Genomic DNA, 112,160 nt, shown 5'->3' with positions numbered 1-112,160 from the left:
TGGGCACCGCCGTCGGCGGCGAACTGCGTTATCAGGCCTGATGACCACCTCCTCGCCCCGACCATAACGACCACCACCGACAAAACCGGGAGGCCCGATGCCGGTCCGCGACGCCGTCGCCGAAGACGTCGAAGAAATCTGCGCGCTCATCGAGGAGCACGCCGTCTACGAGGACAAGCACGACCTCAAGCTCGACCGCGCCGAGATGAGCGCGCACCTCTTCGGCCCGGACCCGAAGGCGTGGGTGCTGATCGCGACCCCGCCCGGCGAGCCCGGCGCGGTGGCCGGCTTCGCCTTCTGCAGCTGGAACTTCTCCACCTGGGAGGCGCGCCCGGGGATCTGGCTCGACGACCTGTTCGTCCGCCCCGCGTACCGGCGGTCCGGGCTCGGCCGCGAGCTGCTCGACGAGCTGCGCACCCGCACGACCGGCCGCGTCGAGTGGGACATGCAGGCGGGCAACGAGAAAGCCGAGGCGTTCTACGCGCAGCTCGGCGCGGAACCGGTTCCCGGGTGGATCCGCTACCGCTGGCGGCCGTGAACTTTCACGAGAAAGAACCCGGCCCCGTATCGTATGCGGCATGGGAGATGGTTCGGTCCGGAGGTCCTCGTCGGTCGAGGACTACGTCCGGGTGATCTACGGCCTGGTCGAGCGGGGTGAGGCGGTCACCAACACGTCGCTCGCCGGCCGGCTGGAGGTCAGCCCGTCCTCGGCGTCGGGGATGGTCACGAAGCTGTCCCAGCTCGGCCTGGTCACGCACGTGCCGTACCGCGGCATCGAGCTGACGGCCGACGGCAGGCTGCTGGCGCGCTCGGTGCTCCGGCGCCACCGGCTGATCGAGACGTACCTGGTGTCCGAGCTCGGCTACACGTGGGACGAGGTCCACGCGGAGGCGGACGCGCTGGAGCACGCGGTGTCGGACCGGCTGGTCGAGCGCATCGCGGCGAAGCTGGGCAACCCGGTCCGCGACCCGCACGGCGACCCGATCCCGGCACCCGACGGCAGCGTCGAGGAACTGCCGGTCCGCATCCTCGACGACCTCCCGCCGGGCGCGGTCGGCGAGATCGTCCGGGTCTGGGACACCGACCCGGAGCTGCTGCGGTACCTGACCGAACACGCGATCAACCTGGGCGAACGCATCGAGGTCGTCGAGCGCCAGCCGTTCGGCGGCCCGATGGTGGTGAAGGTGGGCTCGCCGCCGGACACGGCCACGCACGCCATCGGCAAGGAGATCGCGCAGGCGTTGTCGGTCACGCTGCGCTGAGCCGACCCGAACACCGGATCCGGCGAGCCGCCCCCGCACGACATGAACGACTCTTTCCTGTCGTCAGACGAGGTGAACGACTCGTTCATGACGTCCGGTCACCCGCGGCGCAGGCGTTGTCGGTCACGCTGCGCTGAGCGACGTACGCGCGGGTGACGTCGTGAAGCGGATGTGGTGACAGGGCCGCGCCCCCGACGATGGGCCGCATGAAACCTTTCCGCTTCGGCATCGTCGCCGGCTTCGCGCCCGACCTCACTTCGTGGACCGCCCAGGCCCGGCGGGTCGAGGACCTCGGCTTCGACACCCTGCTCGCCACCGATCCCGTCGGCGACGCCGACCCCTTCGTCCTGCTCGGTGCCGCCGCCGCGGTCACCGGGCGGCTCACCCTCGGGACCTTCGTGCTCGCCGATCCCTTCCGGTCCGCGGAGGCGCTCGGCTGGCAGGCGCGGACCCTGCACCGGCTGACCGGGGGACGGTTCGAGCTGGGGCTCGGCGTCGGACGGCCCGGGGCCGGGACGCACGCGGCGGCGCTGGGCCGGGAGTTCCCCGCACCGGGTGAGCGCATCACCCGGATGGCCGCCACCATCGCCCACCTCAAGCGCGATGCCGACCGGCCGCGCCTGCTGCTCGCCGGCAGCGGACCGAAAATGCTCGCGCTCGCCGCGCAGGAAGCCGACACCCTGACGTTCGCGTGGGCGCCGAAGACGACCGAAGCCGACGCGCAGTCCATTGTGGATCGATTCGGTGCGCTCGCCGGGTCGCGGCGGCCGGAGATCGAACTGGGGATGAACCTCATGGCCGTCGGGGACGAGCCGTCGCCGGGGATCGCGCGGTGGGCCGGAGCCGACGTGCCGGAGCTGGCCGCCGCCGGTGCCGTCACCGTGTTGCCCGCCGATCCCGGCGAGGCCGCGGAAAAGCTTCTCGGCTGGCGGGAACGGTGGGGGATTTCCTATGTCACGATCAACTCCGGCTACGCCGAACCGTTCGCCGCGATCGCCGCGCGGGTGCGGGCGGCAGGTGGGTGAGAACCCTTCCGATCTTGGGAAGCGGCGCCTACGCTCCAGTGTTCGTATTCGGGAGTGCTTCGGAGCGTTGTGATGACCGGTCAGCGAACACGCACGATCGACCGGGGGGAACAGGCGGAGCTGAGCCGGCTGCTGGCGGCGGGACCGTTCGACGTGGCCCTGCGGGCCGCGATCCGGGCCCGCGGCCTCGGCCTCGATCGGATCCGCTATCGCTTGCGCGGCAGGGGAACCACGGTCAGCCTGGCCACCCTCAGCCACTGGCAGTCGGGACGGTGCCGGCCGGAGCGGCCGGAGTCGTTGGAGGCATTGCGGAATCTCGAGGACATCCTGAACGTGCCGGACGGCTCGCTCAGCAGGCTCCTCGGGCCGCCGCGCGGCAGAGTCCGGGTCCACGCCCAGTCCTCGGCGCTCAACTGAGCGGTACCAACGAAAACCGGGGTGATGACATGAATGACTCGTTCATGTCGCCGGATGACATGAACGAGTCGTTCATGTCGTCCGAATCCCGGTTCCGCCCAAGGCGACACTAGGCTCGCGCCATGCGAGCTGTCGTGATGGAGGAGTTCTGCGTCCCGCCCGTGGTGCGGGACGTGCCCGAGCCGGTGGCCGCGCCCGGTGGTGCCGTGATCGAGGTCGACGCCACCGGCGTGTGCCGCAGCGACTGGCACACCTGGCAGGGCCACGACCCCGGCGTCACGCTGCCGCACGTCGCCGGGCACGAGCTGGCCGGCCGGATCGTCGCGCTCGGGGACGGCGTCCGCGGGTGGGAACTCGGCGCGCGCGTCACCGTGCCGTTCGTCTGCGCCTGCGGGTCGTGCGCCCAGTGCGCCCGCGGCGACCAGCAGATCTGCGACCGCGAGTTCCAGCCCGGCGCGACGCACTGGGGGTCGTTCGCCGAGCGCGTCGCGATCGAGCACGCCGAGACGAACCTGGTGGCACTGCCCGATTCCCTCGGCGCGGCGGAGGCGGCCGCGCTCGGCTGCCGGTTCGGCACGGCCTTCCGCGCGGTGCTGCGGCAGGGGCGGGTCACCGCCGGCCAGTGGGTGTCGGTGTACGGCTGCGGTGGCGTCGGGATCTCCGCGGTGCTGCTGGCCGTCGCGGCGGGCGCGAAGGTCGTCGCGGTCGACGTCTCGCCGTCCGCGCTGCAGCTCGCGGCGAAGTCGGGCGCCGCGCTGACCGTCGACGCCGCGGGCTTCGACGGCCCCGAATCCGTCGCCGCGCACGTCCGCGAGCTGACCGGCGGCGGCACGCACGTCTCGCTCGACTGCCTCGGCTCGCCCTCGACGTGCGCCGCGTCGGTCGGGAGCCTGCGCAAGCGCGGACGGCACGTCCAGGCCGGGCTGATGCCGCCGGCACAGGGCGTCGCGCCGATCCCGATGCACCGGGTCGTCGGCGGCGAGCTGGAGCTGGTGGGCATCCACGGCCTGCAGGCCCACGAATATCCGGAACTGCTGCGCGTCGTCGAGACGGCGGGGATCGACCTCGCCGCGCTCATCGGACGGCGGATCGGGCTCGACGACGTACCGGCCGCGCTGGCGGCGATGAACGACCCGGTTCCGGCGCACGCGGGCGTCACCGTCGTGACGTTCGGTCACTGATCCGCGGCGCCCCGGTCAAGTGACCGGTTCGTAGCCGCGGCACGCTGGCCTGCGACATCCGGGTGTGGGAACGTCGGAGCCATGGTGACGCACAGTCAGCCGCAGGAGTGTCCCGCTGGTCCATGGGGACGGCTCCTGCGGAAGTACGCCGCTGCGGGTGTCACGTTCCGCGGTCACCGGGTCGTGCCCGCGACGCTCACCCAGCGTGTCCGCCGGGAGTCTCCGGCACAATCGGGGTGATGGACGCCCTCCTGCCGCGGCCGCGCGCCGAGATCGCCCCCGGCGCGGTGCACGTGCCGGGCTGGCTCGGCTTCGCCGAACAGCGCGAACTCGTCGCCGCCTGCCGCGGCTGGTCCGGCTACCGCCACACCCGGCTGCCGAACGGCGGCGTCATGTCGGTGAAGTCGGTCTGCCTCGGCTGGCACTGGTACCCGTACGGCTACTCGCGCACGACCGGGGAAGGAACCCCGGTGCTGCCGTTCCCGGACTGGCTCGGCGACCTCGGCCGCCGCGCGCTGGCGGACGCGTACGGCGAGCCGTCGGAGGACTACGCGCCCGACATCGCGCTGGTCAACTTCTACGACGCCACCGCGAAAATGGGGCTGCACCAGGACAAGGACGAGCGCAGCCCGGACCCGGTGGTGTCGCTGAGCCTCGGCGACGCGTGCGTGTTCCGCTTCGGCAACACCGAAACCCGCGGCCGCCCGTACACCGACGTCGAACTGCAGTCGGGTGACCTGTTCGTGTTCGGCGGCCCGTCCCGGCTGGCCTACCACGGCGTGCCGAAGACCCTGCCGGGCACGGCGGACCCGGCGCTGGGCCTGACCGGGCGGCTGAACATCACGCTGCGGGTGTCCGGCTTCTAGTCCTCTGTGGACTCGTCCTCCTCCGGCACCACGATGAGCCGGACGGCCAGCGCGCGCGAGCCTTCGGGGTGCTGCCCCGGCTCGGTGACGTACTTCCAGACCAGGTTCTGGTACTCCTCGACGAACGAGGTGATCTGCTCCTTCGTCAGGTACAGCCCGGCGCGGTAGATCTGGTTCCAGCCTTCGGAGCTGTCGTAGCCCGCGTACGCGCGCGTCACCAGGCCCAGGTCGTGGCTCAGCTTGAGCGCGCCCAGCTTGAGGGCGGCCTCGCGCTCGTCCGGCGTCATCTCCAGGCCCGGTGGGGTGTAGATGTCCTTCGTCAGCGACTTCCACCAGCGTTCGCGGCCGGTGGAGCGCTCCTCGATCTCGGCGATCAGGTTCAGGTCGGCGAGCTTGCGGAGGTGGTAGCTGGTCGTCCCGGTGCTCTCGCCGAGGGCCTTCGCGACGCTCGTCGAGTTCGCTTCGCCGTGTTTGCCCAGGTAGCTGAGGATGTCGCGGCGGACAGGGTTGGCCAGTGCCTTGTAGAAGGCCTTGAGATCCGCGCCGGTGAGGACGCGCTTTTCCGGACGTTGGACCATGCCGGGAGCGTACTACAGAGACTGTTTGCAAAAAATCTCTGCAATCGGCTACCGTGGTTCCCGAGAGAGACTTCGGGGGTTGCGATGAAGAAGCTGTTCTGGGCGGCGGGGCTGTGCCTGCTGCCGTGGATCGCGGTGCTGGGGCTGACACTGCCGGACGTCGTGCAGGCGCAGCACTGGCGACTGGCCTGGACGGGATTCGACACGGCCGAGGCGGCCGGCCTGCTGGCCACGGCGTGGCTGCTCGGCCGGGGCGACCCGCGGACGCCGTTCGCGGCGATCGCGGCGGCGACGCTGCTGCTGGCCGACGCGTGGTTCGACGTCGTGACGGCGGGCGACGACGTCGTGTTTTCGCTGCTCATGGCCGGTCTGGAGGTGCCGCTGGCGCTGGCCTGCCTGTCCGTGGCGATGCCGCGGCCGTCGGTGCCCGCCCATGTCTGAGCTGGACGCGCGGCTGCGCGACGAGATCGACGACCAGGTCGCGGAGGCACTGCACGCGTACCTGGCCGACCGCCCGCCCCGCCGGGCGCGGCGCGCCTGGCCACTGGTGGTGACGGTGGCACTGGGGGTCGTCACCACCTGGCTCGCGCCCGGCGTGGCCTGGGCGGCGTGGCTCGCGATCGCGGTGTCGAACGTCGCCTGGCTGGTCTTCCGCAGCTCGTCGTGAGTGGTAATTCGGGTTCTAACCCGAATTACCACTCACGAGGCGGGACGGAACCGTACGGTCTGTCCGGGCCGCAGCTGGGCGGCGAGGTCGAGGTCCTCCTCCTCGACGACCGCGATCACCGGGTAGCCGCCGGTTGTCGGGTGGTCGGCGTGGAACAGGATCGGCCGTCCCGACGGCGGCACCTGGACCGAGCCCGGCACGCACGCCTCCGACGGCAGCTCGTCGTGCCGGGCCCGGGCGAGGGCGGGGCCGGTGAAGCGGATGCCGACGCGGTCGGAGTCCGGGGAGACCGTGTACACAGTGGACAGTAGCTCGTCCGGCGCGGCGAACCAGTCGCGACGCGGTCCCGGCGTCACCCGCAACACCGGGTCCGCGGGCAACGCCGCACGGGGCGCGAGGTCCACGACGGGGAAGCCGCGCGGCCGTGGCCCCACCGGCAGCAGCATTCCGGCGGCGAGCGGCGGCGGGCCGAGCTTGCCCAGCGTGTCCGTGGACCGCGAGCCGAGGACCGGCGGCACGTCGATCCCGCCGCGTACCGCGACGTAACAGCGCAGGCCCGCCGACGCCGTGCCCAGCACCAGTTCGTCGCCCGGCCACAGCGTGATCGGCGCGTTCATGCCGCCGGGCGACACCGGGCACACCGCCCCGGTGACGGCCACCGTGGTGACCGCCGACGCCCGCAGCACCAGCCCGCCGAGCGTCACCTCCAGGGCCGCGGCGCCGGGATCGTTCCCGACGAGCCGGTTGGCCAGGAGGAACGAACCGCGGTCGGCCGCGCCGGAACGGCCGACGCCGAGCGCCGCGTGTCCGGGCCGGCCGAGGTCCTGCACCGTCGTCATGAATCCCGGCCGCACGACTTCGAGCTTCACGCCGTCACCGCCCGAAACCGGACGCGCGTGCCCGGCGGCAGCAGGTTCGGCGGATCGCGCTCGACGTCCCACACCCGCACGTCCGTGCGGCCCAGCAGCCGCCAGCCGCCCGGGGACGCGCTCGGGTAGACCGCGCTGTACTCGCCGGCGACGGCCACCGAACCGGGCGGGATGCGCGTGCGCGGCGACGACCGGCGGGCCACGTGCAACGCCGGGTCCGACCCCGTCAGGTACGCGAATCCCGGGGCGAACCCGCAGAACGCCGAGACGTACGAGCCCGCGGTGTGCCGGTCGACCAGCGAAGCCACGCTCAACCCCGTTTCGGCCGCGACGTCGGCGAGGTCTTCGCCGTCGTAGACGACCGGGATCACCACCTCGCCCGCGTCCGCCGCGCGACTGTCCACAGGGGACACCCGGCGCAGCGCGGCACCGAGGCGTCCGGCGTCGGTCACCGCCGGGTCGAAGCGCACCAAGAGCGTCCTGGCCGCCGGGACCAGCTCCACGACCCCGTCCGGCGGCGCCTGCTCCAGCGCCGCCTGGAAACCCAGGACGTCGTCGAGTTCCGCCAGCAGCGCGCGCCGCCCGCACGGCAGCAACCGGACGGTCATCCGGTGAACGCACCGAGCGGGACGCCCGCCTCGGCCAGCCCGGCCCGGATCCGCCGCGCCAGCTCCACCGCGCCCGGCGTGTCCCCGTGCACGCACAGGGAATCCGGGCGCAAGTCGAGCTTCCCCCCGTCGGCGGTCAGGACTCCGCCGCCGGTCGCCATCGCGACCGCCCGTTCGGCCACCGCCGCGGCGTCGTGCAGCACCGCACCCGGCTGCTTGCGCGACACGAGCCTGCCTTCCGCGGTGTAGGCGCGGTCGGCGAACGCCTCCGCGTACGCCACCACGCCCGCTTTTTCCGCCTGCCGCTGCATTTCCGAGTCCGGCAGGCAGAGCAGCGCCAGCGCCGGGTCGTACCGGCGCAGGCCGTCGACGATCGCCGCGGCCTGCTCGGCGTTCCCCGCCGCGGTGTTGTACAACGCGCCGTGCGGCTTCACGTACGTCACCCGGCTGCCCGCCGCGCGGGCGAACGCGTCGAGCGCGCCGATCTGGTAGAGCACTTCGTTCGCCAGGTCCTCCGGCGCGATGTCGAGCGCGCGCCTGCCGAACCCGGCCAGATCGCGGTAGCCGACGTGCGCGCCGATCGCGACACCGCGTTCGGCCGCCAGCTCGCACACCCGCCGCATCACCGACGGGTCGCCCGCGTGGAAGCCGCACGCGACGTTCGCGCTGGTCACGATGTCGAGCATGGCTTCGTCGTCGCCCATCTTCCAGGCGCCGAAGCCCTCGCCGAGGTCGCTGTTCAGATCCATTTCAGCCCACCCGGTATTCGCTGTCGTGCCGATCGGTGATGAACATGTACCCCGGCGCGTGGGTGATCGCAAAGGGAGGCCGGGACGCCGTCAGCGCCGCCTGCGGCGTGACCCCGCAGGCCCAGAACACCGGGACGTCACCGGGTTCCGCGTCCACCGGATCGCCGAAGTCCGGCCGGGCCAGGTCTTCGATGCCCAGCGCCCGCGGATCGCCGATGTGCACCGGCGCGCCGTGCACGGCAGGCATCGCGCGGGTGATCCGGATGGCGTCGTCGACCCGGTCCTCCGGGATCTGCCGCATCGACACGACCATCGGGCCGAACAGCCGCCCGGCCGGCTCGCACTGGCGGTTCGTCACGTACATCGCGACGTTGCGGCCCTGGTCGACGTGCCGCAGCGGGATGCCTTCGGCGGCCAGCGCCGTCTCGAACGTGAAGCTGCAGCCGAGGGAGAACGCGACCATGTCGCTGCGCCACAGGCCGGTCGCGTCGGTGACTTCGCCGGCGAGGACACCGTTCTGCCAGATGCGGTACCGCGGCAGGTCGGTCCGCAGGTCCGCGCCCTCGGCCAGGCGGGTGGCCGGGTCACCGGGGTCGGTGACGTCGAGCAGCGGGCACGGCTGCGGGTTGCGGGTGCAGAACAGCAGGACGTCGTAGGCCCAGTCCTCGGGCACGGCGATCAGGTTGGTCTGGGTGAAGCCGCTCGCCCAGCCGGTGGTGGGGTGGGCGGTCCCGGCGCGGAACGCCGCGCGGGCCTGCGCCGGGGTGAGCGTGGCTGGCTGGTCGAAGGTCGTCATGGAAACCCCCTCAGTCGACGAGTTCGATGCCGCGGGTTTCGGGAAGGCCGAGCAGCGCGAGCACCGCGATGCCGTAGCCGACGGCGCCGAAGACGATCGCGCCGCCCGCGCCGAGGAAGCCCACGATCGTCGGGAAGACGGCGCCGACCGCGCGGCCGAAGTTGTAGGTGAAGCCCTGCCCGGTACCGCGCAGCGCCGTCGGGTACAGCTCGGCGAGGAACGCGCCGAAGCCGCTGAAGATCGCCGACATCGCGAAGCCGAGCGGGAAGCCGAGCACGAGGACGAGTCCGTTGGCGCCCTTGGGAATCTGGGTGTAGGCGACGATCAGGACGGCCGACAGCACGGCGAAGGTCAGGAAGGTCTTCTTGCGGCCCAGCAGGTCGGTGAGGTAGCCGCCGCAGACGTACCCGACGAACGCCCCGGTGATGAGGAAGACCATGTAGCCACCCGTGCCGATCACCGTCAGATCGCGGGTCTTCTTCAGGTAGGAGGGCAACCACTGGTTGATCGCGTAGTACCCGCCTTGGACACCGGTGGACAGCAGCGCGGCGAAGAACGTCGTGCGCAGGAGGTCGGCCTTGAAGATCCGGACCAGGGTGCCCTTCGGCCGCTCGGTCTTCAGCCGTTCCTCGGCGCGGGGTGCGTCCTGGACGCTCTTGCGGACCCACAGCACGAGCAGCGCCGGGATGACGCCGGTCCAGAACATGATCCGCCAGGCGACGTCGTCGCTCGCCACGCTGAACACGACGGTGTAGACGATCACCGACAGGCCCCAGCCGACCGCCCACGCGCTCTGCACGAACGCCACGGTCCGGCCGCGATACTTGGCCTGGGAGTACTCGGCGACCAGCGCGGCGCCTGCCGCCCACTCGCCGCCGAAGCCGAGGCCCTGCAGGGCGCGGAAGACCAGCAGCGTCTCGAAGTTCGGCGCGAACCCGCAGAGCACGGTGAAGATCGTGTACATCGCGATGGTGAGCTGCAGTGTCCGGACGCGGCCGATCCGGTCGGCGAGCATGCCCGCCCCGACGCCGCCGACGGCCGACACGACCAGCGTCGTCGTGCCGAGCAGCCCGGCTTCGCCGCTGGAAATGCCGAAGTACGCGGTGATCGCGGCCAGGCCGAGCGGCAGGGTCTGGTAGTCGAACGAGTCCAGGCCGTAGCCGCCGAACGCGCCCAGGAAGGCGCGGCGTCCGCGTTTTCCGAGCGTGCGGAACCAGTCGAACGGCCGGGCCTCCGTGGCAGTGGTCGCGGTCATGGGCACCTCCTGGCCAGTGTCTCTCATCGTGGCGTGCCTCACACGGTAGGGATTGTTGAACAATTCCACAAGACGGCAATTGGATCGTCCCCTGAGTGGCGGGTACCCTCCATGACGTGGTCATCGAAGACAGCGGCGTCACGGGCCTCGAAGCCGACCGCGGCCTGGTCACCCGCAAGAGCACGGCCGAGCGGGTGGCCGGCGTGCTGCGCAAGCGCATCGCGGAGGGCTTCTTCCTGCCCGGCGGCCGCCTGTCGGAGCAGGACATCGGCAACGCGCTCGGCGTCTCCCGCAACACGCTGCGCGAGGCGTTCCGGCTGCTCACGCACGAGCGCCTGCTCGCCCACGAACTCAACCGCGGGGTCTTCGTCCGCATCCCGAGCGTCGAGGACGTCGTCGACATCTACCGCGTCCGCAAGATCATCGAGTGCGCGGCGGTCCGCGGGGTGACGGCGAAGCCGGCGACCTTCGCGCGGATCAAGGAGAAGGTCGACCTCGGCGACGAGGCCGCCCGCACCGGCAACTGGAAGGACCTCGGCACCGCGAACGTCTGGTTCCACCAGGAACTGGCGGCGCTGTCCGGCAGCGAGCGCGTCAACGAGCTGGTCGGCAGGCTGACCGCGGAGCTGCGGCTGGTGTTCCACATCATGGCCGAGCCGCGGCGGTTCCACGAGCGCTACCTGCCGCGCAACCACGAAATCCTCGACCGCATCGAGGCAGGCGACGGCGCGGGCGCGGAGCAGCTGCTGATGAAGTACCTCGAAGACGCGGAGGAACAGCTGGTCGGCGCGTACGCGGAGCGCGCGGAAGCGGCGCGGGCGGCCAGCGCGGCCGAGTAGGCCGAGCGCCCCAAGGTGGCCTTGGGTGCTCCTCCCATGCCCCCACCACCGCCCTCAACGGAGGCGCTTCGCGCCGCTGTGTTCACAAGCGCACCGAAGGCCACATTGGGGCGTTAGGGCAGGGTTCGGCGTCCGGACGGGCCGAGCACGAGCGTCCCGCGACCAGGCGTGGCTAACCTCGGAAGCGGTTCCGTCGCCGGAGACCCCCAGCGGTTTGGCGGGACCTTCGCTGCCGGGCCGCCGCCTCCCCAGAGCCGCGGCCCGGCAGTCCCCTCGACCTCAGCCGGTGTAGCGGGCGAAGACACCGGAACAGGTGTCGTCGTTCGGGTAGGCGCCCGGGCAGGGCGGTCGCGGTTGGCCGACCAGAACGTCAACCGGGCCAGGTGGTGGGTGGTCGCGTAACCCAGGATCGTCGTGAAGTCGGCGAGCGTCACCGTCCCGTGGTCGCCCTTCGGCCGCGCGCTGCGTCAGCGTGCCCATGTTCTGGCCCGCACCGCCGAAGTCGAACGGCGACCGTGAGCCCTGCCTGTGCGGCCCAGGTGACCAGGCTCGAGTCGGGTCCGGACTGGCCGGTCCCGAAGGTGACGTAGATCTTGATACCCGGGTTGTTCGCCCGGACGGTCTTCAGCGTCGACGGTCCGCTGCTGCACCGCCGGGTTGCTATACGCGTCGGCCTCGATGTCGATGTCGATCGCCTTGAGGCCGTAGACGTTGATCACCTTCTGGTAGGCCCCCGCCAGCTCGCGCCGTTCGCGCGGATCGTGTTCTGGTCGACGCCGCCGGTGAGCGCCCGTGGCGTTCATGATCGTCGCCGGGTCCGGCGCTCCTCAGGCGGGGACGGTCCACTTCTGGTTGGCCGCGCCCGTGCAGGTCCAGATCTGCAGCCGGGTGCCGTTGGCGCTGGAGTTGCCGGTGGCGTCGACGCACTTGCCCGACCCGGACCCGACGATGTCCCGGGCGGCCGTGGCGGCCCATCTCTGGTTGGCGGTCCCGCCGCAGTCCCAGAGCTGCAACTGCGCGCCGTCCGCTGTGGACTGGCCGGTCACGTCGAGGCACTTGCCCAGTGCCTTCAGGGTTCCGTCGCTGCCGAGTGTCCACTGTTGAGCGTTGGTGCCGTTGCAGTCGTACAGCTGGACAGCGGTTCCGTTGGCGCTGCCGGCCCCGGCGACGTCGATGCACTTGCCGCCGATGCCGGTGATCGGGCCGGTCCTGCCGCCACCGGTGCCCTGGCTTCCGCTCCAGGTGAACGTCGCCGACGTGTGCCCGGGCAGGGTGTAGGTGAAGGACGAGCCGCCCCAGTTCACCCGCACGTTCTGGTTGCCGCCGGCGGAGTTGTAGGCGATCAGCGCCTTCGAGCCGTCCGGGTTCTTCCACGCGACGTTGCGCACGGTCGCGTTGTCGTTCGAGTCGATCCGGTACGCGCCCGGCTTCACGAACTTCGTCAGGTGTCCCATCGTGTAGTACTCGACGGTGTAGTCGACCTGCCCGCTGCGCGAGTCTCCGTTGTGGACGGTGATCAGGCCGGTACAGGTGCCGCAGCCGCCGTTGTGCGGGCCCATGTTCTGGTCGACCGCGAGACTCCACTTCACGAAGCTGCGTGACCAGTTCCGGGTGTAGTCCACGATGTTGTTCATGTCCTCGGCCTGCTGGTTCGAGATCCAGGTGCCGCCGGAATGCTCGGTCGAGTAGGCGTTGACGTTCGGATACTGGTTGTGCACTGTGGACTGTTGCGCGATGTTCCCGCCGTAGCCGTGCCACGCGACACCGCCGAAGTTCGGATGGGTGCGGATGGCGGCATCGTCCATGGTGGGCGCACCGTAGGACGCGTAGGTGTCCCAGTTCCAGTCGAGCGCGAGGACCTTTGTGGACAGACCGGCGCTCTGCAGTGCGGGCAGGAGGTTGTTCTTGGCGAAGTACGCGAGCCCGGCGCCGTTCCAGTTGGTCGACGGGTAGCTCGCACAGCACGTCGGCTCGTTCTGCATCGAGACGTAGTCGATCGGCACCCCCGCGGCCTGGTAGGCCTGGAGGTACTTGACGAAGTACTGCGCGTAGGCCGGGTAGTACTGCGATTCGACCCAGCCGAGCAGGTAGCTGTCGTTGTCCTTCATCCACGGCGGCGCGCTCCACGGCGACGCCATCACCTTGGCCTGCGGGTTGAGCTGCCTGGCCTGCCGGGTCAGCGGGAGGACGTCGGCCTGGTCGTGCGCGATGGAGAAGTGGGTCAGGTTCGGGTCGGTCTGGCCGGCGGGCATGTCGTCGAAGGTGTAGCTGTAGCGGGCCAGGTCGGAGGCGCCGAGCGGGTTGCGGATGAAGCCGAGCCCGATGCCGCTGTTCGGATCGAACAGTTTCCGCATGGTGTCGTCGCGGGTGGCCGGCAACAGCGCGCCGCTGGAGTTCATCAGCCACGCGGCAGTGTCCGTAAAGGACGCTCCGCCGCCTTCGAACTGCTGGTAGGTGGTGTTTTCGTTGACATTGATGGTGACGTCACCGGTGCCGGTGCCCGCGGCGAACGTCACCGGTGCCTGTTGCTGGAGGCCGCGGGTGACCTGCCGTCCGCCGGAGTCGCCGGTCGTGGTGAGCCAGATGTTGACCGTTTCGCCCGCGGCCTGCGCGGGGCCGGCGAACGTGGCCGCCGCGAGTGCGGTCACGCCCGCCAGGGTGAGCAGCTTTCTCATGGAGTGTCCACTTCGGTTCGTGCCGTGCCGTCAGGGGGCGGTCCACTTCTGGTTGGCGCCGCCGGTGCAGGTCCAGATCTGCAGCCGGGTGCCGTTCGCCGAGCTGTTGCCGGTGGCGTCGAGGCACTTGTTCGCGTGCGGGTTCACGATGTCTTTCGCTGCCGTGACAACCCATTGCTGCGCGCCCGTGCCGTTGCAGTCGTAGAGCTGCACCGGCGTCCCGTCCGCGGTTCCCGCGCCGGAAACGTCCATGCACTTGCCGAGGGCGCGGATCGTGCCGTCGCTGCCGACGGTCCAGCTCTGCGCGGCATTGCCGTTGCAGTCGGTGATCTGGATGGGCGTGCCGTTGGCGGTGTTGGCGCCGGCGACGTCGACGCACTTGCCGCCGATGCCGGTGATCGTCCCGGTCCGGCCGCCGCCGCTGCCGGAGGTGTCGGTGACGTGCACGTAGTCGACGACCAGCTGCTGCGGGAAAACGGTGCTGCTGTTGGGATCGCCGGGCCAGTACCCGCCGACGGCAAGGTTCAGGATGAGGAAGAAGTTGTGGTCGTAGACCCAGCGGTTGCCGTTGAGGTCGGCCGGGGTGCGCGTCTGGTAGAGGTTGCCGTCGACGTACCACTTGATCTGGTTGGGCGCCCAGTCGATGGCGTAGGTGTGGAAGTCGTCGGAGAAATTGGGTCCGCTGTAGGCGGCGCCGATGCCGCCGGAGCCGGAGTAGCCGGGGCCGTGGATGGTGCCGTGCACGGTGTTCGGTTCGAACCCGACGTTCTCCATGATGTCGATTTCGCCGTCAGTGGGCCAGTTTCCGCCGCCGAGCATCCAGAAGGCGGGCCACATCCCTTGCCCACGCGGGAGTTTCATGCGGGTTTCGAAGTGCCCGTAGGCCTGGCTGAACCGGCCCGCGGTGTTGAGCCGCGCGGAGGTGTACTCGCAGCGGCCGTACCAGCAGCTGTAGTTGCCGGGATTTTCCTTCTTGGCGGTGATGACGAGGTGGCCCTGGCCGTCGAGCTGGGCGTTGTTGGTACCGGAGGTGTAGTACTGCCGTTCGTGGTTGTTGACGTTGTCGCCGGTTTCGAGCTGCCACTTCGACCCGTCGACGGCGGCCCCGGCGGGACCGTTGAAGTCGTCGGTGAAGGTGGCCGCGGCGGCGGCTTCGACGGGGGCGAGGACCTGCTGGCCGAGCAGCAGGAGCGAGCAGGCGGCGAAGAAGGCCGCGATCTTTTTCGAGGTGGACATCGTTGTCGCCTCTCTCACCGTGGGGACCGGCGAACCGCGCGCAGCACGGAACGCGGGGAGGGATCGGTCTCGCTACAAGCGCGCGAGGCCGTGCGAAGTACGCACCGGAGCCCGCGCGGCGATCACGGGCGGCGGTGTTTTGGGTGAGCCTTTGTTGTGCCTGGCAACAAAGTATGCATGGTCCAGACAAGCCGGGCAACAGTCCGGCGGTAGATTTTTTTCAAGTCGAATTAAGGGATGAAGCCAGGGGTGCTCCGGGTCAGCCCGCAGCGAATCTCAAGCCGCGTCGAAGTCCGGGGCTCCCGGCTTGGTCACCCTCGACGTCGCCCCCTGGGCCAGCAGATCCGCCACCGGCAACGTCGCCGCTCCCGTGGCCACCGCGTCCAGGCCCAGCGATCCCAGCTGGATCGACGTCTGGCTGAACGGATGCCGCAGCGCGTGCTCGCCGGCCACCTCGCGGATACGCGGCAGGAGCTGCTCGCCCAGCGCCAGGCCCGCCCAGCCGCCGATCACGATGCGCTCCGGGTTGAACAAATTGATCAAGTTCGCGATCCCCGCGCCCAGGTAACCGGCCGTTTCGTCGAGGACCTTGGCCGCCGTCTTCGACTTCGGGGCCGCCGACAGCAGGGCTGCGAACTGGGCCTGCTCGTCCTCGCCCGGCACGTCCTTGCCCCGCGCCCGGCGGTAACGGGACAGCACTCCGCCCGCTCCGACGTACGCCTCCAGGCACCCGCGCGAACCGCAGCGGCACGGCTGACCGCCGTACGCGATCGTGGTGTGGCCCCACTCGCCCGCGCTGCTCGTCGAACCGCGGTAGGTCGTTCCGTCCGTCACCACCGCCGCTCCGACGCCCGAGCCGATCAGGGCGATCACCGCGTGGCGGGCGCCGCGGCCCGCGCCGAACCACATCTCCGCCTGGCCCTGGGTCTTTGCGCCGTTGTCCACGAACAGCGGCAGGCCGACGCCCGCCTCCTGCAGCAGCGACACCAGCGGGACCGCGTCCCAGCCGACCGTCGGCGCGTGCACCAGGACACGCGGTCCCTGCTCCACCGTGCCCGGGACGCCGATTCCGACGCCCAGCACGCCCTGCTCGTCGATTTCCGCAGTCGCGAACACCTCGCGCAGCCCCGAGGTCACCTGCTCGACCGCCGTTGCCGGGTCCGGGGCCGACGGCAGCGGGTGCTCGACCGTCGCCAGCCGGTTCATCGCCAGGTCGAACAGCTCCACCTTGACGCCGGTTTCGCCGATGTCCACGCCCGCGACGTGCCCGTACGCCGGGTCGACGCGCAGCAGCACCCGCGGCCGCCCGCCGTCGGACTCGACCTGGCCCGCTTCCGTGATCAGCCGTTCCTCGGCCAGCTCGGCCGTCACGTTGCTGACCGTCGCCGCACTCAATCCGGTGAGCTGGCTGAGTTCGTGCCGTGACAGCGGGCCGTCGAAGTACAGTTTCGACAGCAGCAGGGAACGGTTGTGCCGCCGCAGATCACGGACGGTGGTGCGCTTGCTCGCCATGGGCAACCCATCTGAACTCTTACCGGCTCACCGACAGCATGCCCGATCACCGTAAGTTGCGGCTATGTATTAAGTGGTGAACTAAGTCCCGAACGGATGGTCGGCCCGGTGGTTTCTGGCAGAATCCTCCCGGTGACCCAGGTGGCGCGCCAGACGACCCGAGACCTCCGGCGGCACAACCGCGCGGCGCTGCTCTCCTCCCTCTACCTCCGCGGCCCGGTCAGCAGACTGGAACTGGTAGCTGAATCGGGACTGTCGGCCGCCACCGTTACCAACGTCGTCTCCGAACTCATCGCCGACGGCGTCGTCGCGGAAGCCGGATCGGTCGAATCGGACGGCGGGCGGCCGCGGACGCTGCTGGCCGTGCGGCCGGACTTCGGGCACGTCGTCGGCGTCGACGTCAGCGAGACGCACGTCGAGGCCGGCCTCTTCGACTGCGCGCTGGGCACCCTCGGCACGGTGCGCCACCCGCTCGTCGGCACCCGGCTCGACCCGGCCGAGGTGGCCGGGCTGGTGTGCGCCGGCGTCACCGAAGTGCTCGACGGCGGCGATCCGGACGCGGTGTTCGGCGTCGGCATCGGCGTGCCCGGCGCGGTCCGCGACGGCGGGATCGTGCACGCCCCGACCCTCGGCTGGCGCGGGGTGTCTTTCGGCGAGCTGATCCACTCGTGCCTGCCGCAGCTGTGCCCGCCGGGCAGCGAGTTCCCCGGCGGCCGGAAACTGCCGGTGCACCTGGACAACCGTGCTCGCACGCTCGGCCAGGCCGAGTCGTGGCGGGGTGCCGGCCGGGGCGCCGACCGTGCCATCGTCGCCCTGCTCGGCGTCGGCGTCGGGGCCGCCGTCGCGACGGCCGGGCGGACGCATCCCGGCATCACGACCAGCGAGTGGGGCCACACCGTCGTCGAGGCACGCGGGGCGGCCTGCCGCTGCGGTTCCCGCGGCTGTCTGGAGGCCTACGTCGGCGTCGAGGCGGTCGTCCGCCGGTATGCCGAGCGGGCGGGCAGGGAACCGGTCATCGGGGACGAAAGCGACGGCGAGCTGGCCCGGATCGTCGAGGAGGCGGCCGCCGAACCGGGTGGTCCGGCCGCCGAGGTTCTCGCCGAGACCGGTGAGTACCTCGGGATCGGCATCGCCAACCTGATCAACCTGCTCACCCCCGACCGGGTGGTGCTTTCCGGCTCGGCGGGCGCGATCATGGGACCGGCGATCCTGCCCGCGGTGCGGGACGCCGTCGGCAGGCACGCGCTCGGCTACCTGGCCGAGCGCACGGAGGTCGTGCTCGGCGCGCTCGGGCCCGAGGCGGTCGCGCTCGGCGCCGCCACGCTGCCCGTCGCCGAGCTGCTCGCCGCGGGTGGTCGCATCGACTGAAACCCTTGCGTGCCAAGGGTTAGTCCGATGGAGAGGACTGGACCACCTGTTCTTTCAGTACTTAAACTTAGGCACGAAATGTTACGTCCGTGTTATTGACGTGACCCGAGTCACCCAGGTTGACTGCGGGACGTCGTTCGGTTGCCGGCGGTCGGGGCCTCGCTACCAGTCGACAGGACGCAGTCGTCGATGACCAGGAGGAACCGATGCGAGTGAAGCGCGCAGTGGTCGCAGCGCTGGTGGCCGCGATGGCGGCAGGCGGCCTCGCCGCCTGCGGGGGCGGCAGCTCGACCGCGGCACAGGGCAACCCGGACGCCGTGCTCACCGTCGGCAAGCCCGACGGCCCGCAGGCGGAGAACAACAACCCGTTCCTGGAGACCTCCGCCCTGTCGAACATGGGCTACCGCTGGATGATCTACGAGCCCCTCGTCATGCTCAACCGCGTCAAGCCGCAGGAGCCGGGCAAGCCGTGGCTGGCCACGAAGTGGGACTGGACGGACAACTACCGGAAGCTCGTCCTCACCATCCGGGACGGCGTCAAGTTCTCCGACGGGCAGCCGATGACCGCCGAGGACGTCGCCTACACGTTCCAGCTGCTGCGCGACAACAAGGCGCTCAACGTCGATGCCGTGCCGTACAAGGACATCAGCGCCGCCGGCAACCAGGTGACGCTGGGCTTCGCGAACTCCCAGTTCGTCAACCAGGTCAAGATCCTGCAGACCCTCGTGGTGCCCAAGCACGTCTGGCAGGGCATCAAGGACCCGGCGCTCGACCTCGTGAAGAACCCGATCGGCACCGGTCCGTACACGCTCAAGTCGGCCACGCCGCAGACGATGATCGTCACGCGGCGCGACAGCGGCTACTGGCAGGAGGCGCCGAAGGTCAAGGAGATCCGCTACACCTCCTACACGGACAACAACGCGCAGGTCAACGCGCTGGTCAGCGGGGCGTCCGAGTGGAGCTTCGTGTTCATCCCGAACTACAAGGCCGTCTACACGAACAAGGACCCGCAGCACTACAAGCTGTGGTTCCCCGCGCAGCTGGCCGTCCACGGCCTGTGGTTCAACACCGAAAAGGCGCCGTGGAACGACCCGAAGCTGCGCCAGGCGGTCAACAAGGTGATCAACCGCGACGACATCTTCAACCAGGGCGAGGCCGGCTACTTCTACCCGAAGAACGACCAGGTCACCGGCATCCCGACGCCGGCGGGCGACCCCTTCATCGCGCCGGAGTACAAGGGGAAGACCGTCCAGGTCGACGTCCCGGGCGCCAAGGCGCTGCTGACCGGCGCGGGTTACAAGTTCACCGGTGACAAGCTCGCCGACCCGTCCGGCAAGCCGGTCACGATCAAGCTCACCGTGCCGTCGGGCTGGTCGGACTACATCACCGACCTGGAGATCATCAAGGACAACCTGGCGCAGATCGGGATCACCGCCACGGTCGAGAAGATGAACCAGGACGCGTGGATGAAGTCCGTCGACACCGGGGACTTCGAAGGCCTGATGCACTGGACCAACGACGGGCAGACGCCGTACGACCTGTACCGCGACGTCATGGACGGCAACCGCTACAAGCCGACCGGCCAGGGCGGCATCAACGGCAACTACGGCCGCTACAAGAACGACGAGGCGACCAAGGCACTCGAGACCTACGCGAACGCCGAGGACGACGCTGCCCGCACCGCCGCTATGGCGACGCTGCAGAGGATCATGATCGAGCAGCAGCCGATGATCCCGACGTCGGCGGCGAACTCCGGCGGTGAGTACAGCACGAAGAACTGGACCGGCTGGCCCGACGACGCCAACCCGTACGCCCCGGCCCAGCCGACGCTGCGGAACGCGCTCGACATCGTCATGCACCTCAAGCCCGCGGCCTGATCCATGACGGAATCGGTCCTGGAAGCCTCCGGGCTCACCAAGCATTTTCCCTTGCGGCGACGCGGGAGGGCGGCGGTCCCCGGCCGCCGCCGCTGCGGCCGGGCCGCCGACGACGAGACCCCGCCGGGGCGCCGGGGCCGGGTCACCGCGCTGGTCGGCGAGTCCGGCTCGGGCAAGTCGACCGTCGCGCGGCTGCTCGCCGGCCTGCACCCGCGCAGTGGCGGGGACATCCGGCTGCACGGCGAGACCGTGGACGTCAAGCGCGGCAAGGCTTTCCGGGCGTACGCGCGACGGGTTCAGATGATCTTCCAGGACCCGTTCGCGTCGCTGAACCCGGTGCACACCGTGCGCTACCACCTGACGCGGGCACTGAAGATCCACGGCCGGGACGGCGACGACCTGGAGCAGTCGCTGCACGAGCTGCTGTCCCGCGTCCAGCTGACCCCGCCGGAACGCTACCTCGGCAAGTTCCCGCACGAGCTGTCCGGCGGGCAGCGCCAGCGGGTGGCGATCGCGCGGGCGCTCGGCGCCGACCCGGAGGCGCTGCTGGCCGACGAGCCGGTGTCCATGTTGGACGTCTCCATCCGGCTCGGCGTGCTGAACCTGTTGCGGGACCTCAAGGAACGGCTGAACCTGGCGATCCTGTACATCACGCACGACATCGCCTCGGCGCGGTACTTCGCCGACGAGACGATGGTGATGTACGCGGGCCGGATGGTCGAAGGCGGCGACAGCGAGACCGTCACACAGCAGTCGGCGCACCCGTACACCCGGCTGCTCATCGACTCCGCACCCGACCCCGACCGCCACTTTCACGTGAAAGTGGCGGATTCGGGGGCAGGGGAGCCGCCGAGCCTGATCGACCCGCCGCCGGGGTGCCGGTTCCACCCGCGCTGCCCGGTCGCCATGGAGCGGTGCCGGACCGAGCTGCCGCCGCGGTTCGACGTCGGCGACAGGCCGGGGCACTGGGCCGCGTGCTGGCTCTACGACGGGGCCGCCGGATGAGGTATCTGCTGCAGCGGCTGGCCTTCTACGTCTTCACGGCGTGGGCCGCCGTCACCATCAACTTCTTCATCCCGCGGCTGATCCCGGGCGACCCGGTGCAGTCGCTGATCGCGAAGAACCAGGGCATGCTCAGCGCCGACGCGATCCAGTCGCTGTACGTCCTCTTCGGACTGGACAAGAACGAAAGCCTGCTCTCCCAGTACTTCGACTACTGGGGTCAGCTCTTCCGCGGTGACCTCGGGCTGTCGTTCACGTTCTTCCCGACACCGGTCGCCGACCTGCTCGGCGACAGTCTGCCGTGGACGGTCATCCTGGTCGGCCTGACCACGGTCATCGGGTTCGCGCTCGGCACCGGGCTCGGCGTGGTCGCGGGCTGGAAGCGCGGCTCGTGGGTCGACGGCCTGCTGCCGGTGACGACGTTCCTGTCGTCGGTGCCGTACTTCTGGCTCGGCCTGATCGCGCTGGCGCTGCTGGCCGGGCCCGGGAGTTTCTTCCCGTCGTCCGGCGGCTACGACTCCGGCCTGGTGCCCGGCTGGGACGGCGCGTTCGTCGGCAGCGCGATCCAGCACGGCCTGCTGCCCGCCATCACCATCCTGATCAGCTCGGTGGGCAGCTGGATCCTGGGCATGCGCAACATGATGGTCACCGTCGCGTCGGAGGACTACGTCACGGTCGCGCACGCCAAGGGCCTGCCCGAACGCCGCGTGATGCTCGGGTACGCCGCCCGCAACGCCCTGCTGCCCAGTGTGTCCGGCTTCGCGCTGGCGCTGGGGTTCATCGTCGGCGGCACGCTGCTGGTGGAGATCGTCTTCTCCTACCCGGGCGTGGGCTTCCAGCTGTTCCAGGCGGTCGGCTCGCAGGACTACCCGCTGATGCAGGGCATCTTCCTCATCATCACGCTGTCGGTGCTGGTGGCGAACCTGCTCGCCGACGTCGCCTACCTCGCGCTCGACCCGCGCACCCGGAAGGAGGGCTGACATGGCCGTTCCCGCGGCGGACGTCAAGGCCGCCCAGGCCCTTCCGCTCGAAACGGTGGCGCGACGGCGCCGGTTCCGGTTCCTCGCCGGCGGCAAGGCGGGCACCGGCCTGGCCGTCATCGTCTTCTTCCTGGTGATCGCGGTCATCGGGGAGTGGATTGCGCCGTACGACCCGTCGGCACGCAGCAGCGACCTGCTGGAAGGCCCGTCGGCGCGGCACTGGTTCGGCACCACGCACCTCGGCCAGGACATCTTCAGCCAGGTGCTGGTCGGCACGCGCAGCGTCATGCTCGTCGGGCTGACCGCCGGGGTGGTGGCGACGATCCTGGCCGTCCTCGTCGGCGTGACGTCCGGCTATCTCGGCGGGACGCCGGGTGAAGGGCTGTCCGCACTGTCCAATGTGTTCCTGGTGATCCCGGCGCTGCCGCTGATCATCATCATCGGCAGCGCGGTGCCGACCGGCGGCGACTACCTGGTGGCGGTGATCATCGGGTTCACGTCGTGGGCGTGGGGCGCCCGCGTGCTCCGGGCGCAGACCCTTTCGCTCCGCGGCCGGGAATACGTCGAAGCGGCGCGGGCGACCGGCGAATCGACGTGGCGGATCGTCTTCTTCGAGATCCTGCCGAACCTGACCGCGGTGATCGCGTCCAGCTTCGTCGGCACGGTGATCTTCGCGGTCATGTCGGAGATCACGCTCGCGTTCGTCGGCGTCTCCGGACTGTCCAACTGGAACTGGGGCACGATCCTGTTCTGGGCACAGAGCCAGCAGGCGCTCGCGCAGGGCGCGTGGTGGTGGTTCGTGCCCGCCGGGCTGGCGATCGCGATTCTCGGCACGGCGTTGTCCCTGCTCAACTTCGGCATCGACGAGTTCGTCAGCCCCCGGCTGCGCGGCAGCGGCAAAGCCCGCGTGCGTGGCGCCGACGGGCGGACACATCGCCTGCGCGTGGGCTTCACGCCCGTGCTCGGGCGGGAGGAGCAGCCATGACGGACGCGATCCTGGAGATCAGGGGCCTGGATGTCGACTACGGCGTCGGCGGCGAAGCCGTGCGCGCGGTCCGGGACGTGCACCTGACGCTGCACCGCGGCGAAGTCCTCGGCCTGGCCGGGGAAAGCGGCAGCGGCAAGTCCACTTTGGCCTATGGGCTGACGCGCCTGCTTGCGCCGCCGGGCGTGATCCGCGGCGGCGAGGTGATCTACCACCCCGAGGACGGCGAGCCGTACGACGTCCTCCGCCTGACCGACCGGCAGCTGCGGGACTTCCGCTGGGCCGAAGTGTCCATTGTGTTCCAGGGCGCGATGAACTCGCTGAACCCGGTGCACAAGGTCGTCACGCAGCTGGTCGACGTCATCAAGGCACACGAACCGCGGACCACGAAAGCGGGCCGGCTCGCGCGGGCCCGTGACCTGCTGAGGCTGGTGGGGATCTCGGCCGACCGGCTGGAGGCGTACCCGCACCAGCTGTCCGGCGGGATGCGGCAGCGCGTGATGATCGCGATGGCGCTCGCGCTGGAACCGCGGGTCGTCATCATGGACGAGCCGACCACCGCGCTGGACGTCGTGATGCAGCGGCAGATCCTCGGCAGGCTGGTGGAACTGCGCGAACGGCTGGGGTTCTCGGTCCTGTTCATCACGCACGACCTGTCGCTGCTGGGGGAGTTCTCCGACCGGATCGCGATCATGTACGGCGGCCGGATCGTCGAGCAGGCACCGGCGGCCGACCTCTACCGGGACGCGCTGCACCCGTACAGTCACGGCCTGCTGAACTCGTTCCCCGCGCTGCGCGGACCGCGGCGCGAGCTGTCCGGGATTCCGGGCTCGCCGCCGGACACGCGCGGGATGCCGTCCGGCTGCGCGTTCCACCCGCGGTGTCCCCGGGCGTTCGAACCGTGCGGTTCCCGGGTGCCCGCCCTGGGTTCGCCCGGTGACCCGGCGCGCGAAGTGGCGTGCTGGCTGCACCCCGTCAGTCCCTGAACCGGAACTTCTGGAGGAGAGCCGCCTTGACCGAGACCACCGCCGCGACCGCCGACCAGCTCGCGTTGATCGACACCCTCCCGCCGGACTTCCGGTGGGGCGTCGCCACGGCCGCGTACCAGATCGAAGGCGCGGTGGCCGAGGACGGCCGCACACCGTCCATCTGGGACACGTTCTGCCAGGTCCCGTGGGCGATCGACAACGGCGACACCGGCGAGGTGGCATGCGACCACTACCACCGGATGCCCGAGGACATCGCGCTGGTGAACGAACTGGGTGCGGACACGTACCGGTTTTCCGTTGCGTGGCCCCGCGTCCAGCCGCACGGCCGCGGCGGCGTCAACGAGGCGGGCATCGGGTTCTACGACCGGCTCGTCGACGAGACGCTGAGCCGTGGGATCACGCCGTGGCTGACGCTGTACCACTGGGACCTCCCGCAGGAGCTGGAGGACGCGGGCGGCTGGCCGGCGCGCGATACGGCGTACCGGTTCGCGGACTACGCGATGCTGGTGTTCGACCGGCTGTCCGACCGTGTGCGGCACTGGACCACGCTGAACGAGCCCTGGTGCTCGGCAATGCACGGGTACGTCCACGGCGTGATGGCGCCGGGCCGCCGTGACTACGCGGCAGGCATGGCGGCGGTGCACCATTTGCTGCTCGGCCACGGCCTGGCGGTGCAGCGCATGCGTGAGGTGGCTCCGGCGGGCACGCAGTTCGGCATCACGCTCAACATGAGCACGGCCGACCCGGCCACGGACTCCCCGGAGGACATCCGCGCGGCCCGCCAGGCGGACGGCCTCGGCGTCCGGATCTACCTGGACCCGCTGGTCCACGGCCGGTATCCGGCGGACGTGGTGGACGACCTGGCTTCGCGCGGCGTGCACCTCCCGGTCCAGCCGGGCGACCTGCCGGTCATTGCGGCGCCACTGGACTTCCTGGGCGTCAACTACTACTTCGGCCAGCAGTTCTCGGGCGTGGACGAACAGGGTCTGGCGGTGGACGCGGACGGCATCCCGGCATCCCGGGCCATCCCGTTCGGCGAGCCGACGACGGCCATGGGCTGGGAGATCCTCCCGGGCAAGTTCACGCAGCTGCTGACCCGCTTGAGCCGCGACTACCCGGGCATCCCGATGTACATCACGGAGAACGGCTCGGCCTTCGACGACGACCCGGACCCGACGGGTTACGTCCGCGACGACGAGCGAACGGCCTACCTGGCTTCCCACATCGCAGCGGTCGCGGCGGCTCGTCAGGCTGGGGCCGATGTGCGGGGATACTTCGCTTGGTCCCTTTTGGACAACTTCGAGTGGGCCTACGGGTACGCCAAGAGGTTCGGCCTGGTCCGGGTGGACTACGAGACACAGCAGCGAACGATCAAGCAGAGCGGCTACTTCTACCGCGACACCGTACGGCGGGTGCGCGGCAGCTGAGCCGCGCCGCGGGAACCGGCCCGGTTCCCGCCCGAGGTGGGACCGTGGTCCCTGGTGGCAGGGACTCCGGTCACCACAGAATCACCGGTCATGGACGCATGGGACGCGGTGATCATCGGGAGCGGGCACAACGCCCTCGTCGCGGGGGCCTTCCTGGCGCGCGACGGCTGGCGGGTGCTCGTGCTGGAGGAACGTGACCGGCCCGGCGGGCTCGTCCGGACCGAAGAGCTGACCCTGCCCGGGTTCAAGCACGACGTCTACGCCTCGGCGCATCCGCTGTTCACCGCCGGGCCCGCCTACGCCGCGCTCGCACCGGACCTCGCCGGGCGGGGGCTCGAATACCGGCGGCCGCGGTACTGGTCCGGGGTCGCGACGCCCGCAGGCAGCACCGTGCTGTCGAGCGATCCCGCGGAAAACCTCGCCGAGGCCGAGCGGCTCGGGGACGGCCCGGCCTTCGCCAAGCTGCTCAAGGACTTCGAGCCCTTCGTCGAGCCCGTCTTCGGCCTGCTGGGCGCCGAGCTGAGCAGCCGCGAATCCGCCCGGGTCATCGGGAAACTGTTCCGCGACCGTGGTTTCGCGCAGCTGTTCACCCTCACCGCGCGGGACCTGCTCACCCAGTCCTTCACCTCGCCGGTCCTCAAGGCCGCGCTCGCGCCGTGGGCCCTGCACCTCGGGCGCGGGCCGGACGAGGCCAACAGCGGGATCTGGGTCCTGCTCTGCCAGATCGCGCTCACCCTCGCCGGGATGCCCGGACCAGCTGTACCTCGAACTGCTCGCCGACGAGCCGTCCGCCGTGCCGCCGTCGATTCGCGCGGAGGCCGGGCGGTACCGGTACGGGCGCGGCTGTTTCGTCCTGCATCTCGCGCTGTCGGAGCCGCCGCGCTTCGCCGACGAACGGCTGCAGGAGGCCGGGGAACCGCACCTCGGCGGCGGACTCGACGCGCTTTCGCGGTCAGTCAACGAGGCGGCGCGGGGACTCCTGCCCGCGGAACCGACCATCGCCATCGACGTTCCCTCCACTGTGGACAGCTCACGCGCGCCGGCGGGCCGGGCCACCGCGCGGTTGCAGTTGCTGGACGTCCCGGCGCGACCGCACGGTGACGCCGCCGGCGAGATCGATGCCGAGGGCTGGACCCCGGGAGTCAAGGAGGCCTTCGCGGACCGCGTCCTCGCCTTGGCCGGCCGGTACGCGCCCAACCTGCCGGGCAGCGTGCTGGGCAGGCACATCGTGGCGCCGGACGACCTCGCCCGCGTGAACCGCAACTGCGGGCCGGGCGACCCCTTCGGCGGCAGCCACGACCTGGCGCAGAGCTACCTGTTCCGGCCGCTGCCGGGCCAGCCGTCGCACCGCACGCGGGTGCCGGACCTGTGGATGCTCGGCGCCGCGACCTGGCCCGGTCACGGCGTCAACGGTGCGTCGGGTTACATCGTCGCGCGCAGCCTGCTGAGCTGACTGGCGGTGGGGCGTACCCCACTCCGGGCCGGTGGCGTGCCCCATGGCCCGCGCCGCTGGGCGGCCCTAGCGTCGGAGGGCAACCGACACTGGGGGTGCTCATGACCGTCCGGACCGACATCAGACCCGCGCCTGCTCCGGCGAGACCGCAGTGGTGGCGACGGCCGTGGGTGGCTCCGCTCGCGCTTGTCGTCGCCGTCTTTCTCGCCTACTCCGTGCCGCCCTATCTCACGCTCGATCCCGGCCGGTCGCGGGTGCCCGCGCCGGCCGGGTTCGGGGCGCACTACTGGCTTCTCGTAGCGCACATTGCCTTCGGCACCGTTGCCATCGTCGGGGTCGTCCTGCAGATCTGGCCGTGGCTGCGCCGGACGCATCCGGTGGCGCACCGCCGGATCGGGCGGGTCTACGTCTTCGCGGGGGCGCTGCCGTCCGCCGTGATGGCCGGGACCATCGGGGCGATCAGTCCGTTCGGGCCTGTTGTCGCCGCGATCGACGTCGTGGCCGCCGTGCTGTGGTTCGGGTTCACCGTGGCCGGGTGGCGGGCCGGGCGGCAACGGCGGTTCGGGGACCATCGCAAGTGGATGGTCCGCAGCTTCGCGATGACCATGAACACCCTGATGACCCGGGCGTTGTCGCCGATCGGGTTCCTCGTCGTCATGCCGCGGGTCGCGGACAAGGATTCGCTGATCCTCGACGCGGCAACGGTTTCCGGCGTGCTGAGCGTCCTGTCGCTGCTGCTGCTCAGCCAGTGGTGGCTCGACCGGAAGCCGAAGCCAGCCAGCGTGCGATGATCGTCCGCTGGATCTCCGACGCCCCTTCGTAGATCCGCGGCGCCCGGACCTCGCGGTAGAGGTGCTCCAGCAGGTGCCCGCGCCGCAGGGCGCGGGCGCCGTGGAGCTGGACCGCCGCGTCGACGACGTACTGCGCGGCCTCTGTGGCGAACAGCTTCGCCATTGCCGCCCGGCCGCCCAGATTCTCCTCGCCCGCGTCGTACGCGCCCGCGGCCGCGTAGACCAGCAGCCGCGCGGCTTCCGTGCGCGTCGCCATCTCCGCGAGCGTGTGCGCCACCGCCTGCTGCTTGATCAGCGGCCCGCCGAACGCCTCGCGCGAACCCGTATGGTCCACAGTGGCCTCCAGCGCCGCCTGGGCCATGCCGACCGCGAACGCGCCGACGCTCGGGCGGAACAGGTCCAGCGTCCGCATCGCGACCGCGAACCCGCGGTTCTCCTCGCCGAGCAGCTCCTCGCGGCGAACCTCGACGCCGTCGAACGTGACCGTGCCGATCGGGTGCGGGCTGACCAGGTCCAAGTGCTCGCCGCCGAGGCCCGGCCGGTCCGCCGGGACGACGAACGCGCTCACCCCACGGGATCCCGCACCCGGTGTCGTGCGCGCGAACACCGTGTAGAAGTCGGCTTCCGGGGCGTTGGAGATCCACATCTTCTCGCCGGTCAGGCGCCAGCCGTCGCCGTCGCGTTCGGCGGACAACGCCAGCGCGGCCGCGTCCGAACCGGCGTCCGGCTCGGTGAGGGCGAAGGCCGCCACCGCGTCGCCTGCCGCCACCGCGGGCAGCCACTTCGCGACCTGTTCGTCCTGTCCGGACTGCAGGACGGGATAGGTTCCCAGGCCCTGCAAGGCCAGTGCCGTCTCGGCCTCGGTGGAGACCATGGCCAGGTTCTCACGCAGGATGCACAGGTCCGTGGCCGCCGCCTGGCGTGTCGGCTTGCCCTCCGCGACACCGGGGAAGAGCCGGGCCAGCAGGCCGAGCGCGCCCATCGCCTTGAGCAGCGGGCGGTTCACCGCACCCTCCACACCGGACTCGGCGAGCGGGCGCAGTTGGTCCCGGCCGAGTTTCCGGACCTCCGCCGCGAAGGCGCGCTGCTGCGGGTCCAAGGTGAAGGTCATGCGTCGGCTCCCGGTCGCCAGCGGGCATGGGCGGTCCCCGCCGTCCCGGACCGGACGAGGTCCAGCCGGGGCTCCGGCCCGTCGGTGCGGCCGGTCTGGGACTTGCGGCTGCCCGCGGCGAACGGCTCGGGCCACGCCACCGGGTAACCCTGCTCGGCCGCCGCGTGCAACGTCCACTGTGGATCGTAAAGGTGGGTGCGGCCCAGCGCGCACAGGTCCGCGCGGCCCGCCAGGATCAGCGAGTTGACGTCGTCGTAGGAGGAGATCGCGCCGACGGCGATCACCGCGATGCCGTACTCCTCGCCGATTTCGTTGCGGATCCGGTCGGCGTACGGCGTCTGGTAGCTGCGGCCGTACTGCGGCCGTTCCTCGCTGACGACCTGGCCGGTCGAAACGTCGATGCCTGCCGCGCCGTGAGCGGCGAAGGCACGGGCGATCTCGACGGCGTCTTCGGCGTCGATCCCGCCCTCGCACCAGTCGGTCGCCGAGATCCGGACCGTCATCGGCCGCTCGGCAGGCCAGACGGCACGGACGGCGTCGAACACCTCCAGCGGGAACCGCAGCCGGTTCTCCAGCGAACCGCCGTAGGCGTCCGCGCGGTGGTTGGTCAACGGCGAGAGGAACGACGACAGCAGATAGCCGTGCGCGCAGTGCAGTTCCAGGACGTCGAACCCGGCCCGCGCCGCCGCGCGGGCACACGCGACGAACTGCTCCCTGATCTCGGCCATTTCCGAAGTGGACAGTTCACGTGGCACCTGGTTGCGTTCGGAGTAGGGCAGTGCCGAAGGTGCGCAGACCTCCCAGTTGCCTTCGGGGAGCGGCTCGTCGATACCCTCCCACATCAGCTTCGTCGAGCCCTTGCGCCCGGAGTGTCCCAATTGGACACCGATACGCGCGGACGTCTGTGTGTGCACGAAGTCGACGATCCGCTTCCACGCCGCTTCCTGGTCCGATGTGTACAGTCCGGCGCAGCCGGGGGTGATCCGGCCTTCGGGGGAGACGCAGACCATCTCGGTCATCACCAGCCCGGCGCCGCCGAGCGCCTTGCCGCCGAGGTGCACCAAGTGGAAGTCACCCGGCACGCCGTCCACGGCGGAGTACATGTCCATGGGGGACACCACGATCCGGTTGGGCAGCTCCAGCTCGCCGAGCCGGAACGGCTGGAACATCGGCGGCCGCGACGTCGTCCCGAGCTTGCGCGCGAACCAGTGGTCCAGTTCGGCCGCGAACTCCGGGTCGCGCAGGCGGAGGTTGTCGTAGGTGACGCGGCGGCTGCGCGTGAGGATGTTGAACGCGAACTGCGGCGGCTCCTGGTGGGTGTACTGCGCGATGTTCTCGAACCACTCCAGGCTGGCCTGCGCGGCACGCTGCGTCGACGTGACGACCGGACGCCGTTCCAGCTCGTACGCCTTGAGTGCTTCGGCGACGCCGTCGTTTTCGTGCAGGCACGCGGCCAGCGCGAGCGCGTCCTCCATGGCCAGCTTGGTGCCGGAGCCGATCGAGAAGTGCGCGGTGTGCGCGGCGTCGCCGAGGAGGACGACGTTGCCGTGCACCCAGGTTTCGCAGCGGACCGTGCCGAAGGAGACCCACTTCGAGTTGTTTGCCAGGATCTGGTGGTCACCGAGGACGCCGGCGCACAGCTCGCGGATCAGCGCGATCGACTTCTCGTCGCTCTCGCCCGGCTTCAGCGACTGCGCCGCGACGGGCCCGAACGTCCGCTGCCAGACGTCCTCGTGGACTTCGAGGATGAACGTGCTGCCGTCGCGGCCGTACGGGTAGCCGTGGATCTGCATGATCCCGGCCGGTGTTTCGAGAACGTGGAACTTGAAGGCGTCGAACACCAGGTCCGTGCCCAGCCAGATGTAGCGGCACCGGCGGGTCTCGACGCTCGGCCGGAACGTCTCGGCGTACCGGGCGCGGACGGCGGAGTTGACGCCGTCGGCCGCGACGACCAGGTCGTAGCCGGCCAGGTCCGTGGGCGCCTCTTCGCGGAAGTGCAGCCCGACGCCGAGCTGGGCGCACCGGGACTGGAGGATGCCGAGCAGGCGCTTGCGGCTCATCGCGGCGAAGCCGTGGCCGCCCGAGGTGGTGACCGTGCCGCGGTAGTGGACGTCGATGTCGTCCCAGCGCGCGAATTCGGCCTTCATCGCCTCGTACACGGCCGCGTCGGCGTGCTCGATGCCACCGAGCGTCTCGTCGGAGAAGACGACGCCGAAGCCGAAGGTGTCGTCCGGCGCGTTGCGCTCCCAGACGGTGATTTCGTGGCCGGGCCCGAGCTGCTTCGCGAGCGCGGCGAAGTACAGACCCGCCGGGCCGCCACCGATGACCGCGATTCGCACGCCACCAGGGTATGTCGCCAACGGTACGACCGTCAATAACGCGAAAGATGGCGTACGGTGTGGCCCATGGAACGCATCAACCCGCCGGAGCTGGGCAAGCCGTCCGGCTTCTCGCACGCGGTGGTGGCCGAGGGCCGGGTCGTCTTCCTCGCCGGGCAGACGGCGCTGGACGCGTCGAACCGGATCGTCGGCGACGGCGTCGTCGAGCAGTTCGAACGTGCGCTGGGCAACCTGCTGGCGTCGCTGCGCGCGGCCGGCGGGTCTCCGGAGGACCTGTGCAGCGTGACGATCTACATCGTCGACATGGACGACTACCGCGCCCACGCGCGCGAGATCGGCGCGGTCTGGCGGCGGCTGGCGGGAACGGAGTACCCGGCGATGGCGGGCATCGGCGTGGCGCGGCTGTGGGATGCCGAAGCGCTGGTCGAGGTCCAGGGCTTCGCGGTCCTCAGCCGAGATTGATCGCTTTCTCGACGTACGCGCGCGCGGGCGTTTCGAGCTGGGCGTGCAGCTCGAAGAACAGGTCCGCCGCGCGGATTCCCGACCAGTCCGGCGGCAGGAACTCCGCGGGTAGGCCGGGGTCGAGGTAGGGCATCCGCCGCCAGCCGGTCAGCACGCGGACGTAGTCGGCGAAGGCCTCGGCGTCCGGTGTCGGCCTGCGGCGCTGCCAGCGGCGCAGGGCCGGGCCGTGCTCGTCGAGGAACGTCGTGTAGAGCTCGTCGAGCCGGTCGAGGTCCCACCAGTCGCGGACCTTCGCGGCGACGTCGCCGAACGCGAGGTGGTCGGCGCGGAAGAGGTCGGCGTACCCGGCCAGCCCGAGCCGCGTCAGTGCCTCCTCGGCCGCGGCGTGCAGGTGCGCCGGCGCGATCCAGACCCCGGAGGCGGCGGTGCCGAACCCCATCCGGGCGAGCTGGGTCCGCAGCAGGTGCCGCTTGTGCCGTTCGGTCTCGGGCACGGAGAACACGGCGAGCAGCCAGCCGTCGGCCGGGGTGGCCCGCTCGCGGCGGAAGATCCGCTCGTCGCCTTCCCGCAGGATCTCGCGCGCCTCGTCGGACAGCTCGTACCCGGCAGTGCCGTCGCGACGCACGGCTTCGAGGATGCCGCGCCGCTTGAGCCGCGAGATGGAGGAGCGCACGGCCGGCTCGTCGACACCGACGGCGTCGAGCAGGTCGATCAGCGAGGCAACGGACAGCCACCCGCCTTCGATCCGCGAGTAGAGACCGTAAACCGTCACGATGAGCTGACGAGGCTGGGCGGCGCGGCCGGAGCCGTCCAGTTCGGTTGCCTCGGGTACGGCCGTCATCGCGCCACGATAGCAACTCGGGTGCCGATCGCTCCGCTACGATTTCGCCGCGATGCTGCCACTCTTCGACCGGCTCACCCGGCGCGGGCGCCTGATGACCAAGCGGACCTGCGACCGGCAGGGCCATGTCGTGCGCAGCGGGCGCTTCCTGTTCCGGACGCCGACCGCGTGGGAGTACGCCGCCGCCGTGGCCTGTGGGAGCGATCCCGGAGCGCAGCGGTGGCTCGGGTGGCAGCGCGACTCCGTCGTCGCCGAGCCGGCGCGGGCTGACGCGCTGCGGGTCGTGCCCGGGACCGGGCCGGACTGGGCGTCGCCCGATCCGCAGTCGATCGACCTCGTCATGATCGACGTCGAGGCCAACCGGTGCGTCGGCCTGGTCAGCGTGCACACCGGGGAGGACGGCGGCCCCGAGACCGGCGGCTACCTCGCGCCGGACTACCGCGGCCGCGGCCACGGGCGGGTGCTCTTCGCGGCCGGGCTGACCCTGGCGCACGAGCACCTGGGCCTGCCGTCCGTGCGGGCAGGCGCCGAGGTGGGGAACATCGCGAGCGCGCGGTCGCTGGAGGCCGCGGGGCTCGCGCGGGTGGCCGGGCCGCCGACGTACCGGCTGCCCGACGGCCGCGTCACCGACGCGTGGTGGTTCCGCCACGACGTCCCGCGCGCCACCCGCTGCGGCGGCCCGCAGGCGACGTGGTTCCCGGCTTCGCTGCTGTAGACGCTTCGGCCGTCACCGACGTTTCGCGTCGCTACCTTCGCCGCATGACTTCGCTTGCTGCGCCCGTCCCGCCCGTTCCGCTCGACGTTCCGCCTGGCACGGTCGCGTGGTTGCGCGCGTCCGTCGCCCGCTTCAGCAACGGTTCCGACCACCACCGGCGTCGCGGGCTGGCGGTGGAGCTTCTTGCGGGAATCGCAGTGGAAGCGTTGCAGGAAAGCGCTTTCTTGCAAACCTCCCGCATTGTGTCGACGCTCGACGTCTTCGACGTCATGGCCGAAATCGCGCGGCCGGTCCCGGTCGGGGTACTTGCCGCGGCGCTGGGCCTGCCGGACGTTTCGGCCGACGTGGCGCTGGTCGCGGCCGCCTACCATCCACATGTCACGCCGGACGCGGCCGCCGAAGCCGCGTTGACGCGCCTGCTCGCCGCCTGCGGCGCGACGGACGAACTCGCCGCCGCCCGGATCGGCCTGCTCGTCCAGGCCCGCGACGCCACCGCGGGACTCGTCGGGAACGAGCTTTCCGCTTTGCTGACAGGAAATCCGGCGTCCCAGCCGGTGTTGTACACGCGCCGACGGATCGACGGAGAGGACGTCACGGTGTCCCTGGCCGGGACGCCGTTCGGCGCCGGACCGCGCGCGTGCCCGGGTGCGCGGCACGCGGAGGCGCTCGCCACCGGTGTTCTGCAGGCGTTACGCGGTTTTCGCCTGACAGAAACGGAAACGACGTGGGTGTCGTCGCCGAATCTCCGGATGCCCTCGGAGCTTTGGGTGACCCGCCGCGGAAGTGCCGCCGGGCTCTGCTAAGAATGACCGGGTTCGTCGTCTGGGGAGGGGCCGGGAAATGCTGTATTTCGATGGGCTGCTGGGCATCGTCACGCTCGGGCTGTGGATTTTCTGCCTGGTCGACGTGATCACGACCGACGAGTCGTCCTGCCGCAACCTGCCGAAGGGACTGTGGCTGCTCGTCGTCCTGGTGGTGCCGCTGGTGGGTTCGATCGTCTGGCTGGTCGCGGGCCGTCCGCAGCAGGTGACGCGGGCCCGCGGCCCGTACGAGCGCAACGCGCCGGCGTACCCGGAATACGACCGGCCCGGCCGGTTCGCGGCGACCAGCCCGGAAGACGACGAGGAGTTCCTCCGCAAGTGCCGGGAACGCGCCGAAGCCCAGCGGAAGCTGGCCCGTGAGAAGCGGGCCGAAGAAGACTGACTGCCGTGCTCAGCCGGGCATCACTCGTGATCGGAGAGGCATCGCGCGTGGTTGGAGGGGCATCACGCGGGTCAGCAGGGGCCGTCGCAGGTTCCGCGTTCGTAGGCTTCCAGGGTGGTGATCACCAGGCGGCGTTCGGCCGGGCTCAGCGGGGTCAGGGCGTCGGTCCAGGCCTTGGCGCCGCGGGCGAGCCAGGCGTCGACCGCCGGGCGCTTGTCCTGGGCGATGCTGACGATCGTGCGGCGGCGGTCGGCCGGGTCCTCGGCGCGGTTGAGCACGCCCTGGCGGCTGAGGTCGCCGACCATCAGGCTCGCCGTCGTCGGGGCCACCTGGAGGCGGGTGGCCAGCTCGGTGACCGTCATCGGGCCGTCGAACAGCAGGTACGACAGCAGGGAGAGGTGCCGCGGCGCCAGCGCGCAGCCGTCCAGCTCCTCCGGCACCGGCGTGCGCTTGGCCCGGCCGACCAGGCGCGGCATCAGCAGCAGGAGCTGCCGCACGCCGTCCTCGACACTCGGGCCCGCTTCCGTTGACACCACTCACCTCCCGTCGGTAGCTTTGTTTGCAAAGCAAACGCTTCCGCTCCCCGAGCGTACCTCGGGCACGGATTCGAGCCTACCGGCCAGAACAGAGGATCAGATGACTGCACCAGCCGACATGAACGCCTTCAACCAGCAGGTCGTCGAGGAGTTCCGGGCCAACGGGGGCAAGGTCGGCGGCATGTTCGACGGCAAGAACGTGCTGCTGCTCACCACGATCGGCGCGAAGAGCGGCGAGGAGCGCCTCTCCCCGCTGGTCTACACCCGCGACGGCGACCGCTACGTCATCGCCGCGTCGATGGGCGGCGCGCCGAAGAACCCGGCGTGGTACCACAACCTCGTCGCCAACCCGAAGGTCACCGTCGAGGTCGGCACCGAGAAGTTCGAGGCCACGGCCACCGTGATCGCCGACCGCGCCGAGCGCGACCGCCTCTACGCTGGCATGGTCGAGCACGCCGAGGGCTTCGCCGAGTACGAGAAGCTGACCGAGCGGGTCATCCCGATCGTCGTCCTCGAACGCTGATTTCGCGCAGCGCTCGGCTAGGAAACGGGAGCGGGCTCGGGCTCGACGCGCGGTCCGGCAGGCTGCCGGGCCGCGGCCCGCTCCGCGCGGCGGGCCTCCTTGCGGGCGATCAGGCTCTTGCCCACGTCGATCAGCGGCTTCTCCACCCAGCGGTGGATCAGGTCCGCGATCGCCAGGCCGACCAGGAAGACCACCACGGCGCTGGTCGTGTGGTTGCGGGCCAGCCCGGGCACCGCCTGGATGACGACGAAGTGCACCGGCCCCTGCAGCAGGTACAGCGAGTACGACCGCTCGCCGACGAACCGCATCGGCGCCGTGCCCAGCAGCCAGCGCAGCGGGCCCGGGCTGACCAGCACGACCAGCAGCAGCATCGTCGCGGCCGCGTACGCCACCAGCAGCCAGAGGTTCATCCGCGTGGCGTGCCACAGGGAGTCCAGGTTCGTGTGGAACACCAGGAACCCCGCCACGACCGGGATCGCCGCCAGCGGGTGCGTCAGCGGCTTGAGCAGGGCGTACCCCCGCCCGTAGTGCATCAGGATGGCGAGCAGGCAGCCCGACGCCAGGATGAAGTAGTGCACGGTCGAGCGGTAGATCGGCACGTTCGCGCCGTTCAGCAGCCAGCCGCCGGTGGTCACCGGCACCAGCGCCAGCAGCACGACCATGGCCGCGCCGACCAGCAGGAACTTGCGCTTCGCCGCGCCGATCCCGAGGAAGACCAGCAGGAACGGCCAGACCAGGTAGAACTTCTCCTCGATGCCCAGCGTCCACGAGCCGCTGAAGAAGTTGTCCGTGCCGTTGGTGTACGACGGCAGGAACTCGTTGAGGAACGTCAGGTAGAACCGCAGCGCGTTGGGGAAGTCGCGGGCGAAGAACTCGCCGCGCAGCAGCACGAACGCGACGATCCCGCCGAGGATCACCAGGTACGGCGGCAGGATCCGGAAGACCCGCCGGATGTAGAAGTTGGACAGCGAAATCCGGCTGGTGCGGTCCTGCTCGCGCAGCAGCAGCGTGGTGATCAGGAACCCGGACAGCACGAAGAAGATGTAGACGCCCACCCAGCCCGACAGCCACGTCCAGTTCGGACCGCCGAAGTGGAAGAAGATGACCATGGTCGCGGCCAGCGCACGCAGGCCGTCGAGGCCGGGGAACCGCCTCTGGCCGAGGTAGTCCTCATGACTCATCGTGCGCACGGCGGTTCCCCCATCGGTGTGATCTTCCGGGGGAGTATAGGTGTGCCCCCGAACCTCCTCTTTGTCCGGTCGCCGGGAGATCACCCCGCCCGGAACACGCCGTGTGCGTCGTACCGGCGCTTCAGGTCACGCAGTCGCCGCAGGTCGGCGGCGGGAAAGACGCTCTCCGCCACCTCCGACGGCGAGTGTTCGCCGTACACGAACGGCAGCAGCCTGCCCGTGGTCCACGGCGCCAGCGCGTCGAACAGCTTCGCGTGCCGGGTCCGGACCGCGTCGGCACCGCCGTCGCCGACCACGGACAGAGCACGGACGACGAACTCGGCCGAGCGGTCCCAGCCCACGCCTGGCGTCCGCGGCGGCCGGGCGAGTGCGCCGCCGAGCCGGTCGACGATCAGCACCGGCGGCGTGGCCACACCCGGGCCGGCGTGCTCGAGGATCGCGTCGAGCATGGCGTCGTTCAGCTGCGAGACGGTCGCGTTCGTGCCGTGGTAGCCGTGCGGGTGCCGCGGCTCGGCCGCGATGGACCCGGACTCGGTGAACGGCATCGGCCGCAGCGTGTCCGCCAGGACGGGCGCGGCGGCCCGCAGCGGCGCGACCAGCTCGTCGCCGTCCTCGCCGAGGTAGGCGATCCGGACCTGCGCGATGTGCCGCCCGCGCAGGTGCTCCGGCACCATCGGCAGATCCGGGTACCGGATCAGGGCGATCGACGTCGTCAGCGTGTCCGGCGCGGCCGCCGACCACGTGCGCCAGGCCCGCAGCGCCGCGGGCACGCCGTCCGTGTCGAAGGTCAGGCTGCCGCCGTAGAGGCGGTCGACCGGGACCAGGTCGAACTCGATCGCCGTGACGACGCCGAAGCTGTCCCGGCCGCCGCGCAGGGCCCAGAACAGGTCCGAACCCGGCTCGGCCCGCTGCAGCCGCCCGTCGGCGGTCACGACGTCGATGGCGCGGACGTGGTCGGCGGCGCGGCCGTAGCGGCGGCCCAGCAGCCCGAAGCCGCCGGCCAGGGTGTAGCCGACGACGCCGACGTCCGGCGACGAGCCGCTGAGCGGCGCCAGCCCGTGCTTCCCGGCGGCTTCGAGCACCGCCTCCCAGCGGACCCCGGCTTCGACGCGGGCGGTGCGAGCGGCCGGGTCGATCTCGACGCCGGTCAGCCGCCGGGTGCTGATCAGCAGCCCGTCGGTGCCCGCGGTCAGGCCGTGCCCGGTGGCCTGGACCGACACCGTGAGGCCGTGCTCGGCGGCGTGGCGGACGGCGGCGGCGACGTCCTCGGCGCTCTCGGCGACGACGACGGCCGCGGGCGCGCTCGGCACCGCGGTCTGGAACCCGGCGACGGCTTCGGCGTACCCGTCCTGACCAGGGCGGAGGATGTTCATCTTCGGCTCCTTTCGTGCGATGTCTTCAGCTTCGGGCCTCCGCGATCAGAAGTCCAAGATCTAGATGTGCTCAGCACTAGAATCAATGCTTATGGAACTGCACCAGCTCGCGTACTTCGTCGCCGTCGCCGAGGAAGGCAACTTCACGCGCGCGGCCGAACGGCTGCACGTCGCCCAGCCCGGCGTGAGCGCGCAGATCAAGCGGCTCGAGCGGGAGCTGGGGCAGGAGCTGCTGGACCGCTCCGGCCGGACGGTCCGGCTCACCGACGTCGGCGCCGCCGCCCTGCCGCACGCGCGGGCCGCGCTGGCGGCGGTGCAGGGGGTGCGCGAAGCCGTCGACGAGCTGGCCGGGCTGGTCCGCGGCCAGGTCGCGATCGGCGCCGTCACGTCGGCGGGCCCGGTCCGGCTGCCGGACCTCCTCGCCGGCTTCCACGAGCGGTACCCCGCGGTCGAGATCACGCTGTCGGAGGCCAATTCCGACGAGATGCTCGCGGCGCTGCGCGAAGGACGTCTCGACCTCGCGGTGGTCGGCCTGGCCGGCGAGCCACCGCCGGGCATCGCGACGCAGGTGCTCATCGACGAGCCGTTCCTGGCGGTCACCGCGGACAGCGGGCCGCTGAGCGGCCGGACGGCCGTGGACATCCCCGAACTGGGTGAAGTCCCGCTGATGGCGCTGCCGAAGGGGACGGGCCTGCGGACGGCGCTGGACGCGGCGTTCGCCCGGGTGGGACGCACGCCGCGGATCGCGTTCGAGGCGGCCGACCCGAACGTCCTGGTGCAGCTGGCGATGCGCGGGCTCGGCGTGGCTGTCGTGCCGGAATCGCTGGCCCGCTACCACGAAACGGAACTGCAGGTCGTCACCATCACCGGCCGGGGACTGCGAGGCGTGCTGGCGCTGGCGTGGCGGTCGGAGGGGCCGCTGAGCCCGGCCGCGCGGGCCCTGATCGCGTTCGCCCGGGCGAACTACCGCTCTTGACATTGCGTCAACAGCGGCGTTTCCTCAGGAGGATGACTTCTCTGTCCGACACCGTCGTCGGCGCGGGCCTGCTGGCCGGGAGCGCCAACGTCGTCATGCAGCTGGCCCGGCGGCCGGTCGGGTACGGCGTCGTCGAGAGCCGGGTGGAGAGCGGCAACCTCTTCCGGCACCCGGTCAAGCGGACGCGGACCACGCTGACCTACCTGGCGGTCGCGCTGCTGGGCACCGACGCCGAACGCGACGCCTACCGCCGGGCGGTCAACAAGGCGCACGCCCAGGTGTATTCGACCGGCGCGAGCCCGGTCGAATACAACGCCTTCGACCCGGACCTGCAGCTGTGGGTCGCGGCCTGCCTCTACAAGGGGGTCGAGGACACCAACGCGGCCTTCTTCGGCACCGACGCCTCGTGCTTCTACCGCGAAGCCGCGGTGCTCGGCACGACGTTGCAGGTCCGGCCGGAAATGTGGCCGGAGGATCGCGACGCGTTCGAGAAGTACTGGACCGCCGGGGTCGCCGAGGTGCACATCGACGACACCGTGCGGCGCTACCTGCGTTCGGTCGTCGACCTGGAGTTCCTGCCCAAGCCTGTCTCCGCGGTCCTCGGCCCGCTCAACCGCTTCGTGACGACGGGGTTCCTGCCGCCGCGGTTCCGCGACGAGATGCGGCTGCCGTGGCCGTCCCGGTCGCAGCGCCGCTTCGACACGCTCATGCGCGCGATCGGCGCGGTCGCCCGGCGCACGCCCGGCCCGCTGCGGCGGTTCCCGTTCAACCTCTGCCTGAGCGACCTGCGGTGGCGGATGCGCACCGGACGTCCGCTGGTCTGAGCCGCCCCCGCTAGAGTGTCGGGTCGGCAACGCCACCCGAGGGGACTTCATGACCGCGATCGAAGCGGACGTCGAATCCGGCAGGCCCGCACCGGCTCCTTCCGCTCGCCGGGGCCCGCTGCTGCTCGTCTCCCTTGTCCTGCTCGCGGTGTTCCTCGTGGGCGCGTGGGCGGCCTGGTTCCTGACCATCGACGACGCGTTCATCAGCTTCCGGTACTCGGCGAACCTCGCCGCAGGCCACGGGCCGGTGTGGAACGTCGACGGCCCGCGCGTCGAGGGCTTCACGAACTTCGCCTGGGTGGTCTGGTCGGCGCTGGGGGCGTGGCTCGGGCTGGCGCTGCCGCTGTTCGCCAAGGTGACGTCGCTGGTCCTCGGCCTGGGGACGCTGTACCTGCTCGTCCGCGAAGGCCACCGCCGCGCCGGGCTGACCGGGGTCCTCGTCGGCGCCGGCGCGTACGTCGTGTTCCTGCCGACCTACTTCCACATCACCGCCGGACTGGAAACGGCCGCGTTCGCCGCCGTGCTGCTGCGCGTGACCGTGCTCGGGCTGCGGGTGCTCGCGGGCGAGCGGGTGCGGACGTGGGAACCGCCGGTGCTGCTGCTCCTGCTCGGCATGCTGCGGCCCGAGGGCGTGCTGGCCGCGCTGCCGGTCGTCGCCCTGTGGTTCTGGCGCCACCGCCGCCAGGCCGCCGCCCGCTGGTGGACGCTTGCCGCGGCGGTCGCCGGCGCCGCCTACTTCGTCTGGCGCTGGCAGTTCTACGGGCAGCTGCTGCCGAACACGTTCTACGTCAAGTTCGGCCACCTCGACTCCGGCTGGCTGTGGACCAAGCACACGACCGTGCTGCTCCTGCCGCTCCTGCTGCTGACGCTGTCGCTGGTGATCCGCCGGGCGACGCGCGCGATGGGCGTGCTGCTGGTCGTCACCGTCGCGGTCACGTACGTGACGTACGCGGTGTCCGGCCCGACCATGGACTACCTCGACCGCTTCGCCGACCACGCGATCCCCGTCCTCTGCCTGGGTGCCGGGATCGCCGCCGGGACGCTGAAGCCGCGGCTCGCCGGTGCGCTGCTCGGGCTGGTGGCCGTCGGCTGGTCGGCCGTCGCCGGCGCGACCGCGCCCGACCTCGGCGTCATCGCGAACTACGGCCCGGACCTGCAGCGCGCGCACGTGGCGATCGGCAAGGGGCTGGCCGAGGCCGACGTCCCGCCGCCGTCGCGCAGCCTCGCGGTCACCGACGCGGGCGCGATCCCGTACTACAGCGGCTGGACCTCGATCGACTACATCGGGCTCAACGACGCGGCGATCGCCCGCGGCGCCGACCCGACCGAGGTCGTCATGCGGGCCCGGCCGACGGTGATCGTGGTGACCGCGGGCGGCCCGGAACCCTCGGGCACCCGGTACGGCTTCGACTTCGCCAGGGCGACCGCGGGCTACGAGAAGGTGGCGACGGTCGAGATGCGCGCGGGCTACTGGCAGAACGTCTACGCGCTGCCGCAGTACGCGGCGACGATCGGCGAGCACGTCCGGCAGCGCGCGGACGCGGCCCGCCAGGTCAACGACCGGGACCGGGCCGAGGACACCGTCGACCGCTGGCTCGACCGGCTCCGCTCCCAGCTGCCATTTTGAGAGTTGACCACCTCGCGTGAGAACGCGAAGGTGGGCCGATGAGCGGCGAAGATGAGCCAGCGGCGCGAAGCGCCTCCGTTGAGGGTGGCGGCGGGGAAGAAGGTTGGGTCAGGCACGGCGTCAAGCTGAGCAGTCTCGACCAGGAGGTCTTCCCCGGTGCCGGGGCGACCAAGCGCGACCTGCTCGACTACCTCGAAGCGGTGTCCGGCCGGATGCTGCCGGAGCTGCACGACCGGCTGCTCAGCGTCGTGCGCGTGCTGCGGGGGCAGGGGCCGTTCATGCAGAAGAACCTGCCGAAGTACACCCCGGAGTGGGTGGCGCGGCGGGCGTTGTGGGCGGACCGGTCGCGTCGCGAAGTCACCTACGCGCTGTGCAACGACCTGCGCACGCTGCTGTGGTTCGGCAACCAGCGCGCGATCGAGTACCACACGGCACTCTTCCGCGGCGACCCGTTCAGCGGCCCGACCCACCTGGTCCTCGACCTCGACCCTCCGGAGGACGGCGCGTTCTCCCTGGCGGTCGGCGCGGCGAAGCTGGTGCGCGAGGCGTTGCGCAACGACGGCCTCGACGGCGCGGTCAAGACGAGCGGCTCCAAGGGCGTGCACGTGTTCGTGCCGCTGGCACCCGACCAGCCGGTGGAGGACATCGCGGCGGCCACCCGCGCGGTCGCGGCCCGCGCCGAGCGCATCGACCCGGCGCTCGGCACGACGGAGTTCGTGCGCGAACGCCGCGAGGGCAAGGTGTTCCTGGATTCGACCCGCGCGGGCGGCGGGACGGTGGTGTCGGTCTACAGCCCGCGGCACCGCCCGGGCATGCCGGTGTCGTTCCCGGTCCGCTGGGCCGACCTCGACGGCGTCAAGCCGGGGGATTTCACGGTCCACACGGTGCCGGGCCTGCTGGACGGCGGTGACCCGTGGACCGAGGAGATGCCGGAGCCGGTGGTGCTGCCGGAGGACCTGGTGGCCGAGGGGCACACCATCCCGATCGCCCGGGTGGCCGCGATGCACGAGGGCAAGCGCCGGGCCCGGGAGGCCCGCAACTCCGGCTAGCCCGAAGGGGACCCGCCGGTCCGCGGGCCCGGAGGCGTCACGCGGCCTGGTTGTGACCTCGCCACACAGGCCGTCGCAGGGACACCCGGGTGAGCTCCACGACGACGCCCGGGGTCCGGTGCCGGGCCAGCCAGACGACGTCCCGGCCGAACGACCACACCAGCGATCCCAGCGCCACTCCCACCAGGGCCGACGAAACCGCGACCGGCAGCAGCTCCGAGGCCGCCACCACCAGCACGACTCCCTGCACCGCCGCCACCGTCTTGCGGGCCATGCTCGGGTACAGCGGGGCCGTCAGCCAGGGCAGGGCCCAGGACGCCGCCACGAACGCGTACCGCATCAGGCCGATCGCCAGCACCCACAGCCCGAGCGTGTGGGACACCTGGATGCACAGCAGCAGGATCAGGAACGCGTCGACCTCCATGTCGAAGCGGGCGCCGAACTCCGAGGCCGTGCCCGTGCGGCGGGCGACCTGGCCGTCGAGGCCGTCCAGGAGCAGTGCCACGCCCGCCAGCCCGGCCAGCCAGCCCACCGGGAAGCCGCCCTCGGCGATCAGCTCCGCCGCGCAGCCCACCAGCAGCGCGCGGGCGAACGTGATCCAGTCCGCGGGGCCGAACGCCGGGCGGCCGCTGCGGCGCAGCCCCCACTCCGTCAGCAGCACCAGCGCCACCCCGTACACGACCCCGGTCGCCCAGGCGACCGGCGAAAGGAACACGGCCCCCGCGGCGAGCACCCACGCCGGGACCACCGAACGCAGGAGAAGGTCCTGTTTGATCATCGTCGACTCCGCGAATTGCTCATAGGGTGGCGACACCAGCCTCCGGTCGCCCGCTGAGGAGAAACACGTGGAACAGGCCTTCTGGGTTCAATCCCCCGGTGTCGGGGAACTGCGGGAGGAGCGGCTGCCCGAGCCCGGCCCGGACGACGTCCTCGTCCGGACGATCTGCTCCGGGGTCAGCCGCGGGACCGAAACCCTCGTCTTCCGCGGCGGCGTCCCGGCCAGCCAGCACGACGTCATGCGCGCCCCCTTCCAGGACGGCGGCTTCCCCGGCCCGGTCAAGTACGGCTACCTCAACGTCGGCGTCGTCGAACGTGGCCCGGCTCACCTCGAAGGCCGGGTCGTCTTCTGCCTCTACCCGCACCAGACCGCCTACGTCGTCCCGGCGAGCGCCGTGACGCCGGTGCCGGACGCCGTCCCGGCCGGGCGCGCGATCCTCGCCGGCACGGTCGAGACCGCGGTCAACGCCGTCTGGGACGCGCGGCCGCGGCTCGGCGACCGGATCGCCGTCATCGGCGCCGGGATGGTCGGCGCCAGCGTCGCGAAGGTCCTCAGCGGCTTCCCGGCGACGCGGGTGCAGCTGGTCGACGTCGACGAGAGCAAGGCAGGGATCGCCGCCGCGCTCGGGGTCGGTTTCGCCACTCCGGAGGACGCCCTCGGCGACTGCGACCTCGTCGTGCACGCCAGCGCCAGCGAGGCCGGGCTCGCCCGCGCGCTGGAGCTGCTCGCGCCGGAGGGCGAGGTCGTGGAGATGTCCTGGTACGGCGACCGCAGGATCGGCGTCCCGCTCGGCGAGCACTTCCACTCGCGGCGCCTGGTGATCCGCAGCAGCCAGGTCGGGACGGTCGCGCGGCCCGACCGCAGCTACGCGCAACGCCTCGCCGTCGCGCTGGACCTGCTGGCCGATCCGGCGTTCGAAGCGCTGGTCAGCGGGGAATGCATGTTTGAAGATCTCCCGTCGGTGTTACCCCGGTTGGCCGCGAATGAACTTTCCGCCCTCTGCCTCCGTGTCATGTATCAGCCGCAGTGACCAGTCCACCCGAAAACCGCATCGGAGGTCTTGGTGTTCAGCATCACCGTCCGTGACCACGTGATGGTCGCCCACAGCTTCCGCGGGGAAGTCTTCGGACCCGCGCAACGCCTGCACGGCGCGACCTTCGTGGTGGATGCGACCTTCCGCCGCGCCGAGCTCGACGAGGACAACATCGTCGTCGACATCGGCAAGGCCACGGAAGAGCTGAAGGCGGTGCTCGCCGACCTGAACTACCGCAACCTCGACGACGAGCCGGAGTTCAAGGGGATCAACACCTCGACCGAGTTCCTCGCGAAGGTCGTCGCCGACCGCCTCGCCGACGCCGTCCACGCCGGCCGCCTCGGCGAAGGCGCCCGCGGCCTCGACGGGATCACCGTTTCGCTGCACGAGTCGCACGTCGCCTGGGCGAGTTACGAGCGTGCCCTGTGAGCACACTCCACGTGGTCCTGCCCGGGGACGTCGACGACGCCGAGATGCCCAGCGGCGGCAACACCTACGACCGGCGGCTGTGCGACCGGCTCGCCGCGGCGGGTCTCGACGTCCACGAGATCCCGGTCGCCGGGTCCTGGCCGCGGCCGGACACCGAGGCCCGCGCGGTACTCGGCCACCTGCTGGCCGCGCTGCCCACCGGTTCGGCCGTGCTGCTCGACGGCCTGGTCGCGTGCGGCGTCCCCGAGGTCGTCGTCCCGCAGGCCCGGCGCCTGTCGCTGTCGGTGCTGGTGCACCTGCCGCTGGCCGACGAGACGGGCCTGCCGCCCGCACTCGCCGCCGAGCTGGACGCGCTGGAGCGCGAGACGCTGCGGGCGGCAGGCTCGGTCGTCGCGACCAGCGAGTGGGCCGCGCGCCGCCTGATCCGCCACCACGGCCTCGCGCCGCACCGCGTGCACGCCGTGCCGCCCGGTGTCGACCCGGCGCCGCTGGCGATCGGCACCGACGGCATGTCGCGGCTGGTCTGCGTCGCCAACGTGACCCCGCGCAAGGGACAGGGCGTGCTCGCCCAGGCCCTCGAAACCGTCGCCGATCTGCGCTGGACCTGCGAATGCGTCGGCGGGATCCGCCGCGAGACCAAGTACGTCGAGCGGCTGCGCGAACACCGGCTCGGCGCGCGCTTCACCCTCACCGGGCCGCGTACCGGCCTGGCACTCGACGCGACCTACCACACCGCCGACCTGCTGGTCCTGCCGTCGCGGGCCGAGACGTACGGCATGGTCGTCACCGAGGCACTCGCCCGCGGCGTGCCGGTGCTGACCACCGACGTCGACGCGCTGCCGGACACCGTCGGCGTCGCGCCGGACGGCTCGGTCCCCGGGATGCTCGTGCCCGGCGACGACGTCGAAGCGCTCGGCGCCGCGCTGCGCCGCTGGCTCACCGAGCCCGCCCTGCGGGCGCGGCTGCGCGAGTCGGCGCGGCTGCGCCGCGGGACGCTGGCCGGCTGGGACGACACCGCCCGCCGGATCGCCGACATCGTGCAGCGGCAGGAGGCGGCGGCATGACCGCGTACGCGCCCGAGTGGCTCTACCTGCGGGAACCCGCCGACGCCGCGGCCCGCGCCGCCGAGCTGCTCGAACCCCTGCGGGACTACCTGCCCGAGGACGAGGAGGTCGTCATCCGCGACCTCGGCTGCGGCACCGGCTCGCTCGGCCGCTGGCTGGCCGCGCGGCTGCCCCGCGCGCAGCGGTGGATCCTGCACGACCACGACACCGAGCTGCTCACCCACGCCCGCACGAACCTGCCGCGGACCGCGCTCGACGGCAGTCCCGTCGACGTCGTCGCCGAGCAGCGTGACGTCACCGCGCTGCGGGCCGCGGACCTCGCCGGGACGTCACTGGTCACCGCGTCCGCGCTGCTCGACCTGCTGACCAAGGACGAGGTCACCGACCTGGCCACGGCGATCGTCGAAGCCGGGTGCGCGGCCCTGCTGATGCTCTCGGTGACCGGCCGGGTGGAGCTGTCGCCCGCCGACCCGCTCGACGACGACGTCACCGCCGCCTTCAACGCCCACCAGCGCCGGATCACCGGGGGCAGGCGGCTGCTCGGGCCCAACGCGGTGGACGCCGCCGCGGCCGCGTTCGCCCGGCTCGGTGCCACGGTCTTCCGCGCCGACAGCGCGTGGCGGCTGGGCCCCGGCCAGGTCGAGCTGCAGCGGCAGTGGCTCGACGGCTGGGTCGGCGCCGCCGTCGAGCAGTGGCCGGACCTGCGGCCGGCCGCCGACGGCTACCTCGAACGGCGCCTCGACCAGGCCTCGGCGGGCGAGCTGCACGCGGTGATCCACCACGGCGACCTGCTGGTCCTGCCGCCGAGCCTGGAGGCGGCGGCGTGAAGCGGGCCCTCGCGTGGCTGCGGATCGCCGGCGCGCTCGGCATCCTCGCCGTGCTCGTCTGGCAGCTCGGCGGCGACGCGTTCCTCGACGGCCTCGGCCGGATCAGCGCGCCCGGCGTGCTGGCCGCACTCGGCATCGGGCTCGCGACGACGCTGCTCAGCGCGGGCCGCTGGCAGCTCGTCGCCACCCGGCTCGGCCTGCGGCTGCCGCTGCGCACCGCGGTCGCCGACTACTACCGCGCGCTGTTCCTCAACGGCGTGCTGCCCGCGGGCGTCCTCGGCGACGTCCACCGCGCGGTGCAGCACGGCCGCGACGCCGGTGACGTGCCGCGCGGCGTGCGTGCCGTCGTCCTGGAACGCACCGCGGGCCAGATCGTGCTGATCGCGTCCGCGGTCGCCGTCGTGCTGGCGTCGCCGCAGGTCGTGCCGTCCGCGTTCCGCGAGGTCGTGGCGGCGGCCGGGGTGATCGTCGTGCTGGCGGCCGTCGCCGCGCTGGCCGTCGGCCGTGTCGCAGGCGGGCGCTGGCTCGACAGCCCGTCGAAGTGGCGGCGCGGCTTCGCCGTCTCGCTCGCCGACGTCCGGCTGGGCCTGCTGACCCGCGAGACCTGGCCCGGCGTCGGCCTGCTGTCGGCCGCGACGCTGGCCGGGCACCTGGCGCTGTTCGTCGTCGCCGCCCGCGTCGCCGGGATCGAGGCGCCGGTCGGGCAGCTGGTGCCCCTGATGGTGCTCGCGCTGCTCGCGATGGGCCTCCCGCTCAACGTCGGCGGCTTCGGCCCGCGCGAGGGCGTGTGCGCGCTGCTCTTTGGCGCCGCCGGGCTCGGCGCCGCCCAGGGCGTCACGGCCGCCGTCGTCTACGGCGTGCTCACGCTGGTCGCGAGCCTGCCCGGCGCCGGCGTCCTGCTCGTCCGCAGCGCACGACCGCTCCGGCACTTTCACGTGAAAGTGCCGCGTGTTGCCCCCGGGGTAGAGAGGTGGACGTCATGACGGCAAGCGAGGTCGCAGGGGAGCTTCCGCGCCGGAGGGTGGTGGAGCGGGTGGTGGACACCCGGCTGCCGACCCGGCACGGCACGTTCCGCGCGGTCGGCTACCTCGACCGCACCGGCACCGAGCAGGTCGCCCTGGTGTACGGCGAGGTCGCCCCGCTCGGCACCCTGGTCCGCGTGCACAGCGAGTGCCTCACCGGCGACGTCTTCGGCTCGACGCACTGCGAATGCGGCGACCAGCTGGCGGCTGCGCTGGACCGGATCGTCGAAGAGGGCGCGGGCGTGGTCGTCTACGTCCAGGGCCACGAGGGCCGCGGCATCGGCCTGCTCGCCAAGCTGGAGGCGATGCGGCTGCAGCAGGACGAAGGTCTCGACACCGTCGACGCGAACGTGGCGCTGGGCCTGCCGGTCGACGCCCGCGACTACCACGCGGCGGCGGGCATCCTGACCGACCTGGGCCTGCGCTCGGTGCGGCTGCTGTCGAACAACCCGCAGAAGGTCGAGCAGCTCACCCGCTACGGAATCCGGATCAGCGAGCAGGTCCCGCTGCTGGTCCCGCCGAACCCGGAGAACCTCCGGTACCTGCAGGCGAAGGCCGAGCGGATGGACCACCTGCTCCCGCACCTGAACCAGGCCTTCTCAGGCGCCTAGCACCTCGAGGACGCCGTCGAAGCGCCGGACCAGCGTGTCCAGCAGGACGTGGCCCTTCGCCGCACTGGCCAGCGACGGACGGCCGACCACGCCCGACTCGGTGTACGCCCGCAGGCCCAGCGTCAGCAGGTGGTCCCGGTCGGCGACGTGGTCGGCCGTCTCGTGGCCGGGCCGGACCAGGTGCGGGTGGGCGTGCAGCAGGATCGACGTCTCCAGCTCGCCCGCGTGCATGTCGTCGTCCAGCGAGGTTCGCAGGCCGGCCGCCGTGTGCGCCGCCTGCCAGTCCGCGACACCGGGGAACAGCGCCATCGCGCCGCCGGCCTCCTGGACCACATTGGACAGTACGTAGTTGCCGCCGTGCCCGTTGACCAGCACGAGCCGCGGCACACCGGACGCGGCCAGCGACGCCGCGATGTCGGTGACCACCGCGTGCAGCGTGCGCGCGGAGACGCTGACCGTGCCCGCCCACGCCGCGTGCTCGTGCGAGCACGAGATGGTGATCGGCGGCAGGTGCAGGACGGGGTAGGCGTCGGCGATGGCCCGGGCGAGCGTCGCCGCGATGACCGTGTCGGTCACCAGCGGCAGGTGCGCGCCGTGCTGCTCGAAGCTGCCGATCGGCAGCACCGCGACCGACGCGTCCCGCGCCTGCTCGTCGGCGGTGGTGGCGAGCGGGAACAAGTCGGTCATGCGCCCATCCCTTCAGTGAACCTTATTCAGCCGTCGGCCGCCGCATGATTTCGCGGTGACCAGCAAGTATGCGTGCGGGGCGCGGCGGCCTAACTAGAATAAGGTTCACTAGGTTGGTGGCATGAGCGAGCATGCCGCACTCCTGGACGTCGCGCGCGAGGCCGTGGCGAAGGCGACCGAGATCGTCCGGTCGCGTCCCAGCTTTTCCGTTTCCGCCAAAGGTGATCGGGACCTGGTGACCGACGTCGACACGGCGGTCGAGGACGCGCTGCGGGAGTTCCTCGCCGCCGAGACGCCGGAGATCGGCATCCTCGGCGAGGAACGCGGCCGCAGCGGCGGCACCGGCGGGCGCTGGTGGGCGCTCGACCCGATCGACGGAACCGCGAACTTCGCGCGCGGAATTCCGCTCTGCGGGATTTCCCTGGCCCTGGTGGACGGCGAGCACAGCACGGTCGCCGTGATCGCGCTGCCGTACCTCGGCGTCACGTACACCGCCGCGCGCGGCGAAGGCGCCTACGCGAACGGAGAGCGCGTCGGCGCGTCGACGGCGACCGAGATGGCGGACGCGATGATCGCCGTCGGCGACTTCGCGATCGGCAGGCTCGCCGAGGAGAAGAACCACGCCCGGCTGACCCTGCTGTCGGACCTCGGCGCGCGGGCGCAGAAGATCCGGATGCTCGGCAGCGCGGCGATCGACCTCTCCTGGGTCGCGGACGGAAAGCTCGACGCCGCACTGATCCTGTCCAACAACCCGTGGGACACCATGGCGGGCGTGCTGCTCGTGCGCGAGGCAGGCGGCGTCGTCGTCGACCGCGACGGCAGCGAGCACACCGTCGGTTCCGAGGCGACGATCGCCGTCGGTGCCGGGCTGCGCAAGGAGATCGTGGACGCACTTGATCGTGCGTACGGGGTTGTTCGTTAAGATTCCGGGTACACGTGGGCGGAGCCACAGCGCGCAATTGCACTGTCCGCCCAAGGATTTCGGTTACGTTGGTACCGGTCGGCCGCCCAGCCTGGCATGCTGACCGGATCTCGTCGGCCACTTCGGAGAATGGTGGATGCTCGTGGAAAGTCGCCGGATCCGCGATCGGTACCGGCTGCTCGAGCCGATCGGCGGCGGCGCGATGGGCACGGTGTGGCGGGCCCAGGACGAAAAGCTCGACCGCACCGTGGCGATCAAGGAACTCCTGCTGCCGCACGACCACGACGAGCATCGCACCGAAGAGGCCAAGAACCGCGCGATGCGGGAAGCGCGCATCGCCGCCCGGCTCCAGCATTCCCACGCGATCACGGTGTTCGCCGTCCTCGAGGAGGAGGACCGGCCGTGGTTGATCATGGAATACCTGCCGTCGAAGAGTTTCGCCGTCGTGGTCCGCGAGGAGCCGACGTCGGTCGACGACGCCATCCGCGTCGGCGCGCAGATCAGCTCGGCGCTGGCCGACGCGCACCGCGCCGGCGTGGTGCACCGCGACGTGAAGCCGGCCAACATCCTCGTCGCCGAGGACGGCACGGCGAAGATCACCGACTTCGGCATCTCGCGCGCGATCGGTGACGTCAAGCTGACGGCCACCGGCGAGATCGCCGGCACGCCCGCCTACCTCGCGCCCGAGGTGGCCCGCGGCGAAGACGCGAGCTTCGCGGCCGACGTCTTCTCCCTCGGCGCCACGCTGTACGCCGCCATCGAAGGCCAGTCTCCGTACGGCACGGCCGACAACCCGATCGCGTTGCTCTACAAGGCGTCCAGCGGCGAGATCACGCCACCGGAGAAGACCGGCAGGCTGACGCCGCTGCTGCTGCGGATGCTCGCCGCCGACCCGGCCGACCGGCCGTCGATGGACGAGGTCGAGCTGGAGCTGCGGGCCCTGCTGCCCGACGCGGAGCCCGGGGCCTCGGTGCTCGCGCCGACGGTCCCCGACGCCGTGCCGCCCGCGGTGCCGACCGTGCCAGCCACGGTCGCGGTGCCCGCCGCGGGCGAGGTCACCGCGGTGTCGCCGGGCGCGCGCAAGGGCCTGATCGCGGTCGGGGCGGGCGCGGCGCTGCTGTGCATCGCGGTCGTCGTGGCGATCCTGCTGGTCGTGCGGCAGCCGCCGCCGCAGGACACCGCGGCCCCGCCTGCGTCGACGTCGCCGGCGTCGTCCACCTCGGCGTCCGCCGCTGCGCCGCCGTCGCCGACGCCGACCCAGACGCCGTCCGACACGTCACCGCCGCCGTCGCCACCGACCACGACGCCGCCGGTCTCGCCGGTGTCCTCGACGAAGACCGCGGCCGACGCCCTCGCCGCCTACTACGGGCTGCTCCCGGGCAACACGCAGGCGGCGTGGAACCTGCTCACGCCGCACTTCAAGGCGTCGCGCAACCAGACGTACGAGCGGTACGCGAGCTGGTGGGGGCAGTTCAAGTCGGTGAAGGCCACCGACGTCAAGGAGGTCGGGCCCAACCGGGTCAGCGCGCGCGTCCTCTACGACGGCGGCCAGGCCGAGACCGACACCTTCACGATGGTCCAGGTGAACGGCGTTTGGATGATTGACGCCCAGAGCTGAACCGGCACGGGCCCCGCTGCGTGTGACGTATGAGCCGTCCCGCCGTGGATCCCGCTGGAGGTTGAGCGATGAGGCCTGCTGACCCGATGGTGTTCATCCTTCCGGCCGCGGCGCCGGGCAGTGACACCTACGACAAGCGGATGTGCCGGAACCTGCCCGCCGTCGGGCAGCCGGTGCTGGAGCTGCCGATCGACGGCAGCTGGCCGGAGCCGGACGCGGCGTCGAGACGCAGGCTGGCGCGGTCGCTCGCCGCGCTGCCGGACCGGACGGTGGTGCTGCTCGACGGCCTGATCGCCTCGGGCGTGCCCGAGATCGTCGTCCCGCACACCCGGCGGCTGCGGCTGGCGGTGCTGGTGCACCAGGCGCTGGCCGACGAGCCCGGCCTCGACCCGGCGCACGCCGCGGAGCTGGACGCCTGCGAGCGCGAGACGCTGCGGATGGCCGGCATGGTCGTCGCGACCAGCGCGTGGCTGGCCCGGCTGCTGATCGACCGCCACGACCTGGACCCGGGCCGCGTCTACGTGGCCAGGCCGGGCACCGACGCGGCCCCGCTCGCGGCGGGCGCGGACGGGGTGTCCCGGCTGCTGTGCGTCGGCGACGTCACCCGCCGCAACGGCCACGACGTGCTGGTCCAGGCACTCGGCGAGGTCGACCACCTGGCGCTGTCGTGTGTGTTCGTCGGCTCGCTGGAGGCGGACCCGGCGTTCGCCGGCGAGCTGCGCTGGTCGATCGAGCGGCTCGGCCTCGGCAACCGGATCACGCTGGCGGGCGACGCGGTCGACCTCGGCGCGGCCTACAACGCGGCGGACCTGCTGGTGGTCCCGGCCCGCGCGGCGACGTCCGGCATGGTCGTCGCGCAGGCGCTGGCCCGCGGCATCCCGGTGCTGGCCACCGAGGTCGGCGGGATGTACGACGCGCTGGGCGTCGACGCCGACGGCGAGATGCCGGGCGTGCTGGTCACCCCGGACGACCCGTTCGCGCTGGCGGATGCGCTGCACCGCTGGTACGCGGACGCGGAGCTGCGCCGCGCCCTGCGCACGGCGGCACTGGGCCGCGGGAGCGCGCTGGAGGAGTGGGACGTCGCGGCCCGGCGGCTGACCCAGGTGCTGTCCCGGCTGGCGGCCGAACCCCGCATCGTCGTCTGACGGTCTTGCCGGAGTGCTGAGATTCCACGAACCTGGCCCGATGCCGCCTCAACGCCCGGCGCCCGGCCGCCACCTCGATTCCGAACGCGGGTACCTGGAAGTCGCGGGTCGCGAAGCCGACCGCCCGCTGCGCGACCAGTTCCTCGGCTTCCGCGACCTGGTCTCGGCCGACATGGACTGGGCCGACACCCGCAAGCGCCGCTTCCGCCGCCGCGCCTCGATCGTCCGCGTGGCCGCCCTCCTCCTCACCGCGGCATCGACGGTGGTCCTGGGCATCCAGGAGATCCCGGCCCGCGCGTCGATCGCGCTCCCGATGGTCGCGGTGGTGACGGTGCTGGGCGGGCTGGAGACGTTCTTCAACTGGCGGTCCCGCTGGGTCCTGATGGAGGAGACCCGCTACAGCCTGAACCGGCTACGCGACGAAATGGACTACTACATCGTGGCAACACCGACATCGGAGCTGAGCCGCGACCGGCTCCAAGGGTTCTTCGAGCAGCACCAGTCGACGTGGGCCGACGCCAGCAGGCAGTGGGTCGAGTTCCGGAAACGGGACCGGCCGCCGCAGCCGGAGATCCGCAGCTGACGTCACCCCTCTTCACCGAGGGCGATCTTGCCGGTGCGGCGGTACCGGGTCGCGGGGTTCCGCACCTTCTCTTCGGTGGCTTCCACAAGACCCTCGTTCCGGAGAATGCGAAGCCAGTGCGCCACGGTCTGGTCGGTGAGACCGGTGATCTTCGCCAGCTCGGTCCGTGAACGCTCGCCTGCTGCCAAGGCATTCAGGATTTCCCGGCGGCGGTCGGCCCGCCGGGGACCACGGTTCACGACGGTTCCGGAAGCGGGCATCAGGGCGGGGGCCAGCCGGTAGCGCGCCCAGCGCCGGTTCCCGATCTGGACCACGAGTTCACGGGCGATCAGGTCACGCAGCTCCTGGGTCGCGACCCGGGAGTCGACCCGCGTTTCGGTTCGGTACGTCTGGTTGTCGAGGTGGCCACCCTCGCGCAGGATCGCGAGCCCGATGCACTGACTCTCGGACAGGCCACGCTCGCCCAGCGAGTTGAGCCATTCGACCGTTTCGTCGCCGAGAAGCGTGTGGTTGGGAAAGGTGACACTGAACGTGCTCACGCGGTTCTTGAACTCCGGCAGGCTCATGCGTGCCGCGCGGAGGGCGTTGATCATCGTCCGGATTCCCGAACCACGGTTCTCGCAGACCGCGTGGGCGCTTCCCGGCAAGGGAACGTCTTCCAGAATCCGGAGCAGGCTGGCGTTCCTCGCCGAAGAAACTCCCTCCTCGCCGAGCCGTTCTTCGGTGACAGGGCCGAACAGCCCGCCCGGGTTCCGGACGGTGAGCCGGTCGGGATACATCTCGACCTGGACCTGCGTCCCGCGTGCCTCCGGCGAGAGGTCCCGGTGGACGAGCGCGTTCACGATGGCTTCGCGTAAGGCGGCTTCGGGGTACTGCCAGATGTCCACGCGGCCGGCCCCGCGCACGACCGACCGTCGCGTCATGTTCTTCCGGACGGTGAGAAGCGCGTCGCGGACGATCACCGGTATCGGGCCCTCGGCCACGACGTTGTCGACGAAGCGTTCGCCGGTCTCCGCATTCGCGCCTTCCGGAGTCGGATAATGGACGAAGGTCAGCATCACTTGCGGGAAATGCTCCTGGGGATAACGGCCGAGGGCGAGCAGACCACCCACGCTGGCGACGTCCGCGCCGGCGTCGTCGGTGACCAGGGCCTTGGCTCGCCGGAGAGCGGCGACGTCGTCGAGCTCGCCGAACGCATACGGGCGGCGCGTGCGGAGCCGGGCCAGGAACGCAGTCACCAGGCCGGGGTCGAAGTCGGTGAGGCCGGTGCCGGGAACGGGAGTTTCGTCGTCGCGCGGCTGTCCGCGGTTGGCCAGCAGAAGCTGCACTTCGTAGCTGGTGAGCCGGCGGTCTCCGTCGCCGACCCGGACGAACGTGCCTTGGGTCATCCCGGCGCCCCGGCTGAAGCAGGGCTTGCGGTCCGGTGGCAGCTCCGGGATCTCGGCGACCAGGATCTTCGTGCCTTCGAAGTCGTGGATACCGATGTGCGGCCGCAGCGGCGGCTCGATGTCGGCCGCGCACATGGCCGCCAGATCGGACGACATCTTGGCCGGGTCGGCCAGGCCGGACGCAGTGAAGCCCGCACCTTCGTCCAAGCCGAGGATCAGGGTGCCGCCGCGGGTGTTCGCGAAGGCCACAAGCGTTTCGCGAGCTGAGCGCGGCAGCCCGCCTGTTGCCTTCTTGACTTCGACGTCGGACACGTCGCTGCCCAGGAGGCGGAGGTTCTCGACGATCTCCTTGAGCTCTTCGTCCTGCACGTCTGCTCCGTCATGTCGGCGACATGCCAACTCACATGGTAATTAACATGTGAGTTGGCATGATGCTCAGCGTAGCAGTCGAATGCTCAGTGTAGTCAGGTCAGGGTGAGCGCGTAGATCTCCACCCGCGGATCGTCCGGCAGGCTCACCGACTGCACGGTCTTCCCGCCGTCCAGGTCACCCGAGATCCCGAACAGCCGCACGGGCGGCCCGTCGACCCCGCTCCCCGCCTTGATCCGGTGCGGCATCTCGAGCACCACGGGACTGCCCGACCCGGCCCAGTCCCCGAACGTCACGGCGATGTCCGTGCTCGTCCCGTCGGTGTAGTGCGCCACGAGAGTCGTCGACACCGGCCCGTTGTGGGACGCCCCGACGAGCCGCAACGCCGTGTGCCGACCTGCCGGGAGCAGCAGCGACTGCCCTCGGGCCTCGACGAAGTTGAGCGACGTCCCGAGCGGGTCCGGGGCCGCGTACGGGACGCCGTCCCAGGTCACCGGGCCCGCCGCGGGCAGCAGGGCGGCGTCGTAGCTCCAGCCGCCGCCGTCGAAGTTGCCTTCCGCAGAGGCCGCCACCGTGGCCGTGCCGTCGTGGTTGCGGTCGCGGGACAGGTCGACCGCGCACTGCGGGCCGGACGTCGTGCACGCCGACGGTGTGCGGACCTCGATCGTCGCCGTGCGGGTCACCGTGTTCGCGCCCAGGCCGGACACCGTGACCTGCACCGGGTACGTGCCGGGCGCCGGGGACGCCGTCAGCGTGATCGGTACCGTCCGCTGTACCGGCAGCCGTCCCGAGGCGATGAGCTGCAGCGGCTCGACCGAAGCGCGCCAACCGGACGGCGCGGTCACCGAGACCGTCACCGGCTGCACGCCCAGGTTCTGGGCCAGGACGTCCAGGTCGAGACGCACCTGCGACACCCCCGCCGGGACCACGACGGACGTCTGCCGCAGCGAAGCGTCGACGTGCCGCCGCGGGTCGCCGCCGGCGTTGTTCACCGAAGGCGGCGCCGCGGACGGCGCAGTTCCCCAGGAGGACGGCCGGGAGCCGAGCTTATGCGCCAGCGTCCCGCCGTGCGCCAGCGCGGACCAGCCGAGGGACGTCTGCCGGACGTCGTGGCCGTTGAGCGACACGCTCTGGATGTACCGGTTCGTGTCGCTCGCGCCCGGCGCCGTCACCGTGAGCGTGCCGCCCTGCGCCGAGCCGTACTGTCCGATCCGGACGGTCGCCGACTCGAACTGCGGGCTCGACAGCGCCAGGAAGTTCGCGCCGCTCATCGTCGGGTACAGCCCCAGCGAGGAGAAGACGTACCAGGCCGACATCGTGCCGAGGTCGTCGTTGCCGGTCATCCCGTCCGGGCCGGTGGTGAACAACGTCATCGCCGCGCGGACGACCGTCGCGGTCTTCGCGGGCGCGCCGACCCAGTTGTACATGTAGGGCGCGAGCAGATCGGGCTCGTTGTTGGGGTTGTAGGTCGCCTTGCCGTAGTAGTCGTACGGGCTGGCGATCCAGTCCTTCCGCGCGGTGCCCGCCGGGTCCTGCAGCAGGTTGCCGTAGGAGAAGAAGGAGTCCAGGCGCTGCTCGGTCGCCGCCCGGCCGCCCATCAGCGCGACCAGCCCGGCCGGGTCCTGCGGCACCAGCCACTGGTACTGGTACGCGCCACCTTCGTGGAACTGGTGGCCGGCGTCGACCGGGTTGTACGGCGTCACCCACGTGCCTTCGGTGGTGCGCGGGCGGAACTGGCCGATCGAGGAGTCCCAGAGGTTGCGGTACCACTGGCCGCGGCCCTCGAACAGCCGCGCGTCGGCCTGGTGGCCCAGACCACGGGCCATCAGCGCGAGCGCCGCGTCGGCCGCCGCGTACTCCATCGTCGCCGACGCCGGGTGCTCGCAGTCGTTGTCGCCGCCCTTGGCCGCGCAGTCCTTGCCGAGCGTCAGCCCGCTCGGGAGGTAGCCGCGGTCGTTGTAGTAGTTCACGCCGGAGCGGCCGTTGTACGGCGAATCGGCGGGCGGCGTGCTCGTCGCGTTCTTCTTCAGCAGCGCGTACGCCTCTTCTTCGTGCCCGGCGAGCAGGCCCTTCGACCACGCCTCGACGAGGAACGGCGTCACCGGATCGCCGGTCATGATGTTGGTTTCGCTCTCGGCCAGCGCCCAGCGCGGCAGCCACCCGCCGTCGCGCCCGATGGCCACGACCGACAGCGCGACGTCCCGCGCCACCTGCGGTTCCAGCATCTCCAGCAGCTGGTTCTGCGGCCGGTAGGTGTCCCACAGCGAGAAGTTCTGGTACGGCGTGTAGCCGCTCGCGGTGTGCACCTTGCCGTCGAAGCCGGTGTACGCGCCGTCGGTGTCGCCTGCCAGGTTCGGGTGCAGCTGCGCGTGGTAGAGCGCGGTGTAGAACGCCGTCTGCCGCTCGGTGCTGCCGCCGGTGATCTTGACGGCGCCGAGCCGGTCGGCCCACTGCCGGTGCAGTGCGGCGCGGGTGGCGTCGAAGTCGAAGCCGGAGGTTTCGGCGGCGAGGTTCTTCCGCGCGCCGTCGAGCCCGGTGTAGGACAGGCCGACCTTGAGGACGACGTCGTGGTCGGTGGTGGCGTCGAAGCTCGCCCACGCGCCGTTGCCGCCGGGGCCCGAGGCGTCGCGGCCGCCGGGCGTGCGTGCCGAGCCGCGCCAGGTGCCGAAGGAGCTGAACGGCCGGTCGAACGTGGCGGTGAAGTAGACGGTGTGCCGGTCGTGACCGGCGCAGAACCCGCCCGCTTCGACCCGGCCTTCGAGCGTCCGGTCGCCGACGACGTGGATCTCGGAGTCCTTGACGGACTGGTTGGCCTGGCCGGTGTTGAACAGGACGTTCGCGGCGCCGGTCGCGGGGAAGGTGTAGCGCTGCCACCCGGTGCGCGCGGTGGCGGTCAGCTCGGCGCCGATGCCGTACTTCTTCAGGCCGACGCGGTAGTAGCCGGGCTCGGCGTGCTCGTCGTCGTGGCTGTAGCCGGACCGGTAGGCATTCTTGTCAACGTTGTCCACGGCGCCGGTCGTGGGCATGACCGGCAGCTCGCCCATGACGCCGCAGCCGACGCCGGACAGGTGGGTCTGGCTGAAGCCGTAGATGGTGTTCTGGAGGTAGTCGTAGCCGCCCTGCCCGCCGGTGTCCGGGCTGACCTGCACCATCCCGAAAGGTGCGCTGGCACCGGGGAAGGTGTTGCCGAAGTTCTGCGTGCCGACGAAGGGGTTGACCAGCGAAACCGGGTCGGCGGCGCTGCCGGCGTGTGCGGTGGCTTGGGCCGTGGCAACGAGCACGAGCCCGGCGGCCACGGCGGCGGCCAGCCGTCTGCTTTGCGACCCCATGGGGCGCACCTCCCAGGTGACAACGTTGTCAGAAGCGACTGGGGAAAGCCTTCCACATCGCCGGCCGTTTGAGAAGGCGGCAACCAGGTCAAGCCGTTGTCAACGGCTCGGCGGCCGTGGCGAGCAGCGCGGCGACGCTCGGCTTGTGCTCGTCGCGCCGCCGCCAGGTCATGGTGACGTCGGTGGCCGCGCCGGCCAGGGGAACGGGGACCGCGCCCGCGTGCCCGACGATGGCGGGCACGATCCCGCAGCCCATCCCGGCGGCCACGCACCGCACGAGGGCGGCGATGCTGCCGACCTCGGCTTCGACGAAGGGCCCGTCGATGCGGTCCAGCATCTCCCGGAAGCCGCACCCCGGCGGTGTGGCGAGGAAGCCGACGCCGTGCAGATCGCCGGGCCGGATCTCGGTCCGGTCCGCGAGCGGGTGCCCGTCGGGGACGATGACGACGAGCGGTTCGGTGCCGAGCGTGGCACTGGCCAGCGCGGGATCGGCGGGCGCCGCGCCGAAGGTGAAGCAGACGTCCATTTCGGACTGACGCACGGCCTGGTAAAGCTCTCCGCGGCCGCCTTCCTTGAGCGTGAGCCGCACACGCGGCCACCGGGTCCGATAGGCGCCGAAGATCGGCGGAACCCAATGGGCGCACAGGGTTTCGAGCGCGCCGATGGTCAGCTCGCCCTCGGGTTCACCCCGTTCGTCGTCGACGGCGGCCTTGGCTTCTTCGACGAGTTCGAGCACCTGGTCGGCGTATCCGACAAGCCGTTCCCCGGCGGCAGTGAGCCGGAGCCGCCGTCCGCGTTCGAAGAGCTTCGACCCGAGTTCGGCTTCCAGTGCCTGGATCTGTTCGGTGACACTGGACTGCGCGTAGTGCAGCTCGGCGGCGGCGCGGGTGAAGTTGAGCGTCCGCGCGACGACGCGGAAGGTGCGCAGGTGACGCAGTTCCATTGGTGGCCCCCATCGGAGTTCCCGATACCGGCCATCGTAACTGCCTGCTTCCGCCGAAGTCACGCAGCGTCCAGGCTGGAGTGCGTGTCAAGACTTCTCACCGGCCTGTCCCTGGGCTACTTCCTGGTCATGCTGGACACGACGATCGTGACGGTGGCGCTCCCGGCACTGTCCCCGTCGCTGGCCGAGCAACAGTGGATCTCGAACGGCTACACGCTGACGTTCGCGGCCTTCCTCCTGACGGCGGGCGCATGGTCCGACCGCTTCGGCGCCCGCCGGGTGTTCTTCACGGGTCTGATCGCCTTCGCTGTCCTTTCCGGACTGTCTGCGTTGTCGTTTTCCGCGTCGTTGTTGATCGCCTTCCGTGCACTCCTCGGCATCGCGGGTGCACTCTTGGTGCCGTCGTCCCTGTCCCTCATCGCGGCGGCCTACCCATCGCCGCCGGCGCGGGCGAAGGCGATGGGGGTGTGGGCGGCGCTGAGCGGAACGGGCCTGGTGGCGGGCCCGCTCCTGGGCGGACTGCTGACGGAGGCATTCGGCTGGCGCGCGATCTTCGTGGTGAACGTCCCGGTGGCACTGTGCGCGCTGGCCCTGTCCCGCCAGGCGCCCCGAACCCCACCGAAGCCCGGTCGCATCGACGTCGTGGGTCAGGTGTCGGCGGTAGTCGCTTTATCGACATTGACGTATGCGCTGATCCAGGGCACCTGGAGCGCACTGGTGCTCACTGCCGTCGCGGGGGTGGTGTTCGTCCGGACCCAGAAGATGCTGCCCCGCAGGCTGTTCGCAACGCGCGCATTCCGCTGGGGCCTCGCGGCGGGCGCGATCGTCAACTTCGGCCTGTCCGGGGTGTTGTTCGTGCTGTCGCTGTATTTCCAGGAAACCCGCGGATACGCCCCTTCGGAGACGGGCCTGGCCTTCCTGCCCCTGACGATCCCGACGGCGTTCAACCCGATCTTCACAGGCCGCCTGGTGGCCCGCATCGGTCCGCGCATCCCGGCACTGACGGGTTTCACCCTGATGGCGGCGGGCACGCTGGTCCAGGCATTCTCGGCGTCGCCGGCGCTTTCGGTGGTGGCCCTGGCGTCGCTGGGTTTCGGAGTCTCGTTGGCAATCCCATCATTGCTGACGGCGGTGGTCGCCTCGGCCCCACCAGAGCTGACGGGAGTGGCAGGAGGAGCCCTGAACGCTTCCCGCCAGACAGGAGCGGCCCTCGGGGTAGCGGTTCTGGGCATCCTGACCACGACGTCGGCAACAACAGCCCTGCTGACGGCGGCCGTCGTCCTGCTCGCGGGAGCCGGGATGGTGACGTTCGCGCTGGCTCCCCGGAAAGCAGCGGCGAACCCGAGCCGGTGACGTGTCCACTTTTTAGCCGGTTTTTGGACTGTTTCCTGAATCTGGCCACTTTTTCGACCTGGTGTTGAGCTATTCGGCCTGCTTATCATCGACCGCGTGTCCGGCTACGACTACGACGTCTTCATCAGCTACTCCCGGCACGGGAGTGCGCCGAAATGGCTGAGGAATCATTTCTACCCGAAGGTGAAGGACTGTCTCACCGATCACATGACTTCGACGCCGAAGCTCTTCATGGACAAGGCGATGGAGCGTGCGGTCGATTGGCCGGCCATGCTGGAGACGGCGCTCCATCGCAGCAAGATCATGATCGCCGTGCTCACGCCGAGGTACTTCGAATCGGCTTGGTGCATGGCGGAACTGCGGAGCATGCGCGCCCGGGAGCGGCAGCTCGGCCTGGCCAGCCCTGAGTGCCCACAGGGCCTGATCTACCCGATCCTGTATTCGGACTCGGAGAACTTCCCGGAGGAGGAAGGGCTACGGCGTTCCTGGTGGGATTTCAAGAAGCTCTCCATGCCTGAACCGGTCTTCCAGGAAAGCCGCGACTGGCCGTTGTTCCACAACACGGTCCTCGAGCTCGCCCAGGACCTGGCGGAACTGATCCGGCAGGTACCGCCTTGGCAGCCGGACTGGCCGGTCGCGGAGCGGCCGGATCCGGTTCTGATGCCTTCGCCGCCGATCCCGAGGTTCGGCCGATGACCGGGATCGTGGCGACGTTCTACTCGTACAAAGGTGGCGTCGGGCGCAGCTTCACGTTGGCGAACGTGGCCGTGCTCCTCGCCAGGTGGGGGTACCGCGTGCTCACCGTCGACTGGGATCTGGAGGCGCCCGGTCTCCACAACTACTTCCGGCCGTTGCTGCCGAGAACGCCCCGAGGCGGGGTGATCGACCTCGCGGACGACTTCATCGCCGGCAGGGAGCGCCCGAGCGACTACGCAATTCCGCTGGATCTCGCGGAGAAGGGCGCAGTGGCGCTGCTGGCCGCAGGACGGCAGAACGCGGAGTACACCGGCCGGGTGCAGAAACTCGACTGGGAGGAGCTGTACCGCCGCGGGTTCGCCGAGTTCCTCGAACGGTGCCGCGCCCAATGGATCGAAGACTACGACTTCGTGCTGATCGACAGCCGAACAGGCATTTCCGACAGTGGCGGCATCTGTACCGCGCACCTGCCCGACTGGCTGGTCATGCTGTTCACGGCGAACCAGCAGAGCGTCGAGGGTGTGGTGGACATCGCGGAGCGAGCCGATCTCGCGCGCGACCGGCTGCCCTACGACCGGCCACCCCACCTGGTGCTCCCGGTTCTGTCCCGGCTGGACAACCGCGTGGAGTACCAGCTGGCCGAAGCCTGGCAGGAGCGGTGTGCCGAGGTCACGGCGTCGTTGTTCCGGAACTGGCTGGACAAGAGCGTCCCGCAGGAACTGATGCTGAGGCACAGCACGGTGCCGTACGTGTCCTATTGGAGCTTCGGCGAGCAGCTGCCGGTCATGGTCGAGCAATCGCCTTCCGCCGACCAGGTCTCGTTCGCTCTGGAAACGGTGGCCGCGGTGCTTGCCCACCAGTTCGACCGCACGGCTCTGCTGGCCGACAACCGGGATGCCTACGTCGCCGCAGCGCGTTCACGCCGGAAGTCGTACACCTTCGATCTGCTGGTGTCGAGTCCACGGCCGGTGCAGCGGACCGCGAACCAGCTCATTGAGGAACTACGTCTTCTCGGCTTGCGTGTCGACCGATCGCTGTCGGGCGACCCCGAGTTCCTCGAGCAGGACAGCGATCCCTCTGAACACCTGTGCCTCATCGTGGACGGCGAGGTGAGCCGCTGGCAGTCGACAGAGGCGGAGCGGTTCCTGCGGCATGCCCTCGACACCGGTGGTCGTCAGCTGTTCTGCGTGCTCACCGCCCGGACCGATCGGAACCAGCTGCCCACTTTCCTGCAGAACCTGAGGCTGTTCCAGCTGGACTCGGGTCTGCGGCCCCGGCAGGTGGCGCGAAAGCTCCACGACATCATCGCGGACGGCCCGCCGAGCCACGCCGACGCCGACCACGCCGCGCTGCAGAACGCTGTGACCGCGCTGCGCAACGTACCGGAAGAGCTGGCCCACCGTGGTCGCTGGGCCATCGTCGAGCAGACCGTCCGTGACATGACCACGGCACTGGACGAGGGCGATGTGGCCTCCCTCAAGGACTTGACGGTCGACCTGGAGCTGTTGAACGAAGTCCGTGCGAACGGAAGCCGTTTCGCGGCACCGGACGGGCTGCGTGCGGACATCATCGCGCTGATCGCCCGGCTCGACCGCCGGATCGACGTGTTCACCAAGTGAGGAGCGGGAATGGCGGAACGGTACGGAACCCACGAGCAGGCGACGCTGCTCCTGCTGCTGGTTGAGGGGAGGGACATCCCCAACGCGGAGATGAAGAACGACTACGGCATAGAGCTGACCCCGGCAGGCCGGGCCAAGCTGAACAAAGCCGGTCTGCTGGTGACCCGTAAGGAAGGCAGGCGGCTGGTGCACTCGATCACGCCGGACGGGGAGCGCTGGTGTGAGGAGGCGCTGTCGGTCATCGAGACTCCGCCGCGGGCGAACGCACTGGCGCGGGTGGGGTTCGAGTGGCTGCGGTCGATCGTCCGTTATCTGCGAGCGCAGAACATCCGCCTCCGCCAGATCCTGGACACAGAAGAGCATCCCGGACTCGAGACACTCATCCGGAACGCATACACCGAGCTGTCCGACGAGCCCCAGGACTGGGTACGGCTGGCAATGCTGCGGCCCAAGCTGAACGGCGCGGACAAGGATGAAGTCGACGAGGTGCTGCTCGCCATGAGCAGGACGGGACTGGTGCACCTCGCGCAGTCCGCAAACCTCAAGGCGCTCACCCCTGCCGACCACGCGGCCGCCATCCGGATCGGCAGCGAGGACAAGCATCTCGTGGCGATCGAGGAATCATGACCGAGGAGCTGCGCCAAGCGCTCGCCGCAGTGCACTTCAATTCCGCAGAGACGCCGGACGACGTCTGGGCCGTCTCGCCGTCCCACGTGGACGGCCTGCACACAAGAGCTGAGCAGCGCATCCACGCGAGCATGAACGAGGCAAAGGAGAGCAGGGGACCGAGTCCGATCGGACTCACCCTGCAGGGCCAGAAAGGGGTCGGCAAGACACACCTGCTCGGCAGGGTCAGGCAGGCCGCGCAACGCGACGGCGGCTATTTCTTCCTGATCGACCTCACCACCGGCGCTGCGTTCTGGGAAGACGTCGTCCGTGCCATGCGCAGCGAGCTGTGGCGGCCGGATGACAACGGAGAACTTCAGCTGACCAAGCTGCTGAAGCGGTTGTGCGACGCAGCGAACGTTCCGGAAGCGGTTGCTGCGGCGGTTCTCGGTCGAAGGTCGCTCACCGTTGATGATGTCCACGGCTTCGTCGCGGCGCTCCGCCGGTTGGACGCTCAGGTCGCAGTCGAGTGCGCGGATACCATCCGTGCCCTCGTGCTCTACGCCGCCGTCGACAGTAAGCAGATGAAGATCGGCACCGACTATCTGACCGGATTGCCGGAAGCGTCCGAAGGCGAGCGACAGGCGTGGAGCATCCATCCGCAGCCGAAGCAGCACCGTGCGCTGGTCACGGATATCGCGCGAGTGCTGGCGCTCACCGGCCACAGCGTGGTGGCGATCGACCAGCTGGATTCCTTGGTCAACAAGGCACACACCGCGGTCGGTGAGCAGGTGGACGCCGAACTGGCCGGGGAACTCACTCTCATCGCCGATGGACTGATGCAGCTGCGGGAAACGACCAGGCGTGCGTTGTCCATCGTCGCTTGCCTGCCGGACACCTGGAAGCTGCTGAATTCGGTCGTGACTGCCACGGTTTCCGACCGCTTCACCAAGACGCCACTACTCGGGGCCATCTCCGATCCGGAACTTGGTCGTGCGCTGGTGGCGAAGTGGCTTGGGACGATCTACGCCAGGGTGGGCTTCGTGCCACCGCACCCCACCTGGCCGGTTGCGCCGAGCGCCTTCGGCGAGGCATGGCGCACCTACACACCGAGGCAGCTGCTGCGGCGGGTGCAAGAGCACGCCGAGGCTTGCCTCAACGGGGAGATCCGCGAGCTCGGCTCGTTCGAAGAAAAGCCTGCCGAACCGGTCGAGGTTCCACAGCCGGCCTACGGAGAGCCGGACTACTTCGCAGAGTTCGACCGGCAGTTCGAAGATCTCTGGAAGAGCGCCGACGTGAGCGCTGCGCTGAACCAGCACACCGAGAACGACGTGATGCCGGAACTGCTGCACGCAGGCCTGAGGTCATGGATCACCGAGGTCGGCAACGACGACAAGTCGTGGGAGACCGAACCTCCGCAGGACGGCGGAGGCCAGCTCCACGCCGGCCTGCGCCGGATTCTGGACGAAGAACGGGACATTGCCGAACGGTGGGCGTTCCGCGCGATCGCTCCGCGGCACGGAAACGGCATCCTCCGCCGGATTCGGGACGCCAAGGAAGCCGCCGGGATCCGCGAAGGCGTGCGCAACCGCCACCTGGTACTGATCCACCACGGCACAAGAGGATGGACCGGTGGGAAGACCCAGGTCCTGGTCGGCGAGCTGGCGCGGTCGGGCAGCCCGCGAGTCGAGATCAAGGAGGACGACGTCAGGACCTACTGGGCGCTCAGCCGGATGCTCACCCAGCAGAGCTACGAGCTCCTCAACTGGCTGGTAGCCCGCAAACCCGCCAGCAAAACCGGCCTCCTCCGCCAGATTCTCCCCGATCCCGCCCGTCCCAGCGGTGGCAACCAGCGGGAAACCCGGCCCCCGCCGCCGAAGGCGCAACCGCCGGCTGAAGGGAAGCCCGGTGGGTTCACCCTCGGCATGGACGGCGAGATCCGCATCGAACTCGAGTCTCTCCGCAAGCATGCCGTCATCTTTGCCGGCTCCGGTACCGGGAAAACCGTTCTTCTGCGCCGGATCGTCGAAGAATGTGCGCTGCGCGGTGTTTCCGCCATTGTGCTGGATCCCAACAACGACCTCGCCCGGTTCGGTGATGCCTGGCCGGAACCGCCGGAGGCCTGGCGGTCCGGGGACGCCGAATGCGCTGCCGAATACCTTGCCGGTACCGAGGTTGTCGTCTGGACTCCCGGGCGGGCTGCCGGGCGGCCGCTCAGCTTTCACCCGCTGCCCGACTTCGCCGGCGTGCGTGATGACGAAGACGAGTTCGCCGCGGCTGTCGAGGCGGCCGTCGCGCGGCTCATTCCGCATGCCCGGGTGAGTGGTGGTGCGAAAGCCGCCGTTCGGGGGCAGGCCGTTCTGCGGGAGGCGATGACCCATTACGCGCGGGAGGAATCCCGTAGCCTCTCGGGGTTCGTCGACATGCTCGCCGAGCTGCCGATGGGGGTCAGCAAGCTCGCCACCGGCACCAAGACCGCCGCCGACCTGGCCGAAACGCTCCGGGCCGCGATGGTCAACGATCCGCTGCTCGGGGGTTCCGGCGAGCCCGCCGATCCGGCCGTACTGCTGACGCCCTCGCCCGGGAAGCGGGCGCGGATCTCGGTGATCAGCTTCGTCGGGCTGCCGTCCGACGAGCAGCGGCAGGGATTCGTCAGCCAGCTGCAGCTGGAGGTGTTCGCCTGGATCAAGCGCAACCCCGCGGCCGACCGGCCGCTGGGCGGCCTGTTCGTCATGGACGAAGCCCAGACGATCGCGCCGTCCGGAGGCTGGACGGCCAGCACCCAGAGCACGATCATGCTCGCCTCGCAGGCTCGCAAGTACGGGCTCGGCCTGCTGCTCGCGACGCAGGCACCCAAGGGACTGCACAACCAGATCACCGGCAACGCGACGACGCAGTTCTTCGGCAGGCTCAACAGCCCCGCGCAGATCGCCGCGGCGAACGAGATGGCCAGGGCGAAGGGCAGCACCGTCGGGGACATCTCACGGCTGGAACGTGGGCAGTTCTACGTGACCGGGGAGACGTTCGGGTTCCGGGCCATGCGGGCACCGCTGTGCCTGAGTCACCACCCGCCCAGTCCGTTGCGGCTGGAGGAGGTGCTCGAGCGGGCCCGCAACGGCCGCTGACGCGAAGGCCGCGTTCCGAGGGGGAACGCGGCCTTCGCGTGCGGTGATCAGGTCGCCGACAGCACGGTTTCGATCCGCTGCCACAGCGCGGTGAACAGCTCCTCGCGGGTCAACGTGCGCGGCTCGGTGTCGCCGCGGCCGAACACCGAGCGGTCGTGCAGCTCCAGCTTCGCCATGCCGGTCGCGGAGTCGTAGACCGGTCGTGCCCAGCCGTTGGTGCAGGCGCTGCCCGCGTCGTGCAGGCCGACCACGAAGTTCACCGTCTCGTCGCCGCCGATCCCGCCGCGCTGGATGTCCAGCGCGTACACCGTGTCGCCCGCGCGCTCAACCCGCAGGGAGATCCCGGACCACCGCGGTACGCCGTGCCGGTGAACCCGAGCCGTCGCAGGCCCGGCACGGCCGCGGCGAACTGTTCGCCCAGGTAGCGCAGGGTCGCGTCCTGCTCGGCGTACCGGCTGAACGCGGACGGCACCACGGCGGGCGGCTCGGTCTCCCGCGCCCGCGTCACCACTTCCGCGACCGGTGCGCGCTCCCAGCCGGCGGCCTCGGCCCGCTCCACCCGCGTGGCCAGCGCCTCGGCGAGCTGCGGTTCGCCCCGGCGCAGGTACGTCACGTGCGGATGCAGCAGCTCCGGCGGCACCACGACGTCGTCGGCGAGCACCGGCAGCACGTGCCGGTCGCCGTCCAGCACCGCCCGCAGCATCGCGGTGGCGAACTCGTCCACCGCGGAGACGAACGGGACGAAGAACCGGACCCGTGCGTCCGGAAGGTCGCCGCCGCTCTTGCGAGCCCACCAGTCGTGGGTCTGCTCGCTTCCGGCCAGCACGGTCAGCCCGCGCTGCCGGCACGCCTCCAGCACCTCCTCGACGCCGGAGCGCTCGCCTTCGGCGTACGACACCGCGATGTCGTGGCTCGGCACTTCCTCCACAACCCCACCTCTTTCGTCCGGGCCGGCCGTCGGCCGGTCTGCCGGCACAGCATCGGGGTGCCGTGTGGACCGGAAGTGGACAGCACGTGGATGCCGCCGGACACCGTTGCCTGCCGAACCGGGAAACGGTCAACTCCTTGTCGGGAAATGGGACATCGCGAATCCTGATTGCAGGGCGCGGAAATTCGTCGAGGCGCCCGAATCAACCCCTTTACCGAGGAGGATTCGTCATGTCCTTGCCCAAGAAGCTGGCCAAAATCGGTGGCCCGGTGCTCGCGCTGTGCCTCGTCGCGGCGGCCCCGGTGATCGGCGCGACCTCGGCGTCCGCGGACGACGGCACGCAGGCCGTGACCGTCACGCCGACCCCGCCGCCCGCGACCACCGAGGGCAACCCCTGGCACGGGTGACGCACGCCCGGACGGCCGCGACCGGTGTGTCGCGGCCGTCCGGGCAATTGCGCCCTGCCGCCGGAAATGGTGTACTCGGCTACAGTGGGAACGGAGGTCGGCATGCCCGAATCTTTTGGCGCGCTGTTGCGGGAATGCCGGGCAGCCGCCGGAATCTCGATGGGCGAGCTGGCCAGGCGGGTCAACTACAGCAAGAGCTACATCAGCAAGATCGAGAACGACCTCAAGCCGCCGAACGCGACACTGGCCCGGATCTGCGACAGCGTGCTGGACGCCGGTGGCGCACTGATCGAAGCAGCACACGAGGCGCGGGCGCGGCACCGCGCGGCAAGCGGCGCGCTGGACCGGCGTCAGATGCTGGCCGGTGCCGGGGCGGTGCTCGGCATCGCACTGGCCGGCGGGCCGCGTCCGCTCCTGGACGACCGGGTGGTGGCCGGGCTGCGCGCCTCCTTCGAGCAGCTGCGCACGCTCGGGATGCAGACCAGTCCCGCCGTCGTCCTCGAGTCCCTCGTCACCCAGACTCACACGGTGCACGCTCTGGCCAGGGGAAACCCGGAGCCGATCCGGTCGCGGCTCCTGCTGCTCGCCGCGCGGATGGCCGAGTACACCGGCTGGCTGAGCCAGGAAGCGGGGCACGAGCAACAGGCGCTCTCGTGGACCCGGCACGCCTCCGAGCTGGGGCGTGCCGGCGGTGACCGGGAAATCGCGAGTTACGCGTTCGTCCGGGAAGCCGGACTCGCCCTCTACCGGCAGGACCCCATCGCCACGATCGATCTGGCCCGGCAGGCGCAGAAGCTCGGGCGCGCCGGTTCGCGGACCTTCGGCCTGGCCGCCAGGCGGGAGGCGCAGGGGCACGCGCTGGCCGGCGACCGAGACGCCTTCGAACGGGCGATGGACCGCGCCGCCGGGTCGATGACGTCCACAGTGGACACTTCCGCCTATCCGGTGCTGGGCTCGACCGCGCCCGATCCGCTGGCCCTCGCCCGCGGCTGGTCACTCGCCGACCTGGGCCACGTCGGTGAGGCGGCGGCGCTCCTGGAGGACGAGCTCGTCCGGATCCCGGCCACCAACCGCCGCACCCGGGCACGCTTCGGCGTCCGCCGGTCCCTGGCGCACGCGCTGGACGGGGAGATCGACGAGAGCTGCCGGACACTGGCCGAGACGCTCGACGACGTGGCGAGGGTCGACTCCGCGACCGTGCGTACCGATCTGCGGGAACTGGCCCGGTGCCTCAGCCGGTGGCGCAGCCACCACACCGTCCGGGAGATCTACCCCCAGCTGAACCGCGTGCTCCACAGGCACTGACCCTCACCGCGAACAGGCACATTCCAGCGCCGCACGTTCTTCCCGTATCTCGCCGGCCTCCGGCAGGGCGAGGTCGGCGAACTCCGCTTCGGCCGCGGTCCAGTGGTTCACGGCGCCTTCGTGCTCGCCCATGGCGTGCAGCGTCGCCGCGACGCCGCGGTGGGCGCGGGCCCGGTAGGTGCGGTTTCCGTGGCCGTCGGCCAGGTCGAGGGCCGACTTGCAGGCGGAAAGCGCTTCCTGGCGGGCGCCGCGGGCCAGCGCGGTTGCGCCGCGGTCGAGGTACAGCTGGGTGAGCAGGTCCGCGTCCGGCACGTTCGCCGCCACCTCCTTGGCCTTGTCGTGGTAGCGCACGGCTTCGGCGTACCGGCCGCGCTTGCGGTGCACGTTGCCGAGGTAGTTCAGTGCATAGGCCTCGACGCATTGGTCGCCGACCTCGGCGGCGTACGCGTGCGCGTCGGTGTAGCTGGACTGGGCTTCGGTCAGCAGACCCAGTTTCTCCTGCACGGAACCCAGGTTGTTCAGTGTGTGCGCCAGCCCCTGCAGGTGCCCGATCTCGCGCAGGATCCGCGCCGCCGCCGCATGCTGCTCCAGCGCGACGTCGAGGTTGCCGTGCAGCTCGTTGAGGTAGCCCAGCATGCTCAGCGCGTGCGCCTCGCCGCGGCGGTCCTCGGTCTGCTCGTACTTCTCCAGCGCCGCGGCGAGGTGGGCCATCGCCTGGTCGTGCCGCCCCAGCTCTATGGTCGGGATGGCCAGCGCGCACAACGTCGCCGCTTCGCCGCGTGGATCGCCGAGGCGGCGCCACTTCGGCAGCGCCTGCGCGGCCCGTTCGAGGGCTTCGGCGAGCTGGCCGCTCCGGTCGTGCGCGGTCGCCAGCCGCAGCAGCACGTGGGCCTGGCCGTAGTCGTTGCCCTCGTCGGCGGAGACGATCTCCCAGGCCAGCTCCAGCGTCGCGATCCAGTCCTCGAACTGGTTCGTCGTGTGGAAATAACGCCACAGCAGCACGGCCAGCCGCCACGTGTGCTCGGGCAGGTCGTGGGACGCGGCGTAGTGGATCGCCGCGACGAGGTTGTCGCGCTCGGCGACGATCCAGCGCAGCCCGGCCTCGGCGTCGGCGAAAACCGGTGTCGTCGCGCAGGACCGGTCCGGCGCGGGCAGCTGGGCGCGGTCGAACGGGTAGGCGGCGGCGACTGCGGCGGCCAGCGTGACGAGGTAGAAGTCCAGCAGCCGCACCAGCGCCTGCTCCGGCGGTGACCCGTCGGCGGCGAACTCCTTGAGCGGGTCCAGCATGTGGTAGCGCTCGGGGGCGGCCTCCTCCAGCAGGCTGACCTCGTGCAGGTCGTTGAGCAGCAGCCGCGCCTCGGCCGGGCTGCACCCGGCCAGCGCGGCGCCGCCCGCGATGTCGACGTCCGGTCCGGGCAGGCTGCCCAGCAGCCGGAACAGCGCGCGCTGCGGTGCGCCGAGCTGTTGGAAGGAGACGCGGACCGCGGCGATGCCGTCGTCGGCGCCCCACGGCCCGCCTTCTTCGAGCAGCCGCAGCAGGTGCGCCAGCGGCCACCGGTCGTGCCGCCGGAACAGCGCCGCCGCGACGCGGATGGGCATCGGCAGGAACCCGCAGCGCTTGACGACCGCGGCGACGTCGGCCGCCCGGCCGCGCACCCGCGGCGGATCGGTCAGGGCCTGGAACAGCTCGGTTGCTTCCTCCGGTGCCAGCGGAGACAGCCGGACGGACACCCCGGTGTCCGGATCACCCATCCGACGGCTGGTGACGATCGCCAGGCAGCCGTCGGCGTCGGGCAGCAGCGGCCGGATCTGCTCCGGCGTCGCGGCGTTGTCCAGCACGACCAGCGTGCGCGTGCCCCACAGCGCGTCCTGGTAGAGCCGCACCTTCCGGCCGACGGTGGCCGGGATCTGCTCGGGCGGTGTCCCGAGTTCGACGAGCAGCTCGGCCAGCGCGTCCCCGACCGCCGTCTCGGGCACGCCGGGGGTAAACCCGTTGAGCCGCACCAGCAACTGGCCGTCGGGGAACCGGTCACGCAGCCGGTGCGCCGCCTCCACGGCCAGCCCGGTCTTGCCGACACCGGGCGCGCCACTGACCCAGACGGCGCGCCGCCCGGCCAGCGCGGCCGCCTCGACCGCGGCGAGTTCCGCCGCGCGGCCGGTGAACCCGCCGGGCCGCGACGGCAGCGAGCTGGGCGGATCACCGCGTTCGGCGCGCGCGGCGAGTTTCCGCAGCACCGGCCCAGGTTCCATGCGCAGCCCGGCGAGCGCTTCCCGGGTGCCTGCGAACACCCGCAGCGCGCCGACCTGGTCGCCGCCGGCGAGCAGCGCGCGCATCAGCAGCGCGGCGTGCCGCTGGCTGGCCGGATCCGCCTTGACCAGCGGGCGCAGCCGGTCGCGCGCCGAGCGGTGGTCACCCGCCTCCAGTTCGAGTTCGGCCAGGTCACCGACGGTGTCCGGGTAGCTCTCGTCGGGCGAGATCACCTCGGCGCCGCCGACGCGGTCGATGTCGATGTCCTCGAGGAACTTCCCCCGCCACAATCCGACGGCTTCGCGCAGCAGTGTGATGGCCCGGCGCGGGTCGTCGGCGCGCACTTCCGCGGCTTGGGCGCGGAGGCGGTCGAAGCGGACGGTGTCGAGCTGGTCGTCGCCGAGCCGCAGCAGGTACCCGGTCGGCGTCGTCTCGATGCTGACGTCGCCGGCCTGCTGGACGACGTCGCGCAGGCGCTTGATGTAACTGCGGACCAGCGTGGGCTTGGCTTCGCCGGGAGGCCAGACGATCTCGGCGAGCCGGGCGGGCGCCACCGGCTTGTTCGCGTGCAGGAGCAGCACGACCAGGACGAACCGCTGCTGCTGGTCACCCAGCGGCACCGGGACGCCGTCGTGCCACGCCTCCAGCGGGCCGAGCATCCGAAACTCCACGCTTCCTCCCCGGCCTCAGCTTGCTGTCCGTGTTGGACATCGTGCAATCGGCCGTAAGGGTTTCGAAAATCCGCATTTCTTGCACGTTCGGTACACGCGCCCCCGGCACACTCCGCCGGTCGATCAGGGGCGTGAAGGAGAAACAGGTATGGGGTCCGACGTGTTGCCGTGCTACGTGGCCTGCGATGTCTCGCTCTCGATGGCCGACCACATCGAGGAGCTGAACACGGGGCTGCGGGAGTTCCGCGGGGCGGTCCACGCGGACGCGTCGGTCGCCGGCCGGGTGCTCTGCAGCGTGGTCGGGTTCGCGGAGGAGCCGGAGCGGGTGCACCGGCTGTACGGGCCGGGCGAGGTCGCCGAGCTGCCCGCGCCGGGGGCGCGCGCCGGGTCCAACTTCGGGCCGGTGTTCACCTTCCTGCGCACGGTGATCGACGAGGACGTCCGGCTGCTGGAGCTGCACCGGGTCAAGGTGCACCGGCCGCTGGTGTTCTTCCTGTCCGACGGCCAGCCGACGGACCCGGTCACCTGGCCTGCGGCGTACGCGTCGCTGACGGACCCGGCGTGGCGGCGCTGCCCGCGGGTGGTGGCGTTCGGCGTCGGCGACGCGGACCAGGAGGCGCTGAGCCGCATCGGCACGTTCCGCACGTATCTGGGCCGCGACGGCGTCCGGATGGGGACGGCGTTGATCGCTTCGGTGATGCACGTTCTGTCCACTTCCCGTCCACCGGCCGGCCGCACCCTGTCCGGAAAGGAGCAGCCATGGAAACGCACTGAAGGAGAACGGCCGTGAGCGGGCGAGCGGAGCTGGTCCAGGAGCTGAAGTCCCTCCGCAAGGGACGCGGCCTGCTGGGCAGGGTGGAGGAGCGGGTGGGCCCGCTCCTCCGCGAGGCGTGCCAGATCGCGGAGGACGACGGGCTGGTGGCGATCCGCCAGAAGGTGGCGGGCCGCCTGTCCGAGCTGGCGGCGCACCTCCCGGAGGACCTCCGCCTGGCGGCGCTGGCGGCCTTCGCGATCGGCCCGGAGGCCCGCCAGCCGCTGTACCAGGACCGCGTCAAGTGGGCGGCCGAGCAGGTCGACCGCGACCCCCGAACGGTCCGGCGGCGGGTGGACGAAGCAATCGACCTGCTGGCGGAGCTGGCATCGGCGGCCCCGCGCACCCCGGTATCGGTCCCGGAGGCAGGCTGGCACACGGCGGCGCTGTCGGTGGCGCTGGTGCTGGACCAGCCGCAGCCGACGGTGCTGGAGCACCGCAGGGTGGTCGCCGACCAGGACGGGGTGCGGTCGTTCGAGCTGGCCGTTTCGGGGCCTGCGCGAGAGGACCTGTCCCCGGCGGTGCTGTACGGAGGAACGCTGGTGGACCGCGGAATGGAGGCAACGGACCGGTGGGGCTACGGCCTGGAACTGCCGCGGCCGTTGTCCCGCGGGGAGCCGTGGGAGTTCGCGGTGTTGTTCCGCCTGCCATCGGCGTCGGCACTGAGGCCGTACATGGTGTGCGTACCCCGGCAGCCGTGCGACCTGTTCGACCTCCGCATCCGGTTCGGCAGGCCCCGCGAGGCATGGACCCTGGACGGCGCATTCCAGCGCGACATCTCGGACCCGGCCTGCCGCACCCAGCCCCTGAAAACCGACCCGGCAGGGGAGCTGCACCAGCGCTTCCGGCGGCTCACACCGGGGCTGGCCTACGGGGTCCGGTGGGCGCCGGATCTTGAGTGATCACCCGGCAGGGCGTGCGGTGAGCGAGTTCCGGCTCCCGGAACGGTTCCTCGATCTCGGCACCGCCCGGCGATCCTGCCCTGCCGATGCGGCGAGCGCCTGGCAGCATGGTTCCCACGTGATCGTCAGCCTGTGCTCCGACGACGAGGACGGCGGTGACTGGGACGACTCCGACGAGACGCGGCTGGGCGAGTTGCTCCCGGTCCGCGCGGACCTCATGGCCGGTGACCACCGCGCGATCCACCTCGGCTGGCTGCTGGCCGCCCAGACCGAGCTGGACGACGACGAACTCGAACCGCCCGTGCCGCCGGGGCTGCCCGGCTGACCGGTTCGCTGCGCTCGCTGGCCGGGTTCCTCCGGATCGACGACGATCTGCTGGCGGTCGCCGCCGAAGCCAGTGCCACTCCGGCAGCCGGTACCCGGACGGTGGGCGAGTTGCGGGAAGCGGCGGCAGCCCGGCAGGCCGAGTGAGAAGTGTGAGTGGCCGCCCGCGCTGCGACGGGCGAACCCGCCAGGTTCGCCGAACGGCTCGACGAGCTGCGTGCCGAACACCGCCGCAAGACGGGCTTGCAGGAGCGCCTCGAGCGATCCGGCCCTTGGGTCCGGCTAGGGCAGCCGGGGATCGGGGTGCCCGGCGACGAACCGCTCGGCGACCTCACGGTCGACGAGCTGGTTGTCGGCAAGCCACTCGACCGCGCGGCGTTTCGCCCGGGTGTCGCTGAACTCGTACCAGTGCTCGAGAAGTTCCGGGTATTCCTCGTGCAATTCGTCCTTGAACCGGCGGAAAGCGCCGCGGCCCCGGATGGCTCTCGTCAACCGCCGGCCGGCTTCTTCGTCGCTGATGCCTTCCGCGAAGTCCGCCATGTCCTGGTACCACACCGAGGAAGGCAGAGGTTCGATGACGACCTGGTCCGCGTCGTCGAGGTCGACCGGATGGTGACCGTCCACCCCGGTGTCGCGGGTCCAGTACCCCATTTCACCGGTGCGCGGGTCGACCAGGTGGAAGTGCTCGTAATCGGTCTGGTCCTGCAGGGCGGCCGCGATCTCTTCGAGGTCGAACTTTTCCAGAGCGAGCATGCGGTCAAGCCTATTCCCGGTGGCGGCATACGGTCGGGGAACACTTACGCATATCCTGTCGGCCGTGACCGGCAGTTCACTCACCGAGCCCGGCCGGCCACGCGCTGCCCCGTACCGCCAGTAAGCGACACGACAGGAACCGGTGTGCGTACGTACTACGACCAGGACGACCACGAAGGCTTCGAAGCGGCGCAGGACCTCGTAGTCCGCCGTTTCACCACGTGGGCCACCGAGCAGGGGCACGAGGTCGACCCGTACGCCGTCATGTCGGCGCTGCAGTTCCGCCACACGTCGGCCGACGGGCGGCTCGGTTACTGGACCGCCGAGCTGGTCCGGGACTTCTTGCTCTCGTACGTGCCGCGCACGCTGTCGGCCACCGCGGACGAATCCGTTCTCGTACCCGGAACGCTGCGGCTCTTCCTCCGCTACCTGCACGAGACAGGCCTGGCCGACCCCACAGGCGATCCGCTGCCGGACCTCGAAGCGGCGGTGACCAAGGCAGCGCCGGAATTCCCGGCCGCAATGGCCGATGAACGCCATTTCGGCGTCGCGAAATACTGGGTGATGACGGCCGCCCGCAACGGAATCGACCCCTCGGACCACGACGCGCTGAACGCGTTCTTGGCCGAGGTGCGCGAAGGACGGCACGATTACGACGCCGAGCTGCTGGACGGACTCGTCGCCCGGCAGCTCACCGAACAGGCCGGACGGACGTTTCCGCAGCCGCCGGTTTCGCTGCCGCCGGACCCGGAACTCGCGGAAGCCGCCGAAAGCTCGACGATCGTGGCGCGGCTGCGAAAGCTCGTCGACTGGGTGGGCGACGGCCGCGCGCTGACGTCCACCGGAAACCTGAAGCTCTCCGACGCCCGCGAACTGGTGTCGCTGCTGGACACCGGCGACACGCTCGAACGGCGAATCGGCGACAAGGTGTATCCGGTCCGCAGCAGCGCCGACCTGCCCGGCCTCGCCATCCTCTTCGAACTCGCCAAGCGCACCCGGATCGTGCGAGTGGTCAAGGGAAAGCTGGTCCAGGTGGCGAAGGCGGCGCCGCTGCTGAAGAACGCCCTGGAGCTTTGGACTGCGGCGTTCGATGCGCTCCCGGAGCCGGGTCTGCTGGTGAAGCCGACCGGTCCGGTGGTCGGCTACGCGGACCTGCTCGACAGCAGCCTCGGCTTCGTCCTGCCGGACGTGCTCAACACGGTCTACGGCATGCCGGAGCCGATTCCCGTTGCGAGGCTGGCCGAAACCGTGTGGCTCGCCTGCGTCGAGGGCGTCTACCTCGACCTCGCGCCGTCGATGGAACCGGTCTGGCGGGAGGGCCTGGCGGCCGAGTTCCGCCGGCTGCTCGCCGAGCTGGCCGAGTTCGGCGCGGTGGAGCTGACCACCGGCCCGGCCGACCCGATGTACACCATGGACCTGGTCCCGGAGAACCCCGAGCTCCCACCGGACGTCCAGGACCGGCTGCGGACCGCACTCGAGGCCCCTTCGCTCGACCTGGTGTCCCTCACGCCCCTGGCGACGAGGGCGGTCCGCGCACGGCTCCTGCGGGAGGGCAGGGTCGCGCCTCTGGTCGGTGACCTGGTCAACGCCGCCCCGGGCCCGATGCTGAGCACGCTCGTCGACCACTACACCCGGGAGACGGCCGCGGAGGAGGTCTCCGGCTGGCTGGCCGCACACGGCGGCCGCGAGAAGGGCCTGCCGCTCCTGCTGGACGCGGTCCGCGAAAGCCCGTTCCGGACGCTGGCATCGGAGAGGCTGCAGGTGCTCCTCAACGCCCTCCCGGACGGCGACGCGCTGCTCCACAACCTGCGCACCGACCCGGCCCTGAGCCCGATCGCGACACACGTGCTGATCAACCGCGGCGAGCTGGACCTCCACGAGATGGACGACCGGGAGCGCCTGCTCGGCATGACCGAGCAGTTCCTCCTCCTGCTGGAGGCGGCCGGGCCGGAAGGAGCGTCCGAGATGCTGAGCGCGATGCCCGCCGCCGAACTCGCGGACCTGCAGGAGGCGGTTCTCGCGTCGGGGCACCCGGACCGGGTTGGCCTTGCGGAGCTGGCCGAGCTGTTCGAGCAGCTCGGTCCGGGACGGGCGCACCCGCTGGGTGGGCTGACCCGGTCGCGAAGCAGCAAGGGGAAGGGCAAGAAGCGCCGCCGTTGATGTTTCTCAGCCGGAAATTGCCGCCGGGCAACACTACGGCGTCAGCCGCGTCAGCCGCCACGACTGGATGGGCTTGCCGTATTTCGTGAGGCGCAGGTCAGGGCCGTCGATCTCGTAGAGGTAGCCCGCGTTCCTCGCCTGGAAACCCGTCGCGGTCTTCGACGCGGCCAGGGAGATGTGGGTTTCCGACGTAGCCGGCTTTCCCTTCAGCTGACCGTCGTAGTGGTACTGGCCACGGCTGTCGCGGCAAATGGTGACCACATGCTGTCCCGTGTCGTATTGCGCGATCAGGATCGTTCCCGAGCCGGCGTTCGGCAACCACTGCGCCACCCCGCCGGGGCAGGACGGCTCGGTCGCCGAGGTGCCCTGGCCGGACGTCGAAGCTTCCGGCACCAGCGTGCCCAGCCGGTCCACGGATACCGCGAGCAGAACCAGGCCCAGGAAGCCCAGTAGCACCTTCGCCCCGGCCTTGGTCGCACGCCGGGGCAGCAGTGGCCGCGCCAGTGCGGATCGGGGCGGCGATGGCGCCGGACGCCGAGGTGCGCTCGCTGGTTTCGGGGGCACGGGGGTCAAAGTGATGACGGGGCGGGATTCGGGTCCGTGTTTCGATGCGACGAACCTCGGTTTGGCCTCGGTCTCCGGAGGGCGCTGTTCGTGGACGACCACATCGGTCACACCGGTCGCACTACCCGGCTCCAGCTGGCAGACGCGGCAGAATACCGCGTCTTCATAATTGTTGGTGTGACAAGAATCGCATCTCCACGCGGTTCTACCTGCCATCGCCGACCTCGTTCTCGTGCCCGGCGTGCCGGGAAAGTACCGCTTCGCCTTCGTCTGCGGCTTTGAAGGTGATCCAATCGTCGTCATCGGGTGCCCTGGTCACGGCAAGTGGAGCTAGCACGGCTTTCGGGGCCGGCCGGGGGGTAGGCGCCGGAGTCACCCGGGTGACGTCGTCGGCCAGCTGCTGGAGGAAGCGTCGGCTTCGCGGCGGAAACCAGAGGGGAACCGGAAACGTTGCCTGCCGCCCCAGCCGGATCACCAGAACGAGCCGCACCAGCGCTGTGCCCGGCAGCCCCGGCTCGTCGGCTACGGAAGCGCTCACGCACGACGAGAGGGGAACGCGGATCTCGACACCGCGGGCGCCGTAGCCCGGGCGCGGGTGTTCCTCGATGACCAGTGTCGCCCGGTCCCGGAACAACCGGACGTCCGGGCCGTGCAGGCCGGGGCGCCTGGCCGTGCCGTGATCCCAGCCCGTGACTGCCACCAGGCCAGTCGGCCGTCCGCGGTCGTACTGGCGCAGGTCATAGCCGGGGCCGGCTTCGGGACGCCATTCGGGCTGCGCACGCCGCCGGATCGTCATGCCCACCGATTCAGAGACTGTTCGCGATGGTCGCGATGATCTCGTCCATTTCCCATTCCTCCAGTCCCTCACCCGCGGTCGACGGGAAGAAGAGCGTGTTGTTCCAGTCGTCTGCGATGTCGGTCCAGGGGTATTCCTCGGGGGCGAAGAGCAACAGGCGTTTCGAGGAGTTCTCCATGAGGGCGGCTTGGCTCTGCCCATGTCCCCATTGGGAAAACAGTGCGTCCAGTGACGAAGGCATCGACGCCGGGTAGGTGCGCGCGCCGGTCTGCCGCGGATCGCCCAGCCGGTGCGCCGGTGCGTCGGTGAACACGACGACGACGTGCCTGCGCCGGTCGAGGCCGGTTTCCCAGTCCGACGCCAACGCAAGGGCCAGTGCCTCCAGACCAGATTCCGGCGCGTCGCCGCCGCCGCGAGGAACGAGGGCGCGCACCGAGCGCTCGAATTCCGCCAGCTCTCCGGGGACCGTCATGAACCCGGATTCGGTGAGAGCGTCGTCCGCCCGGTCACCGAAATCGCGGAAGGCGATCACCTTGAGCCGGAGCCTGCTGATCCCGCGCCCCTTGTCGGCCATCTCCTGGGCGAGCCGTCCCGGGAACGACAGCGCGCTGTGCTTCACGTTGTCCAGGATCGGTCCCATGCTGCCGGTGGTGTCGATGCAGAGCACGATGTCGACGGCGTACTCGAGATTGGTGCGCTGCCGGTCCTGAATGGTCATCGGGTCCTTTCGTCGGGCATCGGTGAGCTGCCCAGGTTGATCCGCAGCCGTCCCCGTGTCCGGACGGCCGCACGGCCGGTGAGATTGATGCGCACGCGGCTGCGCCTCGGTGCCGGCGCGGGCCTGCTCGGCGAAAAACGGTCTCGATCTTCGCCGAGCAGGAAGCCGATGGCCTCGGTCGCGATCGAGACGTCCGGGCGAGCCGCCGGAATGACGTCGGTCATCGCGCCGAGAATCTGGTGCCAGTCATCGTCGAGGGCGTGGTCCCACCGCAACGGGTCGCCCGCCAGAACCGCCGCGGCGGGCGACTCGTGCCGTGGGCCGTATTCCGGCAGGGAGCCGATCAGGTAGGTGTGGACGACCAGGGCGAATGCGAAGACGTCGACCGCGCCGGTCAGACCGGACGGAGGGACACCGGGATCGGAACGGACGTACTGGAGCCACTCCGGCGCTCCGTAGAGTGGGTTGCCCGCGACCACACCCGGGGGCGGTGGATCCCCGGCGGGGTAGGCGTCGTCGAAGTCGATCAGCTTGGCGATGAACAGCCTGCTGCCCTCGGGCTGGTGGAGCAGGACGTTCTCCGGCTTCAGGTCACCGTGCACGATGCCCTTCTCGTGCAGCAGGCTCAGGCTCTCCGCCAGGGTGCGGATCAGGACGAGCTGACGCGCGGGATCGAGCTCCTGCGGGTGAATGTCGGCTACGGCGATCCGTTCGGTCACCTTGTAGTACCGGGTGCCGTCGACGAAGAAGTCCCGGGTCAGCACCAGGTTGCCCGCTTTCGGGTGGTCGCTTCGCAGGGTCGTCGACACCTGCCGCTGCCGCAGTTCGAATCGTCGGCACTCGGCGTGGCGGCGCTTCTTGTCGGCGATCGAACCCATCGAGTCGGGCCGTGGACGCTTAGGATCGAGGTACTCCTTGATGAAGAACTCTTCACTTCCCTTGCGCGCGAAGGCCCACAGGCACTTGCCGGCGTCGGCGTTGGTCGGTCTGGTCACGACCTCATAGCCGTTGAGGACCTGTCCCTTTTTCACAAGTGTTCCCGGCTCCCGGTGGCGATCCTGCGTTCGTAGCCGTCCCGATACGCTTGCCACGACCGTTCCCGGGCCGTCACCAGGGCCGGTCGGCCGGCGGACGCGACGTCGTCCATCGGGCACGCGTGCGCCTGGCGCAGGTAGTCGAGCCGTGCGCGGAAGCTCGCGCGCAGTGCGGCGAAATCGGTGAACCCGAACGCGGCCATCGCGAGTGAAGCGTCGTCGCCGGTGTAGGAACCGACCCGCTCTGCGAGCTGTCCCGCCCAGTGCAGGCAGTCTTGCGAGGAAAGCAGGGTTTCCAGCAGGAGGAGCTCGAACCGGGCCGGTGTGTCGACGTAGCCGAAGAACCCGTCGGTGGCGCAGAGCAGGACACACGGCAGGTCGGCGGTGCCAGGACTGGCGTTGATCCGGAACGGCTGGTTGGCGCAGATCACGTTCGTCATGGGTGGATCCTGAACCAGCTGCGCCAGCGCGTCGCCGAGGTCGCAGTCGTCCCGGCTCAGCTGTTGCAACCCCACCCCGGTTTCGAGGAGATAGCACCGTGAATCCCCCGCCCAGAGTGTCTCCCACCGCAGGACCGAGCCGTCGATGTCGAACGTCAGGCCGGCGAAGGTGGTGGGCAGCTCACGGTGGATGGACCCGCGGATGCGGCCACGCCGGGGGACGTCCTCGCCGAGGCGGGTCGCGATGTGCGTGGCGAGGCCTTCCGCGGAAGCCGCCGTGTGCTCGCTGACGAACCATTCCTCGACGAGCCCGCGGACGCGCCGAGACGCGATCCAAGCCTGGGTACGCTCGACGCCTAGCGGTGTCCGTCCCGCGGCGGCGCGGCCGGACCCGCCGACGCCGTCGAACACTGCGAGCAGGCCCATCCCGGTCGGCCGGTGGAAAACGGCGAGGGGGTCGGCATCCTCGCCCCGGCCGGGAACGCGCTCGGTCCAGATCGCGAGGGAGCCGAAGCCATGTTCGACGTGGTGCCACACCCTGGCCCGTCCGCGCGGACCCGCTTCGATGTCCATTCGGTTCTCACTGGTTCCCGGACGGGGCCGACGGTCCCATCGTCCCCCGGATACGGCTGGTCCGGCGTGCTTCCGTTGCAGGCTTGGCCGGTTCAGTGGACGTTGCCGCCCCCTCGTCTGCGGCAGGCAGGTTCCCCTCCACGACGGACCCTCCGGGCAGGGCACTTCGCGAAGCGGCGCTGAGCCGTTCCCGGATGCTGCCACGCCGGGAAGTCGAAGGACCGCCGGGGAAGAACTCCTCCAGCACCTGTTTGCGCACCTCCGCGGCGTCGAACCCTTCCCGTTCCTCGCCCATCAGAATCCGCAGGGCGTCGAGCTTGGCCTTGGTATCGGCCTCCCGCTCCCGGCGTTCGCGGTCCAGCAGGGACATCGGGTTTCCGTCGTCGAGCGACATCAGGTGCGCGAGCATGTCCTCGCGTGAACCACCCGCGATCGGCCGCATCGCGTCGTAGTTCATTTTCCGCACGCGGATCTTCCGCTGGGTGGTGACGAAGTCCTCGGCGTCGACCACCGAGACGGCCACGGTGTAGCCGCTGAGCTCGATGGTAGGCATCGGGTGCGCGGAGTTCAGCCGCCGCGTGACAGCGCTTTCGGCAGCGGTCGGGTGCAGTGCGTCGAACCCGGCCGCGACTTCCCGCACGACGGCGCTCAAGGACGGGACCAGTGCGGCCGTCATGTCCTGCACGTCGTCCCGCGCGATCGCGACGGGGTCGGTCACGCGGCAGGCGAACCGCACCGTGACGCTGAACGGGAAGGCGGCATCGGAGCCGGCCGCGTTGACCGTGAAGGAAAGCCCGCGCGTCGCCACGTCGACGAGGCACACCCGGCGGTAGTTCCCGGTCCTGGCGTCGGGCACCCGCTCGCCGTGCCGGACCACCAGCGGGTCCCCGACGGCTCGTTCGAGGACCAGCGCGGTGCCCAGGTCAGGAGCGCGGAGTGGGGTCGTGATCCGGAACCGCGCGAGCTCGGTGCGCCGGATGATCGGATTGTATGTCTGGATCATATCGCCTCTTCCGCGTCTACGAGCTGGTCGTGGAAAGTCATCGCCTGCCGGGAGGGGTCCTCCGGATCCAGCGCCCACCCTCGCAGCGCGTGGAGCAGACGCTCGAAATCCGTCCGGCCACGGTCCGCGATGCCGGCGAGCACGTCCAGCACCACGGGCGCGGTTCGCGGATCCCTGTCGGTGAACCGGATCCACTCCCGCAGCGCGTTTCGGGCCATGTCGCGAGCGGAGTGGTTTCCCAACGCCCGTCCCCACAGCTCCGGGAGTGCGTCACGGTGGCTTGCGGCTGTTCGGAGGAGCAACGGCGCTTCGCGGATCGCATCCTCAGGCGTGACGGCGAAGGCGAACATGGTGAGTCCCTTGAGAACGACATCCTCGTCTTGCGACGGTTGGGTCCACTTGAGCAGGGCGTCGAGGACCTCCTTGCCGCAGCCTGCTTCGAGCAGGGTCTGGGTGCTCACAGCAACGGGCTCGAGCAGTGCCCAGTCGTCGGCGGCGACGAGCGAGTGCAGCACGCGAAGGGCCCGGTGCGGAGCACGTTCGCCCAGCGTGCCACCGGCGGCGAGCCCCGCCGTCGCCGGCAGGTTGCTGGCACCTTTGGCGCTGTGGCCCGCGAGGTCCGCCCACAGCTCGATGTAGGACCACGCGGCGTCGGCGTGATCTGCCAGTGCGGCTGCGGTGTTGAGACTCTGGGCGGCACTCTGCCGGAGCCGGGCGGACTTGCTGTGCGCCCAGGGCAAGAGGTATCGGTGCACGCCGTGTTCGAAGTCGTTCGAGGTCAGAATCCCGGCTGCCTGCGCGGCCCGTGCCCGGACCTCGACGTTCGTGTGCTCGGCGAGGTTTTGCAGCCAGGCCAGGATCTTCGTTCGTGCGCCATCGAGTTCGAACCATGTCACGCTCAGGACGACCGCGCGCAGCCGCGGGTACTTGAACCTGAGAACCGGCGGCGCCTCCTCGGAGCGGACGAGGTCGATCCAGCCCCGTTCGGCGAGCAGGCGCCTGAGATAGCGCGGGAACATGCTCGCCGTGCTGCCGGACAACTCGCGGAAGAGTTCCGTCGCGGCGTCCGCGACGTTCAGGTAGCTCGCTCCTTCGAGCACTGCCGTGGCCAGAACCAGTGCCACCTCCGTCGACTCGGGTTCGTGGCTGAGCCATTCATGGACCTGGTCCTCCGGGTTGCCGAGCCTGGTCACCACCTCGGCGAGGTTCGCGCCCGTCCGCAACGCGTCGACGATGGCCGCCGCCGCGCGCTTGGCGAACGCCGGGTCGTCCCGGTCGTGCAGCAGGTCGGGGAGACCGGCAGTCTCGAGGTCCGCGAGCCGATCGGCCGCCCAGGGGACCTCGCCGGTGATGACCCGGTCGACGATGTCCATCGGGTCGGGGAGCTCCATGTCCTCGAGCACGAACTCGGGTCGCTTGACCGCGGTCTCGAGCGTGCCGCGGACCGGCCCGGTGACCACGATCAGCCAGCTTTCCTGGTCGGCCAGCTGCTGTGCGGTTCTCGTCAGCCAGTCGTCGGTCACCTTCTCGGCGGCCGTCCGGCCGGCGGCGGTCGGAGTGTCGAAGACGAGGAAACCGCTGCCCCGCTGCGGCACCCGCCAGTTGAGGTTGCCGACGACCGAGCCGTGGAGCCGGAAGACGGACGCGTCCGGTGCGTGCCGTCCGAGCACCTTGCGCAGCATCGCGATCGCACAGGTGCGGCGACCGGTTCCCGCGGGTCCGGAGAGGACGAGCAGATTGCCCTCGGCCAGCATTTCGACACCGGTGTCGAAGGCCGGCGGGTCGACGAAGTATTCGGTCGCCGCGCTCAGGTCTTCCGGCTGCAGCCGTTCGCGGCCTCCCCGGCGGGCTCCGGAGCGCCTGCCCGTGCCCGCGGCGAAGTCGCCTTCGACGGTGAAATCGCCCTGGAACACGTTGACGGTGTTCACACCGCCGAGCTTGCTGAGACCTTCGGCGATGATCTTGCCGAACCGGACGCTGGAGAGGTCCGGTGTGGTTCCGCGGAGCTTGTTCAGCGCTTCGTCGCGGGTCGTCGGGGCGGCAGGCCCCGATTCGGCACCCGTCTTGGGGTCGGTTTCGGGTGCCGCTGGCTCCTCCCACGGCGAAGCAGGCGGGTCGGCGGCCTGTTCGTCGCTCAATGAACGTCCTCCGGAAGCAGTCGCGCGGTGGGTTTCACGGGAAGCGCGGGCCGGCGAAGAAGTCCCCCGCCACCTCGATCCGGTCCGCCTGGGTCAGGGTGCCGCCGGCGTGCGCGGTTCCGACGAACTTCGGCGTGGTGTACACCGGCGGTGCCTCGGCCGCGGGGAGCGAGGGGATCAGCTTGCGCAGCCGCTCCGCGAGCTGGTCGATGTCGGTTTTCGTCGTTCGGCAGTGGATGTGGATATCCTGGAGTTCAGGCAAGGACCTGAGCGTCTCGGGTAGCTCTTCAGCGGTGAACCTGCGCACGTCGAGCCGGACCGGGATCACCTGCTTGCCCAGCTCGAAGGCGGTTTCGATCTCTCGCCGAACGAAGTCGCAGGGATCGTCGATCCGCCGATGGCCGGTGCCGGGAACAGGGGATTCGAGCCAGTTCCGCCCCATGATCACCAGCAGTGCGTCCGATCTGCGGACAGCGTCGAACATCTCCCGTTCCCATTCGGCGCCGAGGTCGATCGAGCGTGATGCGAAAAAGACCGCAGACTCGCCGAACTTCTCCGATAAGGCACGATCGATGAGGGCAACTCCGAATTTTTCGTCGTCGGCGCGGTAGTTGAGGAAAACCTGCGTCACTCGGATGGCCTCTCTCGGTCGACGGCGCATGGCCGGTCTGGATGAGTAATCATTGGCGGCCGGACGCGCTCTTGACAAGGGGTTACTTATTGGTAGCGGGATTTTCCGGTTTCCATTGCCTGGGTGTCCGGTCTGTGACCAGTATCTGGCCGGTGTGTCCTGTGCTTGGCACGTGGACGGGCTCAGGGGGATAGTGTTCCCTGGTTTGCCTGCACCTCGGCGTAGAAATCAGGATTATTCCGGTTTGCCGATTATGAAGGAACGCTGTGGTCTGCAGAGGTAATCGCGGTAGTCGAGCGGGCAGACCGTGTCGGTCGCGTGTCCGGCACCGCTTCGGATGCGACCAGTTTGGACAGTACGGTGAACGCGGCATTGCAACTGTCCATCAAGGGAGGTGCTTCGCGAGTGGGGCCGGCATCAGCGTCGCGCCGGTTGATGTTCAGCGGTAGAACTCCGGCCGAGCGTGTCGCTGCAGCTCTTGAAGCGTGGTCACCGGGATTCGGCGAAGCCGGAACACCGAACGCATTTGTGAAGCTGATGGCCTGCGTCGGCCGCGCGCGAAAGTCGTGATGTCGGCCGACCCTGCCGGGCGGCGTCCGCGAGACCTTGCCCGTGCTCCGCGGGCGGGCCGGCCAGCTGAAGATCGGCTTGTCGCGGAGCTGCAGTCCAGTCATCTTCGCGGTGAGCCGTGCTGGTCGAATTCCAGCTCTGCACCGAGGAGCCGGCCGACCCTTTGGGAAGGGGGCAGCTGGTTCAGCTGGTCATCTCTTCGAGGAAGGCCTGCGTCTCCGGGTCTTCGGAAAAGACGGCCGTGCCCCGCATGCCCCTGGTGAGCAACACCTTGTAGGTGTTCTTGATCAAAGCGGAAAAGTGCAGCTCATCGGCTTTGCGCACCGCCGGGTCCTTCGACGCCTTACGATCCGGGACCCAGTGGCCGTCCCGCCGGACGAGATCCTTGCCGAAGATGACGCCCGACCAGTCGTATTCGAATCCCTGTGCGGTGTAAATGCATCCCACCTGTCCGAAGCCACGTTCGTCCGTGGCCCAGTAGGCCGAGGACGGGACACCGGGTACGGCCTTGGATCCCTCTGATTTGGCGTTCCAGGGGCGTTTCCAGTCACCGATCACGACATCGTCGACGAGGTAGCGTCCGTCTTCGCCTTCCTTGGGATTGCTCCACGGCCAGCAGAAACCCGCGGCCAGCCGTGCCGTTCCGCCGTGGTGGGCTGCCTGCTGCAGCACCCACGCTTCGAGTGCTTCCGGGGAAGCAGCGCTCGTCAACATGATTCCGCCGTCGAGTGGGCCGGCGAGCTTGCTCCATGAGATGGGCGGCTCCGCGCCGGCACCGAGGCCGAGCAGCCGGGCCACCCAGTCGTCGTACGAGGCGGAGCCCCCACACCGCAGCTGATCCCTCAGGCGGACGACTTCGACAGCGCACCCCAGTGCTTCCGCTGCCGCCGTGATTTCGCGCAGTGATCCCATTTCTCCCGGGCGCACGGTCTGATGCTCGTCCAGCAGGAAGACCGGAACGGCTGCCACGTTGATCAGTTCGTTGACCTGACGGTCGGCGCGCTCTCGCTGTTCTCTCCTGGTGTACTGGTTGATGCCCTTCTCCCGGATGCGATGAGCTTCGTCGCAGATCAGGACGTCCAGGTCGCGCGGCTGGCTTCCCACGTAGGTGTTGAAATACTTGAACAGCCCTTTTGTTCGCGTGCTGCGATGCCCGGCGTACTTGCGCATCGTCTCGGTGAAGGATTTCGAGCCGGTGGCATGCTCGACCGCAAGGCCGCGCCTGGCCAGCTCGCCGAGAAGGCTCAGGGCGATGACACTCTTTCCCGAGCCAGGGCCGCCCTCGACAATGACGACGGTATGAGTCCGGGCCGCCCTCGAGCGTTCGACGGCCTGCATCACCACTTCGTAGGCCACCTTCTGCTCGTCCAGCAGCACGAACTGCTCGCGGTCCCGGATCTCCGCGGCGGCGTGGGTCAGAAGCGGCTTGGTCGGCCGGTGGACGAAACCGAGGAACTCGTCTCCGGCCAGCCGGTTGGCTCCTGGTTGCGCAGCCCCGTCGAGCACCGCGCCAAGATGGTCGGCGAGCTGGGCGCGGTCGTCCATGGTGAACAACCGGCTGTAGGCGCTGACCGGATGCTGAGTCAAGGCAGCTACATCCGGACGCCGGGCATTGTGCAGGTAGGCCACCCCGTGAACGGCGCTCGGCCGGTCGACCAGAGCGGGGGTGTGATCTACGAAGTACTGACAGTAGCTGCGCACCTGCTCGGCCGGATGGAGATGATGTCCGGGAAGCCCGGGCACATTGATCACCTCGGCGAGGTAGAGCTCGGCTCTCGACCATTGCTTGAGCTCGACGAAGACGAAGCTGCTGTCCCCGGTGCGGGGATGGGTTCCGCAGAGCACGACGTCGATCCGCTGCTTGCTGTGGGGGAGCTGGTGTTCCAGGAGAACTTCCACTTCGCCAAGGCCTGCGTCGACGAGGTCCCGGAGCAGAATCGGCAGGCTCTTGTGCCAGGAATTCACCTCGCCGAGTCCGGGGCGCGTGCCGAGGACATATCCGGACTGCTCGCGCAGGCGGATGTGCAGTTGTCCCGCATTCGCTTCGGCGAGAAGCGCATTTGCGGTTCCGCGGACCAGAGCCACTTCGTCCCCCATAGGCGTGCGTCATCGACGACGGTTGTGGGGGCAGCGACGAGGCAGTGCCTCGGTGCCCGGCGGGCCGCGTCGACCACGGTAGCCGATTCAGCCCGGCCGACCGTGCAACGGCGGCCGACCGGGAACTCCTCTTACAGCTGAGGGTGATGCTATAGCCTGTTCGAGTTAACTCGGAAGTGTGACTGGGGAGGTTGCGCTTTGCTGGCGAGGACTGACTCTGCTCAGAGCTTGCGCCAAGCTGATCGGGAAGTGCTCGTTCGCGCACTGGCGAAGCGCACCGGGGTGCCTTACTCGCGCAGCGAAGCCGGAGGCGAGCTGGGTGCGTGGCGCAACAGCCTGCCGGTGTTGTTCGAGCTGCTCTGTGACGCCGGGCTCGGACATGTTCAAGTCATCCTCGAATGTCGGCTGCCCTACTGTCCGCGCCGGATCGATGCCGTGCTCTGCGGAGTTCATCCCGAGACGCGCCAACCGTCGTACCTGCTGATCGAGCTCAAACAGTGGACGGAACCGGCCATGGTCGCGGCAGGCCTGGTGTCGGCCTTCCCCGGAAGCAAGCAACCACATCTGCACCCGGCCGAACAGGTACGGCGGTACTGCCGCTACCTTCTCGACTTCACACCTTTGCTGGCACGTGCTCCGTCGCAGGTGAAGGGTGCGGCGTATCTGCACAACGCCCAGCGATCCGAAGACTGGAACCTCGACGAGTTCCACTTCGACGACTTCGGGCAGTTGTACACCCGCGACCAGATGGGAGATCTGGTCGCGGACCTGCACGCGCTTCTGGACGACGATCCTGCCACTGCCGATGCCGCTCGGGAAGCGGCCATTCGTCTTATCGAGGCGCCTCGTATGCCTGCGCGCACGCTGCTCAAGGCTGCTGTTGACGCGATGGAAGGCAGAAAGAGCTTCTTGCTGCTCGATGCGCAGAAGGTCGCCTATGACCAGGTGCTGAACGCTGTCGAACGGGCAGACCGGGCCTTGGACGGAAGTGAGTGGCAGAAGACTGTCGTCATCGTCCGCGGCGGCCCCGGATCCGGCAAGAGCGCGATAGCAATCGCACTGATGAGTGCACTTGCCGGTCGCTGGGGAAAAGTCTTGCACGCCACCGGGTCCCGGGCGTTCACCGAGACCCTCCGGAAGCAGGTGGCCGGTGATGACGAACGGATCGTGAATCTCTTCAAGTATTTCAATGACTTCGACCACGCTGAAGTGAACTCGCTGGACGTGCTGATCTGCGACGAGGCGCACCGCATTCGCGACAACAGCAACGTTCCCGCGCGTTGGCGGGAAACGATACCGCCGCAGGTATCCCGGCTGATCGATGTGGCCAAGGTTCCCGTTTTCCTGCTCGACGAGCACCAGGCAGTCCGGCCGGGGGAAGCGCACACCGTGCGGCGGATCGCCGAGGTGGCTGAGGCCAAAGGGTGCCGGATCGAGGAAATCGCCCTCGATGGCCAGTTCCGGTGCGGCGGCTCCCAGCGCTACGACGAATGGGTGTTGCGGCTGCTGGGCATAGTCGAGGGTGGCCCCGTCGCGTGGTCCGAGTTCGTCGCCGGGACCGACGACGAGTACGTGGTCGATTCGGTGAATTCACCGGATGCGCTGGAGCGCTGGCTCATGCGACAGTCGGGCAACTTCTCCGGAACGGCGAGAATCGCGGCCGGCTTCTGCTGGGACTGGCGAGACCCGGTTCGTGCCGGTGGTGCGTACGAGCCGGTCAAGGACGTGCAGATCGGTGGTTGGCACCGTTCTTGGAACATCAGACAGGGGCAGGAAGCCGAAGGTTTCCCGTCGGCTTCGTACTGGGCATCGGATCCGGCGGGCTTCGGGCAGGTGGGGTGCATCTACACGGCTCAGGGATTCGAGTACGACTGGTCGGGCGTCATCTTTGGCGAAGACCTGGTGATCCGGAACGGTCAGTGGGTCCCTCAACGGGACAAGTCGTGGGACAAGTCGGTGAACAAGGCCGACGTGCGGACGTTCGACCGGCTCGTGCGGAACACCTACAAGGTGCTGATGACGCGTGGCATGTCCGGCACGTGCGCGTACTCGGTCGACGAGGAAACCAACGAGTTCCTTCGACGGTTCTGCAGGTAGGAAGGTGGGCGAGTCGGGGCCCACACGGCTCGGCCGATCGTGCGGCTCAGGCCCGGCGGGAACTGGTATCGACAGACCATCACGGCGTGTAGTGCCCAGGCGCACCCGCGCAACGTGAGGTCTTCACGTGGTGATGACCGCAAAGTGTGCCCCCGGCAGGATTCGAACCTGCGACACCCGCTTTAGGAGAGCGGTGCTCTATCCCCTGAGCTACGAGGGCCTGCTACTGCCGTGCCCAGCTTAGCGGGCCCCGGACGTCCGCAGCAGCAGGGGCACGGATGGAGCAACCCGACGGTCGTAGTCACCCAGGTGAGTGGTTCTCGAGACCCCCGTACACCCCGCCGAGCGGGCCACCGCACCTGACCTGGACGGACCAGTGCCTCACCTGGTCGTGTCTGGTTTCGAACTGCTGAACAACAGTAGGTAACCTTCGTTAACGGGATGCGGGTTGCCGCCTCCACCGGCTGTTGCGGAGGGCTTCGTTGATCAAGCTCATGTTCGCCGACGACGAGGAACTGGTGCGCTCGGGACTGCGCGCGATGATGTCCGGGGCCCAGGACATCGAGATCGTGGGCGAGGCGAGCGATGGCAGATCCGCCGTGGAGGTCGCGCGGCGTTATCACCCTGACGTGGCCCTTCTCGACATCAAGATGCGGGCTCCCGATGACGGCATCCGTGCTCTGCGGGCCATCCTCGCCCTTCCCGATCCGCCCACCGTTGCCATGCTGACCACCTTCGACATCGACGAATACGTCAGTCTCGCCCTCCGACTCGGGGCGAACGGCTTCCTCCTCAAGGACATCGATCCCGCCGCGCTCCTCAGGGCCGTCAGGGACCTAGCGCGCGGGGGTGCCGTGCTTGATCCCGGTGTTGCCGCGCGGATGGTCCAGTCCCACCGGGACGAACAACGCGCTGCTCAGCCCGCCCGGAAGCTGCTCGCCTCACTGTCCGAACGCGAACGCGAGGTCGTCGCCCTCATCGGCCAGGGGCTGAGCAACGCCGAGATCGGCGGGCGGCTGCACCTCTCCGAAGCCACCGTCAAGGGGTACGTCTCCGCCGTGCTCTCGAAGATCGGCGCCGCCAACCGGGTGCAGGCCGCGCTGCTGGCCTACCGCGGTGGGCTGCTCGATCAATAAAACATGCTGCTCACGGCCCTGGAGTTCCTCGGGCTCGTCGCCTTCGCCGCGTCCGGGGCACTCGCCGCCGTGCGGGCGCGGCTCGATGTCTTCGGCGTTGTCGTCGTCGGGCTCACCACCGCGCTCGGGGGCGGTGTCATCCGGGACGTCCTGCTCGGCATCCATCCGCCGACGACCCTGCGGAACTGGCCCTACCTCGCCGTCTGTGCCGGGACCGCGCTGGTCGTCTTCGTCTTCCACCCGCAGGTTGCGCGGCTGCGGCGGGGCGTGCTGCTCGCCGACGCTCTCGGGCTCGGCGTCTTCGCCACCGCCGGGACGACCATCGCGCTCAACGCCGGCGCCACCGTCTACGCCGCGTGCCTGATCGGGATGACCACCGGCATCGGCGGCGGGGCCGTGCGCGATCTGCTGCTCCGGGAAATCCCGCTCGTCCTGCGGAAGGAGATCTACGCCGTCGCCGCGCTGGCCGGCTCGGCGCTCGTCGCCGGCGGTCACGCTCTGCGACTCCCGCAGGGGCCGGTGACCGTGGTCGCGGCCGCCGTCGTGGTGACCTTCCGGATGGTCGCGCTCTGGCGGCGCTGGAACGCGCCGGTCGCGCGGGCCACGGAGTGACGAATCCTTTGTGAGTTCTGCGTGTGTTCTTAGGCGGGTCTCAGCACGCTGCGTAAAACTACAGCCATGCGCATCCTTGTGGTGGACGACGACCGCGCCGTCCGTGAATCGCTGCGGCGGTCCCTGGAGTTCAACGGCTACCAGGTCCAGCTGGCCAGCGACGGTGCGCAGGCACTGGAGGCGATCATCGCCGACCGGCCGGACGCGATGGTCCTCGACGTCATGATGCCCCGGCTCGACGGCCTCGAGGTCGCCCGCCGCCTGCGCAGCACCGGCGACGACCTGCCGATCCTCGTGCTCACCGCCCGCGACACCGTCTCCGACCGCGTGTCCGGGCTGGACGCCGGCGCCGACGACTACCTGCCGAAGCCCTTCGCGCTCGAAGAGCTGCTGGCCAGGCTGCGGGCGCTGCTGCGCCGGGCCGCGCCGGAAGCGCAGAACGGCCAGGCGTCGGAGGTCCTGTCCTTCGCCGACCTGACGCTCGATCCCGGCACGCGCGAGGTCCGCCGCGGCGGGCGTGAGATCAGTCTCACCCGGACCGAGTTCGCCCTGCTGGAACTGTTCCTTTCCTACCCGAAGCACGTCCTCACGCGTGGCCGGATCCTGGAGGAAGTATGGGGTTACGACTTCCCGACGTCGGGCAACGCGCTGGAGGTCTACGTCGGCTACTTGCGCCGCAAGACGGAGGCCGAGGGGGAGCCGAGGCTGATCCACACGGTGCGGGGAGTGGGGTACGTCCTGCGGGAAACCCCGCCGTGACCGAACCGGGCGATCCCCGTGGCACGCGGTGGGGAGCCCGCCGGTTCTCGCTGCGCGGCCGGGTGACGCTGCTCGCCGCCGCGTGCGTGGCCGGCGCCGTCGCGCTGGTGTCGGTCGGCGCGTACATGGTCGTGCGCAGCAACCTCTACCAGCAGCTGGACGACAGCCTGATGGCGCGTGCGCAGGCCGCGGTCAAGTCGCCGCAGGTGCAGACCCAGCTGCAGCAGGTGCCCGGCGCGTTCCTGGCCAGCGCCGACCTGCAGATCGGGCAGCTCAACGCCGCGCCCGACGTCCAGCACGCCGTGATGATCTACCCGGTGTCCAGCTCGCCGCCGCCGTTCGGCCAGGACGAGCTGGACGTCGCGAACGGCGACTCGCCGCAGTCGATGCGGACGGACTTCCGCACCGACAGCCGCGTCGTCGCGCTGCCGAACAACCACGGCGAGGCCATCGTGCTCGCGCAGTCCATGGGCCCGACCAAGCGCACGCTGAACGAGCTCGCGCTGGTGCTGTTCCTGATCGGCGGGGCGGGCATCCTGGTCGCCGCTGCCGCGGGCACCGCGGTCGCGCGGGCCGGCCTGCGCCCGGTCGACCGGCTGACCTCGGCCGCCGAGCGCGTCGCCAGGACTGGTGACCTGCGGCCGATCCCGGTCAGCGGCGACGACGAGCTGGCGCGCCTCACCCAGACCTTCAACACCATGCTCGGCACGGTCGCGGACTCGCAGGAACGCCAGCGCCAGCTGGTCGCCGACGCCGGGCACGAGCTGCGCACGCCGCTGACCTCGCTGCGTACCAACCTCGAGCTGCTGCTGGCCGCGAGCAAGCCGGGCGCGCCACCGCTGCCGGACGAGGACCGGGCCGACATCGTAGCCGACATCAGCGGCCAGCTCGACGAGCTGACGCAGCTGATCGGCGACCTCGTCGAGCTGGCGCGCCAGGACGAGCCGCGTGAGCGCTTCGAGCGCGTCGAGCTGATGGACGTCGTCGAGCGGGCGCTGGACCGGGCGCGGCGGCGGGCCGGCGAGATCCACTTCGACGTCTCGCTGCAGCCGTGGGTGCTCACCGGCGACAACAGCTCGCTCGAGCGCGCGGTGCTGAACCTGCTCGACAACGCGGTGAAGTTCTCGCCGCCCGAATCGACGGTCTGGGTGCGGCTGTACCCGCTCGGCGACGGCACCGCGGTCGTCGAGGTGGCCGACGCCGGGCCGGGCATCGCCGAAGAGGACCTGCCCAAGGTGTTCGACCGCTTCTACCGCTCGTCGGAGGCCCGGACGCTGCCCGGTTCCGGCCTGGGCCTGGCGATCGTCAAGCACGCGGCCGAGCGGCACGGCGGCGCGGTGTACGCCTCGCGGGCGCCCGAAGGCGGCGCGCTGATGACGATCCGGCTGCCCGGCGCACCCGGCTGATCCCGGCGTTTCCGGGACGACGGCGGCGGAACCGGCCAGGATCGGGGGATGTCCCGCCGGGAGCTGGTCCGCCGTTGCCTCGTCGCGGCCGCGAGCGGGCTGCTGGCCACGCTGGCCTTGAGCGCGTTTCCGTACCAGGCCATCTGCACCGGCCCGGCGTGCGTGATCGTCGGGCTCCTGCTCGTGCCGCTCGCCGTGTTCGGCGCCGCCGTGGTGGCCTGGGTACTTGCGCTGCCGCGGGGATGGCGGGTTGCGCTCGCCTCACCCGTCGTGGTGTTGTTCGCTTGGGGCGTCGTGCTGCCGATCGCGCTGTGACCTGCTCTTTCCAAAGTTCACCCACCGTGCTCCTGCGGATCCTGTGTTGAATCGTGTAGGATTTTGTGTGGTTGGGGTGCGACGGACGGAGTAGACGGTGCTGGCGCGTCAGCGACAGGCGGTGATCCTGGAAGAGGCACGCCGGACCGGGGCGGTCCGGGTCAGTGACCTCGTGGCCAGGCTGGGCGTGTCCGACATGACGGTCCGCCGCGACCTCGACGTCCTCGCCGGCCGCGGGCTCGTCGAGAAGGTCTACGGCGGCGCCACCTCGGTCGTCGGCAAGAGCACCGACGAACCCGGGTTCGAGGCGAAGTCCGTGCGCCAGCGCGCGCAGAAGGAAGCCATCGCCGAGCTCGCCGCGACGCTCGTCCGGCCAGGCACCGCGATCGGCCTCTCCGCGGGCACCACCACGTGGACCCTCGCCCGTGCGCTCGACGCCATCCCCGGGCTCACCATCGTGACCAACTCGATCCAGGTCGCCGACGTGCTCCGCGGGTCGACGCAGCCGGACCGCACGGTCGTGCTCACCGGCGGGGTGCGGACGCCGTCGGACGCGCTGGTCGGGCCGGTCGCCGTGCACAGCCTGCGGTCGCTGCACCTGGACGTCGTCTTCCTCGGCGTGCACGGGATGGCCGACGGGCCCGGGTTCACCACGCCGAACCTCACCGAGAGCGAGACCGACCGCGCGCTGGTCGAGGCCGGGCGCAAGCTGGTCGTGCTCGCCGACCACACGAAGTGGGGCACCGTCGGCATCTCCACGATCGCCGACCTCGACGAGGCCGACGTCGTCGTCACCGATGACGGGATTCCCGACGAGGCCAAGGAAATACTCGCCGAACGGGCGGGAGAACTCATGATCGCCGAGACGGCGGAGACGGACGAGGCCCAAGAAGCGTGAAGCGCACCGTACGACACCTGGCCGACGGCCGGGAGATCATCTACTTCGACCAGCCCGGCGCGCCCGACCGCGTCGCCGAGGACACCCGCGACCTGCCGCCGGTTTCGGCCGCGTCGGAGATCCGGCGTGACCCGCTGACCGGCGAGTGGGTCGCGATGGCCGCGCACCGGCAGACGCGGACCTACAAGCCGCCCGCCGACCTGTGCCCGCTGTGCCCGAGCAAGCCGGGCAAGCCGAGCGAGATCCCCGAAAGCGACTACGACGTCGTCGTCTTCGAGAACCGGTTCCCGTCGTTCGCCGAGGACGTCGTCGGCGAATCGTCCACTGTGGACGGGCTGGGACTGGTGCCGGTGGCGCCCGGGCGTGGCCGCTGCGAGGTCGTCTGCTTCACCAGCAACCACGAGGGCTCCTTCGGGCAGCTGAGCGCGAAGCAGGTGCGGGCCGTGGTCGACGCGTGGGCGGACCGCACGGCCGCACTGTCCGAAGTGCCCGGTGTGGAACAGGTCTTCCCGTTCGAGAACCGCGGCGAGGAGATCGGCGTCACGCTGTCGCACCCGCACGGGCAGATCTACGGCTACCCGTTCGTCACGCCCAAGACCGGGCGGATGCTCGAGGTCGCCCGCGCCTACCAGGCCGAACACGGCCGCCCGGTGCTCGGCGACGTGCTCGCCGCCGAACGCAAGTCCGGCGCCCGCGTGGTGACGTCCGGGGAGCACTGGACGGCGTACGTGCCGCCGGCGGCCCGCTGGCCGGTCCAGGTGCAGATCGTGCCGCACCGGCAGGTGCCGGACATCCCCGCGCTGACCGACGACGAGCGCGACGACTTCGCCGACGTCTACCTCGACGTGCTGCGCCGCTGCGACGCGCTGTACGACCGGCCGCTGCCCTACATCGCGGCGTGGCACCAGGCACCGGTGCGCCGCGACCGCGACCTCGGCTGGCTCCACCTGGAGCTGTTCTCCGTGCTGCGCGCGAAGGACAAGCTGAAGTACCTGGCGGGGTCCGAGTCCGGCATGGCGGTGTGGATCAACGACGCCACGCCGGAGCAGATCGCGGAACGGCTCCGCGCGGCCGGCTGAACCCGGCCATACTCATCTCCGATGCACAGGTTCGGCTCAGGAACCTCTCAGGACCGTCCCGCAAGGTGATGACATGACCGAGAACGACCCCAGCGCGCACGACCCCGCGGCGCCGCGCCAGCCCGAGACCGGCCAGCAGGCCGCGCAGGGCGGCTGGGCGGGGAAACCGTACGGTGAGCAGGCCGAGTCCGGCGGATCGCCGTACGCCGAGCCGTCCTACCACGCGGTGACCGGGGCCGATCCGTCCTACGGAACGCAGCAGAACGCGAACCCCTGGTCCGCGCAGGGTGCCGCGACGGGCCAGCAGACCCAGCAGAGCGTCTACCCGCCGCCGAACCCGTACGGCACGTCCGCGTACAACCCGCCGCCGTCGCCGCCGAAGCGCTCCGGCGGGAAGCTGCTCGCCGGTGTCGCGCTGGTCGCGCTGCTGGTCGGCGGCATCGCGGGCGGGACGGTCGGGTACTTCACCGGCGGGCGGTCCGGTCCGGTCACCAACGCGCTCGACGCGCCGAAGCCGGCCCAGCAGACCGGCAACGCGCCCGCGGGCTCGGTCGAGGCGGTCGCGCAGAAGCTGTCGCCGAGCGTCGTCGAGCTGCAGGTCAGCGGCCAGCAGGGTGCCGGCGAGGGCTCGGGGTTCGTGATCAGCACCGACGGCTACATCCTGACCAACAACCACGTCGTCGAGGTCGCCGCGAGCGGCGGGCAGATCCAGGCCGTGTTCCAGGACGGCAAGAAGGCGCCCGCCAAGATCATCGGCCGTGACCCGACGACCGACATCGCGGTGGTCAAGGTCAGCGGCGTCAGCGGACTGACCCCGGTCGAGCTCGGCCGGTCCGACGACCTGCGCGTCGGCCAGTCCGTGGTCGCCATCGGCTCGCCGTTCGAGCTGGCAGGCACGGTCACCTCGGGCATCGTCAGCTCGCTGCACCGGCCGGTGCGCGCCGGCGGCAGCAGCGGCGACCAGACCACGGTGATGGACGCCGTCCAGACCGACGCGGCGATCAACCCGGGCAACTCCGGTGGCCCGCTGGCGAACATGGCCGGGCAGGTCATCGGCATCAACTCCGCGATCTACAGCCCGCAGTCAGCCCGCGGCCAGGGCGGCGGCTCGGAGGGCGGCAACGTCGGCATCGGCTTCGCGATCCCGATCGACCAGGCTCGCCGCACCGCGGACACGATCATCAAGACCGGCCAGGCGGTGCAGACCTACATCGGCGCGCAGGTGAAGGACTCCCCGCAGGGCGGTGCGGAGCTGGGCGCCATCCAGCCCGGCAGCCCCGCCGAGAAGGCCGGCCTCAAGGCGGGCGACGTGGTGGTCAAGATCGACGACCGCACGATCGACTCGGCCGACACGCTGGTCGCGGCGGTCCGCACCCGCGCCCCGGACGAGAAGGCGACGTTCACCCTCGCCGACGGCCGCACGGTCGAGGTGACCCTCGGCGGCCAGCCCGTCCAGCCCAACTGATCCCACCAGACGCTCGGTCGCCTCGGGGCGACCGAGACCAGCTTCGGCTCGACCCCCGGAACCGGGGCCGGACCCACAAGGCCACGCGCGACCCAGGCACTCGATGCCGGTCGCGCGTGGCCGCATTTGTGCCGGGTTCACGGGCCGGGAGAGGCATCGTGCGTGACTGGAGGGGCATCGCGCGTGATTGAAGGGGCATCACGCGTGATTGAAGGGGCATCGGGCGTGATTGGAGGGTCGACTCGCGTGTCTGGAGGGTCGACTCGCGTGTCTGGAGGGGCGACTCGCGTGTCTGGAGGGTCGACTCGCGTACCTGGACGGTCGGCCTGCGTACCCGGGCGGTCGGTTTGCGTGCCTGGAGGGTCGGTTTGCGTGTCTGGGTGGATGACACGGGTGATCAGCGCCGTCAGGATTGCTGCCAGCCAGATTGTTGCCGTGGTGAGGGCCAGGCCCAGGGCTGGGTTGCCGTCGTGGAGGCCGGGCGTCGGCGGGGTGCCGTAGGGCCGCCAGAGCAGCGGGAACGCCAGGATCGCCAGGATGCCCGTGATGACCGTGGCCGTCACCACCGGGGTTCGCCACGGCCGCGGGAGAAGGCGGCCGAGCGCGAGGCCGAGCACCGCCGTCAGCGGGGCGACGACGCCGTCGTTGACCAGCGGGCCGCCGACGAGCCAGCCCACCGTGCCGAAGACGTCCGGGCGCAGCGGCAGCGCGTACTCGACGAACAGCACCACGCCCCACGCCAGCGCCGCGAGGCCCGGCAACGCCAGCAGCACACGGACGGTCTTCACAGCGCCTCCAGCTTCGCAACCCACTTCGTCTGCAGCACGCCGGGCCGGTTCGGCGCGATGATCCGGCACGGGAAGCCGTGGTCGAGGTCGAGCACCTCGCCGTTCAGTTCCAGCGCCAGCAACGTCAGCTCGTCGGCCGTGTGCTCGCCGGGCAGCACGCTGACGCCGTACAGCCCGTTTCGTTCCAAAGAGGACACTCGCACCGCGGTGCCGGGCGCCGCGCCCGCGGCTTTCAGCAGCACCGGCAGGGAAACCCCGCGCCAGATCGCCGACTGGCTCCAGCCCTCCACGCACGCGATCGGCAGCTCCGCCGTGGTCTGCGGCAGCGCACGCAGCTGGTCGAGCGAGAACGCCGTCGTGCCGCGCGGGGTCACCACGGACAGCCGCCACGTCGGCGACCACGTGACTCCCGCGGCCGCCGCGGTGCGGTTCACCGGGAGGTTCTGCGTGCCCTTGCCCGTCTTCCACGACAGCCCGGAAACGCCGCGCAGGAACGGAACCGTCGCGCCGGCCGTGGCGACGACCGCGACACCCGCCGCCAGCCCGGTCGTGCGGAGGAAGCCGCGCCGCGACAGTCCCGTGGACGGCGGCTCTTCCGCGACGGTGGCGCGGCTCAGCGCCCGCCGGATCACCGGCAGCTTCACCGCGACGTGCACCAGGATCGACCCGATCGCCAGCCACGCGACCGCGTAGTGCACCTGCGGGAAGTAGAAGCCCCACGGGTAGTTCTGCGCGACGTTCAGCAGCCCGGTCGTCAGCTCGAAGAACGCCGCGCCCGACAGCACCAGGATTGACAGCCGTTCCAAGGCGTGCGGCAGTGAGCGCACGAGCGGGCGGCCGAACAGCTTCGGGTAGACGCTCCAGAGTTTCGCCAGCAGCAACGGGATCGACGCCACGCCGCAGATCACGTGTAGTCCCTGCGTGACGCGGTACAGCCCGACCGGGCGGCTGGGCCAGGAGAACCACACCGGCGGGTGCTGGATCAGGTGGCTGAGCAGGCCGGTCACGAAGCACGTGGTGAACGTGACCGCCAGCGCCAGCCCGATCTTCGACGTCACGCGTTCGTCGTGCGCCGGAGCCCGGAACTGCTCCTCGGCGGGAACCGGCAGTTTCACGATCGCTCCAATCGCGCGAACCAGCGGTGGCCGTGCCGGGTGGTCCAGCCGACACGCAACCCGGCACGCAGGGCGACTTCGGCGACCGCGTCCACCCCGACCCAGGCCCACGCGAACCAGGCGCCGTCCGCGTGGCCGGGCCGCAGCCGGACGCGCTCGTGCCGCAGGCCGTGCCCGGGCGGCTCCAGCTCGACGAGGACGTCGCCGTCCGCGGCGATCAGCTGCGCCGTGCGCCGCAGCAGCGCCGCCGGGTCGCCGCCGATGCCGATGTTGCCGTCGGCGAGCAGCGCGTGCCGCCAGCGTCCCTCGCCGGGAAGGTGGTCGAAGACGTTGCGCTGCAACGCACTTCCGCCGCGGTGGCGGGTCAGCCGGACGGCCGTGGGCGAGCTGTCCACGCCCAGCGCGACGACTCCGCGCCCGGCCAGCGCCGCGGTGAGCCTGCCGGGGCCGCACCCGATGTCGAGCGTCGGCCCGGAACAGGCGTCGAGCAGGACGTCGTCGCCCGCGGACGGCGCGGTCCAGCGCTCGACCGGCAGCTCGATGCGTTCGCCGTTCGCCAGTTCGAGCCAGCACCGGTGCCCGAGCAGGCCCCGGTCGAACTCGGTGCCGAGCAGCAGCGTCATCACGCGACCACCCGTCCGGCGGCCGCCGCGACGGCGCGCGCGAACCGGCCGTCCGGACACGCCGCCGCGACCGCGCGTGCGTCGGCCATCGTGTCCACATCGGACAGACAGGGGGCCGTCTGTGGCCGCAGCCCGCACGAGCGCAGCGCCTGCCGGGTGCGTTCGCCGGTGTCGGCACGGGACATCGGGACGCCCGCGAGGACCTGCGCGTGCCGCGGTTCGGCGAGTCCGAGTGCCCACCAGCCGCCGTCCACGGCCGGGCCCAGCACCGAGTCGTGCCCGCTGTGCAGGACCGGCGCGACCGCCTCGGCGAGGGATTCCGGCGTGACCTGCGGGGTGTCCATGCCGATCTGGAGGACCGGCAGGCCGGCGTGCACCGCGGCGGCGTCGGCGTGGGCGTTCGCCAGGCGGGCGCCGAAGTCCCAGCCACGCTGCGGGACTACGGTGACGCGGCGCAGCGCCCCGCCGATGTCGGCACTGCGCGCGGCGGCGCCGAGGTTCCCGGTCATCGCGACGACGGGCGCGGCGCCGGGCACCGCGCAGACGGCGTCGAGCGTGTCGAGCAGCGCGGCCGCGGCGATCTCCGCCGCCTGCGCCGGGGTCGCGGGCGGGCAGAGCCGGGTCTTGGCCAGGCCCGGCACCGGCGCCTTGGCCACGACCAGCAGGACGAACGGACGGGTCATCGGGTCAGCACCCGCCCGAAGTCGCGGACCGCCCGCAGCGTGCCCCGCACCGAGCCGGACACCTTCGACTTCGTGCCCTTGGCGCGCTCGCCGTAGCGGACGTCGAACTCGCGCACCCGCCACCCGGCGCGCTGGGCCTTGATCAGCAGCTCGAGGGGATAGCCGAACGCCCGGTCGGCGACGCCGAGGCGCAGCAGCGCCCGCCGGTCCGCCGCCCGCAGCGGCGCGATGTCCCGCACCGGCAGTCCGCGGGCGCGCAACAGCAGCGCCAGCACGACGTTGCCCGCCCGCGCGTGCCACGGCCAAACCCCGGGCCCGGTCGGCACCCGCCGTCCGACGGCCAGGTCCGCACCGCCGGCCACCGCGGCCACCAGCCGCGGCAGATCGCCGAGCTCCAGCGAACCGTCGGCGTCGGCGAAGCACACGATGTCCGCGGTGGCGGCTTCCAGGCCGGCGTGCACGGCCGCGCCGTAGCCGCGCCGGGGTTCGTGGACGACCTTGGCGCCGAGCGCGGCCGCCACTTCGGGCGAGCCGTCGGCCGAGCCGTTGTCGACCACGATCGCGCGGTAGCCGGGCGGCAGGCCCGCCAGCACCGCGGGCAGGGCGGCCGCTTCGTCGAGGCAGGGGAGGACGACGTCCACTTCCGAGTCAGTCACGGCGCCGACCGTAAGTCCGCCGGAAACGCCGCAGAACCCTTGCGGGGCTTACCGAATCATGACGTCGGGCGAGTTCTTACCGAGCCGTTACGGCTGCCGGTTCCCGCCCGCGGACCGCCGTCCGCGGCCTTATGGTGGCGGCGATGAGCGAGCCGACTTCGGCAGCCCGGCTCGCGGAGCCGCCTGCCCGCGAACCCGGCGCGCCGCCGTCCGGGCGCCGCGCCGATCTCCTTGCCGTCGCGGCGGCCACGGTCCTGGTCGCGACGGCCACCGCGGTGGGTCTGTACTACAACCGGCCGCACTCCGGCGTGATCATCTTCGTCGCGTCGCCGCCGTTGTTCGCCGACTGGCTGCCCCACATCGGACCGGGCTCGGTGTTCGCCGTGCTCGTCGCCGTCGCGGTCGTGCTGCACGGCCCGGCACTGGCCGCCCGCCTGCCGTGGCGCCGCGCGCTGGCCGCCGGCTACCTGGCCTCGCTGGCCTGGATCTTCTCGCTGGCCATGGTCGACGGCTGGGCCCGCGGGTTCGCCGGGCGCCTCACCATCCCGCAGGAGTACCTCCACGAGGTGCCCGGGATCACCGACATCCCGCGGATGCTGCGCGAGTTCTCCTCCCGCATCCTCGACTTCCAGCCGAACTCCTGGACGACGCACGTGTCCGGCCACCCGCCGGGCGCGACGCTCGTGTTCGTCTGGCTCGACCGGCTCGGCCTGCACGGCGGCGGGTGGGCGGCCACGGCCGTCGTGCTCACCGGCAGCCTGGTTGCGGTGGCCGTGCCCGCGACCCTCGCCCTGCTCGGCCGCCCGGACGCGGCCCGCGTGGTGCTGCCGTTCGCCGTCCTCACCCCGGGCGCGGTGTGGATCGGCGTCTCGGCGGACGGCCTGTTCGCCGGGGTGACCGCCACCGGGCTGGCGCTGCTCGCGTTGTCCGCGAAGGCGTTCTCCGAGAGTCGCCGGTACGCCGTGCCTGCCGGGCTGGCGGCCGGGGTGCTGCTCGGCTTCGGCATCTTCCTGTCCTACGGCCTGGTGCTGCTCGGCGTGCTCGCGGTGGCCGTGGCCGTCCTGGGCCGCCAGTGGCGCGCGGCGGCTCTGGCGGCCGCCGCAGCACTGGCCGTGGTGGGTGTCTTCGCCTGGGCGGGCTTCTGGTGGCTGGACGGCTACCACCTGGTCGTCGAGCGCTACTACCAGGGCGTCGCGCTGGTCCGGCCCTATTCGTACTGGGTCTGGGCGGACCTGGCGGCGGTGACCGTGGCCCTCGGCCCGGCGGTGGTGGCCGGCCTGCGCCGCGGTCTCGCCGGGGCCCGTCCGCGCCTGCTCGCCGATCCGGTGCTGCTGCTCGGGCTGGCCGCACTGGCCGCCATCCTGTTCGCCGACGCTTCGGGCCTGTCGAAGGCGGAGACCGAGCGCATCTGGCTACCGTTCGGGGTGTGGTTGCTGCCGATGACGGCCCTGCTGCCGCGCCCGGGACGCCGGTGGTGGCTCGCCGCCCAGGCGGCGACGGCCCTGGCGGTCAACCACCTGCTGCTGACCGGCTGGTGAGGGAGACGTGATGAACGATCAGGCCGGACGCGTGCTCGTGGTCGACGACGACGAGACGGTCCGCGACGTCGTCCGCCGCTACCTGGAGCTGGCCGGGTTCACCGTCGACATGGCCGGTGACGGCGCCGAAGGGCTGGCGAAGTTCGCCGCCTGCGAGCCCGATCTCGTCGTCCTCGACGTCATGATGCCGGGGATCAACGGCCTGGAGGTATGCCGGCGCCTGCGTCAGGCCGGCCAAGTGCCGATCGTCATGCTCACCGCGCTCGGCGAGGAGGAGAACCGCATCGCCGGGCTCCAGCTCGGCGCCGACGACTACGTCACGAAACCGTTCAGCCCCAAGGAACTGTCGCTGCGCGTGGCGTCGGTGCTCCGCCGTGCGCGGATGCCGCGTCCCGCGCCCGCCGCCGCGGAACTGGCGGACGGCGACCTGCGCCTGCAGATGAACGCGCGCACCGCGACACTCGGCGGCCGCGAACTGCCGCTCACCACCCGGGAGTTCGACCTGCTGGCGTTCTTCCTTGCCCACCCGGGCGTCGCCTACTCCCGCGCGGACCTGCTCGAGAAGGTGTGGGGCTGGGACTTCGGCGACCAGTCCACAGTGACCGTCCACGTGCGACGGTTGCGCGAAAAGATCGAGCGCGACCCGGCCAAGCCGGCCCGGGTGGCCACCGTGTGGGGCGTCGGCTACCGCTACGACCGGGTGCAGCCGTGATCGGGCCGGGTGAGTCCTTCGCGGAGATGCTGACGCATCTCTGGCACATTCTCCCGTTCGCGCTGCTGTTTTCGCTGCCGGTCGCGGCACTGGGCGGGGTCGCGCTGTACGTCCTGCGCCGCGGTTCGCTCGCCACCACGCTCACCGTGCTGGTGCTGATTCCGGTGCTCGCCACGCTGGTCGGCGTCCTGGGGATCAGCGGGTTCATGTTCACCCCGGCGCTGACCACGATGCTGCTGGTCTGCCTGCTCGTCGCGCTGGTCACCGTGCCCGCCGCGATCGTCCTCGGCCGCGCGATCGCCCGCCGCAGCGTCTGGGAACGCGAAGCACGCGAGCGCGAGCGCGCGGCGGAGGCGTCCCGCCGCGAACTGGTCGCCTGGATCAGCCACGACCTGCGCAGCCCGCTGGCCGGCATCCAGGCCATGGCCGAAGCACTGGCCGACGGGGTGGTGTCCGACCGCGCCGAGGTCGCCGACTACGCCCAGCGCATCAGCGGCGAGACCACCCGGCTGTCGGCGATGGTGGGCGACCTGTTCGAGCTGTCGCGGATCACCGCGGGCGCACTGGAGCTCACCATGTCCGCGGTGCCGCTGCGCGACGTCGTGAGCGACGCCGTCGCCGCACAGGCCCCGGTCGCCCACCGGAAGCGGGTGCGCGTGCTCGCCCACGCCTCGACCTGGCCAGTGGTGACGGGCAGCGACCCGGAACTGGCCAGGATCGTGCGGAACCTGGTGTCCAACGCGATCCGGCACACCCCGCCGGACGGGACGGTCGCGGTGCAGATCGGCGTCGACGGCAACGAGGCCCTGCTCGCCGTCGACGACTCCTGCGGGGGCATCCCGGACGACGAGATCGGCCGCGTCTTCGACGTCGCCTTCCGCGGGACACAGGCCCGCACGCCCGAGCGGGGCGGGACGACCAGCGGCGGCGGGCTCGGCCTGGCCATCGCCAAGGGACTGGTCGAGGCCCACCGCGGGCGGATCGGGGTGCACAACCACGGCCCCGGGTGCCGGTTCGAGGTTCGCCTGCCGCTGGCGATGTCCTAGGCAGCCAGGGGTGTTCGGCCCGGGCCGAGCCGCAGGAACTCCATGCCGGGGAAGTGGGCGGGCGCGATCACCGCGCCGGTGCGTTCGATCTCGTCCAGCCAGCGCAGCCGCGTCCGGGCCGCCTCCTCCGGATCGTGGTCGGCGATGAACCGCACCCGCTCGTCCCGCAGCTGCACCGGCGTGTGGATGACGTCGCCGAGCAGCAGCAGACGCTGCCCGTCGGCCACGATGTCCAGCACGTAGTGCCCGGGCGTGTGACCCGGCGCGTGCCGCGCGGTGATGCCCGGCGCCAGCGAGACGGCGTCGCCGTGGATGGCCTCGGTGTGGCCGGCCGCGCGCACCGCCTCCAGCCCGATCCGGCTCCAGTCGCCGTGGCCCAGCCTGCCCACCATCGGTTCCCAGTCCGCGGCCCCGTGGACGATCCGCGCGCCGCCGAACGCGGGGACGCCGTCCGGTGCCAGCCAGCCGACGTGGTCGGAGTGCAGGTGCGTGAGGAAGACGGTGCCGACGTCCTCGGGCCGCACGCCCGCCTCGGCCAGCGCCGCCAGGAGATCCCCGCCGCCGCCCATCGGCGTGTCCGGGTCGGTCCCCGCCGGGGCCATGCCGTCCGGGAAGCCCATCTCCCGCGGCCCGAACCCGGCGTCGACCAGGATCGTCCGGCCCTCGCCGCGGACAAGGAACGCGCCGACCGGCACGGGCACGGTGCCGTCCGGGCCGAGGACCTCGCGGTGTTCGTCCGGGTCCAGGCCGGGGAAGAACGGCGGCGGGAGCCGGACCAGCCCGTCGCTCAGTGCCTCGATCGTGTAGCCGCCCACGGTGATGTGCCCCATGAGGGGGACAAGTTCGGTGACGATCGAACTATTCCCGGCCGAGACCGTACGTCCGGTTCATCGCGTGGAGCGTCCGGACGACCTCCGCTCGCAGGGTTTCCGGGGCGACGACCTCGGCGTCGGCACCGAACTTGAGCAGTTCGGGCACGGCGGCCTCGACCGATTCGATGGGGATCTCGATCTCGGTCCAGCCCGCCGCATCCGGCCCGGCCGTCGTCTTCCGTGCCGCGACGACAGCCGGTTCCAGCAGGTGGGGCAGCCGGTCGAGGCCGCGGCGGGAGAGCCGGACCACCGCGGTCTCCCGGTGCCGCCGCCGGTCGAACTGCTCGAGGTAGCTCGCCCAGTGGCCGGCCAGATCGAACCCTCCGGCACGCTCGAACGTTCCGGGCAGGACGGTCACGTCGAGCATCCGCGAGATCCGGTAGGTGCGGAACCTCCCGTCGCTTCCGGCCACCAGGTACCAGTTCCCGGCCTTCAGGACCACGCCGTGGGGGTGCACGACGCGGGTGATCTCGTGCGGCCGCGCCCAGCGCAGGTAGCGGATCTCCAGCGGATGCTGGTTCCAGGTGGCGTCGGCGACGGCCGCCAGGTGGGGAGTCCGCTCGGCGTCGAAGTACCACGACGGCGGGTCGACGTGGAAGCGATCGGCGACGCGACCGGCCCGCTCGCGCAGCCCGGCGGGCAACGCCGCCATGAGCTTGAGCTGCGCGGTGGCCGTCGCGCCTGCCAGGCCCAGCTGAGCGGCCGCGGCCGGGAGCCCCGTCAGGAACAGGGCCCCGGCTTCCTCCGCGGTCAGCCCGGTCAGCCGCGTCCGGTAACCGTCGAGCAGCCGGAAGCCGCCGTCGTGCCCGGGCTCGCCGTACACCGGCACACCGGCCGCGCCGAGCGAATCGACGTCCTGGTAGATCGTCCGGACCGACACCTCCAGCGCCTCCGCCAGCTCCCGGGCGGTCATCCGGTCCCGGGACTGCAGCAGCAACAGCAGGGACACCAGGCGGCTCGCGCGCATGCTCGCCAGTCTGCCGAACTCCACTGACAGAAGGTGTCAGCGAACCCGTCCTAGCGTCTCGCCCATGACCTCGAACCTGATCAGCCGCTACGTGGCGGTGTGGAACGAGCCCGACCCCACGGCCCGGCGCCGGGCCGTCGCCGAGCTGTGGGCCGAAGACGGCGTCCAGTACACCGAAACCGCCGAGCACCACGGCCATGACGCGCTTCAGGCCCGGGTTGCCGGCGCGTACGACCAGTTCGTCGCGCCGGGTGAATTCGCCTTCACCGCGGCGGACGACGTCGTGACCCACCACGACGCGGTCACGTTCACCACCCACATGGTCCCCGCGACGGGTGGCGCTCCGGTGTGGAGCGGCACCCTCTTCCTGCTGCTCGGCGCGGACGGCCGCATCCGGCGCGACTACCAGTTCACCGGGACGGAAGCGGGCACCCGGGCCGTCGTCACGGAGTTCCTCGGCCGCCTGGCCGGAGGCGACCCCGACCGGATCGCCGGCCTGTTCGCCGACGTCGTCGACTGGCAGCTCGACTGGCCCGAGGCCGGACATCCGGCAGTGCCGTGGATCCGGGAGAGGTCGACGCGCGCCGACGTCGCCGATCACTTCCGCGCGCTGAACGCCTTCCACGGTGAGCGCGGGGCAACGACGCCGAGGATCCTGGTCGACGGGCGCGACGCCGTGGTCCTCGGCGAGATCCGCCAGACGGTGAAGGCCACCGGCCGGCCCTACGCCGCTCGCTGCGCGCTGCACCTCACCGTCGAAGGTGGACTGATCACCCGCTACCACGTCTACGAGGACAGCCTGACCGTCGCGCAGGCGTTCACCGGTTGACCGGCGCGCGGAGTTCGGCCGTGGCGAAGTCCGCCAGTCCCTTGGCGAAGCCGATTTCCGCGGTGAAGCCGAGCAGTTCCCGGGCGCGGGCCGGGTCGGCCACCACGTGCCGGACGTCGGCGGGCCGGGCGCCGCCGACCACCTCCGGGGCGGGCCCGTTGCAGGCCAGGGCCAGCTCCTCGGCCAGCTCGCCGACCGTGTGCGGGGTGCCGGAACAGACGTTCACCGGCGTGATGCCGCCGTCCGGGCCGGGTGTCCCGAGAGCCAGGACGTTCGCCCTGGCGACGTCGTGGACGTGCACGAAGTCGCGCTGCTGGCGGCCGTCCTCCAGCACCCGGGGTGCCTCGCCGCGCACCAGGGCCGAGCGGAACAGCGAAGCCACCCCGGCGTAGGGCGTGTTCTGGGGCATCCGCGGGCCGTAGACGTTGTGGTAGCGCAGCGCCCACACGCTGCCGCCGGTCTGCCGGGCCCAGGCACCGGCCAGGTGTTCCTGCGCCAGCTTCGTCGCCGCATACGTGCTGCGCGGGTTCAGCGGTGCGTCCTCCGGGACCAGCTGCCAGCCCAGCTCGGCCCCGCAGGACGGGCACCGCGGCTCGAACCGGCCGGCGTCCACATCGGACCGGCGCCGCGGCGCCGGTGGCACGACACCGTGGGCCGGGCACGAGTACCGGCCTTCGCCGTAGACGACCATCGACGACGCCAGCACCAGCTTCCGCACCCCGGCCGCGTGCATCCCGGCCAGCAGCACCGCCGTGCCGTAGTCGTTGTGCAGGGCGTACGACGGCGCGTCCGACGGGTCGATCCCGTGCCCCACCACCGCCGCCTGGTGGCACACCGCGTCGACGCCGTCCAGCAGCTCCGCGACGATCTCCGCGTCCGTGACGTCGCCGCGCACGAACCGGTGCCTGCCGGTGTACGGCGGCGGAGTGGGACCGCCGTGTGCGGTGGGGAGGAGGTTGTCCAGCACCACGACCTCGTCACCCCCGTCGGCCAGCAGATCCGCGATGTGTGACCCGATGAACCCGGCTCCGCCGGTGACCAGTACGCGCACACCGGTCACGCTAGGACCGCCCGTCCCGGCAGGCCCGGGTTCGCGCCGTCACGTCACGGAATCGTCAGAACTCACCTGCCACCTCCCGGCGCCGGACGGCCGAAACCGACTACGGTGGGCGCCATGGAACGGAGTGCACAACGGCTGGGCCGGGCCCTCGTGGTCATCGTGGACGATCGCGTGGCGCACGGCGAGCACGAGGACACCAGCGGCCCGCTGGTCACGGAGCTGCTCGAAGAAGCGGGCTTCATCGTCGACGGGGTCGTGGTCGTCGAGGCCGAGACCGCGGGCATCCGCAACGCGCTCAACACGGCCGTGATCGGCGGCGCCGACCTCGTGATCACCGTCGGCGGCACCGGAGTGCTGCCGCGTGACCGGACCCCGGACGCGACCGCCGGTGTGCTCGACCGCCCCATCCCGGGCATCAGCGAGGCGATCCGGGCGTCCGGCCTGGCCGCCGGCGCGGTGGACGCCGGGATCTCGCGCGGGCTGGCCGGGGTGTCGGGCAGCACGCTGGTGGTCAACCTGGCCGGGTCGCGGTCCGCGGTCCGCGACGGGATGGCCACGCTGACCTCGCTCGTGCCGCACGTGATCGACGAGCTGTCGGGCCTCGAAGAGGTCTGAACCGCCGAGTTCCGCATTGGCGGCAGGCTGGGCGTCACCCCGTCGACACCGCGCACCTCTGCGGCGGCGGGGCCCACGAGGAACTGCCCGCCGGGGCCCGGCGGCGAGTGGCGCCTCGACGCTCGAGCTGACCGCCGGGCACCTGCGCCGGCTGGATGCGCTCGGTCAGCACTCTGGAGTTGTCAAAGAACGCGTCGTGGGAGACTGGCGGGTATGTCCGGCGAGAAGCGCGACCCCAAGGCCGGCAGCGCCCAGCGCCGCCGGGTCGACGAGATCTTCGGGGACGTCCTGCCCGAGACGACCTCCGACGAGCGGGATCCCGAGCGGCGCGCCGGTCTCCCGGACGAGTGGTACCGGGAGAACCGGCCACCGCACCACGATCGCTGACCGGGCTCAGTCGCGGCCGTTGTCGCGCTGGGACTGTGCGCGCAGCAGGTCGCGGATCTCGATCAGCAGCTCGACGTCGGTCGGTTCCGAGGGGCCCGGCTCCTGGCCGCGCTTGCGCCGTTCCTGCAGCTTCTTCACCGGCAGCACGATCACGAAGTAGACGACCGCCGCGACGAGCACGAAGTTGATCGCCGCGTTGATCACGCTGCCGAAGTCCAGGAACGTGGCATCGTTGTTGGCGAAGATCTGGTACCCGAGGCCCTTGGCCGCGTCCGTGCCGCCGATCGTGCTGATCAACGGCTTGATCAGGCCGTTGGTGAACGCCGTGACGATCGCCGTGAACGCCGAGCCGATCACCACCGCGACGGCGAGGTCGACGACGTTGCCGCGCATCAGGAAGTCCTTGAAACCTTTGAGCACCTTGCTCTCCTCACGAACCGGGAAGGGGACGCCTCGGCCCGTCTCGGCGGGCGCGGACTAGCGGAGAGTAACCGTTACCGGACGCTCCAGTGAAATCGCCGCCACCCGCGTCGCGAGGGATTCGGGGAGCCGGAGCAGGACCAGCCGTCCCTTCGGCTCCGGATGCCCGACCGTCACCACGATCGCCCCGCCGGCCAGCACGGACGCCGGAACTCCCGGCTCGGTCGTGGTCACGACGTCGACGCGCAGGCCGGGAGCCAGCAGCTCGGCGACGGCCGCGTCGGCCAGCCGGACCGGCACGGTGGCGGTCCCGGGATCACCCCTGGCGGGGATGCCGGCCAGCCGGACGTCGGTCAGGGCCTCGCCGGCCCGGACGGCGCCCGCCAGCAGCCGTCCGTCGACGGCGTCGAGCGTGCTCAACGCGCCAGAGGGCCGGGCATCGCCGGGAAGCTCGGCCAGCCGGACGTCGGCGGCGCGCAGCTTCGCGCCGGGAGGGAGGTCGTGTGCCGCGAGGACGGTCGGAGCGCCTCGCGCGGAGCCGGGATGGACGAACAGCAGCAAGCCGCCGGCGAGCAGCAGGACGGCCGCGAGCCAGCGGCGGGTCAGCCGCGCTCGCCTGCCCTGCAGCCGGGTCAGATCGGGTGGGATGAACTTCGACAGCACGTCCACGGTGCCCCCTCGGTCGGATCAGGTGCGGCGGGCGTGCCGCACAAGATCGACGTTAGGGAAGCCGGACGGACCGCGGGAAGGGCCGCGTCCGGCACCTGTGGACAACTGGGGTGTTGTGGATAACTTCGCGCCTCAGGACGCGGCGGCGGCCGTTTTTGTCGTACCCGAGGAGGAAGATGCCGCGCTCGTGTCCGGCTTCGACTCCGTCTTGGTCTCGGTCTTCGCCGGGGCCGCGGCGGTGCTCGACTTGCTCGAGTCGCGCGAGTCGGTGCGGTAGAACCCGCTGCCCTTGAAGACGACGCCGACCGAGCTGAACACCTTGCGCAGCGCGCCGGAGCACTGCGGGCAGACGGTCAGGCTGGGGTCCGAGAACGACTGCACGGCTTCGAACCGGTGGTCGCATTCTTTGCAGGCGTACTGGTACGTAGGCACTGACGGCTCCTTTGCTGGCACTCATCCGACCAGAGTGCTAACCCGATTGTGCTTCAAAGCATTCCCCGAAGGCAATTCCTCGTTGCTCACATCGGCAGCTCGACCACGCCTCGACCGGGGGTCAAGGCCCCGGTCATGCGCACGTCGTGCGGTTCGCCGGGCAGCCGTCCGACCAGCTCTTCGTCCCGGACGACGGCCAGCAGCACCGCGTCCGCGGCGGCGAACACCAGCGAGCGGTCGTAGTGGCCGGCGCCCCGTCCGAGCCGGACGCCGCGCCGGTCCACGGCCAGCGCCGGAACCAGGACCAGCTCCGCCGCGCCGACGGCCTCGGGCCCCAGCCGTTTCCCGCCGGGTTCCCGGATGCCGCGGAACCGGCTGGGCACGAGGCCTGCCTCGCCGGTGTACTCCGCCCAGTCGAGCGGTCCCGGCTCGGGCCGGATGACCGGCAGCAGCACCCGCGCGCCGCCGTCCGCCAGCGCGTCGACGAACGCCGTCGTGCCCGGTTCGGTCCCGAAGGGCAGGTACGCGCACACCGTCGCGGCTGTGACCTTCGACACCGCGTCGACCAGCGCGGCGGCCTCGCGTGCGTGCGATTCGGCTGTCTGGTCCGCCCGTGCGCGGGTCAGCCGCGCACGCCACTCCGCCTTGCTCAGGTGCTCATTGCCCAGCGCGTGCATGACCTCACGTTAGGCTTTGCGCCCATGACGGGCGCCGCAACCACGCAGACCTTCAGAACCGCCATCGTGCCTGCCGCCGGGCTCGGGACGCGCTTCCTCCCGGCGACGAAGGCCGTGCCCAAAGAGCTGTTGCCGGTGGTCGACACGCCGGGCATCGAGCTGGTCGCGGCGGAGGCCGCGGCGGCGGGCGCGGAACGGCTGGTCATCGTGACCTCGCCGGGCAAGGACGCCGTCGTCCGGTACTTCGAAAGCCAGCCGGAGCTGGAGGAGAACCTCCAGGCCAAGGGCAAGACCGAGCTGCTGGAGAAGGTTCGCCGCGGCCACTCGCTGCTCGCCGTCGAAACCGCCGTCCAGGAGCAGGCCCTCGGCCTCGGCCACGCCGTCGCCCAGGCCGAACCGAACCTCAAGCCCGACGACGAGGCCGTCGCCGTGCTGCTGCCGGACGACCTCGTGCTGCCCACCGGCGTGCTCGAGCGGATGAGCGCGGTCCGCGCCCAGTACGGCGGCAGCGTGCTCTGCGCGTTCGACATCCCGAAGGCCGAGATCTCGCCGTACGGCGTCTTCGACGTCACCGACACCGACGACGAAGACGTCAAGCGCGTGCACGGGATGGTCGAGAAGCCGAAGCCGGAGGACGCGCCGTCGACCTACGCCGCGGCCGGCCGCTACCTGCTCGACCGGGCGATCTTCGACGCGCTGAAGCGGATCACCCCGGGCAGCGGCGGCGAGCTGCAGCTGACCGACGCGGTCGCGCTGCTGATCGCCGAGGGGCACCCGGTGCACGTCGTCGTCCACCGCGGCGGACGCCACGACCTGGGGAATCCGGGTGGTTTCCTGCGTGCCGCGGTCGACTTCGCGCTCGAAACGCCCGAGTACGGTCCATCTTTACGGGCGTGGTTGACGGAACG

111 protein-coding genes and 1 tRNA gene (2 of these 112 cut by a window edge) are annotated in these 112,160 nt (G+C 70.8%); 66 read left to right on the top strand and 46 right to left on the bottom strand.

The features are described from left to right. The 7 genes from ABJI51_RS16225 to ABJI51_RS16195 all read left to right on the top strand — a co-directional run. On the top strand, window positions 1–41 hold the 3' end of the coding sequence (locus ABJI51_RS16225; RefSeq protein ID WP_348951621.1) for an amidohydrolase. 1,546 nt of this gene lie to the left of the window's left edge; only the last 41 of its 1,587 coding nucleotides appear in the window; the start codon falls outside the window, past its left edge; it ends in the stop codon at window positions 39–41. A 56-nt stretch (window positions 42–97) separates the two neighbouring features. Then, window positions 98–538 carry a GNAT family N-acetyltransferase gene (locus ABJI51_RS16220; RefSeq protein ID WP_348951619.1) on the top strand — a complete coding sequence of 147 codons (441 nt, stop codon included), beginning with the start codon at window positions 98–100 and terminating at the stop codon, window positions 536–538. A gap of 40 nt (window positions 539–578) precedes the next feature. Then, a complete protein-coding gene (locus tag ABJI51_RS16215) occupies window positions 579–1,262 on the top strand; it encodes a metal-dependent transcriptional regulator (RefSeq protein ID WP_348951618.1) in 684 nt (227 codons plus the stop codon). 206 nt (window positions 1,263–1,468) lie between these two features. Further along, window positions 1,469–2,287: an LLM class flavin-dependent oxidoreductase gene (locus ABJI51_RS16210; protein ID WP_348951616.1), complete on the top strand. Its 819-nt coding sequence runs from the start codon at window positions 1,469–1,471 to the stop codon at window positions 2,285–2,287. A gap of 72 nt (window positions 2,288–2,359) precedes the next feature. Further along, window positions 2,360–2,704: a transcriptional regulator gene (locus ABJI51_RS16205; protein WP_348951614.1), complete on the top strand. Its 345-nt coding sequence runs from the start codon at window positions 2,360–2,362 to the stop codon at window positions 2,702–2,704. Between the two features lie 122 nt (window positions 2,705–2,826). Next, window positions 2,827–3,885 carry a zinc-binding dehydrogenase gene (locus ABJI51_RS16200; protein WP_348951612.1) on the top strand — a complete coding sequence of 353 codons (1,059 nt, stop codon included), beginning with the start codon at window positions 2,827–2,829 and terminating at the stop codon, window positions 3,883–3,885. Window positions 3,886–4,124: 239 nt separating this feature from the next. Beyond that, window positions 4,125–4,751: an alpha-ketoglutarate-dependent dioxygenase AlkB family protein gene (locus tag ABJI51_RS16195; RefSeq protein WP_348951610.1), complete on the top strand. Its 627-nt coding sequence runs from the start codon at window positions 4,125–4,127 to the stop codon at window positions 4,749–4,751. Here ABJI51_RS16195 and ABJI51_RS16190 read toward each other — a convergent pair. After that, on the bottom strand, window positions 4,748–5,329 hold the full coding sequence (locus tag ABJI51_RS16190) for an ArsR/SmtB family transcription factor (RefSeq protein WP_348951608.1): 582 nt from the start codon (window positions 5,327–5,329) through the stop codon (window positions 4,748–4,750). The genes ABJI51_RS16195 and ABJI51_RS16190 overlap by 4 nt on opposite strands. A gap of 84 nt (window positions 5,330–5,413) precedes the next feature. On the opposite strand from ABJI51_RS16190, the gene ABJI51_RS16185 reads away from it, so the two are divergent. Together ABJI51_RS16185 and ABJI51_RS16180 are read left to right on the top strand one after the other, a co-directional pair. Next, entirely contained in the window at window positions 5,414–5,770 is a 357-nt protein-coding gene (locus tag ABJI51_RS16185; protein ID WP_348951606.1) for a hypothetical protein, read from the top strand. Then, window positions 5,763–5,996 carry a hypothetical protein gene (locus ABJI51_RS16180; RefSeq protein WP_348951604.1) on the top strand — a complete coding sequence of 78 codons (234 nt, stop codon included), beginning with the start codon at window positions 5,763–5,765 and terminating at the stop codon, window positions 5,994–5,996. Before ABJI51_RS16185 ends, ABJI51_RS16180 begins: the two co-directional genes overlap by 8 nt. A 32-nt stretch (window positions 5,997–6,028) precedes the next feature. Here the strand turns inward: ABJI51_RS16180 and ABJI51_RS16175 are convergent, their stop codons facing one another. From ABJI51_RS16175 to ABJI51_RS16155, 5 genes are read right to left on the bottom strand one after another with little or no spacing between them, the layout of a single operon-like run. Continuing rightward, on the bottom strand, window positions 6,029–6,865 hold the full coding sequence (locus ABJI51_RS16175; RefSeq protein WP_348951602.1) for a 5-oxoprolinase subunit C family protein: 837 nt from the start codon (window positions 6,863–6,865) through the stop codon (window positions 6,029–6,031). Next, the gene (locus tag ABJI51_RS16170; protein ID WP_348951600.1) at window positions 6,862–7,473 is read right to left on the bottom strand and encodes a 5-oxoprolinase subunit B family protein; all 612 of its coding nucleotides are present in this window, start codon (window positions 7,471–7,473) and stop codon (window positions 6,862–6,864) included. The genes ABJI51_RS16175 and ABJI51_RS16170 overlap by 4 nt, the downstream gene beginning before the upstream one ends. Further along, a complete protein-coding gene (locus ABJI51_RS16165; RefSeq protein ID WP_348951598.1) occupies window positions 7,470–8,222 on the bottom strand; it encodes a LamB/YcsF family protein in 753 nt (250 codons plus the stop codon). Before ABJI51_RS16165 ends, ABJI51_RS16170 begins: the two co-directional genes overlap by 4 nt. 1 nt (window position 8,223) lies before the next feature. Continuing rightward, complete coding sequence (locus ABJI51_RS16160; protein ID WP_348951596.1) at window positions 8,224–9,018, bottom strand: putative hydro-lyase; 795 nt, start codon at window positions 9,016–9,018, stop codon at window positions 8,224–8,226. A gap of 10 nt (window positions 9,019–9,028) precedes the next feature. Further along, the gene (locus tag ABJI51_RS16155) at window positions 9,029–10,273 is read right to left on the bottom strand and encodes an MFS transporter (RefSeq protein ID WP_348951594.1); all 1,245 of its coding nucleotides are present in this window, start codon (window positions 10,271–10,273) and stop codon (window positions 9,029–9,031) included. 116 nt (window positions 10,274–10,389) lie between these two features. On the opposite strand from ABJI51_RS16155, the gene ABJI51_RS16150 reads away from it, so the two are divergent. Continuing rightward, window positions 10,390–11,112 carry a GntR family transcriptional regulator gene (locus tag ABJI51_RS16150; RefSeq protein WP_348951592.1) on the top strand — a complete coding sequence of 241 codons (723 nt, stop codon included), beginning with the start codon at window positions 10,390–10,392 and terminating at the stop codon, window positions 11,110–11,112. Window positions 11,113–11,939: 827 nt separating this feature from the next. Here the strand turns inward: ABJI51_RS16150 and ABJI51_RS16140 are convergent. The 3 genes from ABJI51_RS16140 to ABJI51_RS16130 form a co-directional block, all read right to left on the bottom strand. After that, window positions 11,940–13,787, bottom strand: coding sequence for a ricin-type beta-trefoil lectin domain protein (locus ABJI51_RS16140; RefSeq protein WP_431605614.1), 1,848 nt, complete (start codon window positions 13,785–13,787; stop codon window positions 11,940–11,942). 30 nt (window positions 13,788–13,817) lie between these two features. After that, the gene (locus ABJI51_RS16135) at window positions 13,818–15,023 is read right to left on the bottom strand and encodes an RICIN domain-containing protein (RefSeq protein ID WP_348951590.1); all 1,206 of its coding nucleotides are present in this window, start codon (window positions 15,021–15,023) and stop codon (window positions 13,818–13,820) included. Between the two features lie 276 nt (window positions 15,024–15,299). Then, entirely contained in the window at window positions 15,300–16,535 is a 1,236-nt protein-coding gene (locus tag ABJI51_RS16130; protein WP_348951588.1) for an ROK family transcriptional regulator, read from the bottom strand. Between the two features lie 132 nt (window positions 16,536–16,667). Between ABJI51_RS16130 and ABJI51_RS16125 the strand changes: the two genes are divergently transcribed. From ABJI51_RS16125 to ABJI51_RS16080, 10 genes are all read left to right on the top strand, one after another. Next, on the top strand, window positions 16,668–17,903 hold the full coding sequence (locus ABJI51_RS16125; RefSeq protein ID WP_348951586.1) for an ROK family transcriptional regulator: 1,236 nt from the start codon (window positions 16,668–16,670) through the stop codon (window positions 17,901–17,903). Window positions 17,904–18,109: 206 nt separating this feature from the next. Next, window positions 18,110–19,780, top strand: coding sequence for an ABC transporter substrate-binding protein (locus ABJI51_RS16120; RefSeq protein ID WP_348951584.1), 1,671 nt, complete (start codon window positions 18,110–18,112; stop codon window positions 19,778–19,780). A 51-nt stretch (window positions 19,781–19,831) separates the two neighbouring features. Then, complete coding sequence (locus tag ABJI51_RS16115) at window positions 19,832–20,785, top strand: ABC transporter ATP-binding protein (RefSeq protein ID WP_348951582.1); 954 nt, start codon at window positions 19,832–19,834, stop codon at window positions 20,783–20,785. Next, window positions 20,782–21,762 (top strand): ABC transporter permease, encoded by a 981-nt coding sequence (locus ABJI51_RS16110; protein ID WP_348951580.1) that lies wholly within the window; start codon window positions 20,782–20,784, stop codon window positions 21,760–21,762. Before ABJI51_RS16115 ends, ABJI51_RS16110 begins: the two co-directional genes overlap by 4 nt. A gap of 1 nt (window position 21,763) precedes the next feature. Beyond that, window positions 21,764–22,747, top strand: a complete 984-nt coding sequence (locus tag ABJI51_RS16105) for an ABC transporter permease (protein WP_348951578.1) — start codon at window positions 21,764–21,766, stop codon at window positions 22,745–22,747. After that, window positions 22,744–23,733, top strand: coding sequence for an ABC transporter ATP-binding protein (locus ABJI51_RS16100; protein WP_348951576.1), 990 nt, complete (start codon window positions 22,744–22,746; stop codon window positions 23,731–23,733). Before ABJI51_RS16105 ends, ABJI51_RS16100 begins: the two co-directional genes overlap by 4 nt. A 26-nt stretch (window positions 23,734–23,759) precedes the next feature. Beyond that, window positions 23,760–25,163: a GH1 family beta-glucosidase gene (locus ABJI51_RS16095; protein WP_348951574.1), complete on the top strand. Its 1,404-nt coding sequence runs from the start codon at window positions 23,760–23,762 to the stop codon at window positions 25,161–25,163. A 90-nt stretch (window positions 25,164–25,253) separates the two neighbouring features. Beyond that, complete coding sequence (locus tag ABJI51_RS16090; RefSeq protein ID WP_348951572.1) at window positions 25,254–26,264, top strand: phytoene desaturase family protein; 1,011 nt, start codon at window positions 25,254–25,256, stop codon at window positions 26,262–26,264. Beyond that, window positions 26,233–26,616 carry a hypothetical protein gene (locus ABJI51_RS16085; protein WP_348951570.1) on the top strand — a complete coding sequence of 128 codons (384 nt, stop codon included), beginning with the start codon at window positions 26,233–26,235 and terminating at the stop codon, window positions 26,614–26,616. The genes ABJI51_RS16090 and ABJI51_RS16085 overlap by 32 nt, the downstream gene beginning before the upstream one ends. A 170-nt stretch (window positions 26,617–26,786) precedes the next feature. After that, the gene (locus tag ABJI51_RS16080; RefSeq protein ID WP_348951892.1) at window positions 26,787–27,407 is read left to right on the top strand and encodes a DUF2306 domain-containing protein; all 621 of its coding nucleotides are present in this window, start codon (window positions 26,787–26,789) and stop codon (window positions 27,405–27,407) included. Here the strand turns inward: ABJI51_RS16080 and ABJI51_RS16075 are convergent. After that, window positions 27,358–28,518 (bottom strand): acyl-CoA dehydrogenase family protein, encoded by a 1,161-nt coding sequence (locus ABJI51_RS16075; RefSeq protein ID WP_348951568.1) that lies wholly within the window; start codon window positions 28,516–28,518, stop codon window positions 27,358–27,360. The genes ABJI51_RS16080 and ABJI51_RS16075 overlap by 50 nt on opposite strands. Then, the gene (locus ABJI51_RS16070; RefSeq protein WP_348951566.1) at window positions 28,515–30,857 is read right to left on the bottom strand and encodes a bifunctional salicylyl-CoA 5-hydroxylase/oxidoreductase; all 2,343 of its coding nucleotides are present in this window, start codon (window positions 30,855–30,857) and stop codon (window positions 28,515–28,517) included. Before ABJI51_RS16070 ends, ABJI51_RS16075 begins: the two co-directional genes overlap by 4 nt. A gap of 66 nt (window positions 30,858–30,923) precedes the next feature. On the opposite strand from ABJI51_RS16070, the gene ABJI51_RS16065 reads away from it, so the two are divergent. Continuing rightward, on the top strand, window positions 30,924–31,319 hold the full coding sequence (locus ABJI51_RS16065; RefSeq protein WP_348951564.1) for a RidA family protein: 396 nt from the start codon (window positions 30,924–30,926) through the stop codon (window positions 31,317–31,319). Here the strand turns inward: ABJI51_RS16065 and ABJI51_RS16060 are convergent. Then, window positions 31,306–32,160 carry a PaaX family transcriptional regulator gene (locus ABJI51_RS16060; RefSeq protein ID WP_348951563.1) on the bottom strand — a complete coding sequence of 285 codons (855 nt, stop codon included), beginning with the start codon at window positions 32,158–32,160 and terminating at the stop codon, window positions 31,306–31,308. The two genes, ABJI51_RS16065 and ABJI51_RS16060, sit on opposite strands and share 14 nt — an antisense overlap. A gap of 52 nt (window positions 32,161–32,212) precedes the next feature. Here ABJI51_RS16060 and ABJI51_RS16055 point away from each other — a divergent pair, with 52 nt between their 5' ends. The 3 genes from ABJI51_RS16055 to ABJI51_RS16045 all read left to right on the top strand — a co-directional run bounded on the left by ABJI51_RS16055 (window position 32,213) and on the right by ABJI51_RS16045 (window position 34,078). Beyond that, window positions 32,213–32,875 carry a GNAT family N-acetyltransferase gene (locus tag ABJI51_RS16055; RefSeq protein ID WP_348951562.1) on the top strand — a complete coding sequence of 221 codons (663 nt, stop codon included), beginning with the start codon at window positions 32,213–32,215 and terminating at the stop codon, window positions 32,873–32,875. 110 nt (window positions 32,876–32,985) lie between these two features. Continuing rightward, on the top strand, window positions 32,986–33,678 hold the full coding sequence (locus ABJI51_RS16050) for a hypothetical protein (RefSeq protein WP_348951561.1): 693 nt from the start codon (window positions 32,986–32,988) through the stop codon (window positions 33,676–33,678). A gap of 37 nt (window positions 33,679–33,715) precedes the next feature. Then, complete coding sequence (locus ABJI51_RS16045) at window positions 33,716–34,078, top strand: PLDc N-terminal domain-containing protein (protein WP_348951559.1); 363 nt, start codon at window positions 33,716–33,718, stop codon at window positions 34,076–34,078. A 71-nt stretch (window positions 34,079–34,149) separates the two neighbouring features. On the opposite strand, the gene ABJI51_RS16040 is transcribed toward ABJI51_RS16045, so the two are convergent. After that, entirely contained in the window at window positions 34,150–34,611 is a 462-nt protein-coding gene (locus ABJI51_RS16040) for a MarR family winged helix-turn-helix transcriptional regulator (protein ID WP_348951557.1), read from the bottom strand. 103 nt (window positions 34,612–34,714) lie between these two features. Here ABJI51_RS16040 and ABJI51_RS16035 point away from each other — a divergent pair, with 103 nt between their 5' ends. Beyond that, window positions 34,715–35,137 (top strand): nitroreductase family deazaflavin-dependent oxidoreductase, encoded by a 423-nt coding sequence (locus ABJI51_RS16035; protein ID WP_348951555.1) that lies wholly within the window; start codon window positions 34,715–34,717, stop codon window positions 35,135–35,137. A 17-nt stretch (window positions 35,138–35,154) separates the two neighbouring features. Here ABJI51_RS16035 and ABJI51_RS16030 read toward each other — a convergent pair whose 3' ends face one another. Together ABJI51_RS16030 and ABJI51_RS16025 are read right to left on the bottom strand one after the other, a co-directional pair. Next, complete coding sequence (locus tag ABJI51_RS16030) at window positions 35,155–36,318, bottom strand: acyltransferase family protein (RefSeq protein ID WP_348951890.1); 1,164 nt, start codon at window positions 36,316–36,318, stop codon at window positions 35,155–35,157. An 89-nt stretch (window positions 36,319–36,407) separates the two neighbouring features. Next, complete coding sequence (locus ABJI51_RS16025) at window positions 36,408–37,700, bottom strand: FAD-binding oxidoreductase (RefSeq protein WP_348951553.1); 1,293 nt, start codon at window positions 37,698–37,700, stop codon at window positions 36,408–36,410. A 91-nt stretch (window positions 37,701–37,791) separates the two neighbouring features. Here ABJI51_RS16025 and ABJI51_RS16020 point away from each other — a divergent pair, with 91 nt between their 5' ends. From ABJI51_RS16020 to ABJI51_RS16005, 4 genes are read left to right on the top strand one after another with little or no spacing between them, the layout of a single operon-like run. Further along, on the top strand, window positions 37,792–38,676 hold the full coding sequence (locus ABJI51_RS16020; RefSeq protein WP_348951551.1) for a LysR family transcriptional regulator: 885 nt from the start codon (window positions 37,792–37,794) through the stop codon (window positions 38,674–38,676). Window positions 38,677–38,708: 32 nt separating this feature from the next. Continuing rightward, on the top strand, window positions 38,709–39,500 hold the full coding sequence (locus tag ABJI51_RS16015) for an oxygenase MpaB family protein (RefSeq protein ID WP_348951550.1): 792 nt from the start codon (window positions 38,709–38,711) through the stop codon (window positions 39,498–39,500). Window positions 39,501–39,549: 49 nt separating this feature from the next. Continuing rightward, on the top strand, window positions 39,550–41,127 hold the full coding sequence (locus tag ABJI51_RS16010; RefSeq protein WP_348951548.1) for a DUF8728 domain-containing protein: 1,578 nt from the start codon (window positions 39,550–39,552) through the stop codon (window positions 41,125–41,127). A 38-nt stretch (window positions 41,128–41,165) separates the two neighbouring features. Further along, window positions 41,166–42,176: a DNA polymerase domain-containing protein gene (locus ABJI51_RS16005; RefSeq protein WP_348951546.1), complete on the top strand. Its 1,011-nt coding sequence runs from the start codon at window positions 41,166–41,168 to the stop codon at window positions 42,174–42,176. 37 nt (window positions 42,177–42,213) lie between these two features. Here the strand turns inward: ABJI51_RS16005 and ABJI51_RS16000 are convergent, their stop codons facing one another. Further along, entirely contained in the window at window positions 42,214–42,954 is a 741-nt protein-coding gene (locus ABJI51_RS16000; RefSeq protein WP_348951545.1) for a CDP-alcohol phosphatidyltransferase family protein, read from the bottom strand. 67 nt (window positions 42,955–43,021) lie between these two features. Here ABJI51_RS16000 and ABJI51_RS15995 point away from each other — a divergent pair, with 67 nt between their 5' ends. Genes ABJI51_RS15995 through ribA form a run of 6 tightly spaced genes read left to right on the top strand, consistent with a single transcriptional unit; the run spans window position 43,022 to window position 47,940 of the window. Next, window positions 43,022–43,984 (top strand): zinc-dependent alcohol dehydrogenase, encoded by a 963-nt coding sequence (locus ABJI51_RS15995; RefSeq protein WP_348951543.1) that lies wholly within the window; start codon window positions 43,022–43,024, stop codon window positions 43,982–43,984. Window positions 43,985–44,017: 33 nt separating this feature from the next. Beyond that, window positions 44,018–44,416, top strand: coding sequence for a 6-pyruvoyl trahydropterin synthase family protein (locus tag ABJI51_RS15990; RefSeq protein ID WP_348951541.1), 399 nt, complete (start codon window positions 44,018–44,020; stop codon window positions 44,414–44,416). Continuing rightward, on the top strand, window positions 44,413–45,480 hold the full coding sequence (locus ABJI51_RS15985) for a glycosyltransferase family 4 protein (protein WP_348951539.1): 1,068 nt from the start codon (window positions 44,413–44,415) through the stop codon (window positions 45,478–45,480). Before ABJI51_RS15990 ends, ABJI51_RS15985 begins: the two co-directional genes overlap by 4 nt. Beyond that, window positions 45,477–46,307 carry a methyltransferase domain-containing protein gene (locus tag ABJI51_RS15980; protein ID WP_348951537.1) on the top strand — a complete coding sequence of 277 codons (831 nt, stop codon included), beginning with the start codon at window positions 45,477–45,479 and terminating at the stop codon, window positions 46,305–46,307. Before ABJI51_RS15985 ends, ABJI51_RS15980 begins: the two co-directional genes overlap by 4 nt. Then, complete coding sequence (locus tag ABJI51_RS15975; RefSeq protein WP_348951536.1) at window positions 46,304–47,290, top strand: lysylphosphatidylglycerol synthase transmembrane domain-containing protein; 987 nt, start codon at window positions 46,304–46,306, stop codon at window positions 47,288–47,290. The genes ABJI51_RS15980 and ABJI51_RS15975 overlap by 4 nt, the downstream gene beginning before the upstream one ends. Further along, window positions 47,287–47,940, top strand: a complete 654-nt coding sequence (ribA, locus tag ABJI51_RS15970; RefSeq protein WP_348951535.1) for a GTP cyclohydrolase II — start codon at window positions 47,287–47,289, stop codon at window positions 47,938–47,940. The genes ABJI51_RS15975 and ribA overlap by 4 nt, the downstream gene beginning before the upstream one ends. Here ribA and ABJI51_RS15965 read toward each other — a convergent pair. After that, window positions 47,929–48,627: a creatininase family protein gene (locus ABJI51_RS15965; RefSeq protein ID WP_348951533.1), complete on the bottom strand. Its 699-nt coding sequence runs from the start codon at window positions 48,625–48,627 to the stop codon at window positions 47,929–47,931. The two genes, ribA and ABJI51_RS15965, sit on opposite strands and share 12 nt — an antisense overlap. 121 nt (window positions 48,628–48,748) lie before the next feature. Here ABJI51_RS15965 and ABJI51_RS15960 point away from each other — a divergent pair, with 121 nt between their 5' ends. From ABJI51_RS15960 to ABJI51_RS15945, 4 genes are all read left to right on the top strand, one after another. Then, window positions 48,749–49,549, top strand: coding sequence for an inositol monophosphatase family protein (locus ABJI51_RS15960; protein ID WP_348951531.1), 801 nt, complete (start codon window positions 48,749–48,751; stop codon window positions 49,547–49,549). 136 nt (window positions 49,550–49,685) lie between these two features. Continuing rightward, window positions 49,686–51,167 (top strand): serine/threonine-protein kinase, encoded by a 1,482-nt coding sequence (locus tag ABJI51_RS15955; RefSeq protein ID WP_348951530.1) that lies wholly within the window; start codon window positions 49,686–49,688, stop codon window positions 51,165–51,167. Between the two features lie 86 nt (window positions 51,168–51,253). Then, a complete protein-coding gene (locus ABJI51_RS15950; RefSeq protein ID WP_348951888.1) occupies window positions 51,254–52,312 on the top strand; it encodes a glycosyltransferase in 1,059 nt (352 codons plus the stop codon). 40 nt (window positions 52,313–52,352) lie between these two features. Next, window positions 52,353–52,895: a DUF4231 domain-containing protein gene (locus ABJI51_RS15945; protein WP_348951528.1), complete on the top strand. Its 543-nt coding sequence runs from the start codon at window positions 52,353–52,355 to the stop codon at window positions 52,893–52,895. 2 nt (window positions 52,896–52,897) lie between these two features. Here the strand turns inward: ABJI51_RS15945 and ABJI51_RS15940 are convergent, their stop codons facing one another. The 3 genes from ABJI51_RS15940 to ABJI51_RS15930 all read right to left on the bottom strand — a co-directional run bounded on the left by ABJI51_RS15940 (window position 52,898) and on the right by ABJI51_RS15930 (window position 58,924). After that, a complete protein-coding gene (locus ABJI51_RS15940) occupies window positions 52,898–54,652 on the bottom strand; it encodes an ATP-binding protein (protein ID WP_348951527.1) in 1,755 nt (584 codons plus the stop codon). Between the two features lie 95 nt (window positions 54,653–54,747). Then, complete coding sequence (locus ABJI51_RS15935) at window positions 54,748–57,981, bottom strand: GH92 family glycosyl hydrolase (protein WP_348951525.1); 3,234 nt, start codon at window positions 57,979–57,981, stop codon at window positions 54,748–54,750. An 88-nt stretch (window positions 57,982–58,069) separates the two neighbouring features. Then, the gene (locus ABJI51_RS15930) at window positions 58,070–58,924 is read right to left on the bottom strand and encodes a LysR family transcriptional regulator (protein ID WP_348951523.1); all 855 of its coding nucleotides are present in this window, start codon (window positions 58,922–58,924) and stop codon (window positions 58,070–58,072) included. Window positions 58,925–59,008: 84 nt separating this feature from the next. On the opposite strand from ABJI51_RS15930, the gene ABJI51_RS15925 reads away from it, so the two are divergent. From ABJI51_RS15925 to ABJI51_RS15905, 5 genes are all read left to right on the top strand, one after another. Then, window positions 59,009–60,277, top strand: coding sequence for an MFS transporter (locus tag ABJI51_RS15925; RefSeq protein ID WP_348951887.1), 1,269 nt, complete (start codon window positions 59,009–59,011; stop codon window positions 60,275–60,277). Between the two features lie 96 nt (window positions 60,278–60,373). Then, a complete protein-coding gene (locus ABJI51_RS15920; protein ID WP_348951521.1) occupies window positions 60,374–60,973 on the top strand; it encodes a TIR domain-containing protein in 600 nt (199 codons plus the stop codon). Beyond that, complete coding sequence (locus ABJI51_RS15915; RefSeq protein ID WP_348951519.1) at window positions 60,970–62,592, top strand: CATRA system-associated protein; 1,623 nt, start codon at window positions 60,970–60,972, stop codon at window positions 62,590–62,592. Before ABJI51_RS15920 ends, ABJI51_RS15915 begins: the two co-directional genes overlap by 4 nt. A 9-nt stretch (window positions 62,593–62,601) precedes the next feature. Continuing rightward, window positions 62,602–63,219, top strand: a complete 618-nt coding sequence (locus ABJI51_RS15910) for a hypothetical protein (RefSeq protein ID WP_348951518.1) — start codon at window positions 62,602–62,604, stop codon at window positions 63,217–63,219. Continuing rightward, window positions 63,216–66,323, top strand: a complete 3,108-nt coding sequence (locus ABJI51_RS15905) for an ATP-binding protein (protein WP_348951516.1) — start codon at window positions 63,216–63,218, stop codon at window positions 66,321–66,323. The genes ABJI51_RS15910 and ABJI51_RS15905 overlap by 4 nt, the downstream gene beginning before the upstream one ends. 47 nt (window positions 66,324–66,370) lie before the next feature. Here ABJI51_RS15905 and ABJI51_RS15900 read toward each other — a convergent pair whose 3' ends face one another. Further along, on the bottom strand, window positions 66,371–66,631 hold the full coding sequence (locus ABJI51_RS15900; protein WP_348951515.1) for a hypothetical protein: 261 nt from the start codon (window positions 66,629–66,631) through the stop codon (window positions 66,371–66,373). Further along, window positions 66,580–67,251 (bottom strand): hypothetical protein, encoded by a 672-nt coding sequence (locus tag ABJI51_RS15895; RefSeq protein WP_348951513.1) that lies wholly within the window; start codon window positions 67,249–67,251, stop codon window positions 66,580–66,582. The genes ABJI51_RS15900 and ABJI51_RS15895 overlap by 52 nt, the downstream gene beginning before the upstream one ends. A 230-nt stretch (window positions 67,252–67,481) precedes the next feature. On the opposite strand from ABJI51_RS15895, the gene ABJI51_RS15890 reads away from it, so the two are divergent. Both ABJI51_RS15890 and ABJI51_RS15885 read left to right on the top strand, forming a co-directional pair. After that, the gene (locus tag ABJI51_RS15890; protein WP_348951511.1) at window positions 67,482–67,658 is read left to right on the top strand and encodes a hypothetical protein; all 177 of its coding nucleotides are present in this window, start codon (window positions 67,482–67,484) and stop codon (window positions 67,656–67,658) included. Window positions 67,659–67,760: 102 nt separating this feature from the next. Then, on the top strand, window positions 67,761–68,963 hold the full coding sequence (locus tag ABJI51_RS15885; protein WP_348951509.1) for a helix-turn-helix domain-containing protein: 1,203 nt from the start codon (window positions 67,761–67,763) through the stop codon (window positions 68,961–68,963). 3 nt (window positions 68,964–68,966) lie between these two features. On the opposite strand, the gene ABJI51_RS15880 is transcribed toward ABJI51_RS15885, so the two are convergent. Then, entirely contained in the window at window positions 68,967–71,882 is a 2,916-nt protein-coding gene (locus ABJI51_RS15880; protein ID WP_348951507.1) for an AfsR/SARP family transcriptional regulator, read from the bottom strand. A 148-nt stretch (window positions 71,883–72,030) separates the two neighbouring features. Between ABJI51_RS15880 and ABJI51_RS15875 the strand changes: the two genes are divergently transcribed. From ABJI51_RS15875 to ABJI51_RS15865, 3 genes are all read left to right on the top strand, one after another. After that, window positions 72,031–72,672, top strand: a complete 642-nt coding sequence (locus tag ABJI51_RS15875; RefSeq protein ID WP_348951505.1) for a vWA domain-containing protein — start codon at window positions 72,031–72,033, stop codon at window positions 72,670–72,672. Continuing rightward, window positions 72,669–73,595 (top strand): hypothetical protein, encoded by a 927-nt coding sequence (locus tag ABJI51_RS15870; RefSeq protein ID WP_348951503.1) that lies wholly within the window; start codon window positions 72,669–72,671, stop codon window positions 73,593–73,595. Before ABJI51_RS15875 ends, ABJI51_RS15870 begins: the two co-directional genes overlap by 4 nt. A gap of 118 nt (window positions 73,596–73,713) precedes the next feature. Then, the gene (locus ABJI51_RS15865) at window positions 73,714–73,920 is read left to right on the top strand and encodes a hypothetical protein (RefSeq protein WP_348951501.1); all 207 of its coding nucleotides are present in this window, start codon (window positions 73,714–73,716) and stop codon (window positions 73,918–73,920) included. A gap of 281 nt (window positions 73,921–74,201) precedes the next feature. Here ABJI51_RS15865 and ABJI51_RS15860 read toward each other — a convergent pair whose 3' ends face one another. Next, a complete protein-coding gene (locus ABJI51_RS15860) occupies window positions 74,202–74,672 on the bottom strand; it encodes a UPF0158 family protein (RefSeq protein WP_348951500.1) in 471 nt (156 codons plus the stop codon). A 144-nt stretch (window positions 74,673–74,816) separates the two neighbouring features. On the opposite strand from ABJI51_RS15860, the gene ABJI51_RS15855 reads away from it, so the two are divergent. Continuing rightward, window positions 74,817–76,832, top strand: coding sequence for a hypothetical protein (locus ABJI51_RS15855; protein WP_348951498.1), 2,016 nt, complete (start codon window positions 74,817–74,819; stop codon window positions 76,830–76,832). Between the two features lie 33 nt (window positions 76,833–76,865). Here the strand turns inward: ABJI51_RS15855 and ABJI51_RS15850 are convergent, their stop codons facing one another. From ABJI51_RS15850 to ABJI51_RS15810, 9 genes are all read right to left on the bottom strand, one after another. Beyond that, the gene (locus tag ABJI51_RS15850; RefSeq protein ID WP_348951496.1) at window positions 76,866–77,507 is read right to left on the bottom strand and encodes a hypothetical protein; all 642 of its coding nucleotides are present in this window, start codon (window positions 77,505–77,507) and stop codon (window positions 76,866–76,868) included. Window positions 77,508–77,601: 94 nt separating this feature from the next. Further along, on the bottom strand, window positions 77,602–78,198 hold the full coding sequence (locus ABJI51_RS15845) for a hypothetical protein (protein WP_348951494.1): 597 nt from the start codon (window positions 78,196–78,198) through the stop codon (window positions 77,602–77,604). Between the two features lie 4 nt (window positions 78,199–78,202). Next, window positions 78,203–78,910 (bottom strand): vWA domain-containing protein, encoded by a 708-nt coding sequence (locus tag ABJI51_RS15840; protein WP_348951492.1) that lies wholly within the window; start codon window positions 78,908–78,910, stop codon window positions 78,203–78,205. Continuing rightward, entirely contained in the window at window positions 78,907–80,001 is a 1,095-nt protein-coding gene (locus ABJI51_RS15835) for a protein kinase domain-containing protein (protein WP_348951491.1), read from the bottom strand. Before ABJI51_RS15835 ends, ABJI51_RS15840 begins: the two co-directional genes overlap by 4 nt. Then, window positions 79,938–80,957: a serine/threonine protein phosphatase gene (locus tag ABJI51_RS15830; protein ID WP_348951489.1), complete on the bottom strand. Its 1,020-nt coding sequence runs from the start codon at window positions 80,955–80,957 to the stop codon at window positions 79,938–79,940. The genes ABJI51_RS15835 and ABJI51_RS15830 overlap by 64 nt, the downstream gene beginning before the upstream one ends. Before the next feature lie 7 nt (window positions 80,958–80,964). After that, window positions 80,965–81,960 (bottom strand): hypothetical protein, encoded by a 996-nt coding sequence (locus tag ABJI51_RS15825; protein ID WP_348951487.1) that lies wholly within the window; start codon window positions 81,958–81,960, stop codon window positions 80,965–80,967. After that, a complete protein-coding gene (locus tag ABJI51_RS15820; protein WP_348951485.1) occupies window positions 81,957–84,098 on the bottom strand; it encodes a hypothetical protein in 2,142 nt (713 codons plus the stop codon). The genes ABJI51_RS15825 and ABJI51_RS15820 overlap by 4 nt, the downstream gene beginning before the upstream one ends. Window positions 84,099–84,132: 34 nt before the next feature. Then, window positions 84,133–84,729: a toll/interleukin-1 receptor domain-containing protein gene (locus ABJI51_RS15815; RefSeq protein ID WP_348951483.1), complete on the bottom strand. Its 597-nt coding sequence runs from the start codon at window positions 84,727–84,729 to the stop codon at window positions 84,133–84,135. Between the two features lie 753 nt (window positions 84,730–85,482). Further along, window positions 85,483–87,384, bottom strand: coding sequence for a DNA/RNA helicase domain-containing protein (locus ABJI51_RS15810; protein WP_348951481.1), 1,902 nt, complete (start codon window positions 87,382–87,384; stop codon window positions 85,483–85,485). A 261-nt stretch (window positions 87,385–87,645) separates the two neighbouring features. Between ABJI51_RS15810 and ABJI51_RS15805 the strand changes: the two genes are divergently transcribed. Then, on the top strand, window positions 87,646–89,493 hold the full coding sequence (locus ABJI51_RS15805; protein WP_348951477.1) for a DNA/RNA helicase domain-containing protein: 1,848 nt from the start codon (window positions 87,646–87,648) through the stop codon (window positions 89,491–89,493). Window positions 89,494–89,640: 147 nt separating this feature from the next. Here ABJI51_RS15805 and ABJI51_RS15800 read toward each other — a convergent pair. Continuing rightward, window positions 89,641–89,713: transfer RNA gene (locus ABJI51_RS15800), tRNA-Arg, on the bottom strand. Window positions 89,714–89,975: 262 nt separating this feature from the next. Between ABJI51_RS15800 and ABJI51_RS15795 the strand changes: the two genes are divergently transcribed. From ABJI51_RS15795 to ABJI51_RS15760, 8 genes are all read left to right on the top strand, one after another. After that, window positions 89,976–90,629 (top strand): response regulator, encoded by a 654-nt coding sequence (locus ABJI51_RS15795; protein ID WP_003087851.1) that lies wholly within the window; start codon window positions 89,976–89,978, stop codon window positions 90,627–90,629. 3 nt (window positions 90,630–90,632) lie between these two features. Next, window positions 90,633–91,241: a trimeric intracellular cation channel family protein gene (locus ABJI51_RS15790; protein ID WP_348951474.1), complete on the top strand. Its 609-nt coding sequence runs from the start codon at window positions 90,633–90,635 to the stop codon at window positions 91,239–91,241. A gap of 66 nt (window positions 91,242–91,307) precedes the next feature. Next, entirely contained in the window at window positions 91,308–92,000 is a 693-nt protein-coding gene (locus tag ABJI51_RS15785) for a response regulator transcription factor (protein ID WP_348951472.1), read from the top strand. Further along, on the top strand, window positions 91,997–93,406 hold the full coding sequence (locus tag ABJI51_RS15780; protein ID WP_348951470.1) for a sensor histidine kinase: 1,410 nt from the start codon (window positions 91,997–91,999) through the stop codon (window positions 93,404–93,406). The genes ABJI51_RS15785 and ABJI51_RS15780 overlap by 4 nt, the downstream gene beginning before the upstream one ends. Window positions 93,407–93,454: 48 nt before the next feature. Next, window positions 93,455–93,721: a hypothetical protein gene (locus ABJI51_RS15775; RefSeq protein ID WP_348951469.1), complete on the top strand. Its 267-nt coding sequence runs from the start codon at window positions 93,455–93,457 to the stop codon at window positions 93,719–93,721. Between the two features lie 97 nt (window positions 93,722–93,818). Next, window positions 93,819–94,619 (top strand): DeoR/GlpR family DNA-binding transcription regulator, encoded by an 801-nt coding sequence (locus ABJI51_RS15770; RefSeq protein WP_348951467.1) that lies wholly within the window; start codon window positions 93,819–93,821, stop codon window positions 94,617–94,619. After that, entirely contained in the window at window positions 94,616–95,698 is a 1,083-nt protein-coding gene (gene galT, locus ABJI51_RS15765) for a galactose-1-phosphate uridylyltransferase (protein WP_348951465.1), read from the top strand. Before ABJI51_RS15770 ends, galT begins: the two co-directional genes overlap by 4 nt. A 73-nt stretch (window positions 95,699–95,771) precedes the next feature. Then, window positions 95,772–97,163 carry a S1C family serine protease gene (locus tag ABJI51_RS15760; protein ID WP_348951463.1) on the top strand — a complete coding sequence of 464 codons (1,392 nt, stop codon included), beginning with the start codon at window positions 95,772–95,774 and terminating at the stop codon, window positions 97,161–97,163. 137 nt (window positions 97,164–97,300) lie between these two features. On the opposite strand, the gene ABJI51_RS15755 is transcribed toward ABJI51_RS15760, so the two are convergent. The 5 genes from ABJI51_RS15755 to ABJI51_RS15735 are packed head-to-tail and all read right to left on the bottom strand — an operon-like array spanning window position 97,301 to window position 101,013. Further along, window positions 97,301–97,951: a hypothetical protein gene (locus ABJI51_RS15755; RefSeq protein WP_348951461.1), complete on the bottom strand. Its 651-nt coding sequence runs from the start codon at window positions 97,949–97,951 to the stop codon at window positions 97,301–97,303. Further along, on the bottom strand, window positions 97,948–99,066 hold the full coding sequence (locus tag ABJI51_RS15750) for a molybdopterin-dependent oxidoreductase (RefSeq protein WP_348951459.1): 1,119 nt from the start codon (window positions 99,064–99,066) through the stop codon (window positions 97,948–97,950). The genes ABJI51_RS15755 and ABJI51_RS15750 overlap by 4 nt, the downstream gene beginning before the upstream one ends. Next, window positions 99,063–99,689, bottom strand: coding sequence for a class I SAM-dependent methyltransferase (locus ABJI51_RS15745; protein ID WP_348951458.1), 627 nt, complete (start codon window positions 99,687–99,689; stop codon window positions 99,063–99,065). The genes ABJI51_RS15750 and ABJI51_RS15745 overlap by 4 nt, the downstream gene beginning before the upstream one ends. Further along, window positions 99,689–100,372 (bottom strand): TIGR04282 family arsenosugar biosynthesis glycosyltransferase, encoded by a 684-nt coding sequence (locus ABJI51_RS15740; RefSeq protein ID WP_348951456.1) that lies wholly within the window; start codon window positions 100,370–100,372, stop codon window positions 99,689–99,691. Before ABJI51_RS15740 ends, ABJI51_RS15745 begins: the two co-directional genes overlap by 1 nt. Continuing rightward, complete coding sequence (locus tag ABJI51_RS15735) at window positions 100,369–101,013, bottom strand: glycosyltransferase family 2 protein (RefSeq protein WP_348951885.1); 645 nt, start codon at window positions 101,011–101,013, stop codon at window positions 100,369–100,371. Before ABJI51_RS15735 ends, ABJI51_RS15740 begins: the two co-directional genes overlap by 4 nt. A 158-nt stretch (window positions 101,014–101,171) precedes the next feature. Between ABJI51_RS15735 and ABJI51_RS15730 the strand changes: the two genes are divergently transcribed. The 3 genes from ABJI51_RS15730 to ABJI51_RS15720 are packed head-to-tail and all read left to right on the top strand — an operon-like array spanning window position 101,172 to window position 104,324. Then, the gene (locus ABJI51_RS15730; protein WP_348951454.1) at window positions 101,172–102,566 is read left to right on the top strand and encodes a hypothetical protein; all 1,395 of its coding nucleotides are present in this window, start codon (window positions 101,172–101,174) and stop codon (window positions 102,564–102,566) included. 10 nt (window positions 102,567–102,576) lie between these two features. Further along, window positions 102,577–103,278 carry a response regulator transcription factor gene (locus ABJI51_RS15725; protein WP_348951452.1) on the top strand — a complete coding sequence of 234 codons (702 nt, stop codon included), beginning with the start codon at window positions 102,577–102,579 and terminating at the stop codon, window positions 103,276–103,278. Then, window positions 103,275–104,324 carry a sensor histidine kinase gene (locus ABJI51_RS15720; protein WP_348951450.1) on the top strand — a complete coding sequence of 350 codons (1,050 nt, stop codon included), beginning with the start codon at window positions 103,275–103,277 and terminating at the stop codon, window positions 104,322–104,324. Before ABJI51_RS15725 ends, ABJI51_RS15720 begins: the two co-directional genes overlap by 4 nt. On the opposite strand, the gene ABJI51_RS15715 is transcribed toward ABJI51_RS15720, so the two are convergent. After that, the gene (locus ABJI51_RS15715; RefSeq protein ID WP_348951448.1) at window positions 104,321–105,154 is read right to left on the bottom strand and encodes an MBL fold metallo-hydrolase; all 834 of its coding nucleotides are present in this window, start codon (window positions 105,152–105,154) and stop codon (window positions 104,321–104,323) included. The genes ABJI51_RS15720 and ABJI51_RS15715 overlap by 4 nt on opposite strands. A gap of 28 nt (window positions 105,155–105,182) precedes the next feature. Beyond that, complete coding sequence (locus ABJI51_RS15710) at window positions 105,183–106,163, bottom strand: helix-turn-helix transcriptional regulator (RefSeq protein WP_348951883.1); 981 nt, start codon at window positions 106,161–106,163, stop codon at window positions 105,183–105,185. 64 nt (window positions 106,164–106,227) lie between these two features. On the opposite strand from ABJI51_RS15710, the gene ABJI51_RS15705 reads away from it, so the two are divergent. Further along, complete coding sequence (locus ABJI51_RS15705) at window positions 106,228–106,992, top strand: nuclear transport factor 2 family protein (RefSeq protein ID WP_348951446.1); 765 nt, start codon at window positions 106,228–106,230, stop codon at window positions 106,990–106,992. Here ABJI51_RS15705 and ABJI51_RS15700 read toward each other — a convergent pair. Continuing rightward, a complete protein-coding gene (locus ABJI51_RS15700) occupies window positions 106,982–108,043 on the bottom strand; it encodes an NAD-dependent epimerase/dehydratase family protein (protein ID WP_348951445.1) in 1,062 nt (353 codons plus the stop codon). The two genes, ABJI51_RS15705 and ABJI51_RS15700, sit on opposite strands and share 11 nt — an antisense overlap. A gap of 123 nt (window positions 108,044–108,166) precedes the next feature. Here ABJI51_RS15700 and ABJI51_RS15695 point away from each other — a divergent pair, with 123 nt between their 5' ends. Both ABJI51_RS15695 and ABJI51_RS15690 read left to right on the top strand, forming a co-directional pair. Continuing rightward, window positions 108,167–108,667, top strand: a complete 501-nt coding sequence (locus ABJI51_RS15695; protein ID WP_072476233.1) for a MogA/MoaB family molybdenum cofactor biosynthesis protein — start codon at window positions 108,167–108,169, stop codon at window positions 108,665–108,667. 213 nt (window positions 108,668–108,880) lie between these two features. Beyond that, window positions 108,881–109,054 carry a hypothetical protein gene (locus ABJI51_RS15690; RefSeq protein ID WP_348951442.1) on the top strand — a complete coding sequence of 58 codons (174 nt, stop codon included), beginning with the start codon at window positions 108,881–108,883 and terminating at the stop codon, window positions 109,052–109,054. Window positions 109,055–109,060: 6 nt separating this feature from the next. Here ABJI51_RS15690 and mscL read toward each other — a convergent pair whose 3' ends face one another. The 4 genes from mscL to ABJI51_RS15670 form a co-directional block, all read right to left on the bottom strand. After that, entirely contained in the window at window positions 109,061–109,474 is a 414-nt protein-coding gene (gene mscL, locus ABJI51_RS15685) for a large-conductance mechanosensitive channel protein MscL (RefSeq protein ID WP_348951440.1), read from the bottom strand. A gap of 57 nt (window positions 109,475–109,531) precedes the next feature. Continuing rightward, the gene (locus ABJI51_RS15680; protein ID WP_348951438.1) at window positions 109,532–110,143 is read right to left on the bottom strand and encodes an SAF domain-containing protein; all 612 of its coding nucleotides are present in this window, start codon (window positions 110,141–110,143) and stop codon (window positions 109,532–109,534) included. 132 nt (window positions 110,144–110,275) lie between these two features. Beyond that, complete coding sequence (locus tag ABJI51_RS15675; protein ID WP_348951436.1) at window positions 110,276–110,575, bottom strand: FmdB family zinc ribbon protein; 300 nt, start codon at window positions 110,573–110,575, stop codon at window positions 110,276–110,278. 86 nt (window positions 110,576–110,661) lie between these two features. Then, window positions 110,662–111,252 carry a 5-formyltetrahydrofolate cyclo-ligase gene (locus ABJI51_RS15670; protein WP_348951435.1) on the bottom strand — a complete coding sequence of 197 codons (591 nt, stop codon included), beginning with the start codon at window positions 111,250–111,252 and terminating at the stop codon, window positions 110,662–110,664. A gap of 24 nt (window positions 111,253–111,276) precedes the next feature. On the opposite strand from ABJI51_RS15670, the gene ABJI51_RS15665 reads away from it, so the two are divergent. Then, a protein-coding gene (locus ABJI51_RS15665) for a UTP--glucose-1-phosphate uridylyltransferase (protein WP_348951433.1) crosses the window boundary here: on the top strand, window positions 111,277–112,160 show its 5' portion. It continues 22 nt past the right edge of the window; the window shows 884 of its 906 coding nt (coding positions 1–884); its start codon is at window positions 111,277–111,279; its stop codon lies off the right edge, out of view.

It is taken from the genome of Amycolatopsis melonis, assembly GCF_040064235.1.
In the GTDB taxonomy this organism is placed as follows: Bacteria; Actinomycetota; Actinomycetes; order Mycobacteriales; family Pseudonocardiaceae; genus Amycolatopsis; species Amycolatopsis melonis.
This window is presented reverse-complemented; position numbering and strand designations above follow the sequence as displayed.

Coding starts and splice junctions, on each gene's coding strand:
- ABJI51_RS16220 (WP_348951619.1), top strand. CDS start 98: ATGCCGGTCCGCGACGCCGTCGCCGAAGACGTCGAAGAAATCTGCGCG.
- ABJI51_RS16215 (WP_348951618.1), top strand. CDS start 579: ATGGGAGATGGTTCGGTCCGGAGGTCCTCGTCGGTCGAGGACTACGTC.
- ABJI51_RS16210 (WP_348951616.1), top strand. CDS start 1,469: ATGAAACCTTTCCGCTTCGGCATCGTCGCCGGCTTCGCGCCCGACCTC.
- ABJI51_RS16205 (WP_348951614.1), top strand. CDS start 2,360: ATGACCGGTCAGCGAACACGCACGATCGACCGGGGGGAACAGGCGGAG.
- ABJI51_RS16200 (WP_348951612.1), top strand. CDS start 2,827: ATGCGAGCTGTCGTGATGGAGGAGTTCTGCGTCCCGCCCGTGGTGCGG.
- ABJI51_RS16195 (WP_348951610.1), top strand. CDS start 4,125: ATGGACGCCCTCCTGCCGCGGCCGCGCGCCGAGATCGCCCCCGGCGCG.
- ABJI51_RS16190 (WP_348951608.1), bottom strand. CDS start 5,329: ATGGTCCAACGTCCGGAAAAGCGCGTCCTCACCGGCGCGGATCTCAAG.
- ABJI51_RS16185 (WP_348951606.1), top strand. CDS start 5,414: ATGAAGAAGCTGTTCTGGGCGGCGGGGCTGTGCCTGCTGCCGTGGATC.
- ABJI51_RS16180 (WP_348951604.1), top strand. CDS start 5,763: ATGTCTGAGCTGGACGCGCGGCTGCGCGACGAGATCGACGACCAGGTC.
- ABJI51_RS16170 (WP_348951600.1), bottom strand. CDS start 7,473: ATGACCGTCCGGTTGCTGCCGTGCGGGCGGCGCGCGCTGCTGGCGGAA.
- ABJI51_RS16165 (WP_348951598.1), bottom strand. CDS start 8,222: ATGGATCTGAACAGCGACCTCGGCGAGGGCTTCGGCGCCTGGAAGATG.
- ABJI51_RS16160 (WP_348951596.1), bottom strand. CDS start 9,018: ATGACGACCTTCGACCAGCCAGCCACGCTCACCCCGGCGCAGGCCCGC.
- ABJI51_RS16155 (WP_348951594.1), bottom strand. CDS start 10,273: ATGACCGCGACCACTGCCACGGAGGCCCGGCCGTTCGACTGGTTCCGC.
- ABJI51_RS16140 (WP_431605614.1), bottom strand. CDS start 13,787: ATGAGAAAGCTGCTCACCCTGGCGGGCGTGACCGCACTCGCGGCGGCC.
- ABJI51_RS16135 (WP_348951590.1), bottom strand. CDS start 15,023: ATGTCCACCTCGAAAAAGATCGCGGCCTTCTTCGCCGCCTGCTCGCTC.
- ABJI51_RS16130 (WP_348951588.1), bottom strand. CDS start 16,535: ATGGCGAGCAAGCGCACCACCGTCCGTGATCTGCGGCGGCACAACCGT.
- ABJI51_RS16120 (WP_348951584.1), top strand. CDS start 18,110: ATGCGAGTGAAGCGCGCAGTGGTCGCAGCGCTGGTGGCCGCGATGGCG.
- ABJI51_RS16110 (WP_348951580.1), top strand. CDS start 20,782: ATGAGGTATCTGCTGCAGCGGCTGGCCTTCTACGTCTTCACGGCGTGG.
- ABJI51_RS16105 (WP_348951578.1), top strand. CDS start 21,764: ATGGCCGTTCCCGCGGCGGACGTCAAGGCCGCCCAGGCCCTTCCGCTC.
- ABJI51_RS16100 (WP_348951576.1), top strand. CDS start 22,744: ATGACGGACGCGATCCTGGAGATCAGGGGCCTGGATGTCGACTACGGC.
- ABJI51_RS16090 (WP_348951572.1), top strand. CDS start 25,254: ATGGACGCATGGGACGCGGTGATCATCGGGAGCGGGCACAACGCCCTC.
- ABJI51_RS16075 (WP_348951568.1), bottom strand. CDS start 28,518: ATGACCTTCACCTTGGACCCGCAGCAGCGCGCCTTCGCGGCGGAGGTC.
- ABJI51_RS16065 (WP_348951564.1), top strand. CDS start 30,924: ATGGAACGCATCAACCCGCCGGAGCTGGGCAAGCCGTCCGGCTTCTCG.
- ABJI51_RS16060 (WP_348951563.1), bottom strand. CDS start 32,160: ATGACGGCCGTACCCGAGGCAACCGAACTGGACGGCTCCGGCCGCGCC.
- ABJI51_RS16055 (WP_348951562.1), top strand. CDS start 32,213: ATGCTGCCACTCTTCGACCGGCTCACCCGGCGCGGGCGCCTGATGACC.
- ABJI51_RS16045 (WP_348951559.1), top strand. CDS start 33,716: ATGCTGTATTTCGATGGGCTGCTGGGCATCGTCACGCTCGGGCTGTGG.
- ABJI51_RS16035 (WP_348951555.1), top strand. CDS start 34,715: ATGACTGCACCAGCCGACATGAACGCCTTCAACCAGCAGGTCGTCGAG.
- ABJI51_RS16030 (WP_348951890.1), bottom strand. CDS start 36,318: ATGAGTCATGAGGACTACCTCGGCCAGAGGCGGTTCCCCGGCCTCGAC.
- ABJI51_RS16025 (WP_348951553.1), bottom strand. CDS start 37,700: ATGAACATCCTCCGCCCTGGTCAGGACGGGTACGCCGAAGCCGTCGCC.
- ABJI51_RS16020 (WP_348951551.1), top strand. CDS start 37,792: ATGGAACTGCACCAGCTCGCGTACTTCGTCGCCGTCGCCGAGGAAGGC.
- ABJI51_RS16015 (WP_348951550.1), top strand. CDS start 38,709: ATGACTTCTCTGTCCGACACCGTCGTCGGCGCGGGCCTGCTGGCCGGG.
- ABJI51_RS16010 (WP_348951548.1), top strand. CDS start 39,550: ATGACCGCGATCGAAGCGGACGTCGAATCCGGCAGGCCCGCACCGGCT.
- ABJI51_RS16005 (WP_348951546.1), top strand. CDS start 41,166: ATGAGCGGCGAAGATGAGCCAGCGGCGCGAAGCGCCTCCGTTGAGGGT.
- ABJI51_RS16000 (WP_348951545.1), bottom strand. CDS start 42,954: ATGATCAAACAGGACCTTCTCCTGCGTTCGGTGGTCCCGGCGTGGGTG.
- ABJI51_RS15980 (WP_348951537.1), top strand. CDS start 45,477: ATGACCGCGTACGCGCCCGAGTGGCTCTACCTGCGGGAACCCGCCGAC.
- ribA (WP_348951535.1), top strand. CDS start 47,287: ATGACGGCAAGCGAGGTCGCAGGGGAGCTTCCGCGCCGGAGGGTGGTG.
- ABJI51_RS15965 (WP_348951533.1), bottom strand. CDS start 48,627: ATGACCGACTTGTTCCCGCTCGCCACCACCGCCGACGAGCAGGCGCGG.
- ABJI51_RS15960 (WP_348951531.1), top strand. CDS start 48,749: ATGAGCGAGCATGCCGCACTCCTGGACGTCGCGCGCGAGGCCGTGGCG.
- ABJI51_RS15955 (WP_348951530.1), top strand. CDS start 49,686: ATGCTCGTGGAAAGTCGCCGGATCCGCGATCGGTACCGGCTGCTCGAG.
- ABJI51_RS15950 (WP_348951888.1), top strand. CDS start 51,254: ATGGTGTTCATCCTTCCGGCCGCGGCGCCGGGCAGTGACACCTACGAC.
- ABJI51_RS15945 (WP_348951528.1), top strand. CDS start 52,353: ATGCCGCCTCAACGCCCGGCGCCCGGCCGCCACCTCGATTCCGAACGC.
- ABJI51_RS15935 (WP_348951525.1), bottom strand. CDS start 57,981: ATGGGGTCGCAAAGCAGACGGCTGGCCGCCGCCGTGGCCGCCGGGCTC.
- ABJI51_RS15930 (WP_348951523.1), bottom strand. CDS start 58,924: ATGGAACTGCGTCACCTGCGCACCTTCCGCGTCGTCGCGCGGACGCTC.
- ABJI51_RS15915 (WP_348951519.1), top strand. CDS start 60,970: ATGACCGGGATCGTGGCGACGTTCTACTCGTACAAAGGTGGCGTCGGG.
- ABJI51_RS15910 (WP_348951518.1), top strand. CDS start 62,602: ATGGCGGAACGGTACGGAACCCACGAGCAGGCGACGCTGCTCCTGCTG.
- ABJI51_RS15905 (WP_348951516.1), top strand. CDS start 63,216: ATGACCGAGGAGCTGCGCCAAGCGCTCGCCGCAGTGCACTTCAATTCC.
- ABJI51_RS15890 (WP_348951511.1), top strand. CDS start 67,482: ATGTCCTTGCCCAAGAAGCTGGCCAAAATCGGTGGCCCGGTGCTCGCG.
- ABJI51_RS15885 (WP_348951509.1), top strand. CDS start 67,761: ATGCCCGAATCTTTTGGCGCGCTGTTGCGGGAATGCCGGGCAGCCGCC.
- ABJI51_RS15875 (WP_348951505.1), top strand. CDS start 72,031: ATGGGGTCCGACGTGTTGCCGTGCTACGTGGCCTGCGATGTCTCGCTC.
- ABJI51_RS15860 (WP_348951500.1), bottom strand. CDS start 74,672: ATGCTCGCTCTGGAAAAGTTCGACCTCGAAGAGATCGCGGCCGCCCTG.
- ABJI51_RS15840 (WP_348951492.1), bottom strand. CDS start 78,910: ATGACCATTCAGGACCGGCAGCGCACCAATCTCGAGTACGCCGTCGAC.
- ABJI51_RS15830 (WP_348951489.1), bottom strand. CDS start 80,957: ATGGACATCGAAGCGGGTCCGCGCGGACGGGCCAGGGTGTGGCACCAC.
- ABJI51_RS15825 (WP_348951487.1), bottom strand. CDS start 81,960: ATGATCCAGACATACAATCCGATCATCCGGCGCACCGAGCTCGCGCGG.
- ABJI51_RS15790 (WP_348951474.1), top strand. CDS start 90,633: ATGCTGCTCACGGCCCTGGAGTTCCTCGGGCTCGTCGCCTTCGCCGCG.
- ABJI51_RS15785 (WP_348951472.1), top strand. CDS start 91,308: ATGCGCATCCTTGTGGTGGACGACGACCGCGCCGTCCGTGAATCGCTG.
- ABJI51_RS15775 (WP_348951469.1), top strand. CDS start 93,455: ATGTCCCGCCGGGAGCTGGTCCGCCGTTGCCTCGTCGCGGCCGCGAGC.
- ABJI51_RS15760 (WP_348951463.1), top strand. CDS start 95,772: ATGACCGAGAACGACCCCAGCGCGCACGACCCCGCGGCGCCGCGCCAG.
- ABJI51_RS15745 (WP_348951458.1), bottom strand. CDS start 99,689: ATGACGCTGCTGCTCGGCACCGAGTTCGACCGGGGCCTGCTCGGGCAC.
- ABJI51_RS15740 (WP_348951456.1), bottom strand. CDS start 100,372: ATGACCCGTCCGTTCGTCCTGCTGGTCGTGGCCAAGGCGCCGGTGCCG.
- ABJI51_RS15730 (WP_348951454.1), top strand. CDS start 101,172: ATGAGCGAGCCGACTTCGGCAGCCCGGCTCGCGGAGCCGCCTGCCCGC.
- ABJI51_RS15725 (WP_348951452.1), top strand. CDS start 102,577: ATGAACGATCAGGCCGGACGCGTGCTCGTGGTCGACGACGACGAGACG.
- ABJI51_RS15715 (WP_348951448.1), bottom strand. CDS start 105,154: ATGGGGCACATCACCGTGGGCGGCTACACGATCGAGGCACTGAGCGAC.
- ABJI51_RS15710 (WP_348951883.1), bottom strand. CDS start 106,163: ATGCGCGCGAGCCGCCTGGTGTCCCTGCTGTTGCTGCTGCAGTCCCGG.
- ABJI51_RS15705 (WP_348951446.1), top strand. CDS start 106,228: ATGACCTCGAACCTGATCAGCCGCTACGTGGCGGTGTGGAACGAGCCC.
- ABJI51_RS15695 (WP_072476233.1), top strand. CDS start 108,167: ATGGAACGGAGTGCACAACGGCTGGGCCGGGCCCTCGTGGTCATCGTG.
- ABJI51_RS15690 (WP_348951442.1), top strand. CDS start 108,881: ATGTCCGGCGAGAAGCGCGACCCCAAGGCCGGCAGCGCCCAGCGCCGC.
- ABJI51_RS15670 (WP_348951435.1), bottom strand. CDS start 111,252: ATGCACGCGCTGGGCAATGAGCACCTGAGCAAGGCGGAGTGGCGTGCG.